Genomic DNA, 115,343 nt, shown 5'->3' with positions numbered 1-115,343 from the left:
AAAGCCGCCGCCGCGTTGTACTGACGTTGGGGCAAATTCGAGAAACCAAGGCACCGGGAGGGTGCACATTACCGCCGGAAACACCATCTGGCGGTAATACTCATGCATGGGAGGCCAGATAATGTTCAATGCTATGACACGAGCTGAGATCTGGCTGCAAGACACACTTGAAAAGCCATTGAGTATTGACGATCTTGCTCAACATCTAGGGTATTCAACTTCTCAAGTACGGCGCCAATTCCGTCACTACTTTCACACATCGCCGAGTGCTTATCGAGAAAAACGTCGGCTAGAACGTGCAGCGGTTTTACTCGTCTTCACTCCCCGTAATATAGCGCAGATTGCGCTGGATTGCGGTTATCAAAACCACTCGTCTTTTTCACGGGCGTTTCTGCGACATTTCCAACTATCCCCACGACGCTACCGTCAAGCCATGGGCCATGTGATGCATCAGCAAATACCGCCTTACGGTTACACGACTCAAATCAAGCAAACACCTGCACGACAGGCTGTTCTCATGCGACTCTATAAATCGCCTGAGCACCTTCAAGGGCTTGGGGATAGCAATTACCATGGCCACCAGCTGGAAAGCCTGCAAGCAAGGCTGGCAGACTCAACACCCGCAGTTTCGCTGCCTGATTTACTCAGCGAAAAAATCGATGCTCTAAGCGATCAAGCTGCGCACCCGGTACGTACCGATATCGGGCTCTACCTTGAAACGCTTCACAACATGAAGAGCATTCCACTGCCTGCACCCTACCGCCGTATTAATATTGCAGCACGCCATTATGCGAGCACCTGCTTTGAGGAATTTTCACAACTTTCACGCGCGCTGACCAGCATGTTGCTGGAACTCTTGCATGTACAAAAAGGCTATTACATCAGCGGCGAGGCGCCCATGGTACTGTGGAAAACCGATTATTTGGAATTGAGGGTACCGCTGAATCAATGAGGAAATGCCTGGCCGGGGAAGTAATAAAGTCGGCATTACCACTGGGAATGCCGACTTGGAGATACTTAGTCTTCCATTCGCACAAGCCAGGACTCAACGGTCTCATCGCCGTGTTCGTCTTTCCAGCTACGCAGCCCCTTGTGATTGCCTCCACGCGTTTCGATAACCTCACCTGTATGAGGATTTTTATAAATCTTTAAGCGGCGCTTACGGCGACCTGCATTGCTACTGGCGGGCTTTGAACCACGCTGATCGGCAGCAGGGTCTAACAACGCTACTACATCAGCTGGGCGCTTGCCAAATTCATTCATGAGCGCTTCAAGCTTTGTTTTAAACTCTAGTTCACTCTTGAGGCGCTGATCACCCTCTAGTCGCTGAAGATCTTCTTGAAGCTGCTTCAGCTGCTGTTCTTTTTGGATGTATTCGTTAAGTAGTGACATGGGGAATCCTTTAACATCAGGTCAAACCAGATAAGATACCGAACTGACATTGTCAGTATCCATTAGTTCAGAATGCGCATTCATTATTGCTGTAAAAAAGCCGACTGACAACAGTCTAGTTGATTTTTAGTCAATTACGAAAGATATTTTAAAGATTGGCTTAGCAATGAATAACTTTTTAGTGGCTTAATCACCAAGTTATACAGGCAGGAATTCACTGACAAAAAAACGCCGCCCTAAAGGCGGCGTTTTATGAAACCAGTACTAATGGCGATATTAGTCTTGGCCCATTTGCTGCTTAATCAAGTCACCGATAGTGGTTGCACCACCTGCTGCTTCCGGCTCTTGTTCACGCAACTTCTTGAGGTTCTGACGCGTGTCATCCTGCTCTTTCGCTTTCACCGACAGGTTAATCTGACGGCTCTTGCGATCAACGCTCACGATGCGCGCTTCGACACTGTCACCCTCACTAAGAACGTTACGTGCATCTTCAACGCGATCAGCCGCGATTTCAGACGCCTTGAGGACAGCCACTACATCGGTAGCCAGCTCGACGTGAGCTTCTTTGGCGTCCACTTCAACGACACGACCAGTAACGATGCTGCCCTTGTCATTGACCGACAGGTATTCAGCAACAGGATCGGAATCCATTTGCTTGATACCCAGGGAAATCCGCTCACGCTCAGGGTCGATAGACAGGATAACCGCTTCGGCTTCGTCGCCTTTCTTGAAGTTACGAACCGCTTCTTCGCCAGTATCTGTCCAAGAGATGTCGGACAGGTGAACCAAGCCGTCGATACCGCCTTCCAGGCCGATGAAGATACCAAAGTCAGTGATTGACTTGATAGTACCCGAGACGCGATCGCCCTTGTTGTACTCGGCATTGAAGGTTTCCCACGGATTAGCAGTACACTGCTTGATACCCAGGGAAATACGACGACGCTCTTCGTCGATATCCAATACCATGACATCAACATCATCGCCCACTTGAACCACTTTGGACGGATGGATGTTCTTGTTGGTCCAGTCCATTTCGGAAACGTGAACCAGGCCTTCGACGCCTTCTTCCAGTTCAGCAAAGCAGCCGTAATCCGTCAGGTTGGTAACCACGGCATGAACCTTGGTACCTTCCGGATAGCGCTCTTTAATACGGACCCACGGATCTTCGCCAAGCTGCTTGAGACCCAGAGAAACGCGATTGCGTTCACGGTCAAACTTCAGCACTTTAACGTTGACTTCGTCGCCGACGGCCACGATTTCAGACGGATGCTTGATGCGCTTCCACGCCATATCGGTGATATGCAGCAGGCCATCAACGCCACCCAAATCAACGAAGGCACCGTAATCAGTCAGGTTCTTGACGATACCCTTGATTTGCTGGCCTTCCTGTAGTGTTGCCAGCAGTGCTTCACGTTCCGCACTGTTTTCGGCTTCCAGAACCGCGCGACGTGAAACCACAACGTTGTTGCGTTTCGGGTCGAGCTTGATGACCTTGAAGTCCAGCTCTTTGTGCTCCAGATGCGCTGTGTCGCGAACCGGGCGGACGTCAACCAGAGATCCCGGCAGGAAGGCACGGATAGAATCGACATCGACGGTGAAGCCGCCTTTGACCTTACCGTTGATCACGCCTTTGACGACTTCATCTTTCTCGAAGGCGGCTTCCAGAATCTTCCAAGCTTCTGCGCGCTTGGCTTTTTCACGGGACAGACGCGTTTCACCGAAGCCATCTTCAACGGCTTCCAGTGCAACGTGAACGTCGTCACCGATCGCAATGTTCAGTTCGCCGTTCTCGTCGCGGAATTGCGCCGCGGGGATCTGACCTTCAGATTTCAGACCGGCGTTGACGGTAACCCAGTCACCGTCAATATCGACAACCTGGGCCGCGACGATAGCGCCTGGCTCCATGTTGATGTCGTTAAGAGACTGTTCAAACAGTTCAGCAAAGCTTTCGCTCATGGTGTTCCTACGTGATCAACGTTGTTGAGGCATAAATGCCTTCTCCGTACCACCAGCGAGCACGGGCCTAATGTCACTCTGCTTTTGGAGGTGTTAGCGCTGGTTAGACCTGACCGGGCTCCCAATGTGAGTTTTACGCCCTGCCATGTCGTGACACCTGTCCAAAAACGCCGCAAGGGAGAGTCAATTGTCGGAAACCAGCCCCTGTTGGGCCAGCAGCTCGGTCAACTGATCAACCACTTCCGGTATGCTCAGGCACGTGGTATCAAGCGTAATGGCATCATCTGCCGGCTTGAGTGGCGCCACGTTGCGATGCATATCGCGTGCATCGCGCGCCTGAATCTCCTTTAGAAGACTCGAAAGACTAGCATCCACGCCCGCTTCCTGCAACTGCTGATGGCGACGGCGGGCTCTCTCCGCTGCTGATGCGGTCAGAAATATCTTCAGGGAAGCGTCAGGAAAAACGACCGTGCCCATGTCTCGACCATCAGCCACCAGGCCAGGCGCCTGACAAAAATCGCGCTGGCGCTCTAGCAACGCCTGCCGAACAGCCGGAAGCGCCGCCACCTGAGACGCGCGCTCGCCAGCCTGTTCAGTGCGGATCGCCCGGCTGACGTCTTCGCCTTCCAACAATGTTCGTGGCTGACCATTTTCGACGGGAAAGGCAACGTCCAATGCCTGGGCCAATTGTGCCAAGGCCGCCTCGTCATCAAGCGCCACCTGATGCTTGACAGCGGCCTGCGCCGTCAACCGGTACAAGGCCCCACTATCCAACAGATGCCAGTTCAGGCGATCAGCGATGAGCCCACTGATCGTGCCTTTACCTGCGCCGCCGGGGCCATCAATGGTCAATACGGGGGGATGTTCAGCCATGCACTCCCTCCACCGATAGCGCCATCCCCACGCGTGTCACCAGGTCCACGAACCCCGGGAACGAGGTCGCCACATTGGCGCAATCATCGATCACGATATCGTCGCTTGCCCGCAGCCCGGCAATGGCAAAGGCCATCGCAATTCGGTGGTCACCCAGGCTATCGATCCGCCCGCCGCCATAACTGGCCACTTGGTCGTCACCATTGCCAACGATGTCGATACCGTCAGCCACAACCCTGTGCTCGACGCCCAGAATGGCCAGGCCATCAGCCATCGCCTGAATGCGATCAGACTCCTTGACGCGCAACTCTTCGGCGCCGCGTAAACGCGTCGTCCCTTTGGCGTTGGCGGCGGCAATGAATAAGGCTGGAAATTCGTCTATCGCCAATGGCACCTGGTCGACGGGAATCTCGATACCGCTGAGCGGTGCATAGCGAATACGAATATCCGCAACGGGTTCGCCACCCACTTCACGCTGATTTTCCAGGGCCAGATTGGCGCCCATCAGGTTAAGAATATTAATCACACCGATACGGGTCGGGTTGATGCCCACGTGTTCGAGCGTTATGTCCGAACCGGGAGTAATGGCCGCGGCCACCAGGAAAAACGTCGCTGATGAAATATCCGACGGCACATCGATCGGCCCTGCTGTCAGCTTTCCACCACCCTGCAGCCAGCAGGTATCACCGTCACGGGACACCGGATAGCCAAAGCCGTTGAGCATGCGCTCAGTGTGGTCGCGGGTAGGCGCTGGCTCACGCACGCGGGTTTCACCCTCGGCATAAAGGCCTGCCAGCAGCAAGCAGGATTTCACCTGGGCACTGGCCATGGGCATCTCGTAATCAATGCCTTTTAAAGCGGCGCCGCCCTTGATATTCAACGGAGGCCGCCCACCTTCCGCGGTATCGATGGTCGCTCCCATCAGGCGCAGCGGGTCGGCAACGCGGGCCATGGGACGTTTGTTCAGCGACTCGTCGCCGGTCAATTCGCTGTCGAATGCCTGCCCGGCCAGCAAACCAGCAAACAGACGCATCGCGGTGCCAGAGTTACCCACATAAAGCGGGCCAGAAGGCGCTTTCAGTCCATGCATGCCCACACCATGGATGGTCACGCGTCCTTGATGCGGTCCCTCGATAGCCACGCCCATTTCGCGAAACGCCTGTAGCGTGGCAAGACTGTCCTCGCCTTCCAGAAAACCCTTGACCTCGGTAACACCGTCAGCCAGTGCCCCCAGCATGATCGAGCGATGCGACATGGATTTGTCACCGGGCACGCGCAGTCGGCCCTGCGCCTGACCGCCTGGCCGCACCCGGTAAGTCACCTTACCTTCTGGTTGCATATGATATTCCGCCTGATAAGTGGTTTTGTTCAATAATGTATCAAAATAGTGGCGTGCATGACTGGCCCGATCAAATGTCGCAATCAGGGCATCGCTATCGCCTTGCTCAACAGCCTTGCGCAATCGGGCAAGGCCCGCTTCAAAATCATCCAGCGACGACAGCACCGCCTGGCGATTGGCGATGAAGATATCGCGCCACATCACCGGGTCACTGCCCGCAATGCGGGTAAAGTCACGGAACCCGCCAGCGGCGTAACGAAAAATATCCAGCCGATCATCCTGACGCGCCAGGGTGTCGACCAATGAAAATGCCAACAGATGCGGCAAGTGGCTGGTACGCGCCAGCACATGGTCGTGGTGCTCAACGCTCATTTCCAACACATCGGCACCACAAGCCGTCCATAGTGCCGAAACCCGCGTCAGGGCCGCCGCATCAACGTCAGGCTCCGGGGTCAAGATCACCTTGTGATGACGATAGAGATCGGGGTTGGCTGCCGAGACACCACTTTTTTCTGAACCCGCAATCGGGTGCCCCAGCACCATATTGACGGGCACGCCACCAAAAACACGCTCGGCACAGGCGCGAATCGCCGCCTTGGTGCTGCCCACATCGGTGATCACCACATTGGGAGCGGCCTTGGGCAATGCGCGAGCCAGCGTTCTCATGACCGTTTCCATCGCCAGCACAGGCACGGCGAGTACGATAAGTGACGCATCAGTCACCTGATCGCCAAGCTCGGTGCCGCCGCTGTCAATCAAGCCCATCTCGATGCCCCGGGCAATTTCATCGGGGTTGGGGTCGCAGCCGACTATCTGACCCTCAAACCCGGCAACACGCAGTGCCGAGGCCAGTGATCCGCCAATCAGGCCGAGTCCGACAATCAACAACCGCGACTCATCGATACCAGCCCCGGCGGGCATCTTCTCCCCCACTGACGTCACAATACGCCCTGAGGGTAGGACCCCAGCACGCGCAATTCCGCTGCCCGCAGCTGGACTTCCTCCAGCACGGCGGTGACGCGCGGCTCATCACGGTGGCCTTTAAAGTCGATGAAGAAGACATAATTCCACACCCCGGTACGCGAAGGGCGCGTCTCCAGGCGCGTCATATCGATCTGATGACGGTGAAACGGCTCGAGCAGATCGTGGAGGGCACCCGGCTGGTTGCGCATGGCCACCACAATCGACGTCTTGTCTTCTCCCGACATGGGGACATCTTGATTGCCGATGATTAAAAACCGTGTGGAGTTGTCCGGACGATCTTCAATCTTTTCTGCCACGTACTCAAGATTGTAGAGCTTGGCCGCCATGTCACCGGCAATCGCTGCACTGTGCCATTCGGTTTTCACCAGCTTGGCGGCTTCGGCATTGGAAGCAACCGGGACTCTTTCCGCATGAGGAAAGTGGGCGTCAAGCCATTTGCGACACTGCGCAAAGGACTGAGGGTGGGAGTAAATACGCGAAACTTTATCCCGCCGGGTCGTTTCGCTGACCAGCAGATGATGATGGATACGCAGGACCACTTCACCGCAAATACGGATTGAGGAATCCATGAAGGTATCGAGCGTATGGTTGACCACCCCTTCGGTCGAGTTTTCGACCGGCACGACGCCGTAGTTGACGGCACCGGCCTCAACCTCGCGGAACACCTCATCAATGGCGGCCATGGGCAGGCTGATGGCGCTTTCGCCGAAGTGCTTCAATGCTGCCTGCTGGGTAAAGGTCCCTTCCGGGCCCAGGTAGGACACCTTGATGGGCTTTTCCAGCGCCAGGCAGGCGGACATGATCTCGCGAAACAGACGCGCCATTTCCTCGGCGTCCAGGGGGCCTTTGTTCAACGCCATGATACGGCGTAACACCTGAGCTTCGCGCTCGGGTCGGTAGAACACCGCCTCTTCATCCTCGGCAAGCTTGATATGCGCAACCTGCTGGGCGCAGTCAGCCCGCTCGCTGATCAAGCGCAGAATATCATCATCCAGTTGGTCAATACGCTGGCGCAATGCGTCCAGATTGATCGACGTGTCGGCCATGGTGATCAGCCCCTTCGTTGTTCGAAATCTGCCATGAAGGCAATCAAAGCGTCCACCGCTTCCTCTGGCACGGCGTTGTACAGGCTGGCGCGCATGCCCCCCACGCTGCGGTGCCCTTTCAGGTTCAGGAGTCCCGCCTCATCGGCCTCTTTCAAGAAGGCATCATCAAGCCTGGCGTCTTCCAGCACAAAGGGTACGTTCATGCGCGAGCGGTTATGACGCGCAATCGGGTTGCTGTACAAGTCGCTGGCGTCGATGGCGGCATACAGCTTTTGGGCCTTGCGCTGGTTAGTCGCGTCCATCGCCTCCAGGCCACCGACATCCGCTTTCAACCACTTAAAGACAAGCCCCGCCAGATACCAGGCATAGGTCGGCGGCGTGTTGACCATCGACCCCGCCTCGGCAAGTAACTGATAGTCAAACAGCGAGGGAATGGTGGGCTGAGCGTTACCCAGCAGGTCATCGCGCACAACGACCAGGGTCAATCCCGCCGGGCCAATGTTTTTCTGCGCGCCTGCATAAATCACCCCAAACTGACTGACGTCCCGCGGCCCGGAAAGGATGTTGGATGACATATCACAGACCAGCGGTACGCTGGCACCATCGTTACGCTGCACCTGTGGCGTGTAATCAAACTCCAGTCCGCCAATCGTTTCATTGGCGGTATAGTGCAGATAAGCCGCGTCGTCACTGATCGTCAATGCATCTGCCGCAGGCACCGCCGTATGGCCATTCGGCTCACTACTTGCTGCTACATGGCAGTCAAAGCCCAGCCGCTTGGCCTCGTTGAGCGCCTTCTTGCCCCAGATACCGGTTTGAATGAAGTTGCCTCGCCCCCCCTGGCCCAAGAGGTTCATCGGTAGCATGGCGAACTGAAGGCTGGCGCCCCCCTGCAAAAACAGCACCTTATAGTTTCTGGGAACACCCAACAGCTCACGAAAATCGGCTTCCGCCTGTTCGGCGATCGCCACGAATTCATCGCTGCGATGGCTCATTTCCATTACCGACAAGCCGCGACCCTGGTAATCGAGCAGTTCGTCGCGGGCTCTCTCCAGCACGGCTTCGGGCAGGGCTGCAGGCCCCGCACAAAAATTATAACGACGTGTCATCGGCTCCGGCATCCTGTGCGTCATTATGGTTGGCGTCGTCTGTCTGCGCCTCTTCCAGCGTCTCAAAATCGCCTTCTTCGGGCTCTTCGACACGCACGGTTTTAACCAGCTTTTCTTCTTTACCGAGACGAATCAGCATGACCCCCTGGGTATTACGCGATGTGGTCGAGACTTCTTCCACGCGTGTGCGGACCAGCGTGCCGCGGTCGGTGATCAGCATCATTTCGTCACTGTCATAGACCTGCATGGCCGCCACCAGCGAGCCGTTACGCTCGCTGGTCTGCATGGCAATCACACCCTGGCCGCCACGACCGCGAAGCGGGAAGGCTTCGAGACGGGTACGTTTTCCATAGCCGTTCTCGCTCGCGGTGAGAATATAGATATGGCCCGCGTCGGATTGACCGTCGACAACACTGTCCGAGGTATCGTCTTCACCGTCATCTATCTGCTGCGTCTTGGGAATGATCAGGCTGATCACTTCTGCATTGTCTGTCAGGCGCATACCGCGAACGCCACGGGCCGTTCGACCCATCGCCCGCACATTACTTTCCTCGAAGCGGATTGCTTTGCCGTTGGAAGACAGCAGCATGGCATGGTCGGAACCCGACGTGATCGCCGCGCCCACCAAGCGATCACCCTCTTCCAGGTCAATCGCAATCAGGCCGACGCTGCGCGGACGCGAGAACTGTTCAAGGCTGGTACGTTTGACCGTCCCCTGGGCAGTGGCAAAGAAGATGTAGTGTTCTGGGTCATAATCGCGCACTGGCAGGATGGCGTTGACCGCCTCTCCTTCCTCGAGAGGCAGCATGTTGACTAGCGGCTTGCCACGGGAGCCACGGCTCGCATTAGGCATTTCGTAGACTTTAAGCCAGTACACCTTGCCACGGTTGGAGAACAGCAGCACCGTGTCGTGGGTCGACGCCACCAGCAGGTGCTCGATCACGTCTTCGTCTTTCATGGCCGTGGCAGACTTGCCGCGACCGCCGCGACGCTGGGCCTGGTAATCGGAAAGCGGCTGCGTCTTGGCGTAGCCTGAACGCGAGACCGTCACCACCATGTCTTCTTCGGCAATCAGATCTTCGATCGAAAGATCGAGGTGGCTGGCCTGTATTTCGGTGCGACGGTCGTCACCAAACTGGTCGCGAACGGCATGCAGCTCTTCACGGATCACTTCCATGAGACGATCCGGCGAAGCAAGAATTTCGGTCAGCTCGGCAATTCTTTCCAGAATAGAAAGGTATTCATCCAGCAGCTTCTCGGTTTCGAGGCCGGTCAGGCGGTGGAGGCGCAGCTCTAGGATGGCCTGAGCCTGGGCCGGCGACAACCGGTACTCGGTCGCGCTGGGATTAAGACCAAAACCTTCGTCAAGGTCTTCAGGCTTGCACGAGGTGGCCCCTGCGCGCTCCAGCATGCTGGTCACCTGACCTGGCTGCCAGACGTTGGCCAGCAGCTTATCCTTCGCCTCGGACGCGTTGGGCGATGCCTTGATGAGCTCAATCACCTCATCAATATTGGAAATCGCCACCGCCAGGCCTTCAAGGATGTGGCCGCGCTCACGGGCCTTTTTCAGTTCAAACAGCGTTCGCCGAGTCACCACTTCGCGGCGGTGGCGGATAAACGCTTCGAGCATCTGCTTGAGGTTCAACGTGCGTGGCTGGCCGTTTTCAAGCGCCACCATGTTGATACCGAAGACGTTCTGCAGCTGCGTCTGGGCGAAGAGGTTATTCACCACGACATCGCCAGACTCACCGCGCTTGATTTCGATCACCACCCGCAGGCCGTCCTTGTCGGACTCATCGCGCAGCTCGGCGATGCCTTCGATTTTTTTCTCTTTGACCAGCTCAGCGATCTTCTCGATCAAACGCGCCTTGTTAACCTGATAAGGCAACTCGGTAATGATAATGTGATCACGGCCGGTTTTATCGTCATGCTCGATGGTGTGACAGGCGCGTACATAAACACGCCCGCGCCCGGTACGGTAGGCATCCAGGATGCCCGCACGGCCGTTGATGATGCCACCGGTGGGGAAGTCCGGCCCGGGGATATACTGCATCAGGTCATCAACGCTGAGCGTGTAGTCATCGATTAACGCCAGACAGCCGTCGATCACCTCGCGCATGTTGTGAGGCGGAATATTGGTCGCCATCCCCACGGCAATCCCTGACGACCCATTGATCAACAGGTTGGGCACCTTGGTAGGCAGAACGTCGGGAATGCGCTCGGTACCGTCATAGTTATCGACCCAGTCGACGGTATCCTTTTCCAGGTCGGCAAGCAGCTCATGGGCCAGGCGCGCCATGCGCACCTCTGTGTAACGCATGGCAGCCGCATTGTCGCCATCGATCGAACCGAAGTTGCCTTGACCGTCGACCAGCACATGGCGCATGGAAAAATGCTGCGCCATGCGAACGATGGTGTCATATACCGCACTGTCACCGTGCGGGTGATATTTACCGATCACATCGCCGACGACACGCGCCGACTTTTTGTACGGTTTATTCCAGTCATTGTTCAGTTCATGCATGGCAAAGAGCACACGCCGATGAACAGGTTTCAGACCGTCGCGCACGTCAGGTAACGCGCGGCCGATAATGACACTCATCGCATAGTCGAGATACGACTGTTTGAGCTCGTCTTCAATATTGACGGGCAAGATTTCTCTGGCGATGTCACCCATGAAAGTCAGATCCTTTGCACTGCATTGGCACTGCGAGAGTTGAAAGCGCTTATAAATACGGCCTGAAAAGACACAGCATAGCGGCGCCCAAATAATTTCCCATCATACCACTGCATTTGCATCAAGGGCAGTCAGTCGCCATGCCGAGACGTTTCAATCGGCGAATATCGACTTGTCGACGGTTAACGCATCGAGTGTCTCGCGGACATTGCCGTCGATGGGGCTCGCCTTGTTGGCCCGCACGTCCAGCAACACAAAGGTAAGATCCGCCTGGGCCACCACACGGCCATCTTTTCGACGAATCTGGTGGTGGCATACCGCACTTCGATCACCGACATCGACAATCCCTGTCATCACCACCAGATCATCGCCTTGAACGGCGGCGGCACGGTAATCAATATTTAAATTCACCACTACAAACGCCCGTCCCGCGGCGTGCAGTTCGTTCATGAGCGCGGGATGTTCATCGAAAAATGCCCAGCGCCCTTCTTCCATGAATTCCAGGTAACGGGCATTGTTTACGTGCCCATAGCCATCCAGATGATACCCCCGCACACGAAGCTGGGTACGCGACACTGATTCGATCGACATGGATCCTCCTAAAATTGTCTCGGTTGATGACGATGGGGCTGACCGGCTTGATATAATCAGCACGAGCTTAATCAAACACAGGTTTGAAACAACCGCAACAACGAACCACTTGGCGACGATGCTGGTAGGAAAGCGTCGCTTTCGACATAATGTGCCACCTTTTACACAGGACAGGCGACATGTGGTTTAAACACCTGCACTTATATCGCGTACACAGCGCTCCTGAACTCAGTCATGAAGCGTTCAGTGAGGCACTGGATGCTCACGCAGCCGCCCCCCTGGGCAATGCCGACGCCCGCCGTCTTGGCTGGACGGCGCCTGCCGGACGGCTGGGCAGCGGCCAGCGTCTGCATGAAATCCAGGGGCACCGACTGTTCGCGGCCTTGCGTCAGGAGCGCCTGCTACCTGCCTCGGTGGTCAAGGAAGACGTCGACGAGCAGGTGGCAAGCATTGAGGCCAGCGAAGGCCGCAAGGTGACCCGCAAGGAAAAAACCGCCCTCAAGGAGCAAGTCACCGAGGAGCTGTTACCTCGCGCTTTTGTACGCAGTCAGAAAATTGATGTTTGGTGGGATACTCGACGCCAGCTAATCGGTGTTAATGCCAGTTCGCGGACCCGAGCGGAAGATATTCTCGACCTGCTGCGCGAATCCCTGGGCACCTTGAGCGTTACCCCGCTCGCCTCCCAGACGCTGCCCATGCGGGCAATGACGACCTGGCTTGGCGACCCCGCCAGTCGACCCGCTGACCTTCAACTGGGCGACCAGGTAGAACTGAAGGCCAAAGGCGACGATGGCGTACTGCGTGCCCGACAAGTCGACCTGGACAGCGATGAAATCCAGCAACTCCTCGAGAGTGGTCGACAAGCCAGTAAACTCGCCATTCACATCGAAGGTCGCCTAAGCTTGGTATTACACGATGACCTGGCGCTCAAGTCGCTACGCTTTGGCGATGCGCTGATTGAAGAAGCCGACCAGGCCGACGACGGGGACGACGCGCTTGCGAGGCTAGAGACCGACTTCATTCTCATGGCAAATGCCCTGTCTGACGACATCGTCCGCTTGATGGAATGGCTTGGCGGCGAAGTACAGCGAGAACCAGCACAGCGAGAACCAGCACCGGCTTGATAAAGTGCCGATACACGGTCAACGGCCATTGCTCACACATTTGATTTTATTGAAGAAATCTTACGGATCGCATGACACATCACAATAACGCTTCGACTGACCCGATGCCCTCAGACCCTTGGGCGGATATTCGTCCTTATATGGATCATGAAGTGGCGGACGTGCTCGCCAAGCTTTCGCGGGATAACGAGCTGCTGAATGCGCTTACCCGCTTTCGGCTACCCCGCCTGGCGCGCTGGGCACCGCCGCTGGCGCGCGCCATGGCCAGTCACGCGGTGCGCCGGGAAGTCAAGGACGTCACCAGCGTGCGTGAATTCCAGATGCGCATTGCCAGCTATATGGTGCGCATGATCCGCACTACCACCGATGCCTTCGAGGTGACGGGGCTGGACAAGCTCGACCCCGCCAGCGCCTATTTATTTATCGGTAATCATCGGGATATTTCGCTGGACCCGGCTTTCGTCAACTATGCCCTTTACCAGGCAGACCGAGACACTGTACGTATTGCGATTGGCGACAACTTATTGAAAAAGCCCTATGTCACTGACCTCATGCGGCTCAACAAGAGCTTTATCGTCCCCCGCAGCGCACGCGGCAAACGCGCCATGCTGGCCGCTTACCAGAAGCTCTCGGCCTATATCCGCCATTCGGTTACCGAAGATCAACACTCGATCTGGATGGCGCAGCGGGAAGGTCGGGCCAAGAACGGTATCGACCGGACCGATCCTGCGATTATCAAGATGCTGACCATCGCCAGTCGTACCAGCAACCGTGACGTTCAATTTGGCGATGCCATTGCCGAGCTCAAGCTTGTGCCCGTGTCGATCAGTTACGAGTACGATCCTTGCGACCTGCAAAAAGCCCAGGAACTTCACGATATCGACACCAAGGGCCACTACGCGAAAAGCGAATTCGAAGACATCAGTTCCATTGTGGCGGGCATCACCGGCACCAAGGGTCGTGTTCAACTGCGCTTCGGCACGCCTGTGGGGGCCGATATGGCCACACCTGATGAAGTCGCTGCTGAGATTGACCGCCAGGTGATTGGCGGTTACCGGCTTTTCCCCAGCCATTACCTGGCACTTGAAGCCCTGGGAGACGCCCCCGAGCTGGTGGCCCGTCGCACCATTACCCGGGAAGACAGGGATCGCTTCAACGAGCGGCTGGCAAGCGTACCGGAAGCCCTGCGCCCCTACTGGCTGGCACAATATGCCAACCCGGTAAAACACAAGGCCGGACGTTTGACCCACTAAGATCACACGCCATGCTCATTGGCTGAAAAAATGCTATTGTCGGGATAGTTAGTGGTCTCGCTCGACGCCCTGCTCGTAGCGATTTAAAGGAGAACCCCATGTCCGCTTCAGAAATTCAGAAAACACGTATCATCAATGAGCTACGCGGCTTTATCCGCAAGCTGCTGCAAGACCCCAAGATCCTTGAGCAGTCACTGGCCATCGCCCGGGAAGAGTTGGTTGAAGGCAACAGTCCTGCCGTCATGGCGCGCATTGCCAACCAAATATCGGATACCACCAGCGTGCATATCCCGGAAGACCCCGCCGAACATTCAGAAGCGGATAAATTGTTTCTAGAGCTCCTGCGCGAAGTGGTTCAAGAGGAACAGGCACTCTATTAGTCAGTCGCCTGAATCACCTCGCTGTTATATCTTTTTGTTAATGCCTGATCGGGATCTTCGTTCATCATGTCAACTACCTCCTCGCGCCGCATTCTGGTTACCAGCGCGCTACCTTACGCCAATGGCGCTATCCATCTGGGCCATTTGCTTGAATATATCCAAACCGACATTTGGGTGCGCTTTCAGAAAAGTCGTGGTCAGGAATGCTATTACGTCTGTGCCGACGATGCGCACGGCACCGCTATCATGCTGCGTGCCGAGCAGGAGGGCATTTCCCCTGAAGCCTTAATCGACCGGGTGTCACACGACCACCAAGCCGACTTTGCCCGTTTCGGCGTAGCCTTTGATAACTACGACTCCACGCATTCCGATGAAAACCGCCATTACAGCGAACTGATCTATCAACGCTTACGTGATAAAGGCCATATCGCCACGCGGGAAATCGAGCAGATGTTCGACCCGCAAAAGGGGCTGTTTCTCGCTGACCGGTTCATCAAAGGCACCTGCCCCAAATGCGGCGCGGACGACCAGTACGGCGATAACTGCGAAAAATGTGGCGCTACTTATACGCCAGCCGAGTTGATAAATCCGGTCTCGGCGATTTCCGGGGCTACGCCCGAAGTCCGCAGCTCCACGCACTACTTCTTCAAGCTGCCGGACTTTGCCGATTTCCTGCAGCGCTGGATTAACGACGGCCATGTGCAGCCGCAGATCCGCAACAAGCTGATGGAATGGTTTGAATCGGGCTTTAACGAGTGGGACATCTCCCGCGACGCCCCCTATTTCGGTTTTGAAATTCCCGATGCCCCCGGCAAATACTTTTACGTATGGCTGGACGCGCCGATCGGTTACCTGGCGAGCTTCAAGAACCTCTGCGAGCGTGAGGGCATTGACTTCGATAGCTACTGGGAAAAAGATTCGGACGCCGAGATCTATCACTTTATCGGCAAGGATATTGTCTATTTCCATGCGCTGTTCTGGCCCGCAATGCTCGAGGGCGCGGACCTGCGAACGCCCACCGCCGTTAACTGCCACGGTTTTGTCACCGTGGATGGTGCCAAGATGTCGAAGTCACGGGGGACCTTTATCAAGGCGGCCACCTACGCCGACTACCTGAACCCTGAATACCTGCGCTACTACTTCGCCGCCAAGCTGACGTCGAAGGTCGATGACCTTGACCTGAACCTCGACGACTTTGCCGCCCGGGTTAACGCCGATCTGGTGGGCAAAGTGGTCAACATTGCCAGCCGTTGCGCCGGTTTTGTCAAAAAGCTGGGGGGCGGCCGCCTTTCAGGCCATTGCAGCGAGCCGCAAATGGTCGCCCGCTTTATTGCTGCTGGCGACAGCATTGCCCAGGACTTTGAAGCGCGCGAATTCAGCCGCGCGATGCGCCACATCATGGAACTGGCCGACGAGGCCAATACCTATATTGCTGAAAAAGAGCCCTGGGTGCTCGCCAAGCAGGAAGGCCGCGATGCCGAGGTGCTCGACATCTGTTCGGTGGGTATCAACCTGTTCCGTCAACTGATGGTTTACCTTGCGCCGGTCGTTCCCAGCATGGCCGAGCAGGCCAGAGTCTTCCTGAGTGTCGAGTCGCTGGACTGGGAGAGCCGTCAAACGGTGCTTGTCGACCATGACATCAACAAGTTCAAACCCCTCATGCAGCGCATCGAGCGCGACAAGATCGACGCCATGATCGATGCCTCAAAGGAGGATATCGTGGAAGAGCAAAAGCTTAAGGAAACCCCCAAGGGTCCCTTGACAGACGACCCCATCGCGGCGGAAATCAGTTTCGATGAGTTTGCCAAGGTTGACCTGCGCATCGCGCGGATCGCTAGCGCTCAATACGTCGAGGGCGCGGACAAACTGCTTCAACTGACGCTCGACCTGGGCGGCGAAACACGCAATGTCTTTTCGGGTATCCGCTCCGCCTATTCCCCGGAAGCGCTGGAAGGCCGCCTAACCGTCATGGTCGCCAACCTCGCCCCGCGCAAAATGCGCTTTGGTGTATCAGAAGGCATGGTGCTGGCGTCGGCCAACCAAGACGGCATCTATCTTCTCTCGCCGGACTCTGGTGCGGAACCGGGTCAGCGGGTCACCTAACTAGGTATCGTGCAGTTAAAGGGGCAAGGCACTAGCCTTCGCCCCTTTTTTATAAGCGCTTATTTAATACCCATACACTTTTGGTTCGCTCTATGCATCTGCATATTCCACGCTCTTTGCGTTTCCGCTTTTTCGCTGCTCTTGGCGGATTACTTATCTGTGCAATCGTTGCGTTGGCCGCTATCAGTGCATTGGTCATCTTTCCGGTATTGCAGGCTGAAGAACGCGGGGCCATAAAACGAGAATTAGATCGCGTTGAGCGCAGCTTTCAGCTCGAACAGCAGCAGCTTCTTGCCCAGGTACGTGACTGGGCTCATTGGGATGATACCTATCAGTTTGTCCAGGGGGACTACCCTCGTTACAAGGACGTCAACTTCAGTCAAGAAATGTTCGAGGATATGCGCTATCAGTTGATGGCGTTTTTCAATAAGGCGGGAGAAGTCTACTTTTTAGCCGGTATTAACCCGACGACTGGAAATTACCAAACATGCACTACACCTAACGATGAGTGCGCCTGGATGGAGCCGTGGGCTAACCGCATGCAGGCAGCCATTGAAGAGGGTAAAGCAGATCAAAGCGCTATCTACGCTGACCAGGAGCCTGTAATGGTGAGCTCCACCCCCATTTTACGTACCGATAGAAGTGGCTCACCGGCAGGATGGTTATTTAAGACACGCAACTTGGACGACGAATGGGTGAGCTTCATGGAAGAATACACGGGGCTGCCTATCAACCTGAGCATTATCCAGGGGACAGCCTCAAGCAGCGATGCTTTCAGCTTCTCTGGCAACACCGTTCACGCCGAACGTTACTTACCCATCTATAGCCCACTTACCCCCGCTTCATTAGGAATAGGCATAGAGCTCAATCGCACCAGCTATTTAACTAGTTTGACCACCTTTCGCTACGCGCTGTTGTGGACGGCTGTCCTAATGGTTCTGGTCATTGCCGTGGTACTACTGTTGCTTGAGAAAATTGTGCTTAAGCCGTTGCGCTTACTCACCCAATTTACTCAGCAGTTGGATATACACGAGACGGATGTACATAAGCTCACCAGACGAAACGACGAAATAGGCTTGCTGTCACGAGCGTTTCAGGAGCATCTTACCTGCCAGCAGCAGCTCAATGAGGAACTTTTGACACTCTCCACCCATGATGCATTGACCGGACTACCCAATCGGCGGCTGTTTGACCAGCGCCTTGAAACTGCCTTTAACGAAGCCGATGCCACTTCAGGTTCGCTTGCCGTGATGATGCTGGATATTGACCACTTCAAACTCTACAATGACCACTACGGGCATCCCGAAGGGGACGTTTGCTTGCAACGTATTGCCGACGCCATGCACAGCCTCGCCCAAACGAGAGACTTTTTCATTGCCCGTACCGGCGGAGAAGAATTCTGCGCCCTGCTTCCCCACACCTCGCCCGATAAGGCCAGGGACATCGGGGAACAGCTCTCGGCGGCGATCGACGACTTACAGATTCCCCATTCAACCTCGCCAGTTAAACCTTTCGTCACAATAAGCGCCGGCATTGCCATGCTCCAAGACGCTAAATCCCAATCGCCGAGTGCGGTGGTAAGTTGCGCCGACCAGGCTCTCTATCTTGCGAAGGAAGCCGGTCGACATCAGGTTGTATTATTTAGACAGCCGCTAGCCAGCACCGAGATTTCTCCGCACAATACGTCACCATGAATGAACTCTTTGTGATCTTGGTCAGCACGGCACTGGTCAACAACTTCGTGCTGGTGCAGTTTCTTGGTTTATGTCCGTTTATGGGTGTTTCCAATAAACTTGAATCAGCGATGGGCATGTCGCTGGCCACCACCTTTGTCCTGACCCTGGCCTCCGCCGCCAGTTTCGTGGTCTACCATGGCCTGCTGGTGCCCCTGAACGTTACCTATTTACGCACCATCAGCTTTATCGTGGTAATTGCCGCCGTGGTCCAGTTCACCGACATCATGGTGCGCCAGCTAAGTCCCTTGCTGCACCGTGTGCTGGGTATTTTTTTACCCTTGATCACTACCAACTGCGCAGTACTTGGCGTTGCCCTGCTGTCGCTTAATCGTGATCTGAGTTTTATTTCCACCACCCTTTATGGGCTGGGCGCCGCGGTCGGGTTTTCCCTGGTGCTGGTACTCTTTGCCGCCATGCGTGAACGCCTCGCCGCCGCGGATACACCCAGGCCTTTCAAGGGGGCTGCCATCGCCATGATCACGGCCAGTTTGATGTCACTTGCCTTCATGGGCTTTTCTGGCCTGGTCCAAGGATAGGTGCCGTCAATGAGTGATCCCTTTTCGATCATCAGCCTGCTCAGCGCTGTCGCTGTGCTCACCGCGCTAGGCGTGGGGTTTGGTGCCCTGCTGGGCGCCGTTAGCGAGCGTTTCAAGGGGAATGAATCCAGCCTGGTCGAGCAGATCGATACCCTGCTGCCGCAGACGCAGTGCGGGCAGTGTGGCTATCCTGGCTGCCGCCCCTACGCCGAAGCCATCAACCAGGGTGATGCCATCAACAAGTGCCCGCCCGGCGGCGAAGCCACCATTACTGCCCTCGCCGATCTGTTAGGCCGCACGCCCGAACCGCTGGATGGTGAAGCGCCAAGTGAGGATCTGGTGGCCTTCATCCGTGAAGACGAGTGCATTGGTTGTACCAAATGTATCCAGGCCTGCCCGGTGGACGCGATCATTGGCGCCGCGAAACAGATGCACACCGTTATCGAAGATGAGTGTACAGGCTGCGATCTATGCCTTGAGCCTTGCCCGGTCGATTGCATTGACATGCTGCCGCGGAGCACACCGTTGGCCCAATGGCAGCCCGTCACCTATCCCCCCCAGGTGATTGCCAGCGACCGCCGCGCGTCAATGGAGATGCCTCATGGCACGCACCTTTGAGTTTCATGGCGGCGTCTATCCGCCCGAACGCAAACAGCGCTCCCAGGGTCAGGTGCGCCACGCAAGGTTGCCCGATCGCGTCGTGCTGCGCCTGGACCAGCACGCCGGTCGCCCTTCCTTCGCGACCGTCGCCGTGGGGGATAGTGTCAAGGTGGGCACACCAATCGCCCGGCGCGACGGCATGATCTCAGCCGCTTTGCACGCCAGCATCAGCGGCCAGGTCACCCAGGTGGATCGCCATACCATCACCATCGACAGCGACGGCCTGGATGCCTGGCAACGCTTGACGCCGCTTGAATGGCGTACCGCAAGCGCTGAGGAACGGCTGACGCGCCTGGAACACAGCGGGGTGGTAGGGCTTGGCGGCGCGGGCTTTCCTACCCATATCAAGGCGCGCGTTGGCGAGCGCCAGCGTATCGATACCCTGGTGGTCAACGCTGCCGAATGTGAACCCTATATCACCGTGGATGACCTTACGCTGCAGCAGTACACCTCGGATGTGCTGGAAGGTGCCCAGCTCATCGCCTCGCTTTGTGGCGCCAAGCAGATCGTGGTCGGCATTGAAGATAACAAGCCCGCGGCGATAAGCGCCCTGCGTCAAGCGATGGCAGAAAGCCAACCGCTCAGCGTTACCGTCAGCGTGATCGCCACCCGTTACCCTAGCGGCGGCGAGCGTCAATTGATTAAAACGCTGCTCGACCGCGACGTGCCCGACCAGGGGCTGCCCGCTGACATAGGTGTGCTCTGCCAAAACCCCGGCACCCTGCTGGCAGCCTTGCGCTCGGTTCGCGATGGCGAACCGCTGGTTGAACGACTGGTGACCCTGACCGGTGAGGCCATCGCCGACCCGGGCAATCGTTGGGTGCGGATCGGCACGCCCATGGCCGCCCTGCTCGACGAGGCGGGCCTGAATCGCGCAGCACTTCATCAACTGATCGAGGGCGGCCCCATGATGGGCACGCCGCTTGCCGACCTTGAAGGCGTGGTGACCAAAACCACCAACTGCTTGATTGCGGCCACGCGCAAGGAACTACCGCCTGCGCCGCCCGAATCGCCCTGCATCCGTTGCGGCGCGTGTGAAGAGGTCTGCCCGGCCAATTTATTGCCCCAGCAACTGCATTGGTACGCGCGCGCCAAGGACGATGCCAAGCTGGCGCACTACCGGCTGTTCGACTGCATCGAGTGCAATGCCTGTAGCTACGTTTGCCCGAGCCATATTCCCCTGGTCGCCGATTATCGCCAAGCTAAAACCCGGCTCCGCTACCAGCAGTTGGAAACCGCCAAGGCTGAACATGCCAAGCATCGCTTTGAGTGGCGCCAGGCGCGGCTCGCCCGCGAGGAAGCAGAAAAGCAGGCGCGCCGACAGGCACGCCTTGCCAGGCAGTCGACTCAGCAGACCGATTCTCAGGGCGCCTCACCTCAAGCCGACCTGCGCAGTTTGCGGATCGCCCAAACCGCCGCCAAAGCCGCCGTCAGGAAGGCCGAGAAAAACCTCGCGCGGGCCGCCCAGCAAGACCCGCAACAGCCCCATGACGACCTCGAGACTCAACTGGCCACCGCCCAGGAAAATTTGCAGGCAGCCGAGGCACGCCTCGCCGAGGCTCGTAGCGCAGACGAACCCCAAGAGACCCCATAAGTATGCTGCACGCGTCCCAGGTAGACGACCAACCCCGCTTCACGTCAATGCCCAGCACCGGGGGCATCATGCGCTGGGTGATCATTGCCACCCTGCCCGGCCTTGCCACCATGACGTTTTTTTTCGGCCTGGGCGTGGTCAGCAATGTCGTCATCGCCGCCGCTTTCGGGCTGGGGCTGGAAGCCCTTGTCTTGCGGCTGCGTCAGCGCAATTGGCGGCCGCTCAATGATGCCAGCGCGCTGCTCACTGGCGTACTGCTCGGCGCATCGTTACCCCCGGCCAGCCCCTGGTGGCTGATCGGTATCGGCATGGTCGCGGCCATCGTGGTCGCCAAGCACCTTTACGGCGGGCTGGGACACAATCCCTTCAATCCCGCCATGGTGGGCTATGCCCTGTTACTGGTGTCGTTTCCCACCTACATGACCCTATGGCCAACGCCCCAGTCGCTATGGCCCGCTACGCTCGGCAGCCAAATCATGGGTAGCATTTCGCTGGAGCAGATCGACAGTTTAAGCGGCGCCACACCGCTGGACGCGTTCAAGCATAAAGCCGATGAGGTAACCGCCAGCCAATTCTGGGCTAACCCGCCGCTACCCCGTGGCACCCTCACTGCCTGGCAGTGGGTCTCGGCAGCCTGGGCAGTCGGCGGTGCACTGCTGCTTGCCAGACGCCTGATCAGTTGGCATATCCCCGTGGCCATGCTTGGCAGCATGACGGCCATTGCCACACTGCTTTACTGGTTGAATCCCGATGACGCCGCCTCGCCCTGGCTGCACCTGGTTACCGGCGCGACCCTGTTTGGCGCATTTTTCATTGCCACCGACCCGGTGTCCGCGGCCACTAGCCAGCGCGGCAAACTGATCTACGGCGCGGGGATCGGCCTGCTTGTCATCGTGATTCGCAGCTGGGGCGGCTACCCCGATGCGGTGGCCTTTGCCGTGCTGCTGATGAACCTGTGCGTACCCTTGCTGGATATTTACACGGTGCCCGCCGCGACGGACCCGCAATCCGCCACTGGCAGAACACACCCATGAGTACACTGAACGCCATGCAACGCGGTGCGCTGACGTTAGGCCTGTTTGCCTTGATCACGGCGGGCAGTGTCGCCTCGCTGCGAGCATTGACGGCCGAGCGGATCGACGCGCACCAGCAAGCCTATGAGCAACGCCAGCGCCAGGCCGTTCTGCCCGAGGCGCTTACCCAGCAGGCAACGGTATCGCCGATTTCGCTGCCCGACGCTGACCTGCTTGGCTACCCCGACGGGACGACCGGCTGGCAAGTGGCCAACGACCAGCAACGTGCCGTCGTGTTGCCGGTCGTCACCCGGCGCGGCTATAACGGCGACATCCACCTACTCGTGGGTCTCGACGAGCAACAGCGTATCAGTGGGGTTCGCGTTACCCGGCATCAGGAAACCCCAGGCCTCGGCGACGACATCGAGCGCCGCCGAAGCGATTGGATCACTCACTTCGATGGCTTACGCCTGGACTCGCTAGCTGCCGAAGACTGGGCGGTACGAAAGGATGGCGGTCATTTTGATGCCTTTACCGGCGCCACCATCACGCCCAGTGCTGTGGTCGATGCTGTACACAGTGCCCTACAATATGCAGCCAGCCATGCACCCCTTGAAAACACCCACAAGCGGCAGGCAGAGGAGCCAGAGCGATGAGCCAACTTGGCCAGCTTTCGCGTGAAGGACTGTGGTCAAACAACCCAGCGCTGGTCCAACTGCTGGGGCTATGTCCGTTATTGGCGGTCAGCGCCAGCGTGGTCAACGCATTGGGGCTGGCCATTGCCACCCTGGTCGTCATGGTCGGCGCCAGCACCACGGTATCGATGATTCGTCATCAGGTACCCAGCGCCGTCCGCCTGCCTGCCTTCGTGATGATTATTGCCGCCTTTGTCACCTGCGCTGAGCTCCTCATGGCCGCCTACGCCTACCCGCTTTACCAGGTGCTGGGGATTTTTATTCCGCTGATTGTGACCAACTGCGCCATTCTGGGCCGGGCCGAGGCCTTTGCCTCGCGCCAGCCAGTATTACCTGCCGCCATTGATGGCCTGATGATGGGGCTCGGTTTTGGCGCTGTACTGGTGGTGTTAGGGGCATTACGCGAGCTGCTGGGCCAGGGGACGCTGTTCAGGGAAATGACGTTGTTGTTCGGCCCGATGGCCGACGGCTGGCGATTGACATTGGTCGACGACTATCAGTTTCTGTTTTTCGTGCTTCCCCCCGGCGCGTTTTTCGTCGCTGGGCTGCTGATAGCACTGAAAAACAGCATTGACCAACGCCTTGAGGCAACGTCACAGCCCAAGACCGTTACACCCCGTGAACAGCGCCGCGTCCGCGTCACCGGTACGATTAAATAACCCAGAGACTGACCCATGAATGCCCAAAAGCGTCATGAAATTTTCGCCCGATTGCAGGCAGAAAACCCTCACCCAACGACTGAACTCAACTGGCATACGCCTTTTGAGTTGCTCGCCGCGGTACTACTCTCCGCTCAGGCCACCGATGTCGGTGTCAACAAGGCAACGGCCCGCCTGTTTCCAGTCGCCAATACCCCGCAGGGTATTATCGATCTGGGTATCGATGGCCTGAAAACCCACATCAAGACCATCGGCTTGTACAACACCAAGGCCGAAAACCTGATGAAAACCTGCCATCAACTGGTTGAAAAGCATAATGGTGAAGTGCCCCAAACCCGCGCCGAGCTCGAGGCCTTGCCTGGCGTGGGACGCAAGACGGCCAACGTCATTTTGAATACGGCCTTCGGCCAACCGACCATGGCGGTGGATACCCACATTTTCCGGGTCGCCAATCGAACGGGCATTGCCAAGGGCAAAAACGTCGTCGAGGTAGAGCAAAAGCTGTTGCGCCACGTCCCCAAGGATTTTCTGCAGGATGCTCACCACTGGCTGATCCTGCACGGCCGGTATACGTGCATTGCCCGCAAGCCGCGATGCGGCAGCTGCATCATTGAAGATTTATGCGATTATAAAGACAAAACCGAGATTGCTTGATCAATCCAGCACGCCTTCCGTCAGCAGGGACGAATAGGCCGCCTGCCATGCTGGCCACTCCCATTGGGCCGTATTCAACGGCTCGGGCTGGTCTGTCGGTGTGGTGAGCCAGCGGTACAGCTGATCGTATAGCCCACCTCGAGTGCCATCGTAACGATAGGCCTTGGGGTAAAGCGCCGGGAAGCAAAGGCGGTCAGGTACCAACGGTCGCGCCCCCCGCTGGGCCGCCTCCATGATCGCCAGCCCTTGAAACTCATGCCAGGTGGTCGATACCACGATACCGGCTTTATCCAGTTCAGCCCGATAGCGCCCTTCCGGCAGCGGCCCCCAGGCGGTGATATGTGACGCAAGACGTTGCTCGGCCTCGGCAAAAATCGGCGGGACATGACGAAAGCGCTGCCCCACCACCGTAAGCTCGAAGGCCACCCCCTGGTCGCTCAGTTCAAAAAGCACTTCGAAAAAGTCCTCGGGGTTCTTGTCGAACTCCCAGCGGTGGTTCCACAGAATCCGCCGGGGATGACGCTGGCCGTGATGCCTGCCATCAAGGGGCATGATCGGGACAGGCAGTACTCTGGCGCGTTTGCGCAGCGCTTCAAGGGGTTTTACTGCTGGCAGATTCTCGGGCATTTTTTTCAAAAAGGCACGGGCGCCATCGACGAAGGAATCGCGGTTATAGGCGGTATTAAAAATCACTGTGTCAGCCGCCAGGGCCGCATACAGATTGACCATTTTGCTTTCCACCGAAGAGTGCTGCGCCTCCGACGCAGGATAGGCAAACTGGTTCTCATGGAAATAGATGATCTTGTGTGCCTGGCCAAGCGAAGGGAACAAACCGATTAACGTTGCCAGGTCCACCATCGAGGTTACCAGCACCACATCATACGGCCGACTCAGCGTTTCGTGCTCTTTAAACAGCCAGGTCAATGGGTTACCGCGAACGCGCCAGAGGAAATGGCGCGCTGGCAAGCGCAGTTGCGTCCACTCGACAGACTCGACGTGACGGATGACACTGTCAGCCCAGTAACGATGGCTGACAGCATCATAGGCGGATAGCAGTAAAACCCGCTTCCGGCGATTCAAGGGAGCGTTCATTAGGGTCTCGTTGAGTAGCGTGGAGACAATTGTGTAATAACCGGGCGTTGCTTGTCATCACAGCCGCAGACTACCTATTGATAATCCACAGTGATCGCTTTGTTACCAAGGTCGTCTTGGCGCAGCAGGCTCGCCTACCTACACTCTGGCTAATAATGGGGCAATAAGACGGCCCCAACACCTTTAATCCAGGGAGAGCACAATGGCCAGAGTGCTTGTGGTCGATGACGAACCCAATATCCTCATCTCGCTTGAGTTTCTGATGCAGCAAGGGGGCTTCGAGGTCTTGACGGCAGAAGACGGCGAGCAAGCGCTTGCGCATGTGCAACAAAGCAAGCCGGATCTCATCTTGCTGGACATCAGCTTGCCGGGCATCAGCGGGTTCGATGTACTGGAGCAGTTACGCCAGGCCCCCGACACCGCAGCACTCCCCATCATTATGCTAACCGCTCATGGCCGCGAAGTAGAGCGGGAAAAAGGCATGGCGCTGGGGGCTGATGATTACATCACCAAGCCCTTTTCTACCCAGGCACTGGTCGAAAAAGTCAACGCACTGCTGACAGGAAACACCCCATGACGAGAGGTGGGCTGCCCAAACGCCAGCGACTGATTGGCCTGTGGCTTCTGCTTAGCGGCATCAGCCTGCTGGGCGGGGCTATTTTTGCTGCGTGGCTGGATTCTCAACTGTCGCCAAGTGGGGCGACACGAGTCGCCTTATGGCTGGGCAGTTTCGCGGGTGGCGTCACGCTTTTCCTTTCGGGGTTGCTGCTTGAACGCATGCTGTTTACCCCGCTGCGTCATTTACAGGTCCAACTGGCACGCCTGGTGGCCAACCCTGATGCCCGCGATGAGTACCCGCCGGAAGGCTGGCTGAAAGGCTTGGGGCCAGACCTGCAGCGGGTTCGCGAGAGCTGGCGGGAAGATCGTAGCCGACTGGCCACGGCACACACGGAGGGCGCACGCAGCGCCGCCAAGATTCGCCAGGAGCTTGAAACCTTGCTGCAGGTACTCGAGACGCCGCTGCTGCTGTGTGACCATCATCGCCGTGTCATGCTGTTCAATCAGGCCGCCGAGGATTTTTTTGTCGACCATACCGGCCTCGGCCTGGGCAAGCGTCTCGAAGCGCTTATCCCGGTCGCCAGCTTGCAGCAGGCGATCCGTCAGCTACCCGACGACGGCGCCCCCCGGGAGCTACTGGCCCCCTGCGAGAACCGCTGGCTCAAGGTCATTTTACGCCGCGTTCCCGGCAGCGACGGCGAAACGCTGTTGACGTTCAGCGACGCCACCGCCTCCTGGTCGAGTGAAATGGGCGTTAGAGCGGAGCTCGCCGACATGCTGACGCCGCTGCGCCAGCATACCGCCAGCCTGACCAGCGCCGCCGACGCGCTGATTCAGCTCAGGCATCAGGACGACGTCGACACCTCGACGCTGCGCCAGCGGTTCGAGCGCGTCATCCAGGAAGAAGGCGCCACCCTGGGCGATAACGTCGCCAGGATCGGTCAGCTTCTGGATGACATGCAGCATCAGGGAGAACGCCTGACGCCCATGTGGTCCAACGATTTCTGGCAGGCACTGGACGAGCGCCTCGACCCCGAGCACCGCCTGATCACCCCGGTGGGTATGCCCGCCTGGTTCAAGGGCGACGCGCCGGCACTGATCGCGCTGTTCGATTCGCTGGTCAAGCACCTCAATGCGCACCTGCCCGACAGCGGCTTCGAGGGCGAAATGTGCCTGGGCAACAAGCGCGTCTATCTGGACCTTATCTGGCACGGCAAGGCGCTGCCGGAACACGAGCTGGCCGAATGGCGGCAGCAGACGCTGCCGTCACTGCCCCTGAGCCCGAGCGTCGCCGATGTGCTTCGCCAGCACGCCAGCGATATCTGGAGCCTGGGGGACGCAAACGGCACCCATGCCCGTTTGCGCCTTCCGCTGCCCGCCATGGAGCGTGTCGGCGCCCCGCGGGAAACCGCTCCGCCGCGCCCTGAATTCCATGACTTCGGCATTGCCGACCTGCCGCCGCCCGACGAAGCCCTTGCCAGTCGTTCGCTGCGCAGCCTTGAGATCGTCGCCTTTGATACCGAAACCACCGGGCTTGAACTGCGTCGCGGTGACACGGTGATCAGTCTCGGTGCCTGCCGCGTGGTGAATGCAAAGCTGTTGGCAAGCGATGTCTTCGACCAGAAGGTCGACCCCAAACGGCCTATTCCGCTGGCCAGCACCGCCATCCACGGTCTTACCGATGCCGATGTGGCCGGTGCACCACCGCTGGACATCGTCTTGCCCCGCTTTCGCGACTACGTGGGCGACGCCGTCATGCTGGCCCATAACGCCGCCTTTGACTTGCTGGCCATCAGCCATAAAGGTGTGACGTTCGACATCCCGGTAATCGATACCCTGCTGATTTCGCGCGCCCTGGACGAAGCGCTGGATGGCCACGATCTGGACAGCCTTGCCCAGCGTTATGACCTGGCGTTTCCACCGGGCACGCGCCACACGGCACTTGGCGATGCACGCGTCACCGCCGAGCTATGGTTGGCGCTGCTGCCGCGGCTGGAGGCAAGGGGTATCAATACCCTGGAGCAGCTGCTTGCCCTCCAGGCCAATGCCTTTGACCGAGAGGATGCCAGCGCCACATGAAATCGTCAGGCCTCAAATCACGTAAAACCGAACGGCTGATGGCCCTGGTGGCCATTGCACTGCTGCTGTTCTGCCCGCCCATGATCCTGGTGGTCGATCGCATCTCTGCTTCTCACATCGGCTGGCTGCCGCTGTACCTGTTCAGTGCCTGGGTGATCGTGATCGGCCTGGCGGCGTGGCTCATGGAACACCGTGCGGGCCGCTGACCATGCGCACTGATCCGGTCATACTGGGTACCGCCTTTGGTTATCTGGCGCTGCTGTTTCTGGTCGCCGCCTGGGGCGACCGGCGCGCGGAACAGGGCCGCTCCCTGATCGGCTCGCCCACCGTCTATGCCCTCTCCATCGCCGTCTACTGCACCGCCTGGACGTTCTACGGCAGCGTCGGGCGTGCCGCCGAACATGGGCCCAGTTTTCTGCTCATTTATCTGGGCCCGACCCTTGCGATGCTGCTGTCGCCCTTTGTCATCCGCAAGATGGTGCGTATCGCGGCTCGCCAGCGGATCACCTCGATTGCCGATTTCATCAGTGCCCGCTACGGCAAAAGCAGCAGCCTTGGGGCCCTCGTCGCCTTGATGGCCCTGATCAGCATTACGCCCTATATCGCCTTACAGCTTAAAGCCATTACCGTCAGCCATGCCGTGCTGATCAACTACCCCAATTCGGCCGATGCCACCCTGGTGGATGAACACTTCTGGATGGACAAGTCCCTCTGGGTCGCCCTGGTGCTCGCGGTCTTCATCATCCTGTTTGGTACCCGCCACCTGGATGCCAGCGAACGCCACGAAGGCATGGTGGCCGCCATTGCGCTTGAATCGATCGTCAAGCTGGTAGCCTTCATGGCCGTGGGCGTCTTCGTTGTCTTTGTGATGTTTGAGGGGCCCGCTGCGCTGTTTGACGAGGTAGCCGCCACGCCGGGCCTCGCCGACAGCATGCGCCTGGACAGCGTGCCCGGCGGTGCCACCGGCTGGGTGGGCATGCTGGTACTGGCCTTTCTGGCGTTCTTGACCCTGCCGCGTCAGTTTCAGGTCCTGGTGGTCGAAAATGTCGACGAGCAGCACCTCACCCGGGCAAGCTGGCTGTTTCCGCTGTATATGCTGCTGATCAACCTGTTCGTGATTCCCATTGCGTTGGCGGGACTGCTACTGGGCGTGAGTGCCGGCGACCCCGACAGCTTTGTGTTGACGCTGCCGCTGTCAGCCGGGCTTGAGGGCTTGCCCCTGCTGGTATTTATTGGCGGCCTCTCGGCCGCCACCGGCATGGTCATCGTCGAGACGATCGCGCTTTCCACCATGGTCAGCAACCAGCTGGTCATGCCGCTGCTGTTGCGCTCACGGCGCCTGCACCTGAGCACCAAGGGCGAGCTGGCGGGCTGGCTGCTGGGCATCCGTCGGGTGGCCATCGTGCTCATTCTGCTTCTTGGCTACCTCTACCACGCGCTGATTGGCGATTCCTATAGCCTGGTCACCATTGGTCTGGTGTCCTTTGCGGGGGCTGCCCAGTTTGCGCCAGCGCTGCTCATCGGCCTTTACTGGCGAGGCGCCACCCGCCAAGGCGCCGCTGCAGGGTTAATCGCAGGTTTCATGGTCTGGTGCTATACGCTGCTGCTACCCGGCTTTGCCCAGTCCGGCTGGCTGGATGCCACGCTGCTCACCGACGGGCCCTGGGGCATCGACTGGCTGATGCCCTACGCGCTGTTCGGCCTGGAAGACTGGGATATTTACAGCCATTCACTGCTCTGGAGCATGCTGGCCAACGTGGGGCTGCTGGTGGGTGTTTCGCTATTTACCCGCCCCACGCCCCTTGAACAGACCCAAGCCGCGCTTTTCACCGAAGCCATGCACCCCAACCTGCAATCGGCACCGCTATGGCGCGGGCAAACGACACAAAGGGCGCTTAACGAATTGCTCATTCGCTACCTTGGCGACCAGGCAACACGGCGCGTCTTCCGTCAAAACCGCTTTGACAATGGCTTTACGGCGGATGAGCCCGCCAACGCCGAGCTGATTACCCGCGCCGAACAGGCACTCGCCGGGTCACTGGGCAGTGCCTCTGCCCGGGTGCTGATCAATTCGGTGGTACGCGGTGAAGCGCTGGATATCGAGTCGATTCTGAGCATTCTGGATACCACCTCGCAAACCCTCGAGTACAACCGCCGCCTGGAGCAGAAGTCCCAGGAGTTGGCGCAAATCGGCGAAGAGTTACGCGGTGCCAATGAACGGCTGCGCGAGCTGGACCGCTTGAAAGATGAGTTTGTCGCCATGGTCAGCCATGAACTGCGCACACCGCTCACCTCGATCCGCGCCTTTGCAGAAATTCTGCGTGATAACAGCGAGCTGCCCGACAAAAAGCGCCAACACTTTCTGGGTGTCATCGTTCATGAAAGCCAGCGACTATCACGCCTGATAGAAGAGATTCTGGATCTTGCTCGATTGGAAAGCGGCCGCTTAACGCTCGACCCGGTGCCTCTTGACTTGGCTGCGCTGGCGCGGCGCAGTGTCGATGCCATTGCACACCTGCACCAGGAACGCGGGATCAAGCTTGAGATGAGTATCGAGGCTGACCCGGCCATGGTGATCGGCGACCAGGACCGCCTGGAACAGGTGATCATCAACCTGCTCGATAACGCGGGCAAATTTGCCGATCGCCATCAGCCCATGGTGCGCCTGAGCCTATACCGTCACCGCCATCATTTCCGCTTAAGCGTGGAAGATAACGGCGCAGGGATTAGCGTCGATGAGCGCGAGCGGGTATTCGAAAAATTTCACCAGATACAGCAGGACGGCGATATCCCTCACGGCCGCCCCAAGGGAAGCGGGCTCGGGCTACCCATCAGCCGGGGCATTATTGCCCATCTGGGGGGACGCCTCTGGGTGGAAGACGCCCAGAGCCTGGGCGGCGCCTGCCTGACACTGGAGCTGCCGCCCGCCCCTGAGCATCCCACGACCACCGACTCATCCGCCCCAACATCGTCGCTATCATAAGCACGGCGCTTGGCTAGGCGGCGCGTGCCTGTTGTACAAACGCCTTGATCTGCTGGAGGTCAAACTTTAAAAGCAACCGCTCATCGTCGCGCAGACGTTGCACATCAACCCAACCGTCAGCGGCGTGGCCGCGGGCCTTGTTGTATCGCTGCTGATCCAGCAAGCGCTGCTGAAGACGCTCAAAGGCCGCCACCAGGAGTGCTGATTGCGCCGTTGACAGCTCGCCTGCCTGGTCAAGCGCCACCAGTCGCGCTCGGGTGGACATTTCAGGGCACCGGTGGCGCACACACAGCAGACGTGCGGCGCTTATCAGTGGCAACAGCCCCTGCTGTTTCAGATTGACAGCCTGATGATGGGGGGCCGCAAGACCGGGACTTGACGTGACCCGCCCGAAGCGGTCCAGCGCCACCGGCAACTCGTCAAGCAATGCGGCCATCTCGTGCATGAACAGGGACGCCTCAGGCAAGGTCGACGCAATGCTTTCAGCCAGTCGCTCCGCCAGTGCCGAATTGCCCGCAACCGGTGCAAAATCAAGCAGAATATTGGTCTGTTGTACCCGTTTTACCCGCCGGTCGGCACTCCAGATGGACAGCTGGGTGCGCCACTCGCTCAACCGCTTACGCCACATCGGCCAGCGTGCCATTACGTGACCTCGGCACAGTGGTATACCCGCCTCGTCCAGACGCTGGGTAAACCGCTCGCCTAATGCTTGAAAGTAGCCGTCGATCTCGACGTGGCGGTGATCGGGGTAGTCGTCAATGATCAGCGCATTGTCCTGGTCGGGACCCAGTAGACTCTCATAGCGCGCGGCAGAGCCTAACAGCAGGACGCAGTAGTCGACCGGCGGTTCTCCCCAGCCTTGGGCGCGCATTTCGTCGAGCGATAGCGCAATCGACTGACGGTAAAGCATGGCGTTATGGTCACTGATCACCTCACTGATGCGCCAGGCTGGAAGGTCGTAGTGAACCAGTGATTCAGCAAGGGACAGCTGCCACGCATGCGCATCGGCTAACGAGGTAAATGGCGAAGAGAGATGGGTGGAAAGGTGACTCAACGGCGCGGTGAGCGCCGATAGCTTGAGTGTCCCGTCATCAGTAAACAGGGAGCGCCAGGGTGAGGCTTGGTGGACAACCCGCATACGCCTCTCCTTAATGTTACAGCCGCCTCTCCGTCACCGGTCGCCTTCGTGGCGCGGGTCGGGCTTGAACATGTCATCGCCCACTTCATCAATGTAGCGCTGGGCTTTGGTGATCATCATGGCGTCGCAGGCGTCGCGGCTGGGCAGCATATCCGAGCGTTCAAAGCGGTGCTCAAGATCCTCGCCCTCGCCCTGGGGCCGAGTGATCAAACCGCTCACCCGATACTGGCCGCTCTGATTATCGGGCTGAGAGGTGATCAAGTAGCCTTTGTATTCGACGGGGTCGGCCGATTGGGTGTTGCCCTTGGCGCCTTCCTGGCCGCCACCCAGCAACCCCGAGAGTAGTTTTTTTAACATTTTGCCTCCTCGCGTCCGGCAGGCGGCAAGTCATGCTTGCCGCCCAGCCAGCCCGTTAGCTCTGTTGACGCCCTTTACCCGCCGCAATCCGCAGACGCAGCGCGTTCAGCTTGATAAAGCCTTCGGCATCTTTCTGGTCGTAGGCACCGGCATCGTCTTCGAAGGTGGCAATCGACTCATCAAACAGCGACTGCTCTGACTGACGGCCCACCACGATGGCATTACCCTTGTAGAGCTTCATGCGCACGACGCCGGAGACGTTATGCTGGGTTTCATCGATCGCCGCCTGCAGCATGCGACGCTCGGGGCTCCACCAGTAGCCGTTGTAGATGACTTCGGCGTATTTTGGCATCAACTGGTCTTTAAGATGCGCTTCTTCGCGATCCAGGGTCAATGACTCAATCGCCCGGTGGGCGCGCAGCATGATGCTGCCCCCTGGGGTTTCATAGCAGCCACGCGACTTCATGCCCACATAGCGGTTCTCAACGATATCCAGACGGCCGATGCCGTTATCGCCACCCAGCTTATTGAGTTTTTCAAGCACTTCATGGGGTTTGAGGGCTTCACCGTCAATCGCCACGATATCGCCTTTCTCGAACGTGAGTTCCACGTAAGTCGGCTTATCGGGCGCCGCTTCCGGCGAGACACTCCAGCGCCACATGTCTTCTTCGGCTTCCGCCCAAGGGTCTTCCAGAATGCCGCCTTCATAAGAAATATGCAGCAGGTTGGCATCCATGGAATAAGGCGATTTTTTCTTTTTACTGGAAAAGTCGACGGGGATGTTGTGCTCTTCGCAGTAGGCCATCAGTTTTTCGCGTGATGTCAGATCCCACTCGCGCCACGGCGCGATCACTTTCACACCTGGCTTCAAGGCATAGCCGCCCAGCTCAAAGCGAACCTGGTCGTTGCCTTTGCCGGTCGCACCGTGGGAAATGGCATCGGCACCGGTCTCGTTGGCGATATCGATCAAGCGCTTGGCAATCAACGGGCGGGCGATGGAAGTACCCAGCAGGTATTCGCCTTCGTAGATGGTGTTGGCACGAAACATCGGGTAGACGAAGTCACGCACAAACTCTTCGCGCAGGTCTTCGATATAGATTTCTTTAACGCCCAACGCCTCTGCCTTGGCGCGCGCTGGCTCAACCTCTTCGCCTTGACCGATGTCGGCGGTAAACGTCACTACCTCGCAGTTGTAGGTTTCTTGCAACCACTTAACGATAACGGATGTGTCCAGGCCGCCTGAATATGCCAGCACAACCTTTTTGACATCGGACATTCTTGACTCCTTTTCTGAACGAGTGCGCGCCAGACTCGCTAACCGGGGAATGGCTCACGCTGAAAAACACCAGCCTCCAAGTATAGCGTTCTCAGTGCTCAGCGAATACCGCCAACGACGCCTTAACAGGAAACTGCTAGAATCACCCCACGAAAAGCGCTAACCGATTACTCGCAGACTAAGGAGAGCTGCATGAGCGAGGCGATTGCCCGCGAATTAATGGCCCAACGTTTTCGCAGTTACCTGCCCGTTGTCGTTGATTTGGAGACCGGCGGTTTCAATGCACAAGGCGACGCCTTGCTGGAAATTGCTGCCGTTACCCTGACAATGGACCCAGAAGGCAACCTTTTGCCCGATGCCACTCATGCCTACCATATTCAGCCGTTTGAGGGGGCCAACGTTGAGCAGTCCGCACTGGATTTCACCGGCATCAACCTGGATGACCCCTTACGTCAGCAGGTCGCGCTGAGTGAGGAAGAAGCCCTGGGCGAGATTTTTCGGCCTATCCGCAAGTCGATTAAAGCCCATGGCTGTTCGCGGGCGATCCTGGTCGGTCATAACGCGGCGTTCGATCATGGTTTTTTAAACGCGGCCGCCAACCGTTGCGGTGTCAAGCGCAACCCCTTTCACCCTTTTTCCAGCTTCGACACGGCGACCCTGGCGGGGTTGGTCTACGGCCAGACCGTTCTGGCACGCGCCTGTCAGGCAGCGGGTATCGAATTTGATAACAAAGCGGCTCACTCGGCGCGCTACGATACCGAACGCACAGCCGAACTGTTCTGCGCCATGGTCAACCGCTACAAGGATTTAGGCGGCTGGCAACTGGCCCAGCGCGAACAGGCCCTGGATAGCGGCGACTAGCCGTATGCAGGCCTTAACGCTTTACGCTAAACTTCGCCCACTTATCATTACGCTTTCCGACTTTCAGGAGATGAGACGTTTCCATGGCTCAGTATAATGCCTTTTACGCCCAATCAGGCGGTGTTACCGCCGTGATCAATGCCAGTGCTTGCGGCGTCATCGAAGCTTGCCGCCAAGCCCCCGACCAGATTGGCAAGGTCTATGCCGGTCATAACGGCATTATTGGAGCCCTGACGGAAGACCTCATCGATGTCACCCAGGAAAGCGATGAGGCCATTGCAGCATTGCGCTACACGCCGGGGGGCGCGTTTGGCTCTTGCCGCTACAAGCTCAAGGATATCGATACCCACCGCGCCCAGTACGAGCGTCTGATCGAGGTCTTCAAGGCCCACGATATCCGCTACTTCTTTTATAATGGCGGCGGTGACAGCGCGGATACCTGCCTGAAAGTGTCCCAGCTTTCCGAAAAACTAGGCTATCCACTGACGGCCATTCATGTGCCCAAAACCGTCGATAACGACCTGCCGATTACCGACAACAGCCCTGGCTTTGGCAGCGTGGCAAAGTACATCGCCACCTCTACCCGTGAGACGTCGCTGGATATCGCCTCGATGTGCGCCACATCAACCAAGGTGTTTGTGCTTGAAGTGATGGGGCGCCACGCTGGCTGGATCGCGGCGGCAGGCGGGTTAGCCGGTGAAGGCGCTGGCGAGCCCCCCCACCTGATCGTATTCCCGGAAATTCCGTTCAACCGTAAAGCGGTCATGGAAAGGGTCGAGCAAAGCGTCAAGCAGAATGGTTACTGCGTGATCGTGGTGTCGGAAGGGGCGCGCTACGAAGACGGCACCTTCCTGGCCGATGCGGGCAACACCGATGCTTTCGGTCACCGCCAACTGGGCGGCGTTGCCCCCACGCTGGCCGGCATGATCAAGCAGGACCTGGGCTATAAGTACCACTGGGCGGTTGCAGATTACCTGCAACGCGCCGCCCGTCACCTGGCGTCCAAGACCGACGTCGAGCAGGCCTACGCGGTCGGTCGTGAAGCGGTGACGCTGGCGCTGGCGGGCAAGAACGCCATGATGCCCGCCATTCGCCGGATTTCTCAGTCGCCCTATCAGTGGGATGTCATTTCTGCGCCGCTGTCCCAGGTGGCGAACCAGGAAAAGTTCATGCCCCGGGATTTCATCAGCGAAGAAGGCTTCGACATTACCGACACCTGCCGCGACTACCTCTCGCCATTGATTCAAGGAGAAGACTTCCCTCCCTTTGAAAATGGCCTGCCCAAAGTGGCCAAGCTGAAACTGGCCAAGGTAGAACGCAAGCTGCCTGAGTTTACGCTCTAGGCATTTACTGCGTCGCCGCACCCCATAACACAAGCCCAGGCTCGTCCCGCGACGCCTGGGCTTGTTTATCCAATGGAACCGTTAACGCAACAGCCACGACAGTACCAGCAACAGCAGCAGAATACCGGCGACTCCCTGCCAGAAATGGCGCGGCTCCTTGCGCTCTTTATCCTCCGCTGCCCGCTTGCCCAAGGGCAACCGCAGGGCATGCAGAAACTCTGATAACCGCCTGAAACGCAGCGCTCGCTGGGGGTCCAGGGCGCGCCGCAGAGCCTCGTCGAGCTCTGGCGATATTTCCGGGTTGGTGGTGCGTGCGTTGCGGTAGGTCAAGCCTTCCAGATCGGTATGGCTGCGCAGCCGATTAGGCGTCATGTTGTAAGGCAGCTCACCGGTCAACAGCCAATAGACGGTCGATGCCAACGAATATTGGTCACTGCGCCGCCCGACACTGTCCCCCAGGGCATACTCCGGGGCGGTGTGCTCGTTGAAGCCCACCTGTCTCAACAGCTCACCCGAGTGGCGATGGCCGTCAACCTCGCGCATATGGCAGGCGCTGAAGTCGGTAAGCACGACCTTGCCGTGGGGATCGATCAGGATATTATCGGGGTTGATTTGTTGGTGGATGATTTCGCGGTGGTGCAAGGCCTGAACGGCTTTGCCCAGCTGATTGGCGATATCCAGCCGCTGGGACAGACTTGCCTGGGGATGGCGCTCGGCCCAGTGACGCAGCGTCTCGCCTTCAATGTGCTGCATCAGATAATAGAGGTAACGCCGCGGCCGCGACGGCTCGACAACCTTGACCACGAACGGCGAGTTGACCCTTTCCACCACCCACTGCTGGAGCAGAAAGTGCTCTAGATAGGCATTGCGCAACGAAAGCTCGGGGCTCGGGGCTTTCATGACCATTTCCCGCTCGGAGTAGACATCGCGGACACGGTAGATACGTGATTGGGCGGTACGCGACAACACTGCCAGCACCTCCAGGCCATCCAGCCTGGCCCCGGGTGCCAGTTCGGGCGGTATCGGCAGCTCGCCGTATAGCTGACCGGGGTGATCGCTGCTTTCTTCAGGCAGCTCATCAATGCGCACCAACTGGAAACAGAATTGATCACCGCCATAGCCGCGTTCCTGAGCCCGCTGCTTCGCTTCATTGGCGAGACGCTCACAGGCCGCATCCAGGTCGCTGGCATCCTGGCGGATCAGCCGCACGTAGTCAGACGGCAGCAAGGTGCCCCCCACGGCCTGGGTGGTAAACAGGAACAGATCGCCCTGCTTCATGGGTAGATGGGTGTAGTCAATATCCAGACTGCCATCCATGCCCAGCGCCCGGGATGGATAGCGGTAGCCCCCCAGGTCCGTGACGTGATCACGCGTCAGCTGTTCGAACTCGGCACCTCGCAGCCGGAACACCAGGGTGTCCCCCATGTGGAACAGGTGGGCATCGCGTTCACGGAATATCAAGGCCGACAGCGATGACACGAAGCTGCCGTTCTGCACATGCTGGCTCTGGCCGTAACACCAGCTATTGAGCGCTCTGAGCACGCGCGTCGCCGACGTCTTGACGTCCCAATGATCAGGCGTGGAAAAATAATCGGCTAAAAAGCCCCGTACGCTCAAATCGCCCGCCTGTTTGGCCAGGGTATTGCGCGCGAGGGAGTCGCTGATGACCGCGCAACCTCCTTTTGCCTTGAGCAACGGCGGTTCGGGGAAGCGTACCGACATGGAGCTGCGGTGCAGACGCCGGTCCGGGGCAACAAATGCCTGACCGTAACTGATCAGCAATTGGGCATGGGCCAAGTCATCCTCCTGAGCATACAGCATTGGCAACTGACATCACTGTCTAGAAACGCCTATGATACACGCTGGCGATACTGAACGATGCTCGCCAAACGTCGTGACGTCGTAAAGCAGGTCGTGCAGCACGATCGCGAAACGCTTTGGGGTCGCAACACCTATGTCGCATTGGTAATCTTGCGGCCATGTTCGTATAATCCGGTGCTATTCATACAGCAACTTCGATTGCCTAGCCATTGTACGACCAAGGAATTAACGATGAACTTCGACAACATCCCCGCTGGTAAGGATCTGCCCAACGACCTGTATGTGGCGATTGAAATTCCTGCCAATCATGCGCCGATCAAATACGAGATCGATAAAGACATGGGGGCCCTGCTGGTCGACCGCTTTATGGCCACGCCCATGTTCTACCCGGCCAACTACGGTTTTATTCCCCACACCTTGGCCGACGATGGCGACCCGTTGGACGCACTGGTCGTCACGCCGCATCCGGTCCAGCCCGGCAGCATCATCCGCGCACGCCCGGTCGGCATCCTGAACATGACCGATGAAGCCGGTGAAGACGCCAAGCTGGTATGCGTTCCGCATCCCAAGCTCAGCTCGCTCTATGACGACGTTCAGGAAGTCACCGACCTGCCCGAACTGCTGCGTCAGCAGATTGCCCATTTCTTCGAAAACTACAAAGATCTCGAAAAAGGCAAATGGGTCAAAGTCGAGTCCTGGGAAGGCGTAGACGCGGCACGCAAAGCCATTGAAAAATCGGCGGCGGCTTACCACAAAGCCTGAGCCGTTCCGCGTCAGTGATTAATGAGGCCACCTTCGGGTGGCCTCTTTCGTTGGCGTTCAGCATTTTTCCTGACGCCCGGCACCAACCGTTACCAGGGCGCCATCTTGCGTTATGCTAACGGCCTGTTATGACGTTATCGACCAAGGATACATTTTGCATACGATTCGACGTTTAGGGCTTTTGTGTCTGCTCGGCACGCTTCCGCTATTGGCCCAAGCGCAGTGGTTTTCCTCAAGCGATCAGAACGACGACTTTCTTCCCGTCCTGGAAGCCTTTCAACCCACCGCCTGGCATGACGGTGACACCCTTTTCGTAGGCATCGAAGCCGCTGACGGGTATTACCTCTACCGGCACCAGTTTGCCGTGGAGAGCCTGACGAACCAGGCTCGCCTGGGAGAGCTCGAACTGCCCGAGGGCACCTTCACCAATGATGAATTCATGGGTGACGTCTATATTTTCCGCGACCGGATGGTCATGGAAGTGCCGCTGGAAAGTGACTTTTCAGGTCCGCTGGATATCGACTTTACCTTCCAGGGCTGCGCCGATGCCGGGCTGTGTTACCCGCCGGAAACCGTCGCGCTGCAGGCTACCGAAAGCCAACCGCCGCGCGCGTACGCCGACTGGGAGGCCGGGGCGGATACTGACGAGACACACGCCTCATCGCCAATGGAAGCGGCGAATGACGCCACCGACACGGCAGCACCTGCCGACTTGTCCGCGGCAGTGAATGACAATGCCACACGCCCTGGCGCGCCGCAGAGCGAGGACAGTCGTTTCAGCCAACTGATGACCGACGCCAGCCTGCCGTTGGCGTTGGGACTTTTCTTCCTGGCAGGCATCGGGCTGACATTCACGCCCTGCGTATTACCGATGGTGCCCATTCTGTCTTCAATCATCATCGGTCAACAGCCGTCGCGCCCTCGTGCCTTCATGCTGTCGGCCAGCTATGTGCTCGGGATGGCCGTTACCTATGCGGCGGTCGGCGTGCTGATGGGGCTATTCGGCGCCGGTCTCAATCTCCAGGCACAGTTGCAGTCTGCCCCGGTACTGATCACCTTTGCCATTCTGTTCAGCGTGTTTGGCCTGGCCATGCTCGGCGCCTTTGACCTGCGCCTGTCGCCACGTCTGGCGCAGCGCATCGACGCCTGGCAGGCACGGGCGCAGCGCAGCGGCCCGGCAGGATTGGCACTGGCAGGCGCGCTGTCGGTACTGGTGGTGTCTCCCTGTGTAACGGCGCCCCTGGCCGGAGCGCTGGTGATCATTTCCACCACCGGCGATGCATTCACTGGCGGCGCCATGCTGTTTGCGCTGGGCATGGGAATGGGTGTTCCGCTCCTGTTGGTGGGCACCTTCGGGGCAACATCACTGCCGCGTTCCGGCCCGTGGCTGAACGGGGTCAAAATCGCTTTTGGGCTGTTGCTGTTTGGGGTGGCCATCTGGATGGTAGAACGCCTAGTGGCCCCGCCGGTAGCCTTGCTTCTCTGGGCAGCGCTTGCCATCGGCACCGCCCTGAACCTGGGGGCCTTGAAAACCAATACGCCATCGGGCTGGGCGAAAGCGCGTCAAACCCTGGGCCTTATCCTTTTGACCTGGGGCATCGCCCTTACCCTTGGTGCTGCCTTGGGCTCGCATGATCCCCTGCGCCCGCTAAACTTCCAAACGGCCAATAAAAACGACGCTTCAGCCCCATTGGCTTTTCAGCGTTTGGACAACTTGCCAGCACTCAACAGCGCCATCGATACAGCCAAGGCAGAGGGTAACCCCGTCTTCGTTCATTTTACGGCTGACTGGTGCATCGCTTGTCGCCAGCTGGAACGCGACGTCTACACGGACCCCGCTGTCATAGAGCAACTTGCCGGCTTTGAGCGCATTGCCGTCGATGTCACCGATACCAATGCGCAAAGTCGCGAACTGTTGAACCGCTACCGGCTATTCGGCCCACCCAGCCTGCTGTTTTTCCAGAATGGCCAGGAGGTCCGCGAAGCACGCATCCAGGGCGATATCAACGCCACCGACTTCGCCCGGCACCTGCGCGAACTGGCACGTTGGGAAGAGAGCCGCCAGACGGGCCAAGGTTAGATATTGAGGCGTCCTGTCGCGAATGTCGTCAAACGATCGTTTGGAAATAGCGCCATGTGCCAAGCATGCGATAGCTGGACATCGACAACGTTTTTCGGCAAACTTCGCCACCATATTGATTGATTTTCTGCTTTTTGAAGCAGTATAAAAGGGTAACGTTCGTTATCATGCGGCGTTCTCTTCATTTTAACATTTGGTTTACTGCGCTATTGACGCGCGGTGAGCACACCACTCTTAACGATAGTGATGGGGCTAGGTAATGGATATCCGTAAAGTCAAAAAACTGATTGAACTTCTCGAAGAATCCAATATTAGCGAGATTGAAATCCAGGAAGGCGAAGAGTCGGTGCGCATCAGTCGGCATCCCAATGGCGCGACGTGGCATCCGCAGTCCATGCCCCAGTACGCTCAGCATGCCCCTCAACAGGGACCTGCCGCGCCCGCTGCCAATACTGCTCCGGCGCCCGAAGAGGATGCCGCTCCGGGCACCAGCTATCGCGGTGAAGCCATCAACTCACCGATGGTCGGCACCTTCTATCGCAGTCCCGCACCCGGCGCCAAATCCTTTGTGGAAGTTGGCGATACGGTCAAGCAGGGCGATACGGTGTGTATCGTGGAAGCCATGAAGATGATGAACCAAATCGAAGCCGACCGTGACGGTGTGGTAGAAGCCATTCTGGTAGAAGACGGTGAGCCGGTGGAATTCGATCAGCCAATGATCGTCATCGCTTAATCCTTCATTTCAATACGGGTGGACTCTCCCATGCTCGACAAGGTACTTATCGCCAACCGCGGCGAGATTGCTCTACGTATCCTCCGGGCCTGTAAAGAGCTAGGCATTAAAACCGTGGCGGTTCATTCAAAGGCGGACCGCGAACTCATGCATGTACGCCTAGCCGATGAGGCGGTATGTATCGGTCCGGCCTCCTCTGCTCAGTCCTATCTTAATATTCCGGCCTTGATCAGCGCCGCGGAAGTGACCGATTCCAGCGCCATTCATCCCGGCTACGGCTTTTTATCCGAAAACGCCAACTTTGCCGAACAGGTAGAGCGCTCGGGCTTTACGTTTATCGGCCCCCGCGCAGAAACCATTCGCCTGATGGGCGATAAAGTCAGCGCCATTGAATCAATGAAAGCGGCTGGCGTTCCCACGGTTCCTGGTTCGGACGGCCCGCTTGGCGACGATGATGAAACCAATCTCGCGACTGCCCGGCGCATCGGCTATCCGGTTATCATCAAGGCAGCAGCCGGTGGCGGCGGGCGCGGCATGCGCGTTGTGCATGCCGAGGGCCACCTGCTTTCCGCGATTACCGTCACCCGCACCGAGGCCCACTCCTCGTTTGGTGATGGCACCGTCTACATGGAGAAGTTTCTCGAAAATCCCCGCCACGTGGAAGTTCAGGTACTCGCCGACGGCCAGGGTAATGCCATCCACCTCTTTGACCGGGACTGCTCGCTCCAGCGTCGCCACCAGAAAGTCCTCGAGGAAGCACCTGCCCCCGGCATCGATCCTGACGCGCGCGCCAAGGTGCTGGAAGCGTGCCGCCAGGCATGCTTGGAAATCAACTACCGGGGCGCAGGTACCTTCGAGTTCCTCTACGAAGACGGCAACTTCTTCTTTATCGAGATGAATACCCGCGTCCAGGTGGAGCATCCGGTCACCGAGATGGTAACCGGCGTGGATATTGTCAAGGAACAGCTACGCATTGCCTCGGGCATGCCGCTGACGATCCGCCAGGAAGACGTCGTGCTGAACGGCCATGCGTTCGAATGTCGCATCAACGCCGAAGACGCGCGCACCTTCATGCCTTCACCCGGCAAGGTCAGTCTTTACCACGCACCAGGCGGTCTGGGCGTGCGCATGGACTCCCACATGTATACCGGCTATACCGTACCGCCCCATTACGACTCGCTGATCGGCAAGCTGATCACTTGGGGAGAGGACCGTGAAATTGCCCTCACCCGCATGCGCAACGCACTGGATGAGCTATTGGTCGAAGGCATCAAAACCAACATTGATCTGCAAAAAGACTTGGTGCGCGACAGCTACTTCCGCCAGGGTGGCGTCAATATCCACTACCTCGAAAAGAAACTCAGTAGCTAACCCACGCTGAGATTGTTGATTACGGGATGGCCATCGTCATCCCGCTTTTTTTTGCTGCTGCGGAGATCCGGAATGCCCTGGCTTCAACTCAAAGCGCACGTCCCGCCCGAGCAGGCAGAGCTGCTGGAAGAGTTGCTCCTTGAAGAAGGCGCGACAGCGATTGGGCTTCAAGACGCCCATGACGACCCGGTCTTCGAGCCTGAACGCGGCACAACGCCTTTATGGCAGGACACTGTCGTTACCGGCCTATACGATGACCTCGAGGGCATCGACGCCATGCTGGCGCGTATCGAAGCCGCCTGGTCGGAACAGGTACCGGACGAACCCTGCCCGAGCATTGATTACGAGCTACTCGCGGATCGCGATTGGGAACGCGAGTGGATGAAAGATTTTACCCCCCTGCGCATGGGAGAAAGGCTCTGGATTGTACCAAGCTGGCATGAACCGCCCGAATCCGATGCCGTCAACCTGATCCTCGACCCGGGCCTGGCGTTTGGCACGGGGACCCACCCGACCACTGCATTGTGCCTGGAATGGCTCGATGGACTGGCCGTCAGCGGTCAACTCGCCGGCCAGTCTGTACTCGACATCGGCTGTGGCTCGGGCATTCTGGCCATTGCCGCATTAAAGCTCGGCGCGGCACATGCCGACGGTACCGATATTGACCCTCAGGCGCTGCTAGCCAGCCGCGAAAACGCGGAGCGTAACCAGATTGATGAAACGGCTCTGACCCTTTGTTATCCCGAGCAACTCGCCAAAAGCCGCTATCCGATTGTCACCGCCAACATTCTCGCGGGTCCGCTGATCGAGCTGGCATCAACGATTGCAGGCCACGTTGCGCCCGGCGGTCGTATTGCCCTTTCGGGCATTCTGGCCAATCAGGCTGATGACGTCTTGCAGGCCTATCAACAAGAGGGGCTGAGCATGGATACGCCTGTCATGCAGGAAGGTTGGGTACGCCTGACCGGACAACGTATCGCTTAATACGTCGATTACGACCCTGGCCGCCTTCACCCCGCCGTCGAGTAAGCGTATCATACGCCACCTCGGGCGGCCTGACGGTCGTTAACCGCACCATCAAAGCATCAACTGCCATGACCCTATCGACATTGCCACCGCTCAAGATTGGCCCCTACACCCTGCCGAACCGGGTCATATTAGCGCCCATGGCGGGTGTGACCGATCGCCCTTTCCGTCAGTTGTGTCGGCAACTGGGAGCAGGCTGGGTGGTTGGCGAAATGGTCACTGCCGACCCGAGCCTGTGGCACACACGCAAATCGAAGCTGCGCATGGACCATCGCGGCGAACCTGATCCCAGGGTTGTGCAAATTGCCGGGGGCGACGCCGAGATGCTCGCCCAGGCAGCCCGGCTCAATGCCGACCTTGGCGCACAGGTCATCGATATCAACATGGGCTGCCCGGCCAAGAAAGTCTGCAACAAGGCAGCAGGCTCTGCCTTGCTTCGCGATGAAAAACTGGTTGGCGAGATTCTCGATGCCGTGGTCAACGCCGTCGACATCCCCGTTACCTTGAAAATACGCACCGGCTGGTGCGCCGACACGAATAATGGTGTCCGTATTGCGCGCCTTGCCGAGGAAGCTGGCATTCAATCACTGGCGGTTCATGGCCGACACCGCGAGCAGCGCTATACTGGATGGGCGGAGTACGACACCATCGCCGATATAAAATCACGACTGAGCATTCCGGTGATTGCCAATGGGGACATCACGACCCCGGAAAAAGCGGCAGACGTGCTGCGCTATACACAAGCAGATGCCGTCATGGTAGGACGGGGCGCTCAGGGAAATCCCTGGATTTTTGATCAGATTCAGCACTTTCTGGAACATGGAGAGCACCGCGCTCAGCCCAGCCTGGAAGAGCGCCGTGGTGTGCTCATTGCCCATCTAAGCGCTCTGCATAGCTTTTATGGCGACACCATGGGCGTGCGCATTGCGCGTAAGCATCTGGGCTGGTACCTGGGCGAAGATGCCCGTTTTACTCCCGCTCAGCGGCGTGATTTAAAGCAACAATTTAACGGATTATCCTCTAACGAAACACAAGTTAATTGGATCAATGACGCCATGGCACCCGATGCCATCAAGCGTCTGCTAGCCAAAGGAAGCTATGCAGCATGACCGAACGCGATCTTGATCTTGTTTCCAGCGACAGTGCCTCGGATAGCCATGCCCCGCTCAACGGGACTCTGGCAGATTCCGACGCCAGTATGCCCGCGCAGCCACTGCGCGAGTGCGTGGAAACCGCGATGCGTCGCTACTTCGAGCATCTCGATGGCAGTCAGGCAACCGACCTGTACGCCATGGTGATGGCCGAAGTAGAGGCGCCACTGCTCGCCTGCGTGCTTGAGCACACCGAGGGCAACCAGACCCGCGCAGCGGATGTACTGGGCCTCAATCGCGGCACGCTGCGCAAGAAACTGAAGCTTTATGGACTTATTGAAGGTGACGCCCCATAGCCTTGGGGCATCATTGTTTTTTTATTCTCTACTCTGCATACGAGCACCCTCATGGCTGATAGCACTGCGACCCCCGTACGCCGCGCCCTTCTGAGCGTTTCTGATAAAACTGGCATTGTCGAATTTGCCCGTGGCCTGTCCGAGTCCGGCGTGGAGCTTCTGTCCACGGGCGGTACATTCCGCCTGCTACAGGAACACCAGATTCCGGTTAAGGAAGTTAGCGAGCACACCGGTTTCCCCGAGATCATGGATGGCCGTGTCAAGACACTGCATCCCAAAATCCATGGCGGCATCCTCGCTCGTCGTGGGCAGGATGACGCCGTCATGGCGGAGAACGACATCACGCCGATTGATATGGTTGTGGTGAACCTTTATCCGTTCGCCGCCACCGTTGCCAAACCGGACTGCACGCGCCAGGAAGCCATTGAAAACATCGACATTGGCGGCCCGACCATGGTCCGCGCCTGCGCCAAGAATCATGCCTACACGACGATTGTGGTCAATGCCGCCGACTACCCACGGGTACTGGGTGAACTCACCGCCCAGGACGGGCATGTCAGCGAAGCCACCCGTTTCGATCTTGCCGTCAAAGCGTTTGAGCACACGGCGGGCTACGACGCTGCCATTGCCAATTACCTGGGTCGCCAGGTTGAAGCCGCAGACGCCAATTTCCCGCGCACGTTCAATCTACAGCTGCACAAGAAACAGGCCATGCGCTACGGGGAAAACCCCCACCAGCAGGCGGCTTTCTACGTGGAGGAAGAAGCGAACGAACCCGGCGTGGCGACGGCGAGAATGCTGCAGGGCAAACCGCTGTCGTACAACAATGTCGCCGATACCGATGCCGCTTTCGAGTGTGTCAGAGCCTTCGAAGACACCGCCTGCGTTATCGTCAAACACGCCAACCCCTGCGGCGTTGCGATTGGCGCCACCGCCCTTGACGCCTACGACAAGGCCTTTGCGACCGATCCTACCAGTGCGTTTGGCGGCATCATCGCGTTCAATGTGGCGCTCGATGCCGACACGGCTCGGGCAATCATCGACCGCCAATTTGTAGAGGTGATTATCGCCCCCGGCGTCAGCGCCGACGCCGCTTCCATCGTGGCCGCCAAGCACAATGTCCGGCTACTGGATGTCAGCGCACACTGGCTCAGCGAAACCCAGCCGGCCTTCGACTTCAAGCGCGTTAATGGTGGCCTGCTGGTTCAAGAGCGCGACCAGGGCATGGTGCCCCGCGATGCCCTGACGGTGGTCAGCGAGCGCGCGCCGTCCGAGCAGGAACTGCGTGACCTCACATTTGCGTGGCGGGTTGCCAAGTTCGTTAAATCCAATGCCATCGTCTACGCCAATAACGGTCAGACAATAGGCGTTGGCGCGGGACAGATGAGCCGTGTCTATTCCGCCAAGATTGCGGGCATCAAGGCGGCCGACGAGGGCCTCTCGGTGCCGGGCTCCGTGATGGCGTCAGACGCTTTCTTCCCGTTTCGTGACGGCATTGATGCCGCCGCCGCAGCGGGCATCACCGCTGTCATTCAGCCGGGGGGCTCAATGCGCGACCAGGAAGTGATCGATGCAGCCAATGAAGCCGGCATTGCCATGGTGTTTACCGGCATGCGCCATTTCCGCCACTAGGCCCGGTTAGCCCCCGCCATCAAAAAGCCCTCATTGATGTCTTATCGATGAGGGCTTTTTCGGTGCAGGAAAGCTTATACAGTGGGGGTTAACCGAGGTCAATGCACAGGTACTTGGTTTCCAGATACTCTTCCAGGCCCTGATGGCCCCCTTCGCGTCCCAGGCCGGACGCTTTCACGCCGCCAAACGGCGCCGCTGCATTGGAGATCAGGCCGGTGTTAATGCCGACCATGCCATATTCGAGTGCTTCAGACACCCGCCAGACCCGCGACAGGTCACGTGAATAGAAGTACGACGCCAGCCCATACTGAGTGTCGTTGGCCATTTCAATGGCCGTCTCTTCGTCGTCGAAGGGAAAGACCGCCGCCAGCGGGCCAAAGGTCTCTTCATGGGCCACTTTCATTTCACTGGTGGCAAAGCTGATCAAGGTAGGGCTGAAGAAGTTACCGCCCAGGGGGTGGGGATACCCGCCCAATAACAGCTCGGCCCCATGATCGACAGCATCCTGGACGTGCTCACTGACTTTATTGACGCCATCCTGATCAATCAACGGCCCGATGTTGATATTGTCCTGAGTGCCATCGCCCACATTCAGCTCGCTGTTCATCGCGACGGCGAGTTTTTCGCAAAACGCATTGATCACGCTGGACTGGACCAAAAAGCGGTTGGTGCAGACGCATGTTTGACCTGCGTTTCGGAACTTGGCGGCCATGGCGCCATCCACTGCAGCGTCAAGGTCGGCATCCTCAAAGACGATAAAGGGCGCATTGCCACCCAGCTCAAGGGATATTTTCTGAACATGCTCTGCGGCCTGCGCCATCAGCTTACGGCCAACCTCGGTTGAGCCGGTAAAGGTAATCTTGCGCACCTTGGATGACTGGGTAAGCGCTTCGGCGATGTCAGCAGCGCTGCCCGGCACGACGTTGAAAACGCCCCGGGGGATACCGGCACGTTCCGCCAGCATGGCCAGCGCCGTGGCCGAAAACGGCGTCTGGCTTGCGGGCTTGACCACAATGGTACAGCCAGCCGCCAGGGCCGCACCCGCTTTACGGGTAATCATCGCCGCCGGGAAATTCCAGGGCGTGATGGCACCGACAACGCCAACAGGATGCTTGGTCACCACGATACGCTGATTGGCATTGGCTGCCGGAATGGTTTCGCCGTAGACACGGCGAGCCTCTTCCGCAAACCAGCGCAGAAAGCTCGCCGCATAGGCGATTTCGCCTGCCGCCTCTTTCAGAGGCTTACCCTGCTCGTGGGTCATCAACATGGCAAGATCATGCTGATGCTCGAGCATCAGGTCATGCCACTTCAATAGCAAATCCGCCCGTTCCTGGGCAGTCAGCGAACGCCATGCGGGAAGCGCTGCATCGGCCGCTTCAATGGCCCGTTCCGTTTCGGCTTTCCCCAACCTTGGCATATCACCCACTATCTCGCCGGTGGCCGGGTTAAGGACGTTGATCTGATCACCGCTGTCGGCCGCTACCCAACTTCCATCGATATAGGCAAACGGACAGTACAGCTGTGTCTCTTTAAGCGCTTCCATGTCAGACTCCTGCCCCCAGATAAGGGACTCATCAGCAAAATAACCTCTTCATGCTATGACGAAACAGGGTAGCAGACCAACCGTAATGCCGTATCGTGTCGCCCTGGGTTAATTGACCAGCGTCAAGAACTCCTGACGCGTTGCCTGATTGGCCCGGAAATCGCCCAGCATGACAGAAGACGTCATGCTCGAATTTTGTTTCTCGACACCCCGCATCATCATGCAAAGATGACGGGCTTCAATGACCACGGCGACCCCACGTGCCTGGGTAACCTGCTGCACTGCCTCGGCAATTTCCCGGGTCAGATTCTCCTGAATCTGCATGCGCCGGGCGTACATATCGACGATGCGAGCAAATTTGGAGAGTCCCAAGACGTTACCGTTCGGCAGGTAAGCAATATGGCACTTGCCAATGAAAGGCAGCAGGTGATGCTCGCACATTGAATACAGCTCGATATCCTTGACCAGTACCATTTCGTCGGTCTGCGACTCGAATACGGCGCCGTTGACGATTTCCTGAAGCGACTGATGGTAACCATGCGTCAGGAACTGCATTGCTTTCGCTGCACGAAGCGGCGTGTCTTTCAGCCCTTCGCGCTCAGGGTTTTCCCCAAGTGCGCTGATAATCTGCTGGTAATACTGGGCGATATCATCCGTCATGGTAAGCCTCGTCGAAAGTGTCTTGCACGATGGATAAGGCACCATCGCGCTAAAAGGAGTCGGCCTTTGGCCGCCATGGCAATGATTGGACGCGATCCAGACACAACCATGTACAGAAAATATACTTTAAACAAGTTATGTACAATAAAATATTAACATAACGCAATAAAGCATTGTATCTTAGCGTACCTCGACGCTGTGTGGCAGCCTGGCATGATGAGGCATGCCGCTATACGGATGATAGAAGGACACTATGCCAGCCACTGCGGCTTTTTAAGGACCAGCAACTGTTGCTCGAGTTGCCGGATATGCTGGTCCCAGTACCCTTTATCAGCCACCCAGGGAAACGCCAGCTGGAAGGCTGGGTCTTGCCAGCGAGAGACCAGCCATGCGCTGTGCCGTATCAGCCGGTAGGCACGCAGCGGCTCAATCAGCTCTATCTGTTGATGGGGAAAGGGGCGCGTTTCTTCGTACCCTTCGACAATCTCACTTATCTGACGGCGCCACTCGACGGGCTCATTGGCGGATAGCAGCATCCAGATATCCTGGATAGCCGGTGCCATCAGGCAATCATCAAAATCCACCAGTGAAAAATGCTCATCACGCCCCAGGATATTGCCCAGATGACAATCACCGTGGCAGCGTATCACCGCTTCCTCACCCCACTGGTAGGGACGAAGCGCTTCCAGCATGCGGATAATGACGCTTTCATAACCTCGGCGCTGATGACGATCCAAACGCTGGCTATCGAAGACCCGTTGCTGGGCATCTCTCACTCCCTCCAGTAACTCAAGGCTTGGGCGATGGGTAAAAGTGCCCTTCTCGGCCACCAGGTGCAGCCGCCCTATCAGCTCTCCCAGTGCGAAAAGATGGGCATCGTTGTCCAGCTCGGGGGCCTGACCAGGGCAGTGGCAGAATAACGCAAAACGATACCCTTCATAGTGATGCAGACTCTGCCCCCGACGATCACGCCAAACGGTGGCCACCGGCACCTCGGCCTGGCCCAGTTCGGCTAGAAAATCGTGCTCTTCCTGAATAGTGGCGTCCTGCCAGCGTTCAGGACGGTAGAACTTGATGATCCACTGACTACCGTGCTCATCGCGGAACATCATCACGCGGTTTTCATAGCTGTTCAGCGCAAACGGTTCTGACGTTGGCCATATATCCAACGACTCAACCGCTGACATCACAAGACCGGGAGAAAGCGTTTGAAAAACATGCGTCATGGTGTCTCCATGGGATCCATCCGTAAAAGGCTATCGTCGACGATGGGTCATGCCGTTAGACATCATCCACCACCAGCGGTGTGCGCGCTGCCGCCCATACATCAACACGCTGCACCCCTGCCCGCCGCAATGCCAGGGCGAGCGCATGAGCCGTGGCGCCCGTCGTGACAACATCATCGACAATCGCCACATACGCAGGCGGTGGTATCTCGACCACAAAAGCGCCCGCCAGATTGGCAAAACGCGCCTGACGGTTCAAGCCGCGCTGTGAAGGCCCCTGCTTGAGTCGCCGGGCTTCGAGCAGGGGCAGGCCGCTTCGCTGGGCAAGCTCGAAAGCCAACCAGTGCGCCTGGTTGAACCCGCGGTCGCGGGCACGCTCGGGGGTCATGGGCACAGGCAGTATCGCATCAAAGGGTGGCGAGGGCAGGCTGTCCTGCATTAATTCACACAGCAACATGCCTGCCCGGGGCCGGGCGTTGAACTTGAAATCGCGCACCAGCGCATTGATGGGGGATGCATAGCGTAACGCCACATGAGCCGCCTCAAAGGCGGGCCGCTTACTGATGCAATGCCCGCACAAGGATGGGTGATCATTCGTTAGCTGATCACCACAGCACGGACAGGCAGGTTTATTCCAGGGCAACTGCTCGAAACATTCCGAGCACCAGCTTGCGCCCCCTTCAAGGGGTGCCAAACAAAACGCGCAATAACCCGGTAGTGCCCGTTTTACCAGAGCACTACCGGCAGCTACCCAGCGTTTCAATCGCATTCGCGCTCCTTGACCGGCGGATTGATCACTTTGTCGTTGACTTTATACAAAAGATTGATAGTATACGCCCCGTTCCGCGGATGTGGTGGAATTGGTAGACACGCTAGATTTAGGTTCTAGTGCCGTAAGGCGTGGGAGTTCAAGTCTCCCCATCCGCACCAATTCAGTTTCAAGCGTCATTCACTCCTGGCACCCTGCTTACTTCCCTCCTGACGGCTTCATCAATGATTGTCCGTTTTCCTCATATTCGGCTTTTTTGTATCCATTATATGCGTTTAGTCTGATATAAATGTATCAGCTATGTGACTGGCATCTCCAGCGTATTGAGCTAGCTTTTGTTTTACTTGGCAGATCCTCAATAAACATCCGGCGAAGGAACGCATCCATGGAATGGCTCAATAATAACGCTCAGGCAATTTCCGCAGTCACGAGCATCCTGACGCTTCTTGTCTGGTTATTTTACGCGCAGCTACTCTATAACGGCTACGTTCGCCAGCGGCGCCCACGCATCATCATCAACCGCGGCCTGGGCACCGGGCAGAATGCGCTGTGCTTGATCAGCAACATGAGCAGTGAATCCATCTATATCCAGCATGTGGTGGCGATTCTTCACACGCGGGAAAACAGCTACATGGTCGACGTCGCGGAGTACCAGGAAGAAAAAGAGGACGAACAGAAAGGGAAATCCATCAGAAGCCATCAGGGACCGCTGGCCTCTGGCGATTACCTGCATATGCAACGCTTTGCAGCATTGCCGATCAGATCTGCGCCGCCTGGCGACTGGACAACGCCATCTATGACCAGACGGGGCTGCAACTGGAACTGCGGGTGATTGCCATCTATGGATCGGAGGACAGGCCTGTCGGGGCGTCACGGACATTCTATCTAAGCGACCCATCCACTTCCGAAAAAGCATTGATCCCCATCAGCGTGGATACCAAGCGTCTCAACGGGCGGCTTCAGCGCCGTAAGGTAAAGCGCTGGGCCGAAGAGGTGGATAACCTGGAAACGAAACGCTAGGGCCGGGATCACCAACACCGCCCCCATGGAACCTGGCTATAGCCGCAGCCCACCGTCGCACTCGATGATCCGACCCGAGAAATAGTCGTTCTCGAGGATAAAGGCCACGCTTTGCGCAATGTTCTCCGGCTCGCCCAGGCGCTTGAGCGGCACCTTCGACGCAATGCGTTCCAGCATATCCGGGCGCATTGAGGCTGTCATGTCCGTATTGATAAAACCGGGTGCCACCGTGCCCGTGCGAATGCCGTACCGCGCAAGCTCGGCTGCCCAGGTGACGGTCAATGCGTGAACCCCCGCCTTGGCGGCCGCATAATTGCTCTGGCCGGGATTACCCGCTTTCGAGATGCTGGAAATATTGACGATCACGCCTTCGTGCCGGGCTTCGATCATTTGCGTCGCCGCTTCCCGGCCACATAAAAAAACGCCCGTCAGGTTGATATCGATAACCCGCTGCCACGCCGCCAGGGACATACGCGTTTCCACCTGCCCCTCCTTGGCTTTCACCATGAGGGCATCGTCGGTAATCCCCGCATTATTGACACACCCGCTGATCGGCCCCTGCTTCTCGGCAATGTCCGCAAATGCCTGCGCAACCGAGGCTTCATCGGCGACATCAACGACCACTCCCTGGGCTTCGATCCCCTGTCGGGCCAATGTCGAGACAGCGCTATCCAGAGCTTCGCCACTAATATCCAGCAATGCCAGCCTTGCCCCCTTCTTCCCCAGTTGCTGGGCCACGGCATAGCCCAAACCCTGTGCGCCTCCGGTTATCGCAATTACCCGACCATCCAGCTTCATTTGACACTCCTTCCCATCCGTTTTTAGCACGTTGATATATCTCGTCATTCAAACTGACACGCAAACCATCACCCGGCAATCCCCAAAAGCGCAATGCAGCTTCGCTGGGCTATTTAGCCCAACTTGTTTTTCGATCAGACTGTCACCATATCTATCAGGACGTTTTTTACGGAGTTGGTTATGCCCATTTTGGTGTTTGTTTCCCTGTTCACGCTTCTCGATTTTGTCATCCTGTTCTCGATTGGCAGCCAGATCGGCTTATTAATGACCCTGCTGCTGGTGATTGGTACCGGGGTCGTGGGGCTCCATCTCATTCGCAAGGAAGGCGTGGCAACCTTTGCCCGCGCTCGTCAGCGCATGCAGGCAGGTGAAATTCCCTCTAATGAGCTGTTTACCGGTGCCGCCCTGATATTTGGCGGCGCGCTATTGATGGCACCTGGTTTTCTGTCTGACGCCCTGGGCCTTGCCTGCCTTGTGCCGAATGCCCGCCGCCTGCTGTTTAAACTGCTGACCGCCCTGGGGTTAAAGGTCGCCACCCACCGCACATCCGGGCATGACCCGTCGTGGGCCTACCAGCAGGATGAACCCGACTATCGTCACGGTGAGCGCGCCTCATCCGCGGAAAAGCCGGAAGGGCCGATCGAAGGTGATTTTATTAGTCGGGATGAACCGAAACACCGTGGCTAGCAAACGGGTCAGCGCTTGAGATTTTTTTATTAGCGACCCCTTGAAAGGCCATTCGCAGCCCCCACTTTTGAAACAGCATACAAGTTCGGTAACTGCTTCACTATAAAGTGGTTGCCATTTACAGCGAAGGCATCCTGCCTTCATTTTTCGCGGGCACCGCCCACGAAAGTTATCAACACTAACCGCCCTGACTGGGGCTTTGACGATACTCAGGAGAACGTAAGCATGAATATCCGTCCTTTGCACGATCGCGTCGTCGTTCGTCGCGTGGAAGAAGAGCAGAAAACCGCTGGCGGCATCGTGCTTCCGGGCAATGCGCAGGAAAAGCCTACCCGTGGCGAAGTTATCGCTGTCGGTAACGGCCGCATTCTAGAAAGCGGCGATGTTCGCCCATTAGACGTGAAAGTTGGCGATAACGTGATCTTCAAAGACGGCTTCGGCGTTGAAAAACAGAAAATCGACGGCGAAGAAGTCTTGATCATGAGCGAAGCCGATATTCTGGCAGTTGTCGAAGGCTAATCACCGCCTCGGCCCATTACTTTCCCATTTCTTGAATTTTATTAGGAAGTAACGAACATGGCAGCTAAACAAGTCAAGTTTTCAGATGATGCTCGCAAGCGCATGGCGCGCGGTGTTGACACTCTTGCCAACGCAGTAAAAGTTACCCTGGGCCCGAAGGGACGCAACGTCGTTCTCGAAAAATCCTTTGGTGCACCCACCGTCACGAAAGATGGCGTATCGGTCGCCAAGGAAATCGAACTGAAAGACAAGTTCGAGAACATGGGCGCCCAGATGGTCAAGGAAGTCGCCTCGCAAACGTCTGACGTGGCAGGTGACGGTACTACCACCGCGACCGTGCTGGCCCAGGCCATCATTGCGGAAGGCCTGAAAGGCGTGACCGCCGGCATGAACCCGATGGACCTCAAGCGCGGCATCGACCAAGCCGTCACTGCAGCGGTCAAGGAAATCCAGGCGATGTCTGTGCCCTGCACCGACACCAAGTCCATTGCCCAGGTAGGCACCATCTCCGCCAACGGCGACAAGCGTATCGGCGAGATCATTGCCGAGGCGATGGAAAAAGTCGGTAAAGAAGGCGTCATCACCGTTGACGAAGGTCGTGGTTTCGAAGACGAACTGGAAGTCGTCGAAGGCATGCAGTTCGATCGTGGCTACCTGTCGCCCTACTTCGTGACCAACCAGGACACCATGTCCGTGGAACTGGAAGATCCTTACATCCTGCTGGTGGATAAGAAGATCTCCAACATCCGCGAACTACTGCCGGTCCTCGAAGCCGTTGCCAAGCAAGGCAAGCCGCTTGCCATCGTTGCCGAAGACATCGAAGGCGAGGCACTGGCCACGCTGGTCGTGAACAACATGCGCGGCATCGTGAAAGTTGCGGCCACCAAGGCTCCCGGCTTTGGCGATCGTCGCAAGGCGATGCTTCAGGATATCGCGATCCTCACCAACGGCACCGTGATTTCCGAAGAAGTTGGTCTGACCCTCGAGCAGGCGAACCTGGATCATCTGGGTACTGCCAAGCGCATGACCATGACCAAGGAAAACACCACCATCATCGATGGCGCCGGTGTTGAAGCCGATATCGAAGCCCGTGTGGGTCAGATTCGCACCCAGATCGAAGACACGTCTTCCGACTACGACAAAGAGAAACTGCAAGAGCGGGTTGCCAAACTGGCAGGCGGCGTTGCGGTTATCCGCGTCGGTGCGGCCACCGAAGTGGAAATGAAAGAGAAGAAAGCACGCGTTGAAGATGCGCTGCATTCGACTCGCGCCGCCGTTGAAGAAGGCGTTGTGCCGGGTGGTGGTACCGCACTGGTTCGCGTCATGGCCAAGGTACAGGGCCTGACCGGTGATAACGAAGACCAGAACCACGGCATCAACATGGCACTGCGCGCCCTGCAGTCGCCGCTGCGTCAGATCGTCAGCAACGCCGGCGAAGAACCGGCTGTGATCATCAACCGCGTAAAAGACGCTGAAGGCAACTTCGGCTACAACGCGCAGACCGGCGAGTTCGGCGACCTGTTCGAAATGGGCGTCCTCGATCCGGCCAAGGTTACGCGTTCCGCGCTGCAGTCTGCGGGCTCCGTTGCCGGCCTGATGATCACCACCGAGTGCATGATCGCCGACGATCCGGACGAGAAAGAAGCTGCCCCGGATATGGGTGGCATGGGCGGAATGGGAGGCATGGGCGGCATGATGTAATTGCCCCCCGAGCCTTTCCGCTCTGACGGCCTACCGTCATCAAGAACCCCGCCCTGTGCGGGGTTCTTGTCGTTAAAAGCGTGTTAACATCACATTTTCTTATACCGCTATTCAGGCTGCTTTATCACCGTGCTTTCCAATATCCGCATTGTGCTGGTGCAAACCTTCCATCCAGGCAACATTGGTGCCACCGCCCGGGCCATGAAAACCATGGGCTTGACGAACCTGGTGCTGGTCAACCCGCGGCAATTCCCTGACGACGAGGCTACCCGCCTTGCCGCGGGCGCCACCGATGTCCTCGACAACGCCCAGGTGGTCACGCAGCTCAACGAGGCTGTGAGCGACTGCGTTCAGGTAGTAGGCGCCAGCGCGCGGCTACGCAGCCTCCCCCTGCCCCATTTTGAAGAACCCGACGACATGGCCCAGGCGGTCACCCAGAACGCGCAGCATGCGCCGGTAGCACTGGTGTTTGGCCGTGAACGCTCAGGGTTGACCAACGACGAGATTCGCTGCTGCACGCATCAGGTGAGCATTCCCGCCAACCCTGACTACGGCATTTTAAACCTTTCTCAAGCCGTACAGATCCTTGCCTACGAAGTCCACCGGGCCTGGCGCAGGCGCGACGACAGCGACTATGTTTATCAGCAGCCGACGGAGACCACGCCGCCGAGCCGCGAGCAGTTCTTGCACTTTCAGGCGCACTTGGGGCGACTGATGCAACAAAGCGGCTTTATTACCCAGCCGCATGCGCGCACAGAGGAACAGCTGCAGGCGCTGTTTACCCGCGCCCAGCCGAGTCGCAAGGAGCTTTCCCTGATGCGTGGCCTGCTAAGCGCTTTCGAATCCCACTTGCCGGATCGATAATTCGAGCCACACAGGTCCCATCGTGCAAGATCCGTTCTACATACCAAAAAAACGGCGAGCTTGAGCTCGCCGTTTGGGTCTATACCGCTGGCTGATTGTGGGCGTAACGCTGATTAACGGGCCAACCACGCCATCAGTGCTTTACCGGTCGCCGCTGAGGAAGGCGGGTTTTGGCCGGTAATCAACTGGCCATCCTCACGCACATAAGGCGTAAAGTCGTCTGCCTTGCTGTAAATACCGCCACACTGCTGAAGCACGTCTTCCACCAGATGAGGCACGACATCCGTCAGCCCCACGGCCGCTTCTTCACCGTTGGTAAAGCCGGTCACTTCACGGCCTTTCACCAAGGGATCGCCGTTCGTGCCTTTCGCGTTGACGAGCACAATCGGCGCATGGCAGACCGAAGCCACCGGCTTGCCTTGCGCGATAAAGGTTTCGATCAGGTTGATAGAATCTTTATCATCGACCAGATCCCACAACGGGCCGTGGCCACCCGGATAGAACACGGCATCAAAGTCATCCGCCTTCATATCGCTCAGGCGATGCGTCGCCGCCAGGGCAGCATTGGCCTGCTCATCCTGCTTGAAGCGCCGCGTTTCATCGGTCTGCCCATCTTCGGCATCGCTTTTTGGATCAAGCGGCGGCTGCCCCCCTTTCGGTGAGGCCAACGTCACTTCGGCCCCGGCGTCCTTGAACACATAGTAAGGCGCGGCAAGCTCTTCCAGCCAGAAACCGGTCTTTTCGCCGGTATCACCCAGCTGATCATGCGACGTCAGTACTATCAAAATACGCTTGCTCATCTAAATTCTCCTAGCGTGATGCGTTCAAAACTCCGCTTAACACTCTTCTAAGTGGGGGCGTACCCGCTGAATTGCAAGCCGAACCTGACTGTCCTGGCTGGATGTCTTGCCCTGGATGCTTAAAGCATCATCGCCGCCAGCCAGCCAAAGCCGATCAGTGGCAGGTTGTAGTGCAGGAAGGTGGGGACCACGCTGTCCCACATATGATCGTGCTGACCATCCACGTTCAACCCTGCGGTTGGGCCAAGCGTTGAGTCGGATGCCGGCGAGCCCGCATCCCCCAGGGCCGCCGCGGTGCCCACCAGCACGACGGTCGCCATGGGCGAGAAGCCGAACTGAACCGCCAGCGGCACAAAAATAGCCGCAATAATGGGAATCGTCGAAAATGACGAGCCGATGCCCAGCGTGATAAACAACCCGACCAGCAACATGATCAGGGCGGCCAAGCCACGATTATCACCAAACAGGTCGACCGCACCCGCGACAAGCGTATCGATATCGCCGGTGGTTTTCATGACTTCTGCAAAACCGGCCGCTGAAATCATGATAAAGCCGATCAACGCCATCATGCGCATCCCGCTGGTGAACAAGTCGTCGGCCTCGCGCCATTTAAAGATGCCACCCAGCGACAGCAGCCCGATCCCTACCAGGCCGCCCAGTATCATCGAGCCGCTATAAAGCTGAAGCCCGAGAGCAGCGACAATGGCGACCCCCGACATGACCAGCCCAAGCCTGTGTGGCGTGGCGGGCGTCGCCGAATGCCCTGCCGAGGTGTTCGCTGACGGTTTGGCGTCATAGTCGCGCCGACCGCGATAGCTGAAGGTTAGCGCCACGATCAAGCCCATCAGCATCCCGCCGACGGGGATCGCCATCGCCATGGGCAGCATCTCGCGTGAGATTTCCAGGCCCAGCGGCTCGCCCGCGCTATTCAGGTTGGCCAGCAGGATATCGTTGAGAAAGATCGCGCCAAAGCCAACGGGCAGCAGCATGTAAGGGGCCGTCAAGCCGAAGGTCAGCGCACAGGCCACCGCGCGACGGTCAAGCCGCAGACGGTTCATGACCACCAGCAGAGGCGGAATCAACACCGGAATAAAGGCGATATGCACGGGGATTGCATTCTGGGAAAGAACCGCGACCAGCACGATGGCGGCCAACAGTACCCACTTCACGCTATTTTGGTTGGCCGTATGGGGTTCTTTTCCCAGCATCCTGATCAGCACCTTGGCCAGCATGTCCGGCAGACCCGAGCGGGAAATCGCGACAGCAAAGGCGCCCAGCGTTGCATAGGCAAGCGCCACCTGGGCACCGCCGCCCACACCATCGTTGAACGCCTCGAGCGTCTGATCCAATGAGAGCCCACCGACGAGCCCGCCCACTAACGCGCCCACGATAAGGGCAAACACAACCGACACCCGCGCAAGCGAGAGCGCGACCATCACAAGTACGGCAATAATTACGGCGTTCATCAATCTTCCTAAAGCAGGGCAGTGAAGTGGTAAGCGAGAAAACGCGGGATTTTATCAGAGAAAATCGCTATTCGCGGTGCTATTTACCCGATATAACACCAAAAACCACCAGCCAGATTTGCTGCTATGCAACACAATGCCTGCTATGTTGGTATCCTGCGTTTTGGATTAACTGACCTTCGTGCTGCTAGGGAGCGCTCATGAGCACCTTTGCCATTGTCTTTTCGCTGTTGCTGCTCATCTTTCTTGCCTATCGTGGGCTGACGGTCCTGATGCTCGCCCCGCTGATGGCGGCGCTGGCAGTCACGCTCTCGGGTGAAGCCGCTTTTTTGCTGCCAATGTATACCGACACCTTCATGGGAGCCCTCGGCAGCTTTGCCATTCAGTTTTTTCCGTTATTCTTTCTAGGCGCCCTGTTTGGACAGCTAATGTCGGATTCCGGCGCCGCTCAGTCAATTGCCAACGGCATCGTCAACAAGTTGGGCACCCGTCATGTGGTACTGACGGTCGTGCTGGCCTGCGCGATTCTTACCTACGGTGGGGTTTCGTTATTTGTCGTGGCGTTTGCCATTTACCCCATCAGCCGCGAATTATTCCGCCGTACCGATATCCCCAAACGGCTGATTCCAGGAGCCATTGCGCTGGGCTCTTTTACCTTTACCATGACCGCCCTACCCGGCACCCCGACCATCCAAAACGCCATCCCTATTCCTTATTACGCCACCAACAGCTTTGCCGCTCCCGGCCTGGGGGTCATCGCCGGGCTCATAATGCTCGGGCTGGGGATGGCCTACCTGCAATCTCGGGTAAAACGGGCGGCCGCCCTGAATGAGGGCTACGGCCAGCACAAAGAAGGCGAGACGGATGACAGCGACACCCAGGATTCGCCGCCCAATATGCGGTTAACCACGGCGCTGGTTCCGTTGATCATGGTGATCGGCCTAAATGGCCTGCTGACGTATCTTGTTTTCCCGTCAATGGATCTGAACTTTATCAGCGATGAATTCGCCGACGTATCGCCCGCCCGGCAGAGCGGACTGTGGTCGATCTTGCTCGCCTTACTAAGCGCTTCGATATGGCTGGTCATCAGCCGCTGGAAACACTGGATAGACCTGAAAAACACGGTTAACGGCGGCTGTGTCGACTCGCTGCTACCCATTTTCAACACCGCCTCCGTGGTCGGCTATGGGGCCGTGATTGCCAGCCTCGAGGGCTTTAACATCATTCGTGACACAGTGCTCAACGCATCGCCGGGTAATCCGCTGATTTCCGAAGCGCTGGCGATGAGCGTGCTGTCGGGTATTACCGGTTCGTCGTCGGGAGGCCTGTCGATTGCGCTCGAAGCGCTGGGCGGCGAATACCTGGCGATGGCGCAAGCGGCCGGCATCGACCCCGAACTCATGCATCGTGTTGCCACATTGGCCGCCGGGGGCATGGACACCCTGCCGCATTCAGGTGCGGTGATAACGCTACTAACCATTTGCGGACTAACCCACCGCCAGGCCTACGGTAACCTGGCCATGGTCACGATCGTGCTGCCCATCGCCGCGCTGGTGAGCGTGATCACCCTGGGAACGCTGTTTGGCAGCTTCTAAAATAACCTTGCGCATGAGATAGTTAACATCAGACCAGCGCTAGCAACTACGGGCCCTGCATTACGTGACGATTCCGTACCCTGAACACATAGTGGTGGTCATCACCACCTCTATCGCCGTCGTGCTCGCGGTTCTGCTGCACTATGAAGCCCTCTGGCTGATTTCCCGCCAGATTGAGCGATCAAGCAGACCTCACCGTCAGCGCATTCTGGCCATGGCATTCGGCGTGCTGATGACCCACATCGCCGAAATCTGGCTATTCGGCCTCACGGGTTGGTGGCTGACAGAACTGCAAGGCATTGGCGCCCTGAACGGCTATAGCGCTTTCAACCTGCTGGATCATATCTTCTTCGCAGCCGTCACCTACACCACGGTGGGCTACGGCGATATTTATGCCACCGGCCCGATCCGTTTTCTGTATGGCACCCTGGCACTCACCGGCTTTGTCTTGATCACCTGGTCGGCGTCATTCACCTTTGTTGAAATGCAAAAGCATTGGCGAGTAAGAAAATAACCCGTCCGTTCCATACGCTAGGGATTGTGCATGTTTGAAGTCATCATCTTATCGTTTGCCTTTATCTTCGGCATTGCGGCTCGCCAGCTCAGCCTGCCACCCCTGGTGGGCTTTTTAACGGCCGGTTTCGCGCTTAATTTTGCAGGCCCCTATATCGGCTTACCCACGGAGGCGGGCCCGCTACTTGAGCACCTCGCGCATCTAGGGGTTTTGCTGCTGCTATTCACCATTGGCCTGAAGCTCAACCTTAGAAATCTCGTCGAACCTGCGGTGCTGGGTGGCGCCTTTATCCACCTTGGCATCACGGCGTTTGTTTTCACTGCAGGCTTTGTGATCTTTCTTGGCCTGGCGCTCGATACTGCCATTCTGCTGTCCATTGCGCTTTCGTTTTCAAGCACGGTACTGGCTGCCAAGGTGCTCGAAGGTAAAAGAGAATTGCGGGCGCTGCATGGGCGACTGGCGATCGGTATCCTGATTATCCAGGACCTGGTGGCATTGGCCGCCATCAGCATTTACAGCGGCCAGTCTCCCTCCTGGTGGGCGCTCTGGATCCTGGCACTGCCGCTTCTACGGCCACTGCTTTACTGGCTGATGAGCATTGCCCAGCACGATGAAATGCTGGTACTGATGGGGGCCGTTCTCGCCATTGCCGTCGGCGGGCTTGGGTTCGATGTGGTAGGTCTCAGTGGTGAAGTGGGCGCCCTGGTGATGGGGCTTCTGCTGGCCAGACATCCGCGTGCTCAGGAAATGTCCAAAGCGCTGTGGGGACTCAAAGAGATCCTGTTGATCAGCTTTTTTCTGCAGATCGGCATGTCGGGCCTACCCGACGCGAACGCGCTGATCTTCGCTGGCGTCATGGCAATGCTGTTGCCGCTAAAAACCGCGCTGTTTTTTGCCCTGCTGGTTATTTTCAAGATCCGCGCCCGTAGTGCTTTTCTGGGAAGCCTCAGCCTCACGGCCTACAGCGAGTTCGGCCTGATCGTGGCGTCCAGCCTCCTGGAGGAGTGGCTGGTACCGCTGGCGCTGACGGTGGCGCTTTCATTCATCATCGCCGCGCCGCTCAACCGCGTCGCCCACGTTCTCTTTGATCGTTATGAAGCCCGCCTGACGCGCTTTGAACGTCACTTACGCCACCCTGATGAGCAGCCCGTCACTCTGGGCGATGCCAGAATGATGGTGATCGGCATGGGCCGGACCGGCAGTGCCGCCTACGACTTTTTCGTCGAGAACCATTTGCGGGTGGTCGGCATTGATTCCGACCCGAATAAAGTAGCGTCATCCCAGCGCGATATACGCTATGCCGATGTAGAAGATATCGCCTTCTGGTTGCACCTGGATATTCATGCCCTTGAAGCCGTGATGCTGGCAACGCCCAACATCGAGAGCAAACTCTTTGCCACTCGCCAATTGCGCAAAGCAGGCTTCAAAGGCACGATCATTGCCGGTATCAACTATCCCGATGAAGAAGCCCCCTTGATGGCGGCTGGCGCTGACCAAACCTACTTGCTGATGGCCGGTGCCGGTATCGGCATCGCCGAAAAAACCTGGGAAAGCCTGCAGTCTACTGCGCCAACCACGTTTTGAATGGGCAGATCAGCCCATCCGCCAGCGTCGCCACTGACGGGCGAGCACCCCATACTTGGGTGACAGCAATAACGCCATAAAGAACCAGCCAGTGGCCACCAGCACGATCGTGCCGCCCGAGGCGACATCCAGCATCGCCGACAACCAGAGCCCGACCACCGCGGAGCTGACACCTACCGACACGGATATCAGCATCATGGTACGAAAACGGTCGGTCAACAGATGGGCGGTCGCACCAGGGGTAATCAACATGGCCACCACTAGGATGATCCCCACCGTTTCAAGGCTTGCCACAATGGTCAGTGTCAGCAGCAAGATCAGCCCGTAGTGAATCACGCTGGTGTTGAAGCCGAGCGCCTGCGCCTGCTGAGGGTCAAAGGCGTAGAGCAACAGCGGACGAAAAAAGAGCCATACCGCCAACAACGCAATGATACTGGCGACCAGCGTCAGTAACAGCGCCGACTCCCGCACGCCCAGCACGTTGCCAAACAGAATGTGCATCAGGTGAGTACTGGAGGCAATCTTGCTGATGATCACGATCCCCAGCGCAAAGGCCGCCGTGAACATCAACCCCATGGCAGCATCTGACTTGATTCGGGTATGCCGTTCGATAGCCCCGATACCTATGGAGGTCAGCGCCCCAGTAATGAAAGCACCGATAAAGAACGGCCAGCCGAGCAGGTAGGCAATCGCCACGCCGGGTAGCACCGCATGGGAGATGGCATCGCCCAGCAGTGACCAACGTTTGAGGACCACATAGCAGGAAAGCAAACCGCAAATCGCCCCCACCATCACCGACGTCAATAGGGCGCGCTGCATGAAGCGGTACTGAAAGGCATCCGATAGCGTATCCGGCAGCAGGTTGACCACTACCATCAACGCATTCATCAGGCCATTCACCAGCCCGGTGCCAAAGGCGTCTAAAAGCTCAATCATGCGGCGACTCCTTATCGGCCCAAAGCGGTGGATAGAGGACTTGCGGTTTGCACCATCTCGTGCTCCGTCGATTCAATGTCACTAACTGCCAACGCCGCCAGTTTAGCGTCGCTGAGCATGTCACCGGGCCGTCCTGCCCCACGAATCACGCGATTGATCAGTACGACATGGTCGGCGTAGCGACGCGCACTGGGCATATCATGGGTCACCATGATCACCGTCTTCCCCAGCTCCCTTTCGCGGCGCAATACGTCCAGGATTAGCTGCTCGCTGGGTGGATCAACACCTGCAAGAGGCTCATCCAGCAGCAGGATACTGGCCTGCTGCGCCAGCGCACGGGCGAGGAGCACACGCTTCTTCTGCCCGCCGGAAAGCGCGCCAATCGGCCGGTCCGAAAACGCCAGCATATCGACAGCGGCCAAGGCATCACGCACAGCGTCGCCATGACGCGGGTGATACCAGCGTGCGGGCATAAAGCGTCGCCACCACGCATCCTGACGCATATGGCCAAAGCGCCCGCCCATCACCGTTTCCCAGACAGAAACAGGAAAGTCCCACTCGATGGCCTCGCGTTGGGCCATGTAGGCAATATGCCCCGCACGGCGGTGCTCGGCAATCGGGTGACCAAAGGCATGCACGGTGCCACGCAGCGGCTTCATGCTGCCCGTCAGCACATGAAATAATGTCGATTTGCCAGCGCCATTGGGCCCCACGATGGCCGTCCAAAGCCCGGCTGGAAAGGTCAGGTTGATGTTTTCCAATACCGGCTGACGTTGGTAGGCCGCATGGAGGCCGTGGATCTCAACAGCAGCGGTCGGCGTATCAGGGTTGGTGGCCATGATGATTTACTCGTCTACCAGATGACGACGCAACAGCTCAGCGTTGTGGCGCAACATGGCAAAGTAATCGGGGGCATCACCGTCAGGTTCACTCAGCGAATCAACGTAAAGCGGGCCGGCAACGGGCGTATTCGTATCGCTTGCCACGCTCGTCACATGACGATCGGAGATGGTGCTTTCCCAGAAGATCGCAGCAGGCTGACGCTCGTTAATCATGTCAATGACCCTCATCAACTGGCGCGGCGAGCCTTCCGTTTCGGCATTGGTGCCCCATATGCCGTTGTGTTCAAAATGGTAGGCATCGGCAAAGTAAAGAAACGCCGCTTCGCTGGAAAGCAGGACGCGTCGCTCATCGGGAATCGAAGCAAGGGTTTCCTGTAGCTCAAGGTGAAGCTCGTGGAGAGAGGCTTCAAGCGCCTCAGCTCGGCGCTGAATATCATCAGCCTGGTGTGGCAAAGCGTCCTCAAGCTGATCGGCAATCGCCTGCACATAGGCCGCTGCAGCGCGTGGGTCCATCCACAAATGGGGATCGACATCGCCCTCCATTTCACCGGTCACGATGCTCTGAGTGGGATAGCCCGAGGCCTCCGCCACCGGCACAACTGGGGTATCGTCATCCACCGTGGCATTGACCTGCGACATCCATTGCTCAAGCTGGTAGCCGTTATAAAACACCACGTCGGCGTCTTCCAGGGCGGCAAAGTTGTCAGGGGTTAATTCCCACTCATGTACTTCGGCATCAATTGGGGTGAGAACAGACACCTTGGCACTGTCCCCCGCCACTCTTTCAACCAGATCACCCAATACCGAAAATGTCACCGCCACATTGATGGGCGATGTCGTGTCATCAGCCTGAACACTGGTCGCAGCACCGGCAAAAACGAAAGGGATCGTACACGACAACCATATATCTCGTTGGCGCATGGTAACTCTCCACTGTGATAGGATCGCGTTAACGACAACTGTAGCTCAACAAAAAAGCATTATGCAAATAGTTTAGCCTTGGCTAACAATTATTTCAAAAAATACGCTACCATCCTAATCAACGTTTTTATTCACTCTGATATAGCCAACCTATATAGCCATTATGAGCGATCACGAACAGCAGCCATTGCCGCCTACTTCACGCCTGAGTGGCGATGCACTGCCGCCTGTAGAACAGCACGCGCAACAGTACGAAACCGTGCGCAATGCCCACGAAACAGAACTGATCGAGGATTATGTGGAATTGATCGGGGATCTTTTACGCCACCGCGGCGAAGCACGCGCGGCTGATATTGCCACTCGCATGGCGGTTAGCCAGGCGACTGTATCGAAAATGATCCGACGCCTGAATGAACTGGGACTGGTAACGAGCCGCCCCTACCGATCGCTCTTCTTGACCGAGGAAGGCCATAAAATGGCCGAAACCTCACGCGCCCGCCATGATATTGTGCTGCATTTCCTGCGCGCTTTGGGCGTTCGCGACACGACTGCTCGCATCGATGCAGAAGGCATGGAGCATCACGTCAGCGACGAAACACTGACGATCATGCAGCGTTTTACTGAAAAGCATCAGCCATAAAACAGCTACTTCATTGTTTTCACGATTGTTTTTGCGATTGTGTTGGCAGCCCGGATACGGCTGAAAGCCGATTAACCTGGGCGATGGCACCGTTCCAGATCATTTCAAAGTGAGTGGTCTGTATCACCTGTTTGACATGACGCGGCGTCATCAGCGCCCAGCAGACGGCTCCGCTGTGCCGCACAGAATGATAACGCAATCCAACGCCTGCTGAGTGTCGCAAGGCCCCACCCAGCGCCTGCGACGCCTGATAATCGTCGGCATGATAAATGGCATGGGTTGGCGCCAAGGCCAATGCATCCCGGCTCCCACCTTCATCGAACACGCATTTCAGGCCTCTGAAAACGAAGCGCTCATAGTGCAATGACGGCACTTTCTGCCAGTACGCTTGCTGGTGGTATTTTACCTCCGCAATCGCGGCGCTCAGCGAATCGGCAACATACAGTACGCCAAAGCTGCCGTCGCTGAAGCGTGAGCCATTGGGGTTGACGTGGGTAAAGGGTGCGGTGGCATAAGAGCAACCGCGAATACCAAAGGGAATATCTTCAATGGGCAACAGCCCCAGATCGCCGACCTCGTTTCGCAAGCGTGGATTGGTTAGTGCCTGAAGCGCGTAGAGCGCTTCAAACTCCTCGACATCTGCCACATCGTCAAACAGCTCGATGGGTGGAAACTTGCTGTTGACCAAGCGGTAACTCTCGACCCGTTTTGCGGCACATATGGGCAGCTCCTCAGGCGTTACCACTGGGCACCCCGCAGGCTATCGATACGTTTGAAGGTCTCGTAAAGCGCGGCAAAATCACCACTACTTATGACGTCAAGCGGCGTACGGCCGTTGAAGTAGGGGTTGTGGTTGGCCATCGAGACAAATCCATACAGGTTCTCGGGGTTCTCAAACAGCATGCGTAATGCCGCATGAATATTGAGCAGATAGCTAATTCGCGTGAGTTGATCGCTGTCGAGCTTGATTTCAGCCACATCACCACGGCGCGCTCGGGCATAGGTGCTGTGGGAGACGCGCAAAATGGCCTCCCCCTGCTCACCGGTCGCCCGCCACTTATCCAGAATACGCACCGCGGCTTTCAGCCCTACCGCTGCCGCTGCCTTATTGTGAGCCAGTTCGCTTGCCGTTTGCATCGTCATCCCATGGCCCTGTTCTGCAAATACAAAAAATCTATAAATGTCTCTGTAGAAAGCATACACCATTATAATCTTTTCTGCCTGCCTGCTGCAGGACAGGCAACAAGCGCACTGGCAATCAATGATTCCCCATGACCCTGGCGGGCATGCCCAACCGGCCGATACCCGGCAGCTTAATCGCCGGCCGCATGATATCGACCCCCACGCCAAGCCCAAGGATATTCACCTCAATCCCCTCTTCCCGGGCGACAAGCACCCCCACCACGCCACCCAGTGAAAGCTGGTAACCGGTACCACTTGGCGCGGGGGCGAGGACACTGTCAAACAGGTAGTCTTTACCAATTGCCGTAATCGGCAGGGGTACGGCAAATCCTGGCACCTCCCGAGCCACCCAGGCAATAAAGCTATTGCTGTTGGGTCCGGGCCAGACGCGATACAGGTCAGCATAGGGAAAGCGTGCCACCGCATCGGCAATCCGGGGAATCATGGTTTGCGCCTGCTCGCCACGGTAATCCGCCAGCAGTTCGGGTGAGTTGCCAAACCAAAAGCGATCAGGCGTATCGATCGACGATACCACCGTAGGTCGACGCCAACTCAATACCTGGTGCAAACGATAGTGATCAGCGTTTTGCGCCTTGGTGGCAATCCAGACATGAACCCCGAAGGCACCTCGCCAGTTGTATGCACGGGCGGCGTAAACCTGCACCACCGCCTCCGAAACATCCTCAGGCGACGGGGCAATATTCGCCGACGAGCGATCAAGCGCCGACCAATGCCCTTCGGTCACGATCTGGTCACTGGCCAGCATCCATACCGGGCCAGCCAACAGAGCCCCTAGCAGCAAGATCAACACCGCCGCCCAGCGCCCCAGCAACGCTAGTGTTTTCATAAAAGCCCCTTGTCGCTAACAGCCGTGCTGGCCGGATAGCCAAGTTACCGTGAGGCCAGGCACAAATCGAGCGATGCTCTAAACGTGGTGCACACGCTAAAGCGTTATCCACCCACCCGCGTTGCGAAGCTTTGCACAACGCTCATTACAAGGGACTTAAACAACCATCAAGAGAGTGCCAAATGGAGGCAAAAAAGTGGGAAGTAACTTACCTCGCAGACACAAGGCGTTGTCGTCTGGCGTACAAACCGACTGAAAATCAACCAATAGGAGGGGGTGTCACAAATACGTAGGCCTAGAAATGGAGGCAGCCCCAAAAGCCACATCCCGGCACACGCATCCACCACTACCGTTGCTCCCTTCCGGGCCTGGCGGGGTTTGCAGTTTAGCGTTGCGGGAGGACCTAAGGGGCCACCATAACGGCTGACTCGCTTGTGAGTCTGCCTACGCTGAGTGGTGGCTACGCCCTGATTTGAACAGGGGACCCCATCATTATGAGTGATGTGCTCTAACCAACTGAGCTACGTAGCCTTTCCGACATCAGCGGAGACGCATTGTGCCTATCTTGATGGCAAAAGGCAAGCCGTTATCGACCTGCCTTTTGCCCAGGCACCGTTTATTGCAGTGCGTTACGCACCGCTTCTTCAGCAGGCTCGCCGTCGATGGTTTCCACGCCAGCTAACCACTCGCCTAGCAGCTCATCATTTTCCTGCAGGTAAGCACGCGCGGCATCACGGGGATCTTCACCATCGTCCATGATTTCGCCCATCAGCTGGTTTTCCATCTCGAGTGTGAACGTCATGTTGTTGAGCAGTTCACCAACGTTGGGGCACTCTTCTACGTAGCCACCGCGGGTGTTGGTATACACCGTTGCACCACCCAGATCAGGGCCAAAGTAATCGTCAGCCCCTTCAAGATACGCCATGTCGAAGTTGGTGTTCATGGGGTGTGGTTCCCAGCCCAGAAATACCATCCAGCCTTCATTGGGTACCCGCGCTGTGAGTTCGGCCAGCATGCCGGCCTCGCTGGAGTCGACCAGTTGCCAGTCGCCAAGGCCGAAGGCATCGTCGTCGATCATCTGCTGGATCAACTCGTTGCCGTCGTTGCCGGCTTCAATACCGTGCAGTTGCTGGTCGAACTGGTCGGCATGCTCGGCCAGATCTTCCACTGACGTGACGCCTGCATCGTATACATACTGCGGCACTGCCAGGGTGTATTTGGCACCTTCAAGATTGGCCGTCAACCGATCAACAGTGCCCTTCTCAACGTAAGGATCGCTGATTGAGGCCATTGACGGCATCCAGTTGCCCAAGAAGACATCAAAGTCACCGTTTTCCATGCCTGAGTATGCAATGGGCACCGACACGGTATCCACGCGTGCTTCGTAACCCATGCCTTCAAGCACTTCGCTGGCAAGCGCTGTGGTGGCGGTAATGTCGGTCCAGCCTACCTCTGCAAAGCGAACCGTGCTGCATTCATTAGCCATCGCCAGAGAAGGAAGTCCTGCCGTGACGACAACCGCCCCCATCATGCTCAAATGTGCTTTCTTCATTCAGCGTCCCCTTTTCATCAGATTATCGATCTCCGCCCCGCATTGATATCGAAGCGGCAACTAACACCTTTTTATTGATTGAACGTTCAATAAAAAAATGCCATCATTGTTAGGTAATCATGCCTACCGTCGTTTTTCAAGGTTATGGATGGATAGGCATTCAACGCGACAGGAGATAGCCATGCCTAAGGTTGGAATGGAACCAATACGCCGCGAGCAGTTAATCAACGCCACCATGGCGGCTATTGACGAGGTTGGGTTGGCGGAAGCCACTGTCATGCGGATTGCCCGCCACGCAGGGGTGTCAGCGGGCATTATCAGCCACTATTTCGGTGGCAAGGATGGCTTGCTGGAAGCCACCATGCGGCAAATTCTGACCGATCTTAACCACGCCATTTCCATACGTCGGCACGCGTTGGAAGACAACACGCCCCGCGCCCACATTGGCGCGATTATTGAAGGCAACTTCGACCGAACTCAGGTCACCGGCCCGGCCGCCAAGACCTGGCTCGCTTTCTGGGCAAGCAGCATGCACAAACCGATGCTGCAACGCTTGCAAAATGTCAATGACCGTCGCCTGTACACCAATTTATGCCACCAGTTTCGCCAGGTAATGCCGCGGGCGGATGCTCGCAACGCGGCTCGGGGTCTGGCCGCCATGATTGACGGCCTTTGGCTACGCGGTGCCCTTACCCCCGAAGGTCTGGATGCCGACGAAGCCCGACACCTGGCCCATACCTACCTAGACCAGTTACTTGCTCACCATGGATGCCAACCACGTGCCTCCATGACCGAAACTTATTAAGGAGACCATCATGGCCGCTCAAGACATACAGCCTCTTTACATCAATGGTCGCCGGGTTGATGCCACCTCAGGCGATACGTTTACCATCACCAACCCTTTCGATGGCAGCCTGCTGGCAACCGTCGGCCAGGCAAGCCAGGCCGACGTCGACAGCGCAGTTGAAGCCGCCCGCCACGGCCAGCGCGAATGGGCCGCGATGACCGGGATGGAACGCTCGCGCATTTTGCTGCGTGCCGTTGCCATTCTGAGAGAGCGCAATGACGAACTGGCTGAGCTTGAGACGCTCAACACAGGCAAGCCGATCAGCGAGACCGCAAGCGTCGATATCGTGACCGGTGCTGACGCGCTTGAATACTACGCCGGGTTGGCCCCCGCGATTGAAGGCAGCCAGATTCCCCTTCGCGATAGCTCCTTTGTCTATACCCGCCGCGAGCCGCTGGGTGTCATTGGAGCCATCGGGGCCTGGAACTACCCTATCCAGATTGCCTGCTGGAAGGCCGCACCCGCGCTGGCGGCAGGTAACGCGATCGTGTTCAAGCCCAGTGAAGTCACCCCGCTCACCACCATGAAGCTTGCCGAAATCTTCACCGAAGCGGGCCTCCCCGACGGCGTGTTCAACGTGGTACAGGGCGATGGCCGCGTAGGCGCCATGCTCACCGCGCATACAGGTATCGACAAGGTGTCGTTTACCGGGGAAGCCGGTACCGGCAAGAAGGTCATGTCCGCGGCTGCCGAATCGACCCTTAAAGACGTCACCATGGAACTGGGCGGCAAATCACCGCTGATCGTGTTCGCCGATGCCGACCTCGACCGCGCCGCCGATGCAGCCATGATGGCCAACTTCTACTCCAGCGGCCAGATTTGCACCAACGGCACACGCGTATTTGTCGAGCGCAGCGTTAAAGATGCCTTTGAAGCCAAACTGGTGGAACGCGTCAAGCGTATCAAGGCAGGCGACCCGCTGGATCCCAGCGTCAACTTTGGCCCGCTGGTCAGCTTTGAGCATCAGGAAAAAGTGCTCTCTTATATTGCCCTGGGCAAAGAACAAGGCGCACGGGTCCTGATTGGCGGCGACGACTGGAACACCGGCAGTTGGGCCAATGGCGCCTGGGCGGCACCGACCGTCTTCACCGACTGCATCGACGATATGCGGATCGTGCGCGAAGAGATTTTCGGCCCGGTAATGTCGGTGCTTGCCTTTGATGACGAGGCAGAAGTGATTCGCCGCGCCAACGATACGACCTATGGCCTCGCCGCTGGCGTCTTCAGCGAAAGCCTTAACCGTGCCCACCGGGTGATCCACCAGCTGGAAGCCGGTATCTGCTGGGTCAACACCTGGGGCGAGTCACCGTCTGAAATGCCGGTAGGCGGCTATAAAGAGTCGGGCATTGGCCGCGAAAACGGTGTCGAGACGCTCAACCACTATACCCAGACCAAGTCCGTACAGATCGAGATGGGGCCGTTCGAGTCAGTGTTTTAATCCCTGAAACAACGCTTTCAAGTACTTAGCTCATTACCAACTTGACCAGGGAGACACTGATGTCTCAACCACGCGAATTTGATTACATTATTATCGGTGCAGGTTCGGCAGGCAATGTGCTTGCTACTCGCCTTACCGAAGACAGTAACGTCAGCGTGCTGCTGCTAGAAGCAGGCGGCCCTGACTATCGCTTTGATTTTCGTACCCAAATGCCCGCTGCCCTGGCTTTCCCGCTGCAGGGCAAACGCTACAACTGGGCATTTGAAACCGACCCGGAACCGCATATGGACGGCCGCCGGATGGAGTGTGGCCGTGGCAAGGGGCTGGGCGGCTCCTCGCTGATCAACGGCATGTGCTATATCCGCGGCAACGCCCTTGATTACGACAACTGGGCCAAACAACCCGGCCTTGAAGACTGGGATTACCTAAGCTGCCTGCCCTACTTCAAGAAAAGTGAAAGCCGCGATATCGGGCCAAACGATTATCACGGCGGCGATGGCCCGGTCAGCGTGACAACCCCAAAGGCGGGCAATAACCCGCTTTATCGCACCTTTATCGAGGCAGGCAAACAGGCGGGTTACCCGGAGACCGACGACGTCAACGGCTATCAGCAGGAAGGCTTCGGCCCCATGGACCGCTTTGTGACGCCTAACGGTCGGCGTGCGTCGACGGCCCGTGGCTACCTGGATACCGCCAAGCAGCGCGATAACCTGACCATCGAAACCCACGCGGTGACCGATGTGATCGAGTTCGAGGGCAAGCGTGCAGTGGGCGTTCGCTATGAGCGAAAAGGCGAAAAACGGCAGGCCTACGCTCGCCGTGAAGTGCTGCTGTGTGGCGGTGCTATCGCCTCCCCGCAGATTCTTCAGCGTTCAGGTATTGGCAACCCGGCACTGCTTAAAGAGCTCGATATCGAGACGGTTCACGACCTCCCTGGCGTGGGTGAAAACCTCCAGGACCACCTGGAAATGTATATCCAGTACGAGTGCAAAGAACCTATCTCGCTCTACCCGGCGCTGAAATGGTACAACCAGCCGAAAATCGGCGCCGAGTGGCTGTTCAAGGGGACCGGCATCGGTGCCAGCAACCAGTTTGAATCCTGTGGCTTTATCCGCAGCCGCGATGAGGAAGAGTGGCCCAACCTGCAGTACCACTTCCTGCCCATTGCGATCAGCTACAACGGCAAGAGCGCGGTACAGGCCCACGGCTTCCAGGCCCACGTCGGCTCCATGCGCTCGGAAAGCCGCGGTCGCATTCGCCTGACCTCGAAAGATCCCCATGCGGCGCCCAGCATCCTGTTCAACTACATGGCCAAGGACAAGGACTGGCAAGAGTTCCGCGATGCCATTCGCCTGACCCGCGACATCATCGCCCAGCCGGCCTTTGAGCCATACCGTGGCCGTGAGATCGCCCCCGGCCCCGACGTCCAGTCGGATGCCGAACTCGATGCCTTCGTCAAACAGCACGCCGAAACCGCCTACCACCCCTGTGGTAGCTGCCGGATGGGCAACGACGAAATGGCAGTCACGGATGGCCAGGGCCGCGTCCACGGCGTTGAAGGCTTGCGCGTGGTCGATGCGTCATTGTTTCCGGTGATTCCCACCGGCAACCTGAATGCCCCCACCATCATGCTGGCGGAAAAGATCGCCGACCGGATTCGGGAGCGTGAGCCGTTGCCCCGGGCCAACGTCGACTATTACGTTGCCAACGGCGCACCCGCCAAGCGCCACTGAACCAAGCGTCGGTAGCAAAACTCTAAAACGTCGTGGCCTAGCGCTGCGACGTTTTTTTATGTTGCTTTAACGCATCGAAATACTTGCACTGGGTGGCGCAGGTCTGCCAATATTCAAACATGTGTTTAAATCCGTCCATTAACAACCCTGCTCTACCCCAATAACTGGAGAGGCACTATGCTCACCCTACTACTGATCGTGCTGGCGGCTGTTGGCCTGCTCGCGGTGATGCGCCGCGAAGCCGGGGCAACCGCCGCTCTGGTCGTGCTTGCCGTGCTGGGTCTTGTTGGCCTGCTGTTCGATGCCACCGTCATCGGCATCCTATTACTGCTGGGTGCCGCCGCTGTGGCCGTTGCCGGTCTTCCTGCGCTACGCCGCCAGTGGTTGACCCCGCGGCTGTTTGCAATGTTCAAGAAAGTCGCGCCCAAGGTCTCCGATACCGAGCGCACCGCCCTGGAAGCGGGCACGGTTTCCTGGGATGGCGAGCTGTTTTCCGGCAAGCCTCAATGGAACAAGCTGCTCAACTTTAAAGACGACGGCCTGCGTGAAGACGAGCAAGCCTTCCTCGACAACCAGTGCGCGAAAGCCGCCGGCATGTGCAATGCCTGGGATATCGCCATCGAACGTGCAGACCTGCCCCAGCAGCTTTGGGATTACCTGAAGAAAGAAGGCTTCTTCGGCATGATTATCCCGAAGGAGTATGGCGGCCTGGGCTTCTCGGCCAAGGGGCAGTCCATGGTGCTGCAAAAGCTCTCTGCCAATGAGACGCTGATGGTCACCGTCGGTGTGCCCAACTCGCTGGGCCCAGGCGAGCTGCTGCTCAAGTACGGCACCCAGGAACAAAAAGATCACTACCTGCCGCGCCTGTCCGATGGCCGTGAAATCCCCTGCTTTGGCCTGACGGGCCCGCGTGCCGGTTCAGACGCCACCTCGTTGCCGGACACCGGCGTCGTTTGCAAGCAAATGATTGATGGTAAAGAAGTCCTCGGTCTGCGCCTCAACTTTGAAAAGCGCTGGATCACGCTGGCGCCCATTGCCACCGTTGTCGGTCTTGCTTTCCGGCTATTTGACCCCGACCACCTGCTCGGTGATGAAGAAGACCGCGGCATTACCCTGGCGTTGATTCCCCGCGATACCGACGGCATGGAAATCGGCCGCCGCCACCATCCAATCGGCAGCCCGTTCATGAACGGCCCGATCAAGGGCAAGGACGTCTTTGTGCCGCTGGATACCATCATCGGCGGCCCCGATATGATCGGTCAGGGTTGGCGCATGCTGGTCGAGTGCCTCTCGATCGGCCGCTGCATCACCCTGCCCTCCGGCGCCACCGGCACCGCGCGCTATGCGCTGGGCTGGAGCGGCGGCTTCACCCGCGTGCGCCGTCAGTTCAACGTGCCCGTAGCGGAAATGGAAGGTGTTCAGGAACCTTTAGCGCGGATGGCTGCGCTTGGATATATCTCCCAGGCGACGGTCTATCAAACCGCCAACCTGATCGACCATGGCGAGAAGCCCGCGGTCCCCTCGGCGATTCTGAAAAGCCAGCTGACCGAATTCCAGCGTGACATCCTGGCCGACGCCATGGACGTACACGGCGGCAAGGCGGTCACCCTGGGTCCGCGCAACTACCTGGGGATCGGCTACAGTGCCAACCCGGTGGCGATCACCGTGGAAGGCGCCAACATCATGACCCGCAACCTGATGATCTTCGGTCAGGGCGCGATTCGCTGCCATCCCTACGTGCTCGAGGAGCTCGCCGCCAAGGACGCCAACGATATCAAGGCATTCGACAAGGCGTTCTTCAGCCATGCGGGCCTCATCTTCGGCAACGCAGCGCGCGCCTTTACGCTGGGCTTCGGTATCGGCAAACCCCAGGTGCCATTTGACGGGCCTGCAACGGCCTATGCACAGGACATTGCCCGCCTCTCCGCAGGCTTTGGGCTGTGCGCCGATGCGGCCATGGCAAGCCTTGGCTCGGCCCTGAAAAAGCGCGAGATGCTCTCGGCTCGCCTCGGCGATGTGCTTTCCAACCTTTACCTGGCCTCGATGGTACTCAAGCAGTGGCAAGCGGGTGACAAGGTGGAAGGCGAAGAAGCCCTGCTGCATTACAGCTGCCGCTTCCTGCTCCAGCGCGCTGAACAGGCCTTTGTCGAGATTTTCGATAACCTGCCCAACCGGGCGCTGGGCAAAGCGCTGAAAGTGATCGTGATGCCGACCGGTCGCCGCTGGGACAAGCCCCACGATGACTATGCACGGGATATCGCCACGCGGGTGTCCACCCACAGCGCCCTGCGCACCAAGCTATTGCACAACACCTGGGACGCCGACGACGGCGAACAGCGCAACCCGCTGGCCCGTTACAATGCCCTGCTGGTGGACTACGACCGTGCCGAGGCGATCTACCGGACGGTCAACAAGGCCTACGCCAAGGGTGAACTGCCGCAGACGGCCCTGCACCCAGAAGCACGGGTGGAGGCGGCATTGGAAAAGCGCCTTATCAGCGAAGAAGATGCGCAGTTCATGCGTGAATTCGAAGCAGAGGTGTTGGCAATGCTCACTGTAGACGATTTCCCTTACGACACCTTTGCTACCGACAAGTCGACGCTGATTGACCACAACGCCAAGGGACAAGCCAGGGAAGCGTCCGAGACAGCGGACAGCATTAAGTAGCCTCTCGCTCGTACCTACCTTCAACCGGCCTCATCGAGGCCGGTTTTTTTTGATCCTAGACTTTCGTTTAATTTTCGATTTTTTATCCAAAAACTGAAAACGAAAGCAGATAAAGGCATTGCAGGTTCGAAAACGATCAACTAGGATTTCGTAAACGAAAGCTAGATATTCTCCAATAACAACGACGCTAGCGAGATCCGCATGTCTCTACATTTGCAAAATATCGCCCATACCGTCGGCGGTGTTCCCTATATTAGCGACGTTGACCTAGCACTCGAGCCAGGCTCTTTCAATGTGCTACTGGGTAGAACACTCGCAGGCAAGACCACACTGATGCGCTTGATGGCGGGCCTTGAACCGCCTACCCAAGGCCGTATCTTGATGGACGGCAAAGACGTCACCGGGGTGCCGGTGCGCCACCGCAACGTATCGATGGTGTATCAGCAGTTCATCAATTACCCCAGCTTGACGGTCTACGACAACATTGCGTCGCCGCTTAAGCTCGCCAAGCTGCCAAAAAGCGAAATTGACAAGCGCGTCGGCGAAATGGCTGAAATGCTGCATATCGAGCATCTGCTTGAACGCTACCCTCTGGAATTGTCCGGGGGCCAGCAGCAGCGCACCGCCATGGGCCGCGCTCTGGTCAAGGATGCCGATGTCATTCTCTTCGACGAGCCGCTGGTCAACCTGGACTATAAGCTCCGTGAGGAATTACGCGACGAACTGCGTGATCTGTTCAAAGTGCGTAATTGTATTGCCGTGTACGCCACCACTGAGCCTAATGAGGCCCTGGCACTCGGCGGCAACACGGCCATTCTTCATGAAGGGAAGCTACTTCAGTACGGCCCCACCGATCAGATCTACCGGCAGCCCAACGGCATTCTCAGCGCCGAGATGTTCTCCGAGCCGCCGATCAACATCGTGCCGGGTCGCCTCACCGACAACGACATCACCTTCGATAACGACACTCACTTTACCTGCGACGATGCCTTGCGAAAGCTGCCGCCTGGTGACTACCAGTTCGGGGTTCGCGCCTCGCATTTGAGCCTTACACCGCAAGCCGCGGATGATCTGGAACTGCCGGTCACCGTGGATGTTGCCGAAATCAGTGGGTCCGAAACCTTCCTCCATGCGCGTCATGCGCACTTCCCATTGGTATTGCACCTTCTGGGGATACACGAACTGAAGGTCAATCAGCCCATCAAGGTCTATTTCCCCATTCATAAACTGTTTGTTTTCGACCAGCAGGGCCACATTGTGCATACCCCGTTGGCTCAGACGGAGGGTGTTGCCCATGGCTGAGATCGTGCTTAAAACACTCGCGCACACCTACAGCGCCAACCCGCAATCGGCCGAGGATTACGCAATCCGCCATATGGAACACGTATGGCATCAAGGCGGCGCCTATGCCTTGCTGGGACCGTCCGGATGCGGCAAATCCACCCTTTTGAACATCATTTCAGGGCTGCTGGCGCCCACCGAAGGCGATGTGCTCTTTGATGGTCAGCGGGTCAATGAACTGCCACCCGAAGAGCGCAATATCGCCCAAGTGTTCCAGTTCCCGGTGATCTACGACACCATGACGGTGTTCGATAACCTCGCCTTCCCGCTGCGCAACATGAACACCCCCGAGTACCGAGTTAAACCCAAGGTGCTGGAAGTCGCCGACATCCTTGAGCTGACACCGCTGTTATCGCGCAAAGCCAAAAACCTGACCGCCGATGAAAAGCAGAAGGTCTCCATGGGGCGCGGCCTGGTCCGCGACGACGTTACCGCCATTCTGTTTGATGAGCCGCTTACCGTCATCGACCCGCAGTTGAAGTGGAAGCTGCGCCGCAAGCTCAAGGAAATCCACGAGCGGTTTAACATCACCATGATCTACGTCACTCACGACCAGCTTGAAGCCTCGACCTTCGCTGACAAGATTGCCGTGATGTACGAAGGCCAGGTGGTGCAATTCGGTACACCACGGGAACTGTTCGAAACACCCGCGCATACTTTCGTGGGTTATTTCATCGGTAGTCCAGGCATGAATTTTTTCGAGCTTCGCTACGATGAGGCACAAAATACGGCTTACTACGGCGACCAGCCACTGCCGTTAAGCAACGCTTATCTGGCCACGCTTAAGAAGACCGAGAGCGACAACCTCAAGCTCGGCATTCGCCCGGAGTTCATCGACGTGCACTCAAGCCCCGAACCCGACACGATTGCCGTACAAAAAGAGAACCTGCAGGACCTTGGCACCTACGCCATTCTCACCTTCTCGCTCAATCAGCAAACCTTTAAAGCCAGGCTGCCCGAAGACCATCCTGACTTGGGTGACACCGTCTATATCCGTTTTCCCGACGACAAACTGAGCCTTTACGTCGATGAATACCGAGTCGAGGTAGATCATGAATAAAGTCTATAACAACCGCGCCTGGCTATTGGTACTACCAATGCTTGTCCTGGTCGCGTTTTCCGCGATCGTGCCGCTGATGACCGTGGTCAACTACTCGGTGCAGGACGTGCTGGGCGCCAACGCCCGCTTCTTTACCGGCACCGAGTGGTTTCAAACCATGCTCAACGACCCGGCCCTGCAAGCGGCGTTTCTACGCCAGATAATATTCTCGCTCACCATTCTTGCGATCCAGATCCCTCTGGGAATCGGCATTGCGTTGATCATGCCCAAACGCGGCTGGCAGGCGTCGGCGGTGCTGATCCTGATTACCCTCCCCCTGCTGATCCCCTGGAACGTGGTGGGCAGCATCTGGCAGATTTTCACCCGCGGTGATATCGGGTTGATGGGCTGGGGCCTACGCCAGTTGGGCCTTGAGTACAACATTACCCGTAACGCCGCCGATGCCTGGGTAACGATCATCCTGATGGACGTTTGGCACTGGACCCCGCTGGTCGCCATGCTTTGCTACAGCGGCCTGCGCTCCATCCCTGAAGCTTACTATCAGGCAGCACGCATTGACCGTGCCTCCAAATGGGCGGTATTTCGCTACATTCAGTTGCCCAAGCTGACCAATGTGCTGGTCATTGCCGTGCTGCTGCGCTTCATGCATTCGTTCATGATTTACGCCGAGCCCTTTGTACTGACCGGCGGCGGGCCTGGCAGCTCAACGACCTTCCTGAGCCAATCGTTAACCACCATGGCCGTGGGCCAGCAGGACCTGGGCCCCTCTGCTGCTTTCTCGATCATCTACTTCCTGGTCATCCTGCTGGTGAGCTGGGTGTTCTACACCGCCATCATGAACATGCAGAAAGACAAGCATTCCCAGGGGGGCGCGTGACATGAGCTATCAACTGGAAAAAACTCAGCAGGGTGAAAAATACAACACCATTTTCAGCCGCATCACACCGGCACAACGCCGCAAGCGCAATGCAAGAACAAGGCTGCGCTCGCGCCTGTTGCTGGGCATCTACCTGATTCTGATGATCCTGCCTATCTACTGGCTGCTCAACATGTCGCTGCAAACCAACAGCGAGATATTGGGCTCCATGACAATGTGGCCGGAGAACCTCACCTTTGATAACTATATCGGCATATTTACCGACTCAAGCTGGTACATGGGTTATGTCAACTCGATTGCCTATGTACTGATGAACATGCTGATCACCATTTGTGTGGCGTTGCCTGCTGCCTATGCCTTCAGTCGCTACAGCTTCATTGGCGATAAGCACCTGTTCTTCTGGCTGCTGACCAACCTCATGGCGCCACCCGCCGTGTTCCTGCTGCCTTACTTCCAGCTTTATTACTCGGTGGGGCTATTCGACACGCATATTGCCGTGGCACTGGCGCACTGCCTGTTCAATATCCCGCTGGCGATCTGGATTCTGGAAGGTTTCATGAGCAGCGTGCCCAAGGAGATCGACGAAACCGCCTACATCGACGGCTACAGCTTTCCCCGCTTTTTCGTCAAGATTTTCATCCCGATGATTCGCTCGGGTATCGGCGTCACGCTGTTCTTCCTGTTCATGTTCTCTTGGGTTGAACTGCTCCTGGCCAGAACGCTGACAGCCACCGACGCCCAGCCCATTGGCATGATCATGACCCGCACATCCACTGCGTCGGGGATTGACTGGGGTACCCTCGCCGCTGCCGGTGTACTGACCATCTTGCCGGGTATTCTGGTGGTCTACTTCGTTCGCAACCATATCGCCAAGGGCTTTGCCCTGGGTCGTACCTAAGGAGGTGATGTATGTCTTGGATGGTATGGACGGTGCCCACCGCTATTTTCTTTTCCGCCATTGCCGCCATGCTGGCCGGGATGACGGTCTGGGAAATTGTCTCGCCCACCATTGAACGCAAGGGCTTTCTGCCAATCTCCACGACCCGTGGCGACCGGCTGTTTATTGGCCTGCTGTCCGCTGCGTTTATTCACCTAGGCGTGATTGGCTACACCTCATTATCAATTTGGTTAGCACTGGCAGCGTCACTTGTCTGGCTGTTGGTGCTGATGCGCTGGGGATAACCGGTGCAACAACCAAAAGCGGTCTCATGGACGGTTCCAACATTAGGGAAGATCACAACACAACGAGGTCTATATGCGACATAACAATTTCAAACTCACCACCCTCGCCGCCAGCCTGCTGCTAGCATCCGGTTCGCTAGCCGCAGACGACCACGATGCACGTGCGGTGGCCGAGCGGCTGGTCGACGAGCATTTCCAAAACTCGACCCTGAGCCGCGAGGAACAGATCGAAGAGCTGATGTGGTTCGCCAAAGCGGCCGAACCATTTCGCGACATGGAGATCCAGACCGTGGCCGAGGGGTTAACCACCCACGTCTACGAAAGCGAAGTACTGGCTGAAGCATTCAGCGAGCTAACCGGCATCAACGTCACTCACAACATCATCGGCGAAGGCGATGTTGTCGACACCATGCAAAACCAGATGCAGTCGGGTAACAGCATCTACGATGGGTTCGTCAACGATACCGATGCCATCGGTACCCACATCCGCTATGGCACCACCATCAACCTCTCCGAGGCGATGGAAAACGAATGGGCCGACTACACGCTACCCACCCTGGATCTGGACGACTTCATTGGGCTCCAGTACGGAACCGGCCCAGATGGCAGCATCTACCAGTTGCCAACCCAGCAGTTCGCCAACCTCTACTGGTTCCGCTACGACTGGTTCCAGCGCGAAGATCTGCAAGAACAGTTCCGTGACATTTACGGATACGACCTTGGCGTACCCACCAACTGGACCGCCTACGAAGATATCGCCGAGTTCTTTTCCGAGCATGTCGGCGAGATCGACGGTGAAAAGATCTATGGCCACATGGACTACGGTCGGCGTGATCCGTCACTAGGCTGGCGTTTCCACGACTCCTGGCTGTCCATGGCGGGTATGGGCAGCCCAGGCGTGCCGTCCGGCAACCCGGTGGATGACTGGGGCATTCGCGTCAACGAGGATAGCCAGCCGGTGGGCGCCAGCGTCAGCCGCGGCGGCGCCACCAACTCGCCCGCTTCGGTATTTGCCATGCAGAAAGCGGTGGACTGGCTGCGCGACTTTGCCCCCCCAGAGGCTCAGGGCATGACCTTCGGTGAAGCCGGCCCGGTACCTGCTCAAGGCAACATTGCCCAGCAGATCTTCTGGTACACCGCCTTCACGGCTGACATGACCGACCCCGATGTCGCCGTGACCGATGACGAAGGCAACCCGAAATGGCGCATGGCGCCCTCGCCTACCGGCCCTTACTGGGAAGAAGGCATGAAGGTTGGCTATCAGGACGTAGGCGCCTGGACGTTCTTTGACTCTACTCCAGAAGACCGTCGCACAGCGGCGTGGCTGTTTGGTCAGTTCACCGTGTCCAAGACGGTATCACTCGAGAAGCTGATGCACGGCCTGACGCCGATCCGCGAGTCCGACATCTTCTCTGAGCAGATGACCGAAATGGCGCCCAAGCTGGGCGGGTTGGTCGAATTCTACCGCAGCCCCAACGAGTCCAACTGGACACCGACAGGCACCAACGTTCCCGACTATCCCCGCATGGCGCCGCTGTGGTGGCAAAACCTTGCACCGGTCATGAGCGGCGAAGTTACGCCACAGGAAGGTCTCGATGCACTGGCGGCGGATATGGATAACACCATGAACCGGCTTGCTCGTGCCAACGTCTTCGACAGCTACGCCCCCCTGCTGAACGAAGAGCGAGACCCGCAGTACTGGCTGGACCAGGATGGCGCGCCGAAAGCCAAGCTGGATGACGAGATGCCGCAAGGCACCACCATGCCTTACGACGAAATGATGGAAGAATGGATGTCGGCCGGTACGCGCTAATACCGGTTGGGCGGGCCCCACGGCCCGCCCTCTCCGGCTTCATTGGCGGCAACCTCTATCGACATTTACCAACAGCGCGGTCGCCATATAGCGCCGTGAACGGGGCTTTCTTTGTTAATTTGGATCCGCTATGAAACTGCGTAACCGTAATATCGAGAAACTACATTCGGATGAATTCGACGTACTGATTATTGGTGGCGGCATCAATGGTGCCGCCACCGCTGCTGCGCTCTCGGGTAAAGGCGCCAAGGTTGCCCTGATCGATCGCGGCGACTTCGCTGGCAGCACCAGCATGCACTCCTCCAACCTCGTTTGGGGAGGCATCAAATACATGGAAAGCAAAGACTTTGCATTGGTCAGAAAGCTTTGCAAGAGCCGCAATCATTTAATTAAAAGTTACCCGTCCACTGTTCAGGAAATTCGTTTTCTGACCAACATCACCCGTGGGTTTCGCCATTCACCGCGCTACTTGTGGATTGGTACCTGGCTCTACTGGCTGATGGGCAATGGCTTTACCAAGCGTCCCCGCTTGCTGTCACCCAAGGCTATCAAGCAGGAAGAACCGATTATCGATGTCGGTGATTCCGTCGGCGGCTTTGAATATTCGGATGCCTACCTGCACGACAACGATGCCCGGTTTGTCTTCAATTTCGTTCGTCATGCACTCAATCATGGGGCAACTGCCGCCAATTATGTTGAGTCACTGGGCGCCGAGCGTGAAGGGAACGTCTGGGTCACCAAGGCGCGTAACGTGATGGATGGCCAAACCTTCGATATCCGTGCCAAGGTCCTGATTAATGCAGCAGGCCCCTGGGTCGATCAGCACAATACCCTGACCGGGCAAAAGACCACCCACCAACACCTGTACTCCAAGGGCATTCACCTGATTGTGCCCCAGTTGACGGATTCCCAGCGCGTGCTGGCCTTCTTCGCCGACGACGGGCGGCTGTTCTTTGTGATTCCCATGGGCAACCGGACCTGCATCGGGACCACCGATACGCACATGGAACACCCCGAGGTGGATGTTACCGCTGACGATATTGACTTCGTGCTGGAAAACATCAACAAGCGCCTGACACTCGACAAGCCACTGGGCCAGGCCGATATCATCTCGACCCGCTGTGGCGTGCGCCCCTTGGCCATCAAGGCGGATCAAGGCAACGACCGTGACTTTCTCCAGCTATCCCGCAAGCATGTGATCGACACCAATCAGGATAGCGCACACATCAGTATTTTTGGCGGCAAGTTGACCGACTGCCTGAACGTGGGCGACGAGATCGCTGAAGCCGTCGCGAAGCTTGGGATCGAACTACCCGACCAGGGCTTCCGCTGGTATGGCGAGCCACCCGATGCCGTGAAACAACAGTTCATGGATCACGCCAAGCGCATGAACCTGGACGCCATGACAGCAACGACATCGTCGGAGCCTCTCTCATCACGCCTTTGGCGGCGTTACGCCGAACAGGCCATGCCCATGCTGGAAAAAATCCGCCAGGATCCGGCAGAAGCCGACATTTTGATCGAGGGTACGGAATATATCCGCTGCGAGCTTGAACATGCCCGTGACCATGAAATGATCACCCAGCTTGAGGATTTCCTGCGCCGCCGGGCCAAGGTGTCGCTCGTGGTGCACCACGAGCAACTGCGCCACTCCAAGGGGTTGAAAGAAGCCTGCCGTGTTCTCTTCGGCGAGCAAGCCGAAGAGCGCTTTGAGGCGTACTTCGCCCAGAACCGGGATACCGCCCAACCCTATGCCCCCAAACAGGAAGTTCCCTCATAGAGAACGGCGGCAGGAAACACAAAACACAGTGGCAAATAAAATCCCCCTCACGGCGGCCGCAGGGGGATAGAGGAAAGTGACGAGCGTCAGAAACTGATCTTTAGCCGCTATTCTTCGTTTTCAACCAGCAGTTGGGAATCCCCTGCCAGCACCTCGTCCCAGGCTTCTTCAATGGTGTACCCCATACGGTTATCAATGGTGTCGATGACTTCAACCGCGTGCTGAAGTGACTCCCGCTGTCCTTTTAGCGCTACTACCAGCTTGGCCAGGTCCTGCTTGCTGAACGTATTGGCGATTCGGTCGGCTTGTTGGCTTAATTCGATGCAGTTCATGGTAAAACCCTCATGGTATGGTCATCCGCTGCTTACTATTGTCGTTAATCGTTAAGCAGCCATCTTGTTAATGACGAATGGTGACGTTGCTACTCATGCTGGACCGGATAAGTGTCCAGTTCGGTGACTGCGATAAGGTCACAAGCGTTACAAGACCTTCGCTTCAAGCGCCCGGGTAATTCAAAAGCGCATCAAATGTAGCAGTGGTCAGAAGGGTCAATCGGGATAACGAAACACCGCCCTGATCCATGACTTCACTATGGTGCACTGCCGTAAAGCTCACAATGCTTCATTGGCCGCAGGCAGCGTTGTAGCTCGACTACATAAGCGCCGAATAGCTCCAAAGGGTGTCATAGAATTTCACGAGAGAGGGTCAATACGCGGCAAGGCGTTGATAAAGACGAGAAACTTGGCCGAGCTGGCCTGGAAAAGCGAAAGCAGTATACGCCATCAACCCGACAACGCCAGTCGACCAAGGGTTAATAAAATGACGCCGCTATCACAGCTATGGCGATAGCGGCTTCTGGCGGGAATGGGTCAATCCGTTGAACGCACGCGGGAAACCGCGTCCAACCACCCTTGGTACAGCTGTTCGCGGTTTGCCTCCTCCATGCTCGGTATAAAGCTGCGCTCGCAGCGCCAGAGCTGCTCTATCTCGTCCAGGGTCTGATACCAGCCTAACCGCAGGCCAGCCAGGTAGGCGGCCCCCAGCGCGGTGGTCTCCAGAATCGTTGGGCGGTCTACCTGCACGTTCAGCATGTCGGCCAGAAACTGCATGACCCAGTTATTCTTGACCATGCCCCCATCGACACGCAGATTGCCGGGAGGGGCTTCCATATCGTCGTTCATGCAATGCTGGAGATCACGTGTCTGGTAACAGACCGCCTGAAGACCAGCGGCGACAATTTCCGCAATCCCGGTATCGCGGGTCAGGCCAAAAATCGCCCCGCGAGCCTTGGGGTCCCAGTGCGGCGCGCCCAAGCCGGTAAACGCGGGCACCAGATAAACGCTGTGCCCACGGCGGGTTTTACGGGCAAGGGCTTCGGTTTCCGCCGCATCCGCAAATAAATTCAGCCCATCGCGCAGCCACTGGACCGTGGCGCCGGCGACAAAGATACTGCCTTCCATGGCGTAGGTGGGCTTGCCATTCAGGCGATAGCCAATGGTTGTCAGCAAGCGGTTGCGCGACAGCGACGGTGTATCCCCGGTGTTGACGATCATGAAGCAGCCGGTTCCATAGGTACTCTTCCCCATACCCGGCTGGAAGCACGCCTGACCGACCAGCGCTGCCTGTTGATCACCCGCCACGCCCGCAATCGGCAGCTCAACACCCAGCCAGCGGGCATCCATGGTGCCAAAGTCATCGCTCGAGTCTTTCACCTCGGGCAGCAAGCTTGCCGGAATATCGAACAGGTCGAGCAGTTCATCGTCCCAGCATTGCTCGTGGATATTGAACAAGGCGGTGCGCGAGGCATTGGTGGCATCGGTTACGTGATGGTGACCACCGGTCAATCGCCAGATCAGGAAGCTGTCGACGGTACCAAAGAGCAATTCGCCTTTCTCAGCCCGAGCTCGGGTCCCTTCGACGTTGTCCAGCACCCATGCAAGCTTGGTGGCGGAAAAGTACGGGTCGATCAAAAGGCCGGTCTTGACCTGCACACGCTCGGTATGGCCACCATCGCGTAGCTGTTCACAGAACAACGAGGTACGCCGGTCCTGCCACACAATGGCGTTATAAACCGGCTTTCCGGTGCGCTTGTCCCACACAATGGTGGTTTCGCGCTGGTTGGTAATGCCCACACCGGCAATCTGCGATGGTTGGATAGCGGCCTTTTTGACGACTTCCTGGCAGGTGGCAACGACCGTGTCCCAGATATCTTCAGGATCGTGCTCGATCCAACCGTCGTAGGGATAGTGCTGGGTAAATTCCTGCTGCGCGACAGCGGTTACTTGACCTTCACGGTCAAACAGGATGGCGCGGGAACTGGTCGTACCTTGATCGATGGCAAGTATATAGGAGGACATGGCACGTTCACTTTGTTGTTGGTAGTTTCGATTCTGTACATTTATTTTCGATTTATTATCACCAAAGGCTACGCCAGCCGCCCGCAATGCTCAAGTATGAAAACATCACCGCCTTCACCCGGTCAGGCCAGGTGCAGCGCGACATCATGCTGGGTCAGCAGGCGCTGAATGGCCTCAGGCGGTTTGCGGTCGGTAAACAGCGCGTCCAATTGGGCAATATTGCCTTGGCGTACCACCGGGTTACGGTGAAACTTGGAATAGTCGGCGGCCAGATAAACGCGCCGTGAATTGGCGATGATGGCCTGGGCAACGCGCACTTCCTGGTAGTCGAACTCCAGCAAAGAGCCGTCTTCGTCGATGCCACTGATACCGATAATGCCGTAATCGACCTTGAACTGGTTGATAAAGTCGATGGTGGCCTCGCCAATAATACCGCCATCCCGGGAGCGCACCTGCCCGCCTGCAATGATCACCGTAAAATCTTCCTTGTGCTGCAGAATCGCGGCGACGTTGAGGTTATTGGTGATAATCTCCAGCCCCTGATGATCGAGCAGCGCCTGGGCAATCACTTCGTTGCTGGTACCGATGTTAATGAACAGTGATGCGTCGTTGGGAATATGTGCCGCCAGGCAACGCGCGATGCGCTCTTTTTCTTCCAGGTGCAGGGTCTTGCGCGTGCTGTAGGCGGTATTCACCGTGCTGGATTCAATCCCCACTCCTCCGTGAACGCGTCTAACGCGGCCATCGTTTGCCAGCGTATTCAGATCGCGGCGAATGGTTTGTGGCGTTACGGCAAAGTGGTCAGTGAGCTGCTCGATGCTCATGTACCCATGCTGGCGGACCAGCTCGATGATCGCGTCTTGACGAAACTGTTGATTCATAAGCTAGCCCGTGACGTTATTTTTTCGTTTTAGAACGTATTTACTTTTAAACTATTTACTTTTAAACATAGCAGCGTAGCAAAATTTCCCATCAAATAACGCCCATTGATGCTCGAAGACGAACGTTATGCCGACAGCGGCCATACCCACAGGATCATCGGTATCGACACCAGCAGCACGACCGCCGAAAGCGGCAACCCCAGCTTCCAGTAATCGCCAAACCGATAGCCCCCGGGCCCCAGCACCAGCGTATTGGACTGATGGCCTATCGGGGTCAGGAAGGCGCAGGAGGCGCTGACCGCAACCACCATCAAGAAGGGGTCGAGCGATACCTCGAACCCTCTCGCCAGGCTGACGGCAATGGGCGCCATCAGCAGCGCCGCCGCAGCATTGTTGATGACATTGGAAAGCAGCATGGAAAGGATAAACATCCCCACCAGGGTAACCACCACCGGCCAATCGGTCCCCCATTGCAACAACGCCTGGGCAATCAAGTCCGCCCCGCCGCTGGACTCCAGTGCTTCGCCGACCGGAATCATGGCCCCCAAAAGGACGATCACCGGCCCATCGATTGCCTGATAGCCTTCCCGAAGCGGCAGCACACCGATCAAAAGCGACACCAGTGCCGCGCTACTCAATGCCACCGCAGCAGGCAATACGTCCAACAGCATAGCAACGATGGCAGCCGCAAAAATAGCCAACGAAAGCAGCAATTTGCGTGGCTGGCCAAGGTTCAGATCACGGTTAGCCAGGGGTAAACAACCTAACGCTGGCAGGCTTTCGGCAATTTCGCTCTCCTCGCCCTGCAACAACAGGATATCCCCGGTCTGAAAACGAATATCCCGCAGGCGCTGCTTCAACCGGGTGCCATCCCGAGCCACCGCGACCAGATGCAGACCGAACTGGTGATTGAGGCGCAACTGACGAACACTGCGGTTGATCATCATGGAGTCATTACGCACCACTACTTCCACCAGTTGTAGCCCCTCGGTATCCACAGGCGGGTGAGAATCCTGCTCGTCTTCCGAGGTTAAATCGTGTTTTTCATCCTCCTCGTCATCCCGTTCAAGCTCGGCGACGGCGCTCAGCCCTGCTTTGTCTTCCAGCAGTTTTAGCTCTTCAGGGCCGGCTTCCAAAAGCAGGATGTCGCCGGCCTGTAACATGCCGTGAAACGAATAGCCCGCCTGGCGATTGTCATCACGCACCACCGCCAGTACCGGAATGGATTCTTCGAGCTCGTCGCGAAGCTGCTGCAGCGTCAACCCCTTGGCTTTTGATTCATCGTTGACCTTGAGCTCTACCAGATAGTTGGCCGTATCGAACATATCCGCCGGTGATGCCTGGCCGCTCCGCTTGGGCGTTAGTCGCCAGCCAACCAGCACGATAAAGGCCAACCCGGCCAACGCCACGACGCCTCCTACCGGGGCAAAGCTGAACATGCTGAAAGTATCGTCGGATACGTTACCCCGATAACTGGAAATAATGATATTCGGCGGGGTACCGATAAGTGTCGTCAGCCCACCCAGCAGCGAGCCAAATGCCAGCGGCATCAGCAATAGCGATGGAGAGGTGTCGTGTTCCCGCGCCATACGCATAGCAACGGGCAACAACAGCGCCAGCGCTCCGACATTGTTCATGATTCCCGAGAGCACAATGACGGTTCCCACCAACGCCAGCAACTGGAGGATCAAACGCTCACCCACCCTAAGTATCTGGTCGGCGATAATATCGACCAGGCCAGAGCGTTCGAACCCTTTACTCAGCACCAGCACGGCGGCAACGGTGATCACCGCAGGATGGCCAAAACCGAGAAACGCATCTTCGGCGGGCACCAATCCCAGCATCACCGACCCCAAAAGCGCGGAAAGGGCGACCAGGTCGTAGCGAAACCGCCCCCATACAAAGGCCGCCAATGTTAACCCCAGCACGACAAATACCAGTGTACTCGGCGCCAGCCCCACGTCCTCGATTGCCATTGTTGCATCACCTCCCTGTGGTTCACCGTCACTACCATGGTTAAACGCTTGCTTCACTGTAAATCAGATAGCGACGCGCAGGTAATCAATATCAGGCATTGACTATACGCCAATAAAAAGCCCGGCGATGCCAGGCTGAGACAGGTCATTGGTTGAGCCGACAGAGCAATGACGCTATTTTTTCATGCGGTCCAACATTTGCTGAACGGCTTCAAGGTGCTCGGGTTCGTTATGGGACATACCCTGAAAAACGGCGCAGACGTCCAGAAACGCCTTTAGCTCCATGTCAGGCGCCATTTTCATCAGCCGCTTGGTCAAGCGCGTGGCCTTGGGTGGCTGGGCAGCAATGCGCTTGGCATGCGCCATCGCTGCCGTCATCAGCGCATCGGGCTCGACAACCTCCAACACGATGCCATACGCCAGGGCTTCCTGGGCATCGATAACCCGTCCGGACAAGGTCAGTTCAAAGGCACGCTGGTAACCTATCTGACGCTGCATGAACCATGCCCCGCCATCGCCGGGAATAATGCCCAGGTTGAGAAAGGTTTCACCAAACTTGGCCTGGCGCGAAGCGATGCGTAAATCCGCCATATTGGCCAGGTCAAACCCGGCACCGATCGCAGGCCCGTTGATCGCTGCAAAGATAGGTACTTCCACCGCTTCGAGCGCCAGCGGCATACGCTGGATGCCCCGACGATAACGCTCGGCAACTTCCGCCGCGTCTCCGGCGAAATCGCCGTCGCGGCGGGCCATATCCTTGACGTTACCACCGGCGGAAAACGCCGAGCCAGCGCCGGTGATCACCAGTACCGACACCTCGTCTGTGTGATTCACCCAGTTAGCCGTGGCAACAATGTCATCGACCAGTGCGGTGCCGGTGAGCGCATTGCGCACGTCGTGTCGATTCATGGTGAGCGTGGCTACCCGCTCTTCAAGGGTTAGTGTCGCATCCGCCAGTGTCGGCATCGATAGACTCATTCTTCGCGCTCCACGATGATTCGAGCATCCACAATGGCATACCCGTGGGGATGGCTATCTGGATAGACCATCACCGGGTTTAAATCCAGCTCACGAATACTCGGATAGGCGTCCACCAGCTTTGAAATGCGCATCAACAACACTACCAGTGCCTGCTTATTGACCGCCTGTGCACCGCGGACCCCTTCCAGCACTTTCTGCGCCTTGATCTGGTTCACCATGGATTCGGCGTCGGCTTGGGTGATGGGCAGAGAACGAAACGCCACGTCCTCCCAAACTTCGACGAAAACGCCGCCCAGGCCAAACATCAGTACCGGGCCAAAGACCGGATCCCGCAGCATACCAATGATCACCTCCACCCCTTTCTCAACCATCGGCGTGACCAGCACACCCTCGAGTCGGGCGTTGGGGTCGTAAGCCTGGGCGTTAGCCATGATGGTTTGGTAGGCATCGCGTAAAGCGGCGTCGCCTACCAGATCGAGCTTGACCCCACCCGCATCGGATTTGTGCAGGATGTCTCTGGAAACCACTTTCATGGCCAACGGCTGTTCACCAAAGTGACGGGCAACTTCCTCCAGCTCATCACTGCCCTGCACCCACCGTTGGTCGGGCACATGAATACCATGCTCGGCCAAAAGCCCCCTGGCTTCGAACTCGAGCAAGTCCCGCTTTTGTTCTTTGGCGTTGTTTAACATTGCCTGGCCTTTAGGGGATGCCTGCATCGGCAGACTAGCGGGTTGAACGGCGCATTTTGCCAGGTATTCGCCGCGCTCACCCAGCGCCGCCAGCACTCTTACCGCATGCTCGATGGAGGCGTAAACGGGCAGCCCGGCCTCGTGCAGTCGGCGCAGCGCCGGGGGTTTAATGGGCGCGTATAGGCTGTAGATGACCAGCGGTTTAGCGCTCGCATGGGCGAGCTCAATCATGGATTCAGCTCCGCGCATCTCATCCCCCAGCAAGGACTCGGCAAAGCGCAGGCTATAGCCGCCAAACATCCCCACTAAAAACACGCTATCGACATTCGCGTCAGCGGCCACCACGGCCATGCATTCTGCCAGAAGTGAAGGGTTCGCATCCGAAGAACCCGCTACATCGACGGGGTTCAGCGTCGAGGCCTGGGGTAGCAAAAGCGCCTCGAGCTTCAACTGGGTTTCGCGGCTAAGCGTTGCCAGCGTCAAGCCAGCCTCCGCCAGCCGATCGGCGGCGATCGTTGCCTGACCACCACCGTCGGCAATCACCGCCACGCGTTTACCTTCTGACTTTTGCAAGCGGCCCAGTCCTTCCGCCACCGGGAGAATTTCATCTGAATATTGCACCACGCTCACCCCGGCCTGGCGCAACAGGTCCACGGTCATCCGGTAGCTGCCTGCAAGAGCCCCGGTGTGAGAACTGGCGGCCTTTTGGCCCTGCTCGGTGGAACCGGATTTATACACCACCACAGGCTTCATGGCAGTGACCTCACGCGCCACATCTAGAAACTGGCGACCGTCCCGAAAGCCTTCCACATAGAGGGTAGCCACTCGGGTATGCACATCCTCGCCAAGATAGCGCAGGTAGTCGTTAAAGCCGATATCGCTCTGGTTACCCGGGCCGATATAGGTGCTGAACCCCACTTGCCCGTTATGCTGGGCCTCCAACGCCAGGGAAAGCAGCATGTTTCCCGATTGCGAGACAATTCCAATGTCGCCGGGCTTGAGGTTCTCGAGCGCCAGCAGATTGACATTATGATGGAGATTAAACAGCCCCGAGGTATTGGGCCCGATGATCCGCACACCATGGGCGCGGGCATTGGCCATCATTCGGGCTTCCAACGCTGCCCCCTTCACACCGCTTTCGCTAAAGCCGCTTGCCAACACCACCGCCCCCTTGATGCCCCGACGGCCACATTCGGCAATCAGATCGGGGACCGTGTCGGCAGGCGTGCAAAGCAGTGCCAGTGTCGGGGTGCCCGGGATAGCACTGATCGAGGCAAAGGCTTTGACCCCCAAAATCGAGGTCGCCTTGGGATTGACCGGGAAAACCTCACCGCCATAGCCGCCCTTGATCAGCCCGACCATGGCCTTATAGCCTCGCTTGGTGGGATCAGACGATGCGCCAACGACGGCAATGCTCGACGGCGCCAGGATGGCATGCAGCGGGCTTTGAGAAGGAAGATGACCTTCGATGGATTGCATGGAGTTACCTGTAGAAAGTAAGACAAGTCGACAATGCGTGTTGGAGTGGACGCTTAACGGCCCTTGAACTGGGGCGCACGTTTTTCGGCAAAGGCATTAACGCCTTCCTGCCAGTCTTCGGTGGTCGAACAGGTAAAGACCGCATCCAGCTCTTGCTGAAGCTGGCTTGGCATGTCGGTTTGCGCGGCGCGATTGACCAGCGGCTTCAACATGGCCAATGACACAGGCGCCTTGCCCGCCAACTGCGACGCCAGTGATGCGGCCTCGGGCATCAACTGGTCCGCTGGATAGCTGGCCAGCGCCAGACCCAGCCGTACTGCCTCGGTTCCATTGATTCTTTCGCCGATATACAGAAGTCGGCGAGCCTGGGTCAGGCCGACCAGCTGGGGTAGCCACTTGGAAACGCCGCCGCCTACGCTGGTGCCAATGCTGGTTTCGGGAAAACCGATCTGGGCATCATCGGCCATGAGCACAAAATCACAGGCCACGGCCATTTCGGCGCCTGCCCCCAAGGCATAGCCATTCACTGCGGCAATCACCGGCTTGCTCAGTTGCGCAATCGCCTCGCCCACGTCATTCCCCAACTGCAGATATTGGCGCCGCTGGAAAAGCGTCCGCGCCGCGCCTTCGTGGGCTTTCATATCAGCCCCGACGCAGAAGGCGCGCCCCTCCCCGGTGATCACCACGGCACGAATGTCACGCTCGCGCTGGGCAATGGCCAGCACGTCGAGCAGCTCTTGATAAAGCGCCTCCACGACGGCATTGAGCCGGTCGGGCCGGTTGAGGCAAACCGTCAGCACATGGTCCTGCTGGGTGACAATAAGATGGGAGTAGGAAGGCAAAGCTTGGGGCGTCGTCATTAGGGTCGGGCTACCTGAAAGAAAGATGACAATATAGATACATATGTTTCTATATTATTCAGGAAAAGAAACATATGTATCGAATATGATCCTAGGGCCATACTGCGCCTCAGTCAACACGAATGTTTCATATAAAGAATAAAAAAGTACAAGTGTACCAATACGGTGACATGGTTTACACTGCCCATCTGAATGCGCTGGAGCCTTGAATGACCTCTGAGAATAGTGAAACGCCGCCCTCGTCTGCCTCGCCGCTGGATTCCATCAACCAACGACTTGCGGCGGCTTATCCGACCCTTAGCCCGCAGTTGAAACAGGCGGCAGGCTATGTGATGGAACATCCCCTGAACATCGCGTTTCAATCCATCCGCAAAACCGCGGAAGCGGCACATGTCACGCCTTCGACCCTGGTGCGTCTGGCCAAGCGACTGGATTTCAAAAGCTACGAAACGTTTCGCGAGGTGTTCCAGTCGGCGGTACAGACACCGCCAGTGGAACTATCAGGGCGCGCCTCCCGACTTCGCCACCAGGCTAGTCAGCCCGATGATCCCCTCTTTGTGGATGTCGGCGATGCCGCCTTCGACAACATTGGCCGCCTGTTCACCGCCGATAATCAGGCCCGGGTACGCGATGCCGCTCAGCAGTTATTGGCCGCGCGCAATATCGCCGTGGTGGGATTTCGCGACACCTTTGCCTGCGCCTACCACTTTGCCTATGTAGGGCGCATTGCCATGCCCAATATCAACCTGATTAGAGGTCTTGAAGGCGGGCTTTTAACCGAACTTGACCGCTTCGATGAAAACGATGTGGTCGTTGTTTTTGGCTTTGAGCCCTACTGCGCTGAAACGGTAAAAGCACTGGAAGTTACCCGGGCTAACGGCGTCAAGGCCATTGTCGTAACGGATACCATGCGTTCACCGCTGGCACCCGGCGCACAGATCACATTCAATCTTGCCAACGCGACCCCACACTTTTTCCCTTCAATCCTGTCGGCCATTACACTCATCGAAGCCATTCTGGCGGAGTGTGTCGCCTTCGGCCCTGACTCTCTGGTCGACAACGTGTCCAGATTCGAACAGCGTATGCGCCATATGGGGGCGTATGTTGAGACCGCCTAAAGATAAGACTATTGATGTAGGCCAAGCAGGTATTTCGACATTCGACATTCGCTGTACTATGACAAGCGTTGAAAATATTAATTGGCGCTTAGCTCAGTACTCGCTAAATTCTGTTTACGTAAAGTGATGCTTTCACATTAGGCATTGCCTTGCCTGTGCCACAGGGAACTCGAAAGTGGTGCAATTTTCAGTACGGGAATACAAAAACAAACAGTGGCAATGATCACTGCTGGAGCTTACAAAATGCATAACAAAGAGCAAAACACGAAGTCAGAATCATTAATCTCCACATCAACAGAACTACCTTCCTCTATCACCAAGGGATCTTCAACGCGACGTAATTTCCTTAAAACCGCAGCAGTCGGTTCCGCCGCTGCCGTCGCCGCGCCCTGGATCGGCAATGTTCAGGCCCAAGAAGGCATTCGCATCCGCATGCAGTCTTCCTGGCAGCCTGGCACGACGGGCTACAGAATCTTTGAGGAGTGGGCTGCAGGCGTCGCCGAAGCAACGGGAGGCGAGGTGCGCATTGAGCCCTTCCCTGCTGGCGCCGTGGCAGGTGCCTTTGAGGTTGCCGATGCGGTTCGTAACGGCGTGCTTGACGGCCAGAACTGGTTCACCGTTTATTGGCCCGGCAAAATGCCAGCCGGCGTATTCCTGACCGCCTATCCGATGGGGCTCTCTGTCCCTCACCAGTGGGATATGATGTTCGGAGCCTATGGCGGTTTTGGCATTGCCAAGGACCTTTATCGAAAGCAGGGCCAGGAACTGCTGGGCTATGTTCACCATGACCTTAACCTGATCCACTCCAAGATTCCGTTACGCAGCTTCGATGACTTCAAAGGCGTTAAGATCCGCATGCCAGGCGGCATCGTGGCTGAAACCTTCGCCTCTATTGGTGCACAGACGACTCTGCTCCCGGGCTCCGAGGTGTATCCGGCACTTGAGAAAGGCACTATTGATGCGGCCGATTACACCGGCGCCGCGGTCAACTACGAGTTAGGCTTCTGGCAGGTAGCTGACTACATCATCATGGGGCCGCCCTCAACGCCCTGCCTGCATCAAGCTGTTGACTTAATGGATATTTCTGTCAACCGTCGAGTCTTTGAGCGCATGTCGCCACAAACTCAGGATCTGATGCATGATCTGGTGGCTGCCTATTCCCGCGAGCATTATGCGGCAATCCAGAAAGCCAATGCTGAAGCATGGCCCAAATATCGCGAAAAAGGCGTGGAAATCATCCACCTTACCGAAAACGATGCCAGCCGTTTTCGCGATGCCGCCATCCCGCTGTGGTTCAAGTGGGCCAACAAGGATCCAGACGCGGCTCGGCTGTTTAGAGCGCACCTCAACACCATGATGGATCCTGCAGTGGGACTGGTCACTGACGAAGACATTCAGGGCTACGAACTTAACGCCTGATGCTCAACGCCTGGCTTATTTGCTCGACAACATCGGATGTTGCGATGAAATCGCAACATCCGATTTGACTGGAGCAACCCTTTTTTCCGCATCCCGTCGGCTTGATGATCCGGTTCCATCGCCAGGAGGTGATGGTGTCACGGAGGAGTGTCCATGAATCTTGATATCGAATTCGTTCTTCCGCACTGGCTATACTGGTCAGTGCTGTTGCTTTTGCCACTGGTGGTCATGTTTTTCGTCGACCGTAGCTTCCGTCGAGGTGCCACGGTCAGCGGCGGCGACACCACCGAGATACCTGCAGGTGAGGCCACCAATGTCGCCTATCAACCGCCAGGCAACGTATTTACGACCATTGTCGACCGTCTTTCCGGCTTTTCCGGCCGTTATGTGGCCTATTGGGCGCTGATTGCTCCTTTCATCTTCGCCTACGAAGTCCTCGTACGCTATGCCTTCAACTCGCCGACTAACTGGGCCCACGAGTCGATGACATTGATGTTCGGCATGCAGTACCTGATTGCCGGTGCTTATGCGCTTCGCGAAGGTGGACATGTTCGCGTCGATATCCTGTACAGTCGGGCAAGGCCCCTCAACCGAGCGGCACTGGATATTGTCACCTCGATATTCTTCTTCATCTTCACCCTCGCTTTACTAACGACGGGCTGGACGTTCTTCTCCCAGTCGGTGAGCGACGCGTACTTCTTTGGGTCCAGCTATTCCAATGAGACCTCTTTCACCGAATGGGCCATCCAGTTCTATCCGGTGAAATTCATGCTCTTCTTTGGCGCACTGCTATTGTTGCTACAGGGGTTCGGCCAACTGATTCGGGATATTCAGGCGTATCGACACCACTGGCGTTTACATGAGGGTAGCCGAACCTTCGCACGCATGATGGTGGTTATCGCCGCCATTCTGGCGGCTTGGCTGTTGTTCGAGATGGTCAATATCGCCGTCACCGACTACGAAAGTCTGGCAGGTAGCATTTCAGGTAGCCTTAGTTCGTTCGGCATCGGGGCCCTGACATTGGTCATGTTCGGTTCGCTGATGGTGGTGCTGGTCGCAGGCCTGCCGTTGGCCTTCGTCACAGGTGGCCTAGGGGTGGTATTCCTGTATACGGTTGGCGATCAGGCGATGCTCAACCTGATGCCCTCGCGCATTTTCCCGATGATGACCAACTATCAACTTTCAGCCATTCCGCTGTTCATCTTCATGGCGTCAGTCCTTGAGAAAGCCGGGATCATCGAAGAGCTGTTCGACGTCGTCTACAAGTGGATGGGAGGCCTCAAGGCAGGTTTGGCCATTGCCACGATTATTGCCTCAACGCTTCTCGCAGCGATGGTCGGTGTGATTGGGGCGGCAGTGGTAACAATGGGTCTGATTGCCCTCCCAGCGATGCTCAAGCGCAACTACGATCCGGAAATTGCCATCGGGTCAATCATGGCTGGCGGCACCCTGGGCATCCTTATCCCGCCCTCGATCCTGGCGATCATCTACGGCGTTATCGCCCAGCAGTCAGTGGGTGAGCTTTACCTCGGCTCGCTGATTCCGGGCTTGCTGCTCGCCTTCATGTATGGCTTCTACTGCTGGATGCGCGGAACGCTGAACGTCAAGATGGCCCCGCCAATGCCGGTTGAAGACCGTGTTGACACAAAAGAGAAGCTCCGCCTGTTGCGCAACATGCTGGCGCCCATCGTGCTGGTGATACTGGTACTCGGCATCATCTTTACCGGCATCGCAACCCCCGTGGAGGCAGCGGGTATCGGCACCTTCGGTGCGCTAGTGGTCGCCGCCATGCACAAGCGACTGACCTGGCCCAACCTGCACGCCGCCTGCATGACCACGCTGGTAGCCTCGGCGATGGTGATGTGGATTATCTTCGGTGCCAGTATCTTCGTCGGTTTCTACATCCTGCAGGGCGGTCAGACCTTCGTACAGGAGTTGATCTCCGGGGCGGGACTTGGCCCCTATGCGGTGCTGATGCTGATGATGGTACTGCTGGTGGCGCTGGGGATGTTCCTCGACTGGGTCGGCATCCTGTTGCTGGCGGTGCCGATCTTCGTGCCGTTGATCAAGGGTATGACCTTCGACGGCGTGTTTGGCCTGCCCGGCGTCGACGCGGCTGATGTCTCGCTGTGGTTCGGGGTGATCTATCTGGTCAACATGCAGATGTCGTTCCTCAGCCCGCCCTTCGGCTATGCGCTTTTCTATATCAAAGGGGTCTGCCCGCCGCATATCACCATGGCGCAGATATTCCGCTCATCCTTCCCCTTCCTGGGCATTCAGGCGCTGGGGCTACTGCTGGTCATTCTCTTCCCGGCACTGGTCACCTGGCTCCCCAACCTGGCCTACGGCTAGCCACGCTTGACGGCTCGCCATCACGCACGACCGCCCTCGCTCAGCGAGGGCGGTTTTGGTTGTGGCGCAAGAAACATCAGGGCAATAGCACCGTGGAACCTGTGGTCTTGCGGCTCTGCAGCGCGTCCTGTGCTTTACCCACCTCTTTAAGCGGGTAGCGATTTGCCACATCAACCTTGATCTTGCCGCTTTTCAGCATGGCAAAGAAATCGTCGCACATCATTTCGAGACGCTCACGCGTGTCGGCATAACCGTTCAGACTGGGGCGGGTAACAAACAAAGCGCCTTTCTGGTTGAGAATCCCGATATTAACACCGTCAACAGGGCCGGAGGCGTTACCAAAACTGACCATTAGCGAGCGTGGCTTGAGACAGTCCAGCGACGTTTCCCAGGTGTCTTTACCCACCGAGTCATAAACCACGTCGCACATCTCGCCATTGGTGAGTTCGCGCACGCGCTCGACCACGTCTTCCTGGGTGTAGTTGATGGTTGCCCAGGCACCGTTGGCCATGGCCAGGTCGGCCTTCTCTTGTGAACTGACGGTCCCGATCAGCTTGACGCCCAGTGCCTTGGCCCACTGGCAGGCGATGGAACCAACGCCACCGGCAGCAGCATGGAATAAAATCGTTTCCCCGCCCTTGAGTTCGTAGGTTTGGCGAAACAAATACTGCACGGTCAAACCCTTTAGCATGCTGGCCGCCGCCGTTTCAAAATCGATAAAGTCCGGCAGCTTGACCACTTTCGACGCGGGCAACGTATGTTGTTCGGCGTAGGCACCCAGCGGCCCCTGCGCGTAAGCGACCCGGTCGCCTTCTTTCAGGTGGGTAACACCGTCACCCACTGCATCGACAATACCGGCACCCTCCGTACCCAAACCAGAGGGCATGGAAGGCGCCAGGTAAAGCCCGGTACGGAAGTAGATATCGATAAAGTTAAGGCCGACCGCCTTGTTGGCCACGCGGACTTCGCCAGCGGCGGGTGCCGCCGGTGTCACTTCGACCAGTTCAAGCACCTCGGAACCGCCGGTATGAGCAAATTGAATCCGTTGAGACGCCTGTTGTTGAGACTCATGTTGTTGAGACACAGAAAGCTCCTTTTTTATAGGATGAGGTAAGGCTCAGCTAGCAAGCTAACGCCATCTGCCCGGCAGCGCAACGCGGTTGTCACAACCCTCATGCTAGACTCGCCGCTGTTGATCGCCGAAGGCTAACGGAACATTGCAAATGCACCCTGCTATTTCACTGCCCACATTAATCGCTCACCGCGGCTACTCCGCCGCGGCCCCGGAAAACACCCTTGCTGCGGTGCGCGCCGCCCACCGCGCGGGTGTACGCTGGGTCGAGCTCGACGTCCAATTACTCGGTGATGGAACCCCCGTGATCTGGCACGATGCCGACGTCGCCCGATGTTCAGACGGTCGCGGTAGGCTACGCCGCATGACCTGGCCTCAGACGCAGACCCTCGACGCGGGCCGCTGGTTTGGTAAGGCGTTCGCCGGTGAAAAAATGGCCAGCCTGGAGGACATGCTGGCGCTGCTCGACGCGCTGGAGATGAGCGTCAACCTGGAACTCAAGGTCAATCGCGGCCACGACCCTGTCGCGCTGGTCGACCGCGTGCTACCGAGCGTGCTCGACGCCCTGCCCGCCGAGCGGTTTGTGCTGTCGTCCTTTGATCAAACGGCGCTGCGCCACAGCCGTACCTTTGCGCCCGCCAACACGCTGGCGCTCGGCGTACTGGTCAACCGCCTGCCAAAGGACTGGCGGACATTGTGCGCCGACATTGACGCCTTCAGCCTTCATGCCCACTGGGGCCGCTTGAAGCCCGCCCAGGCCGAAGCCGTTGTGCAGGCGGGTTATGCGCTGCTCTGCTACACCCCCAATGATCCCCAAGCCTTCCATCCGCTCTGGGCCTGGGGAGCTGCCAGCGCGATCACCGATGAACCCGAGGCCTTCCAGCGTTATTTATCGGCCTCGGCCAGCGCCGCACACGGCAGATAATGGATGACATCGTGAAAGCGTAGCGGTATATCGCCGTCATTGCGCATGACATGCGGCCGGTCAGCGGCGAAGCGAACGCCCTGGCCCGCCGTCACCGTTTGCCAGGCGTCGTCGATGCGCAACGCCATGGTGCCCTCGATCACCACGATATGTTCCACCACGCCGGGCGCGTGGGGTGCCGATTCGCTTGCGCAATTCGGCGCCAGCTCGATCGCCAGCATTTCAAACCCGAGTAGCGGGTCGTAGGCAAACAGCACCTGCGCCTGCATACCGGCGCTATCCTGCCAGGTGGGCAGGTGCGGCGGCCTGGCCTCCACCTCTGCCCTCGCATTAAACAGGCTGGAAAACGACACGCGAAAGCCGCTGGCCATCCGCCACAGCGTGGCAATGGTGGGGCTCGACTCACCGCGTTCGATCTGGCCCAGCATGGCTTTACTGACGCCGGTGGCCTCCGCCGTGCGGGTCAGGCTCCAGCCACGCTCACGGCGCAGTTGCTTCACGGTCGCGGCGATATGCGCCGCCAGAGTGTGAGGCTCAGCAGTCATGAAACGCTCCTTGGGTACGTGGCGTTTTTTGCCCACCACTTATCACAGGACATGTACCAGCCACTGACGTTGATGTTAAGTAATACGTGGAGGCCGGTTAGACGCTGACCGCCCCGTCCACTAGGCTCTATTTAGCCCTTTTGAGCCATGACCAACAAGGACAGTGACATGAGTGATACAGACCTCGGTGCCATGGATGCGCAAACCCTCAGGCAGCTCTTCGAAACGCGCCAGGCGTCTCCACTTGAGGCGACGCGTGCAGCCTTGGCACGCATTGACCAATTCAACGAGGCCGTTAACGCCTATGTTCACGTGGATACCGAAGGCGCAGAGCAGGCCGCAAAAGCCTCGGCCCGGCGCTGGGGCCAGGGCAAACCACTTAGCCCCATTGATGGCATTCCGGTATCGATGAAGGATTTGACCGAGGTGGCCGGTATGCCCTGTCGCGCGGGTTCGTTGACCAGCGGCGACGGGCTCTGCGATAGCGATGCGCCCCCGGCGCGCATGCTGCGTGAGGCCGGGGCGATTTTTCTCGGCAAAACCAATACGCCCGAATTTGGCTGGAAAGCCGTCACCGATAACCGCGTGTTTGGCGCCACTAATAACCCCTGGGACACGCGCCTCACCCCCGGTGGGTCGTCGGGCGGTGCCGCCGCGGCCGCCGCTCTCAACATGGGCGTGCTGCACCAGGGCGGTGACTCGGGCGGGTCTATTCGTATTCCCGCTGCCTTTACCGGCGTATTCGGCTTCAAGCCCACCTTCGGCTGGACACCCCAGTGGCCGCCTGCCAAGGAACCGACCCTTTCGCATCTCGGGCCGTTGACGCGTTCGGTGCGCGATGCGGTGAGCATGCTCGATGTGATGGGCCGCTACGACTACCGCGACCCCTACGCCACCCGAGGGCAGCCTGACTGCTGGGGTGCCGACCTCGACAAGGGCCTTACGGGATTACGCATTGGCTATTCGGCCGATCTGGGCTACGCCGACGTTGACCCGCAAGTTGCCAGCCGTGTAAAAGAAGCCGCTCAGAAAATGGAAGCGCTGGGGGCGGAGATCGTCGAGGTGGACCCCGGGTTCTCCTCGCCGCTGGATACCTTTCGCAAGATCTGGTTTACCGCCTCCCTGGATCAATGGCGGCAGATGACTCCATCCCAGCGCGAGCAGCTGGACCCCGGCATGGTGGCCAACGCCCGCGAGGCCGAGGCGTGGAACGCCCTCGACCTCTTCCGTGCGCTATCGGATCGTGCCCTGCTGACCCGGGAACTCGAGCACTTCAACCAGCACTATCACCTCATCATGACCCCGGCCGTGGCCGTCCTGCCGTTCGAAGTCAATCAGGAGGTGCCGCCGGGCAGCGGGATGCGCGACTGGGAAGAGTGGGCGCCTTTTTCCTACCCGTTCAACCTCAGCCAGCAGCCCGCTGCCTCGGTGCCCTGCGGGTTTACCGACAACGGGCTGCCGGTGGGTTTCCAACTGGCGGGCGGTAAGTTCGACGACGTGCGGGTGCTGCGCGCCTGCCATGCCTTCATGGAAGCCCACCCGCCGCGCTTTCCCACCGTGCCCAATCCCTCACAGTTCGCATGAACTGGCGCAGTACTCACCGCCATTGTGCGTTATAGCGCACGATGATAGGCTGATTTGCACGTTATAACGCTCGGCCTCATTGACGCGGCTGAGCGTTTTCCCAGACGCCAGCCGCGAACGAGTCACTGCCATGCCGACGCCTTCCTCCAATACCCCATGTCTCAAGCGCGATATCTCGCTCTCCAACGTGACGGCGGGTATTGTCGCGGTACTTATTGGCTACACAAGTTCAGCGGCAATCATCTTTCAGGCGGCCTCAGCCGCCGGCGCCTCCAGCGCCCAGACCAGTTCCTGGCTGTGGGCGCTGGGCATTGGCGTCGGGCTGACGTCGCTGGGGCTATCGTGGCGTTACCGCATGCCGCTGGTGACCGCCTGGTCGACGCCCGGGGCAGCGTTTCTGGCGACCAACCTGCCAGGCGTGCCGCTGGGGGAGGCGATTGGCGCCTTCATCGTATCGGCGGGGTTGATCACACTGTGTGGCCTCACCGGTGTGTTCGAACGGCTGATGCGGCATATCCCGAGCAGCCTGGCCTCGGCCATGCTGGCGGGCATCCTGCTCAATTTCGGCCTGGAGATTTTTACCCGGCTCGAGCAGCACTGGCTCATGCCCCTGGCGCTGCTGGCCGCGTGGGGCATCGGACGGCGCTTCTGGCCGACGCTTGCCGTACCGGGCGTGGTGTTGACCGGCATTATCTGGGCCATGCTACAGGGGCAGCTGGCGATTGAGGGCCTGCCACTGTCGCCTACCCTGCCAGTACTCATGACGCCTGAGTTTTCTCTGGCGACGCTGATCAGCGTGGCAATTCCGCTGTTTATCATCACCATGGCCACCCAGAACGTTCCGGGCATGGCCGTGCTGAACGCCGCCGGCTATACGCCAAACAGCTCGCCGCTGTTGGTAGCGACCGGCGGCACTACCCTGGCCCTGGCGCCCTTCGGCGGTTACGCACTCAACATGGCCGCCATCAGCGCCGCCGTGTGTACCGGCCCGGATGCCCACCCAGATCCCAGGCGCCGCTACCCGGCCGGCATCGTCGCCGGGCTGTTGTATCTGCTGCTGGGGGTCTTTGCAGCCACCGTCACGGCGCTGTTTGCCGGGCTACCCGGGGCCATGGTGGCGGTCGTGGCGGGCATTGCCCTGCTGGGAACGTTGAGCAGCGGGCTGGCCGATGCGTTCTCGAAGCCCGACGAACGCGACGCCGCGCTGGTGACGTTTCTGTTCGCCGGGTCGGGCATTACCCTGCTGGGCATCGGCGGCGCCTTCTGGGGGCTGATCGCCGGAATGGTCACCCGCCATCTCATCGCCAGGCGACGCTGATGCGTCTGGCGCCAGGTCTTTGCGGACAGGCGTGACTACATCGCTGAGAGGCGATCGTCATCCATGACGCCCGACATACGCACCATGGCCAGTGCCTCTTCGAGGCTATCCACCTGTTCGACCTTGACCAATTCATTCTTCAGCGTCACCGGCTGCCCAGCCTGTTCAGACAACACCTTTTCCAGCGAGGCTATGTCCATGTCGTCACCCAGCGACTGCATCTCGATATCGCTGCTTGTCCGGCTGGGCAGGTAAATCGTGCCATTGGAGAAATCCACGGCGTAGGCAATCACGCCGGGGACAATAAAGAAGAGCAGCCCAACGCCATTGGCCACTGCCACGGCAGGGTCAATATCGCCACCCAACTGACCTTTTCTTTCCGGGTGAAAAAGCGTTCCGCAACCGCTGATGGCGACAACCGCCGCGCCAATGACGGCCCCCTTCAACCACTGGTTAACTGTGCGTTGCATGCAGGGTCTCCCCGTTAATAATCAATTGTGTATAGGGTTAAAACCCGCTGATTTTAGCACACCGAACGGATAAGTCAGCGCGGGGTAATCTCAGCACAATTTTGCCGCTTTAACCGCTTGGCCGTACAATGTCGCAACGAACGATAACGGGTCCACCCCATCAACAAGGAATGCTCTCGCCCATGCGCGCCAGCCAACTACTCATCGCCACCCTGAAAGAAACCCCGGCGGACGCCGAGGTGATCAGCCACCAGCTCATGCTGCGCGCGGGCATGATCCGCCGCCTCACCTCGGGCCTTTATACCTGGCTACCGCTGGGCCTGCGCACGCTGCGTAAAGTGGAAACCATCGTGCGCGAGGAAATGAACAACGCCGGTGCCCAGGAAGTGTTGATGCCCGCGGTTCAGCCAGCCGAGCTCTGGCAGGAATCCGGTCGCTGGGAAGAGTACGGTCCTGAGCTTTTACGCTTTAAAGACCGCCATGCCCGCGACTACTGCGTTGGCCCCACCCACGAGGAAGTCATCACAGACCTGGTGCGCAAAGAAATCGCCAGCTATAAGCAGCTGCCGATCAATTTCTACCAGATCCAGACAAAGTTCCGCGACGAGATTCGCCCGCGTTTCGGGGTCATGCGCTCGCGGGAGTTCATCATGAAAGATGCCTACTCCTTCCATCTGGACGAGGCATCGCTCAAGGAAACTTACCAGGGTATGTACGATGCCTACTCGCGCATCTTCACCCGTTTGGGTCTCGACTTCCGCCCGGTGATTGCCGACAACGGTTCGATCGGTGGTACGGGGTCGCATGAGTTTCACGTCCTGGCAGACTCGGGCGAGGACGATATTGTGTTCTCCGATGGCTCGGACTACGCCGCCAACATGGAAAAAGCCGAGGCAATACCTGCCCCGCTGAATAGCAATGCCTCGCGCGAAGCCCCCAAGGAAGAAATGCGTCTGGTCGACACGCCCGACGCTAAAACCATCGCAGCGCTGGTCGAGCAGTTTGGTCTGCCCATCGAGAAAACCATCAAGACGCTGATCGTGAAGGGTGCCGATGGCCAGCTCATCGCCCTGCTGGTGCGCGGTGACCACGAGCTGAACGAAGTCAAGGCGGAGAACCACCCCAAGGTAGCAACGCCATTGACCATGGCCAGCGAGGAAGAAATTCGCGCCGTGGTTGGCGCAGGTCCCGGCTCGCTTGGCCCGGTAGGCCTCGAGTTGCCCATCATCATCGACCGCAGTGTGGCACTGATGAGCGATTTTGGTGCCGGTGCCAATACCGACCACAAACACTATTTCGGTATCAACTGGGAGCGCGACACGCCCTTGCCCGAGATTGCCGACCTGCGCAATGTGGTTGAAGGTGACCCTTCACCCGACGGACGGGGCACGCTGTCTATCAAGCGCGGTATCGAAGTGGGCCATGTCTTCCAACTGGGCCAGAAATACTCGCAAGCCATGGATGCCAACGTGCTCGGCGATAATGGTAAAACCAGCCACCCCTGGATGGGTTGCTATGGCATTGGCATTACCCGGGTGGTGGCGGCTGCTATCGAGCAGAATCATGACGACGCTGGCATCATTTGGCCCAATGCCATTGCCCCTTTCCAGGTGGCGCTTGTCCCCATGAACGCTCACAAGTCCCAGCGGGTGCGCGAAGAGTCTGAGCGCCTTTACCAAGCGCTCAGTGCCGCTGGCCTGGATGTATTGCTGGATGACCGCGACACGCGCCCCGGGGTTAAATTTGCCGACCTGGAACTCATGGGCATTCCCCATCGCCTGGTCATTGGCGACCGCAGCCTGGACAACGGCGAACTCGAATACAAAGGCCGCCGTGACAGCGATGCCACCATGGTGCCTGCCGAGCAGATTATCGACTTCCTGCGAGAAAAAGCCGGTCTTGCGCCCAACGGTCAATAGACACTTAACCTGCCGCGTCCGACGATCGTCGCGGCTGACACTGGCGGCCTGTATGGCCGCCAGTGTCCTCATCGGCCCGCCCGTCCAGGCCGAGCCATTGCCTGAATCCCTTCGCCCGACCTTGGCGGATACCCACCAGCGTCATCAGACACCCCAACAGCAATGGCTGATGCGCCAGTGGCGACAGCGTATGGACGGCCATCTGGCTGACTTTATCAGCGCACCAACCGAGCGCCGCAAGCTGCTTACCCGTATCTACCAGGAGGCAAGCCTTGCCAGGCTACCGCCCGAGCTTGTTCTGGCATTGATTCAGGTGGAAAGTGGTTTCGATACACAGGCCGTATCATCCGCGGGCGCCGTCGGCCTCATGCAGATCATGCCCTTTTGGATCGAAGAGTTGGGGCTGCCGATGGATGACTTGACGAACCCAACGCGCAACCTGCGTTATGGCTGTACGATCCTGGCCCACTATCTCGCCGTCGAGCAGGGCGACTTTACCCGGGCGTTGGCCCGTTACAACGGCAGCTTAGGCAAAACCTGGTACCCGGAACGGGTGCTGCGTGCCTGGCGTGACCACTGGCGATAAGCCTGATGCCTGCTCAAGGTAGATCTGTGAGCCTATCGTTAAGTAAGTGGCATGACTTTCCTGACATAAACTCGCATGATAGTGGCTCAAGATCCGGCCCTGCTAACCAAGGAAATTTATGGTATCTCTCAAACATGCGTATCGGGCGCTTTTATGCGGCGCCGCCTCGCTTGCTCTTCTCAGTATCAGCCCTGATACGCTTGCCAGTGATACCCGTATCAGCGTATCTGACAGCCAAGGTGAACCACTGCCCAACGCCGTGGTGGAAGTCTATTTTCCACACTCGGCGTCGCGCGATACCAGCGAAAAGCAAATTTACCAGCGGAATGCGGCATTCCATCCGGAAGTCTTGGCAATACCTGTCGACAGCCAGGTCGCGTTTCCCAACAAAGATACAACGCGTCACCATGTGTTCTCTTTTTCAGACGCCAAAACCTTTGATCTGAATCTTTATCTGAACGAGACGCCCCCCCCCGTCCTTTTTGATACGCCTGGCGTGGTGGTCCTGGGCTGTAATATTCATGATCACATGCAGGCCTTCATCGTGGTCAGCGATGCACCCTTCTATGCCATGACCGATGACAGGGGCCAGGTCAGTCTGCCATCGTTGCCATCCGGCCAACACCGTGTGAGGGTTTGGCACCAGCGACTCCACGATAGCCAGCAGCGCTGGTGGGAAGGCGAAATTGCCTCAGACGAGCAGTTGTCGGTCCCCCTGGAACTACGCGCCACACCGAAGCCTCCCGAAAAGCTGTCGCCGTTGCAGCAACGTTTCAAGGAGGCCACCTAGTGCCCAGCGACAACTTGAGGGCCCGATAACCACAATATGCGCTTTCGTACCCGTTTAATGCTCGTGCTGTTAACCGTGGTGGTGGTCTCACAACTGGCCACCGGCCTCGCGTTTCTGCGCGCCACCCAGCAAGACGCCCTGGCCAAGGGCAACCAGCGCCTGGAAGTAGGTGCCCGGGTTCTCGACCAGCTGCTCGAAAGGCGCGGCGATCAGCTACGCGATAACGTGGCGATCCTGGCCGATGATTTTGGCTTTAAAAGCGCGGTCGCGTCCCAGGATCGTGAAACCCTTCAGTCCGTATTGGTTAATCACGGTACTCGGGCAGATGCAGACATCGTGCTATTGAGCGACCTGGACGGCCAGCTGCTGGCCAGCAGCCACCATCCCTCGCAAACGCCCATGCCCTTCCCCGAGCTGTTCGAAACCGCTCGCCAACAGGGTTCCGCGGTCAGTGTCGTGATCGCTGATGGAGAACCCTATGAGCTTGTCATGATGCCGGTCCAAGCACCCAACGTGATTGGCTGGGTGGGCATGGGCTTTTTGATTGACGACGCCGTTGTCGAGGAAATCAATGCCCTCACCGGCCTGGATATCAGCGTGGTTAATTACACCTCTGGCCAGACACCAACGTATCTAGCCAGTTCGCACTCCCCAAAAACAGCCGAGCCGTTAAGTCAGTTCAGTGATGCAGCTGAGGCAGGGGCGTACTCAGACTCCAGTCAGATGACGCCTGACGATGGCTATCTTACCTACGCCAGCGAACTCTATAAGGACTCAAAGAACCAAACGTTCGCGCTCATTCAGCTATCACGTAACGAATTATTAGCGGCCTACGACGACCTACAGTGGCAGCTATTGGTTATCGTGGCGCTTATACTGCTGTTCACGATCGCCATCGCGGCCTGGAGTGCCCGGAGTATCAGCCGCCCACTTGTCGCGCTGGCCGACGTGGCCAGACGAATCGGTCAAGGCGAACGGGTCACCGACGTCCCGGCAGAATCATCCCAAAGCGAAACTGGGCTGCTCGCCGGAACGCTGCGCTCAATGCAAGACGATATTGCCGAGCGCGAAGCGATCCTGCGGCACCAGTCACGCCATGACCTGCTCACCGATTTGCCAAATCGCATTAGTGCGCTGGAAGACATCAATGCCCGCATTGAAGATGGTCACCCCTTCACCCTACTACGCCTGGCCATTAAAGACTTTCGCAACATCAACGATACCTTCGGCTACGAACTGGGCGACCATGTACTGGTAACCCTCGCCAACCGTATGAAAGCGCTGACCTCTCCTATTCAATCCGCCTATCGCCTGGCCAGCGATGAATTCTTGCTGCTGATTAATCAGCCTTACACCACGCCAAAGTGGCGCATCAGTGAGCTCGCATCACTGTCAACGCCCATTGACCTGGATAATTCGTCGATCGGTCTTTCACTGGCAGCGGGTGAAGTGAGTTATCCAGAACACGGTGCAAAGGCCCAGTTGCTGCTCCGGCGCGCTGATATTGCGCTCGACATGGCACGTCATCACCCGGATGCCCACCAGCGTTACGCCGAAGGCCAGGACGAACGTCACCTGCGACAGTTGACGCTGATTCATGATCTTCGCGACGCGGTGAGCAACAACCAGCTTTGGATGGCCTATCAACCCAAAGTGGCAACGCGTGATGGAGAGGTATGCCAGTTTGAAGCGCTGATGCGTTGGCGCCACCCTTCGCTTGGTTTTGTCCCCCCGGATGAGTTCATTGGCCTGGCCGAACGCTCGGGCAATATTCGCAAGCTTAGCCAATGGATGCTTGAGCACATCGCCTCACAGCTCCACCAGTGGCAGCAGCAAGGCGTTCGAATCAGCGTGGCTGTCAACTTATCCGCCAGCGATGTCACCGACGCCCAGCTTCCGGGCCAGCTAGCCGAGTTGCTGGCCCGCTACGGTTTAGCAGCGGATCAATTGAGCCTGGAGGTCACCGAAAGTGCCGTCATGCAAGATATCAATGCCGCCGCCAGAACGTTGGACGAACTGAGCCGTCTCGGCGTGTCCATCGCCATAGACGACTATGGCACCGGGTACTCCTCCCTGGCCCAGATCAAGCGATTGCCGGTCAACGAGCTCAAGATCGACAAATCCTTTGTGCTCAAGCTCGACTCCCAGGAAGACGACCTGACGATTGTGCGTTCGACGATCGAGATGGGGCACAGCCTGGGGCTTAGCATTGTGGCCGAAGGGGTTGAAAATGCGGCTAGCGCTGCCCTGCTGAATGACTTGGGCTGCGACTATCTACAAGGCTACTGGATCGCCAAACCCATGCCCAGTGACGAGGTCATTCCCTGGCTGAAAAGCGCCGAAACCTTCACCTTCACACATTAACCGCGTACTTACCGAGAGAGCCTGTCCATGTCCACTTTCATCCCCAAGGCAACAGCAAACGGCATGCGGCTGCTTATTATCGCCCTCGGGCTTTCAATAAGCAGTGCGTCCCTTGCTGGCAGTCGTCTTACAGGTACCGGTGGGGTGGGCGCTATTGAGGGAGCCGCTGGCGGTGGACTCTCGCCCTGGGCCTTGCTTACCAGTACCGCCAGTGAGCAGGAGTTTGGTGCAACGGCAACCGTCTCGCGGGCCTGGCTGGATGATTATCGCTTAACGGTAGAGGCCGCCAGCGCCAACATCTACGATCGCGTCGAGCTCTCTGCGGCACGCCAAACCCTGGATCTCGAAACCTTAGGCGGCGAGCTGGAGCAATCCATTGTTGGTGCCAAGGTACGCTTATTCGGCGATGTGCTGTACCACCCCTGGGGGATCTGGAGCGCGGGCATTCAACATAAGAACCTGGCCGATGACAGCATCCCCAAAGCGTTGGGTGCTGAGCACGGCCAGGGCAACGACGTTTATTTGAGTGCCAGCAAACTGGTGTTCAACGCCGTGGCTGGGCGCAACCTGTTGCTGAATGCCACGCTGCGCAATACCAACGCCAATCAAGGTGGATTACTGGGGTTTGGCGGCGATAACGGCGGCCGCGAATGGGTTGCCGAAGGCAGCCTGGGACTCTTTTTGACACCTCAATGGGTCGTGGGAATGGAATATCGACAAAAGCCTGATCGGCTTAGTGCAGCCCGTGAAGACGACTGGCAAAGCCTGTATAGCGCTTACTTCTTCAACAAGCACGTATCACTGACCGCTGCCTGGTTATCGTTGGGCGATATTGCCGGGCTACCTTCTCAGAATGGCGCCTATGCGTCGCTTCAGGCGGCCTTTTGACCCGCCAAGGAGATTCCATCATGCGTTTTCACCGCTGCGCCACCCCGCTGCTGATGGCACTCTGGCTGACAGCATGTGCGGCCCAGGATACGACCCAACCCTCGCTTTACACACAGCTCGGCGGCATGCAGACCATCGATCGCGTCGTCGAAAACATGCTGTATCGCGTGGCAGATGACCCCGAGGTCGTGGTCTTTTTTGCCAACACCAACATCGACCATTTTGCAGAAGCCTTTGCTACCCAACTATGCGATATAAGCGACGGCCCCTGCCAATACGAGGGGCCGCCCATGGATCGCGCGCACCAGCACATGGGCATCAACGATGCGCATTTCAATCGTGTGGTTGAGTACCTGGCCGACGCAATGGCGGAGGAAGGCGTTCCACTGGCGGCCCAAAATGAGTTATTGGGGCGGCTGGCGCCGCTGTACGATGACGTCATGCGACTGCAGTGATGTGCCAGTCATCCCTTCCCGCTGTTTTCACCTGATAAAGGGCGTTATCAGCGGCTTCATAGGCCCGTTGAAATCCCACTTGAGACGGAATGAAACAGGTCGCCCCGATACTCAGCGTCACCTGTTTTTTGTCCGGATGGGCGGCGTGGGAAAACGCTGACTGTTGCACTTGCAGGTGAAGCTGTTGGCAGTAACGACCCAGCGCAACAACATCCTCGCAAGGCAATAGCGCCGCGAATTCATCGCCGCCCAGGCGATAGAGGGTCGCCTCTTCCGGCAAGGCATCGGCAATTAACAGCACAAGATGGCGTAACAGAGCGTCCCCCGCCGGATGCCCCATGGTATCGTTATACTGTTTGAAAAAGTCGATATCCACCAACACCAGGCCAAGCGACTGATGTTCCTGCTGCATGACATCCTGATGAAGTGCGCTGCGATTGCCAATGCCCGTTAAAGGGTCACGCATGGCGCGTTCCATCCACCGCAATGTTTCCTGAGTCGCTTTTTCTGTACGCCTTAATTGCCGGTCATGCAGCCACCAGAACAGCAGGCCAAAGGCGAAGATCAGCAGGCTGGTATAGATAAGCACCTGGTTGTGCCAGCGGGTTCTTTCCGAAAAGGTGTTAATGGCTTCCCCGCGGAGATCCAACTGCCCCATTTCGATACGCGTCAGGCAGGCAATCGGGTCGAGCAACTCGCGAGCGAGTATTACCGGTAATACGTTATTGCTTTCAAGCGCCGTCACCGTCTCATCCAACACGCCCAAGCTGGGCGACGTGCAGTCATATTGCTGATGGTAAACATCCACGTCGAACAGCCCGTAGGCCAACTCGATGTCGGTTATCGCCGCTGCCCGTTCTTCGGGCCCGGGGATGTCCAACAGACGGGCCTGGGCATCCTGTAAATAGTGTCGGGAGCGCGTAGCCAATTGTTGGCCCGTCAGGTTACCCGACTGGCTAAAGTAAGTCTGAATCTCGGGAAACACCCAGCGGGCTTCATAGATGATCAACACCATCAGCGCCATGAAGCTCATCAGGCTGAGCGATAGCCATTTGATGTAGCGACCCGGCCGCTTGCGGTTGGCCGAGTCGCTGCCATCAACGTCACGGGGTGGGTCAAGGGTTGGCTTCATGATTTACCCACGCGCTTCGATACTGCGAATCATCCAGATCCAGTCATTGAACTCGCGTAAGCTGTTAACGTCCCGGTCACCGTATTCCCGCTCTACCAAGCGTACTGGGCCCCTTGAGCGCAAGCTCAGCGGCTTGCCATTTTCAATCGTCACCAGATACCAGTTGGGGTCATCCCAACCGCCTAGCGTGACCTCGTAACCGTCCCAGGCAGTAAAGCGCAATTTGTCAGGCACACGGCCAAAGTGGCGGGCAAGGAAGTCTGCAAACGGCATGCCCTGCATTGACACGCTTTCCCCCTGATAAGGGTCAAAAAGCCGAAAATGGCTATCTGAAGACTCACGAAGCTGCGCGACGTCGACCTCCTTGACCATATCACCATCAATCAGTCGCAGCGTTTGCGCCACACTGGCGATAGGCATCAGGAGAGCAGCAATGCCCGCCCCCAGCGCCCACTGGGCTACGGGGGAGCGGCTCAGACAACGCTTGAAAATGGCAGCATCCATAGCGGAAACTTCTCAATAGCTGGCAATGGGACCGACTGTACCATTTCCAAATTTACTTTACCTTTCAATGGCGATGAACTCGCGTTGACCACAATCAACTGGGCGTCTTTCTAGGCTGAGCGTCTTTCTAAGGCAGCCGGTCAATCAGGGTCTGAGTCGCGGGGGTGTCGCTTGGCGTTCTCCTGGGTTTCGAGGCCGCTTTTCAGTTCATGGGTCAAGGGGTCATAATTGGGTCTTAGCTCGTCCTTGACCGTACCATTCCATAAGCGCGCGCCCACAAAGTAACCTGCCCGCCCAATGACGTGCGCCGCCACCGGGGCGGTCATCATGATGAAGAAGATCACCCCGAAGGCCCGCGCGACCACCGCCACCTCGGCGAAGTGCAGGGCCACCGCCAGCATGATCAGGGTAGCGCCCAGGGTCGCTGCCTTGGTGGTGGCATGCATGCGGGTCAGCAGGTCGGGCATGCGCACCAGGCCAAGGGCAGCCAGAAACATGAAAATGGCGCCAACCAGGATCAGCCCGCTCTTGAGTAGTTCAATCATCGCGGGGCCCTCCGCGTTCCAGGAAGCGCGCGAAGCCAATGGCCGCCATGAATGCCATCAGCGCCATGACGATAGCGACATCCAGCAGGCTGGGCACGTCCGTGGCGATTGCCACTAGGCCGATCGTGCCGACCAGAATCGACGAAAAGAGCTCCAGGGCCACCACCCTGTCGGGCAGGCTTGGGCCCTTGAACAGGCGCACAAAGGCCAGGCACAAGGCCAGACACATGAGCGCCAGGCTCAGCAGAATGACGGTCGACACGGCTCCCCTCCTATCAATGGCATTCTCAATGGAACAGCTCCAGAGCACGGCGCTCGAGCTCAGCTAGCCCTCGGCGCAGCTCGTCCTCGTCGTCGAGGAACATGGCATGGATATAAAGCACCCGGCGATCGTCGGAAACGTCCAGGCTCAAGGTGCCCGGCGTCAACGAGATGAGGTTGGCGACGAAGGCAATCTCGAAGTCGTTGCTCGCCTTGAGCGGCATGGCGATCACACCCGGTTTCATGTACCAGGGGGGCGTGATGATATCGAAGGCCACCTTGAAGTTGGCCAGCACCAGTTCCTTGAGGAAGAAGCCGATAAACCGTATGAGCCGCGGCAGGCGTTGTGCATGGCCGTCCAGAGCCGGTACATGGGGCTGAATCAACGCCAGCACCAGGTAGCCAAACAGCAGACCGGCGAGCAAGTTGCGTCCGCTGAAATCGCCGGTGAGCACCACCCAGGCGAAACCCAGCATCAGATTCCAGGCAGCACCGATCATGGAATCACCTCCCGGTCTTGACCCAGTACCGCCTCAATGTAGCGAGACGGGTCGAGCAATTCGGTCGCCGAAGCCTCGGCCAGGGAGTAGATCGGCTCGGCGTTGAGACCGATGAACACAGTGCACAGTGCCAGCCCCACCACGGGCGTGGTCATCAGCCACATCTCGCGCTGGCCAATTGCCGGGTAGGGATCGACGTCACCGTCCTCCGGGGGAGACTTCCAGAACACCTCGGCCCAAATCTTGATCATCGAATAAAGGGTTAGCAAACCCACCAGCAAGGCAATGAAGGTCACGCCCCAGGCTTCGGCCTCAACCCCCGCACGAATCACGATGAATTTAGCGAAGAAGCCGGACAGCGGCGGCATGCCCGCCAGCGACAGGGCCGGAATCAAAAACAGAACGGCCAGCCAGGGGTGGCTGCGATACAGCCCGCCCAACTGCTTGAGCTGGTAAGTCCCGCGCAGGCGACGTACGATGCCGCTGACCAAGAAGAGATTCGTCTTCACGATGATGTGGTGCATGATGTAGAAGACCCCGCCGATGATCGCCAGAGGCGTGAACAGCGCAAGGCCCAGGATCATGTAGCCGATCTGGCTGACGATGTGGAACGACAGGATGCGCCGGAACTCGAACTGAGCCGCCGCGCCCAGCACCCCCGAGAGCATGGTCAGCCCCGCCCCCCACAGCAGAATCTCATGGGTATAGCCAGGGCTCTGGTTGAAGATCAGCGTAAACACCCGATACAGGGCGTAGACCCCCACCTTGGTGAGCAGCCCGGCGAACAATGCCGAGACGGCTACCGGAGGGGTATGATAGGAAGCTGGCAGCCAGAAGAACAGGGGAAAAGCCGCCGCTTTGATGCCGAAGGCGACCATGAACATCATCGCCAGGACATCGACCATGCCGGTATCTTCCAGGGCACCCAGGCGTCGGGCGATGTCGGCCATATTGAGGGTGCCGACCATACCGTAGAGCAAGCCCACGGCTACCAGGAAGATCACCGAGGACACCAGATTCAGGGTCACGT

At 57.8% G+C, this 115,343-nt stretch carries 103 protein-coding genes, 2 tRNA genes, 1 other RNA gene and 1 pseudogene (1 of these 107 only partly in view); 61 read left to right on the top strand and 46 right to left on the bottom strand.

Translation table 11 applies throughout. The features are described 5' to 3' along the window. Positions 1-121: 121 nt before the first annotated feature. Complete coding sequence (locus tag NH395_RS02390; protein ID WP_253022152.1) at positions 122-952, top strand: helix-turn-helix transcriptional regulator; 831 nt, start codon at positions 122-124, stop codon at positions 950-952. A gap of 65 nt (positions 953-1,017) precedes the next feature. Here the strand turns inward: NH395_RS02390 and NH395_RS02385 are convergent, their stop codons facing one another. From NH395_RS02385 to NH395_RS02350, 8 genes are all read right to left on the bottom strand, one after another. Continuing rightward, the gene (locus tag NH395_RS02385; protein ID WP_253022150.1) at positions 1,018-1,392 is read right to left on the bottom strand and encodes a histone-like nucleoid-structuring protein, MvaT/MvaU family; all 375 of its coding nucleotides are present in this window, start codon (positions 1,390-1,392) and stop codon (positions 1,018-1,020) included. A 276-nt stretch (positions 1,393-1,668) separates the two neighbouring features. After that, positions 1,669-3,348 carry a 30S ribosomal protein S1 gene (gene rpsA / locus NH395_RS02380; protein WP_066320448.1) on the bottom strand — a complete coding sequence of 560 codons (1,680 nt, stop codon included), beginning with the start codon at positions 3,346-3,348 and terminating at the stop codon, positions 1,669-1,671. A gap of 183 nt (positions 3,349-3,531) precedes the next feature. Then, a complete protein-coding gene (gene cmk, locus NH395_RS02375; protein WP_253022148.1) occupies positions 3,532-4,221 on the bottom strand; it encodes a (d)CMP kinase in 690 nt (229 codons plus the stop codon). Next, positions 4,214-6,481: a bifunctional prephenate dehydrogenase/3-phosphoshikimate 1-carboxyvinyltransferase gene (locus NH395_RS02370; protein ID WP_253022146.1), complete on the bottom strand. Its 2,268-nt coding sequence runs from the start codon at positions 6,479-6,481 to the stop codon at positions 4,214-4,216. The genes cmk and NH395_RS02370 overlap by 8 nt, the downstream gene beginning before the upstream one ends. Before the next feature lie 17 nt (positions 6,482-6,498). Then, entirely contained in the window at positions 6,499-7,590 is a 1,092-nt protein-coding gene (gene pheA, locus NH395_RS02365; RefSeq protein ID WP_253022144.1) for a prephenate dehydratase, read from the bottom strand. Positions 7,591-7,595: 5 nt separating this feature from the next. Beyond that, a complete protein-coding gene (gene serC, locus NH395_RS02360; protein ID WP_253022143.1) occupies positions 7,596-8,699 on the bottom strand; it encodes a 3-phosphoserine/phosphohydroxythreonine transaminase in 1,104 nt (367 codons plus the stop codon). Then, positions 8,683-11,376 carry a DNA gyrase subunit A gene (gene gyrA / locus NH395_RS02355; RefSeq protein ID WP_253022141.1) on the bottom strand — a complete coding sequence of 898 codons (2,694 nt, stop codon included), beginning with the start codon at positions 11,374-11,376 and terminating at the stop codon, positions 8,683-8,685. The genes serC and gyrA overlap by 17 nt, the downstream gene beginning before the upstream one ends. 153 nt (positions 11,377-11,529) lie before the next feature. Beyond that, positions 11,530-11,967, bottom strand: coding sequence for a thioesterase family protein (locus NH395_RS02350; RefSeq protein WP_066320440.1), 438 nt, complete (start codon positions 11,965-11,967; stop codon positions 11,530-11,532). A gap of 179 nt (positions 11,968-12,146) precedes the next feature. On the opposite strand from NH395_RS02350, the gene NH395_RS02345 reads away from it, so the two are divergent. The 12 genes from NH395_RS02345 (at position 12,147) to nth (ending at position 24,374) form a co-directional block, all read left to right on the top strand. Then, the gene (locus NH395_RS02345; RefSeq protein ID WP_253022139.1) at positions 12,147-13,091 is read left to right on the top strand and encodes a recombination-associated protein RdgC; all 945 of its coding nucleotides are present in this window, start codon (positions 12,147-12,149) and stop codon (positions 13,089-13,091) included. 71 nt (positions 13,092-13,162) lie between these two features. Then, positions 13,163-14,344, top strand: coding sequence for a 1-acyl-sn-glycerol-3-phosphate acyltransferase (locus NH395_RS02340; protein ID WP_253022137.1), 1,182 nt, complete (start codon positions 13,163-13,165; stop codon positions 14,342-14,344). 98 nt (positions 14,345-14,442) lie between these two features. Then, positions 14,443-14,724: a hypothetical protein gene (locus NH395_RS02335; RefSeq protein WP_066320437.1), complete on the top strand. Its 282-nt coding sequence runs from the start codon at positions 14,443-14,445 to the stop codon at positions 14,722-14,724. A gap of 66 nt (positions 14,725-14,790) precedes the next feature. Next, positions 14,791-16,827, top strand: a complete 2,037-nt coding sequence (gene metG / locus NH395_RS02330; RefSeq protein WP_253022136.1) for a methionine--tRNA ligase — start codon at positions 14,791-14,793, stop codon at positions 16,825-16,827. Between the two features lie 92 nt (positions 16,828-16,919). After that, a complete protein-coding gene (locus NH395_RS02325) occupies positions 16,920-18,521 on the top strand; it encodes a diguanylate cyclase (protein WP_253022134.1) in 1,602 nt (533 codons plus the stop codon). Continuing rightward, the gene (rsxA, locus tag NH395_RS02320; RefSeq protein WP_253022132.1) at positions 18,518-19,099 is read left to right on the top strand and encodes an electron transport complex subunit RsxA; all 582 of its coding nucleotides are present in this window, start codon (positions 18,518-18,520) and stop codon (positions 19,097-19,099) included. Before NH395_RS02325 ends, rsxA begins: the two co-directional genes overlap by 4 nt. 9 nt (positions 19,100-19,108) lie before the next feature. Then, complete coding sequence (gene rsxB / locus NH395_RS02315; RefSeq protein WP_253022130.1) at positions 19,109-19,717, top strand: electron transport complex subunit RsxB; 609 nt, start codon at positions 19,109-19,111, stop codon at positions 19,715-19,717. Next, complete coding sequence (gene rsxC / locus NH395_RS02310; protein ID WP_253022128.1) at positions 19,701-21,353, top strand: electron transport complex subunit RsxC; 1,653 nt, start codon at positions 19,701-19,703, stop codon at positions 21,351-21,353. Before rsxB ends, rsxC begins: the two co-directional genes overlap by 17 nt. Next, on the top strand, positions 21,350-22,387 hold the full coding sequence (locus NH395_RS02305) for an RnfABCDGE type electron transport complex subunit D (RefSeq protein WP_253022426.1): 1,038 nt from the start codon (positions 21,350-21,352) through the stop codon (positions 22,385-22,387). The genes rsxC and NH395_RS02305 overlap by 4 nt, the downstream gene beginning before the upstream one ends. Beyond that, positions 22,384-23,022 (top strand): electron transport complex subunit RsxG, encoded by a 639-nt coding sequence (rsxG, locus tag NH395_RS02300; protein ID WP_253022126.1) that lies wholly within the window; start codon positions 22,384-22,386, stop codon positions 23,020-23,022. The genes NH395_RS02305 and rsxG overlap by 4 nt, the downstream gene beginning before the upstream one ends. Then, positions 23,019-23,720, top strand: a complete 702-nt coding sequence (locus tag NH395_RS02295) for an electron transport complex subunit E (RefSeq protein WP_253022123.1) — start codon at positions 23,019-23,021, stop codon at positions 23,718-23,720. Before rsxG ends, NH395_RS02295 begins: the two co-directional genes overlap by 4 nt. A 15-nt stretch (positions 23,721-23,735) precedes the next feature. Further along, positions 23,736-24,374, top strand: a complete 639-nt coding sequence (gene nth, locus NH395_RS02290; RefSeq protein WP_253022121.1) for an endonuclease III — start codon at positions 23,736-23,738, stop codon at positions 24,372-24,374. On the opposite strand, the gene NH395_RS02285 is transcribed toward nth, so the two are convergent. Next, positions 24,375-25,466 (bottom strand): DUF3524 domain-containing protein, encoded by a 1,092-nt coding sequence (locus tag NH395_RS02285; RefSeq protein WP_253022120.1) that lies wholly within the window; start codon positions 25,464-25,466, stop codon positions 24,375-24,377. Between the two features lie 202 nt (positions 25,467-25,668). Here NH395_RS02285 and NH395_RS02280 point away from each other — a divergent pair, with 202 nt between their 5' ends. The 4 genes from NH395_RS02280 to NH395_RS02265 are packed head-to-tail and all read left to right on the top strand — an operon-like array spanning position 25,669 to position 31,086. Further along, on the top strand, positions 25,669-26,043 hold the full coding sequence (locus tag NH395_RS02280) for a response regulator (RefSeq protein ID WP_253022118.1): 375 nt from the start codon (positions 25,669-25,671) through the stop codon (positions 26,041-26,043). After that, the gene (locus NH395_RS02275; protein ID WP_253022116.1) at positions 26,040-28,103 is read left to right on the top strand and encodes a 3'-5' exonuclease; all 2,064 of its coding nucleotides are present in this window, start codon (positions 26,040-26,042) and stop codon (positions 28,101-28,103) included. Before NH395_RS02280 ends, NH395_RS02275 begins: the two co-directional genes overlap by 4 nt. Further along, entirely contained in the window at positions 28,100-28,309 is a 210-nt protein-coding gene (locus tag NH395_RS02270; RefSeq protein WP_253022115.1) for a hypothetical protein, read from the top strand. Before NH395_RS02275 ends, NH395_RS02270 begins: the two co-directional genes overlap by 4 nt. A gap of 2 nt (positions 28,310-28,311) precedes the next feature. Continuing rightward, positions 28,312-31,086, top strand: a complete 2,775-nt coding sequence (locus tag NH395_RS02265) for a sensor histidine kinase (RefSeq protein ID WP_253022113.1) — start codon at positions 28,312-28,314, stop codon at positions 31,084-31,086. Positions 31,087-31,099: 13 nt separating this feature from the next. Here NH395_RS02265 and NH395_RS02260 read toward each other — a convergent pair whose 3' ends face one another. Genes NH395_RS02260 through NH395_RS02250 form a run of 3 tightly spaced genes read right to left on the bottom strand, consistent with a single transcriptional unit; the run spans position 31,100 to position 33,857 of the window. Then, positions 31,100-32,224, bottom strand: a complete 1,125-nt coding sequence (locus NH395_RS02260; RefSeq protein WP_253022111.1) for a DUF294 nucleotidyltransferase-like domain-containing protein — start codon at positions 32,222-32,224, stop codon at positions 31,100-31,102. A 33-nt stretch (positions 32,225-32,257) separates the two neighbouring features. Then, positions 32,258-32,581 carry an HlyU family transcriptional regulator gene (locus NH395_RS02255; protein WP_253022109.1) on the bottom strand — a complete coding sequence of 108 codons (324 nt, stop codon included), beginning with the start codon at positions 32,579-32,581 and terminating at the stop codon, positions 32,258-32,260. Between the two features lie 55 nt (positions 32,582-32,636). Further along, positions 32,637-33,857, bottom strand: a complete 1,221-nt coding sequence (locus NH395_RS02250; RefSeq protein WP_066320407.1) for an argininosuccinate synthase — start codon at positions 33,855-33,857, stop codon at positions 32,637-32,639. A 192-nt stretch (positions 33,858-34,049) separates the two neighbouring features. Between NH395_RS02250 and rnt the strand changes: the two genes are divergently transcribed. Beyond that, a complete protein-coding gene (gene rnt / locus NH395_RS02245; RefSeq protein WP_066320406.1) occupies positions 34,050-34,718 on the top strand; it encodes a ribonuclease T in 669 nt (222 codons plus the stop codon). An 83-nt stretch (positions 34,719-34,801) separates the two neighbouring features. Beyond that, entirely contained in the window at positions 34,802-36,061 is a 1,260-nt protein-coding gene (locus NH395_RS02240; protein WP_253022107.1) for a 6-phosphofructokinase, read from the top strand. Between the two features lie 81 nt (positions 36,062-36,142). On the opposite strand, the gene NH395_RS02235 is transcribed toward NH395_RS02240, so the two are convergent. Then, a complete protein-coding gene (locus NH395_RS02235) occupies positions 36,143-37,858 on the bottom strand; it encodes a bifunctional protein-serine/threonine kinase/phosphatase (RefSeq protein ID WP_092829573.1) in 1,716 nt (571 codons plus the stop codon). A gap of 255 nt (positions 37,859-38,113) precedes the next feature. Between NH395_RS02235 and ppa the strand changes: the two genes are divergently transcribed. From ppa to purH, 8 genes are all read left to right on the top strand, one after another. After that, complete coding sequence (gene ppa / locus NH395_RS02230) at positions 38,114-38,644, top strand: inorganic diphosphatase (protein WP_066320401.1); 531 nt, start codon at positions 38,114-38,116, stop codon at positions 38,642-38,644. 154 nt (positions 38,645-38,798) lie between these two features. After that, positions 38,799-40,724 (top strand): protein-disulfide reductase DsbD, encoded by a 1,926-nt coding sequence (gene dsbD, locus NH395_RS02225; RefSeq protein WP_253022105.1) that lies wholly within the window; start codon positions 38,799-38,801, stop codon positions 40,722-40,724. Positions 40,725-40,983: 259 nt separating this feature from the next. Next, a complete protein-coding gene (accB, locus tag NH395_RS02220; RefSeq protein WP_253022103.1) occupies positions 40,984-41,457 on the top strand; it encodes an acetyl-CoA carboxylase biotin carboxyl carrier protein in 474 nt (157 codons plus the stop codon). Between the two features lie 30 nt (positions 41,458-41,487). Further along, positions 41,488-42,828, top strand: a complete 1,341-nt coding sequence (gene accC / locus NH395_RS02215; RefSeq protein WP_253022101.1) for an acetyl-CoA carboxylase biotin carboxylase subunit — start codon at positions 41,488-41,490, stop codon at positions 42,826-42,828. A gap of 72 nt (positions 42,829-42,900) precedes the next feature. Further along, positions 42,901-43,812: a 50S ribosomal protein L11 methyltransferase gene (gene prmA / locus NH395_RS02210; RefSeq protein WP_253022099.1), complete on the top strand. Its 912-nt coding sequence runs from the start codon at positions 42,901-42,903 to the stop codon at positions 43,810-43,812. 110 nt (positions 43,813-43,922) lie between these two features. Beyond that, positions 43,923-44,963, top strand: coding sequence for a tRNA dihydrouridine synthase DusB (gene dusB, locus NH395_RS02205; protein WP_253022097.1), 1,041 nt, complete (start codon positions 43,923-43,925; stop codon positions 44,961-44,963). Continuing rightward, positions 44,960-45,301, top strand: a complete 342-nt coding sequence (gene fis / locus NH395_RS02200; protein ID WP_253022095.1) for a DNA-binding transcriptional regulator Fis — start codon at positions 44,960-44,962, stop codon at positions 45,299-45,301. The genes dusB and fis overlap by 4 nt, the downstream gene beginning before the upstream one ends. Positions 45,302-45,352: 51 nt before the next feature. Further along, positions 45,353-46,933 carry a bifunctional phosphoribosylaminoimidazolecarboxamide formyltransferase/IMP cyclohydrolase gene (gene purH / locus NH395_RS02195; protein WP_253022093.1) on the top strand — a complete coding sequence of 527 codons (1,581 nt, stop codon included), beginning with the start codon at positions 45,353-45,355 and terminating at the stop codon, positions 46,931-46,933. A gap of 88 nt (positions 46,934-47,021) precedes the next feature. On the opposite strand, the gene NH395_RS02190 is transcribed toward purH, so the two are convergent. From NH395_RS02190 to NH395_RS02170, 5 genes and pseudogenes are all read right to left on the bottom strand, one after another. Then, the gene (locus tag NH395_RS02190) at positions 47,022-48,479 is read right to left on the bottom strand and encodes an NAD-dependent succinate-semialdehyde dehydrogenase (RefSeq protein WP_066320381.1); all 1,458 of its coding nucleotides are present in this window, start codon (positions 48,477-48,479) and stop codon (positions 47,022-47,024) included. A gap of 108 nt (positions 48,480-48,587) precedes the next feature. Continuing rightward, positions 48,588-49,139 carry a GTP cyclohydrolase I FolE gene (gene folE / locus NH395_RS02185; RefSeq protein WP_066320379.1) on the bottom strand — a complete coding sequence of 184 codons (552 nt, stop codon included), beginning with the start codon at positions 49,137-49,139 and terminating at the stop codon, positions 48,588-48,590. A 251-nt stretch (positions 49,140-49,390) separates the two neighbouring features. Further along, a complete protein-coding gene (locus NH395_RS02180) occupies positions 49,391-50,365 on the bottom strand; it encodes a serine/threonine protein kinase (protein WP_253022091.1) in 975 nt (324 codons plus the stop codon). A 55-nt stretch (positions 50,366-50,420) separates the two neighbouring features. Next, positions 50,421-50,897, bottom strand: a complete 477-nt coding sequence (locus NH395_RS02175; RefSeq protein WP_253022424.1) for a ComF family protein — start codon at positions 50,895-50,897, stop codon at positions 50,421-50,423. A 45-nt stretch (positions 50,898-50,942) separates the two neighbouring features. After that, positions 50,943-51,134, bottom strand: a pseudogene (locus tag NH395_RS02170) (double zinc ribbon domain-containing protein); the annotation flags it as partial. A gap of 76 nt (positions 51,135-51,210) precedes the next feature. On the opposite strand from NH395_RS02170, the gene NH395_RS02165 reads away from it, so the two are divergent. The 3 genes from NH395_RS02165 to NH395_RS18440 all read left to right on the top strand — a co-directional run bounded on the left by NH395_RS02165 (position 51,211) and on the right by NH395_RS18440 (position 52,154). Continuing rightward, positions 51,211-51,295, top strand: a tRNA-Leu gene (locus NH395_RS02165). 224 nt (positions 51,296-51,519) lie between these two features. Further along, positions 51,520-51,966 carry a hypothetical protein gene (locus NH395_RS02160; RefSeq protein WP_366064964.1) on the top strand — a complete coding sequence of 149 codons (447 nt, stop codon included), beginning with the start codon at positions 51,520-51,522 and terminating at the stop codon, positions 51,964-51,966. Next, complete coding sequence (locus NH395_RS18440; protein ID WP_366064962.1) at positions 51,963-52,154, top strand: hypothetical protein; 192 nt, start codon at positions 51,963-51,965, stop codon at positions 52,152-52,154. The genes NH395_RS02160 and NH395_RS18440 overlap by 4 nt, the downstream gene beginning before the upstream one ends. Before the next feature lie 36 nt (positions 52,155-52,190). Here the strand turns inward: NH395_RS18440 and NH395_RS02155 are convergent, their stop codons facing one another. Then, positions 52,191-52,952: an SDR family oxidoreductase gene (locus NH395_RS02155; protein ID WP_253022089.1), complete on the bottom strand. Its 762-nt coding sequence runs from the start codon at positions 52,950-52,952 to the stop codon at positions 52,191-52,193. Positions 52,953-53,132: 180 nt separating this feature from the next. On the opposite strand from NH395_RS02155, the gene NH395_RS02150 reads away from it, so the two are divergent. The 4 genes from NH395_RS02150 to NH395_RS02135 all read left to right on the top strand — a co-directional run bounded on the left by NH395_RS02150 (position 53,133) and on the right by NH395_RS02135 (position 56,723). After that, positions 53,133-53,639 carry an FxsA family protein gene (locus NH395_RS02150; protein ID WP_253022087.1) on the top strand — a complete coding sequence of 169 codons (507 nt, stop codon included), beginning with the start codon at positions 53,133-53,135 and terminating at the stop codon, positions 53,637-53,639. A gap of 225 nt (positions 53,640-53,864) precedes the next feature. Continuing rightward, positions 53,865-54,158: a co-chaperone GroES gene (locus NH395_RS02145; protein ID WP_066320359.1), complete on the top strand. Its 294-nt coding sequence runs from the start codon at positions 53,865-53,867 to the stop codon at positions 54,156-54,158. 57 nt (positions 54,159-54,215) lie between these two features. Then, entirely contained in the window at positions 54,216-55,859 is a 1,644-nt protein-coding gene (gene groL / locus NH395_RS02140; protein ID WP_092829509.1) for a chaperonin GroEL, read from the top strand. A 129-nt stretch (positions 55,860-55,988) separates the two neighbouring features. Continuing rightward, positions 55,989-56,723, top strand: coding sequence for a TrmJ/YjtD family RNA methyltransferase (locus NH395_RS02135; RefSeq protein WP_253022085.1), 735 nt, complete (start codon positions 55,989-55,991; stop codon positions 56,721-56,723). 113 nt (positions 56,724-56,836) lie between these two features. On the opposite strand, the gene NH395_RS02130 is transcribed toward NH395_RS02135, so the two are convergent. Beyond that, entirely contained in the window at positions 56,837-57,523 is a 687-nt protein-coding gene (locus NH395_RS02130) for a type 1 glutamine amidotransferase domain-containing protein (protein ID WP_253022083.1), read from the bottom strand. A gap of 119 nt (positions 57,524-57,642) precedes the next feature. Next, positions 57,643-58,989: a Na+/H+ antiporter NhaC family protein gene (locus tag NH395_RS02125; protein WP_253022081.1), complete on the bottom strand. Its 1,347-nt coding sequence runs from the start codon at positions 58,987-58,989 to the stop codon at positions 57,643-57,645. A gap of 200 nt (positions 58,990-59,189) precedes the next feature. Between NH395_RS02125 and NH395_RS02120 the strand changes: the two genes are divergently transcribed. The 3 genes from NH395_RS02120 to NH395_RS02110 all read left to right on the top strand — a co-directional run bounded on the left by NH395_RS02120 (position 59,190) and on the right by NH395_RS02110 (position 62,682). Then, on the top strand, positions 59,190-60,584 hold the full coding sequence (locus NH395_RS02120; RefSeq protein ID WP_253022079.1) for a GntP family permease: 1,395 nt from the start codon (positions 59,190-59,192) through the stop codon (positions 60,582-60,584). 64 nt (positions 60,585-60,648) lie between these two features. Beyond that, positions 60,649-61,098, top strand: coding sequence for an ion channel (locus NH395_RS18435; protein WP_253022077.1), 450 nt, complete (start codon positions 60,649-60,651; stop codon positions 61,096-61,098). Between the two features lie 30 nt (positions 61,099-61,128). Further along, positions 61,129-62,682 carry a cation:proton antiporter family protein gene (locus tag NH395_RS02110; protein ID WP_253022076.1) on the top strand — a complete coding sequence of 518 codons (1,554 nt, stop codon included), beginning with the start codon at positions 61,129-61,131 and terminating at the stop codon, positions 62,680-62,682. Positions 62,683-62,691: 9 nt separating this feature from the next. On the opposite strand, the gene NH395_RS02105 is transcribed toward NH395_RS02110, so the two are convergent. From NH395_RS02105 to NH395_RS02095, 3 genes are read right to left on the bottom strand one after another with little or no spacing between them, the layout of a single operon-like run. Further along, positions 62,692-63,618, bottom strand: a complete 927-nt coding sequence (locus NH395_RS02105; protein WP_253022074.1) for a metal ABC transporter permease — start codon at positions 63,616-63,618, stop codon at positions 62,692-62,694. An 11-nt stretch (positions 63,619-63,629) separates the two neighbouring features. Continuing rightward, positions 63,630-64,457 (bottom strand): ABC transporter ATP-binding protein, encoded by an 828-nt coding sequence (locus NH395_RS02100; RefSeq protein ID WP_253022073.1) that lies wholly within the window; start codon positions 64,455-64,457, stop codon positions 63,630-63,632. A gap of 6 nt (positions 64,458-64,463) precedes the next feature. Further along, a complete protein-coding gene (locus NH395_RS02095) occupies positions 64,464-65,381 on the bottom strand; it encodes a zinc ABC transporter substrate-binding protein (RefSeq protein WP_253022071.1) in 918 nt (305 codons plus the stop codon). 163 nt (positions 65,382-65,544) lie between these two features. Between NH395_RS02095 and mntR the strand changes: the two genes are divergently transcribed. Next, the gene (gene mntR, locus NH395_RS02090; protein ID WP_253022069.1) at positions 65,545-66,021 is read left to right on the top strand and encodes a manganese-binding transcriptional regulator MntR; all 477 of its coding nucleotides are present in this window, start codon (positions 65,545-65,547) and stop codon (positions 66,019-66,021) included. A 19-nt stretch (positions 66,022-66,040) separates the two neighbouring features. On the opposite strand, the gene NH395_RS02085 is transcribed toward mntR, so the two are convergent. From NH395_RS02085 to NH395_RS02060, 6 genes are all read right to left on the bottom strand, one after another. Beyond that, the gene (locus tag NH395_RS02085; RefSeq protein WP_253022067.1) at positions 66,041-66,766 is read right to left on the bottom strand and encodes an RES family NAD+ phosphorylase; all 726 of its coding nucleotides are present in this window, start codon (positions 66,764-66,766) and stop codon (positions 66,041-66,043) included. Continuing rightward, positions 66,760-67,164: an antitoxin Xre-like helix-turn-helix domain-containing protein gene (locus tag NH395_RS02080; protein WP_245748597.1), complete on the bottom strand. Its 405-nt coding sequence runs from the start codon at positions 67,162-67,164 to the stop codon at positions 66,760-66,762. Before NH395_RS02080 ends, NH395_RS02085 begins: the two co-directional genes overlap by 7 nt. Before the next feature lie 115 nt (positions 67,165-67,279). After that, a complete protein-coding gene (locus NH395_RS02075; protein ID WP_253022065.1) occupies positions 67,280-68,050 on the bottom strand; it encodes a DUF3750 domain-containing protein in 771 nt (256 codons plus the stop codon). Positions 68,051-68,361: 311 nt separating this feature from the next. Further along, positions 68,362-68,458: signal recognition particle sRNA small type (gene ffs, locus NH395_RS02070), an RNA gene on the bottom strand. Between the two features lie 46 nt (positions 68,459-68,504). Continuing rightward, positions 68,505-68,581: transfer RNA gene (locus NH395_RS02065), tRNA-Met, on the bottom strand. Between the two features lie 85 nt (positions 68,582-68,666). After that, positions 68,667-69,602 carry a choline ABC transporter substrate-binding protein gene (locus tag NH395_RS02060; RefSeq protein WP_253022063.1) on the bottom strand — a complete coding sequence of 312 codons (936 nt, stop codon included), beginning with the start codon at positions 69,600-69,602 and terminating at the stop codon, positions 68,667-68,669. Between the two features lie 181 nt (positions 69,603-69,783). On the opposite strand from NH395_RS02060, the gene betI reads away from it, so the two are divergent. The 11 genes from betI (at position 69,784) to NH395_RS02005 (ending at position 84,340) form a co-directional block, all read left to right on the top strand. Next, entirely contained in the window at positions 69,784-70,407 is a 624-nt protein-coding gene (gene betI, locus NH395_RS02055) for a transcriptional regulator BetI (protein ID WP_253022061.1), read from the top strand. A 10-nt stretch (positions 70,408-70,417) separates the two neighbouring features. Further along, complete coding sequence (gene betB, locus NH395_RS02050) at positions 70,418-71,887, top strand: betaine-aldehyde dehydrogenase (protein ID WP_253022059.1); 1,470 nt, start codon at positions 70,418-70,420, stop codon at positions 71,885-71,887. A 59-nt stretch (positions 71,888-71,946) separates the two neighbouring features. Next, the gene (gene betA / locus NH395_RS02045; RefSeq protein WP_253022057.1) at positions 71,947-73,620 is read left to right on the top strand and encodes a choline dehydrogenase; all 1,674 of its coding nucleotides are present in this window, start codon (positions 71,947-71,949) and stop codon (positions 73,618-73,620) included. A 177-nt stretch (positions 73,621-73,797) separates the two neighbouring features. Continuing rightward, positions 73,798-76,287 carry an acyl-CoA dehydrogenase gene (locus NH395_RS02040; RefSeq protein ID WP_253022055.1) on the top strand — a complete coding sequence of 830 codons (2,490 nt, stop codon included), beginning with the start codon at positions 73,798-73,800 and terminating at the stop codon, positions 76,285-76,287. A 201-nt stretch (positions 76,288-76,488) separates the two neighbouring features. After that, on the top strand, positions 76,489-77,589 hold the full coding sequence (locus NH395_RS02035) for an ABC transporter ATP-binding protein (RefSeq protein WP_253022053.1): 1,101 nt from the start codon (positions 76,489-76,491) through the stop codon (positions 77,587-77,589). Then, positions 77,582-78,688 carry an ABC transporter ATP-binding protein gene (locus NH395_RS02030; RefSeq protein WP_253022051.1) on the top strand — a complete coding sequence of 369 codons (1,107 nt, stop codon included), beginning with the start codon at positions 77,582-77,584 and terminating at the stop codon, positions 78,686-78,688. Before NH395_RS02035 ends, NH395_RS02030 begins: the two co-directional genes overlap by 8 nt. Next, a complete protein-coding gene (locus NH395_RS02025; RefSeq protein ID WP_253022049.1) occupies positions 78,681-79,565 on the top strand; it encodes a sugar ABC transporter permease in 885 nt (294 codons plus the stop codon). The genes NH395_RS02030 and NH395_RS02025 overlap by 8 nt, the downstream gene beginning before the upstream one ends. A gap of 1 nt (position 79,566) precedes the next feature. Further along, a complete protein-coding gene (locus tag NH395_RS02020) occupies positions 79,567-80,463 on the top strand; it encodes a carbohydrate ABC transporter permease (protein WP_253022047.1) in 897 nt (298 codons plus the stop codon). 11 nt (positions 80,464-80,474) lie between these two features. Continuing rightward, entirely contained in the window at positions 80,475-80,747 is a 273-nt protein-coding gene (locus NH395_RS02015; RefSeq protein ID WP_253022045.1) for a DUF2160 domain-containing protein, read from the top strand. 73 nt (positions 80,748-80,820) lie between these two features. Then, positions 80,821-82,560, top strand: coding sequence for an ABC transporter substrate-binding protein (locus tag NH395_RS02010; protein WP_253022043.1), 1,740 nt, complete (start codon positions 80,821-80,823; stop codon positions 82,558-82,560). A gap of 130 nt (positions 82,561-82,690) precedes the next feature. Next, on the top strand, positions 82,691-84,340 hold the full coding sequence (locus tag NH395_RS02005; protein ID WP_253022041.1) for a glycerol-3-phosphate dehydrogenase/oxidase: 1,650 nt from the start codon (positions 82,691-82,693) through the stop codon (positions 84,338-84,340). 107 nt (positions 84,341-84,447) lie between these two features. On the opposite strand, the gene NH395_RS02000 is transcribed toward NH395_RS02005, so the two are convergent. The 7 genes from NH395_RS02000 to NH395_RS01970 all read right to left on the bottom strand — a co-directional run bounded on the left by NH395_RS02000 (position 84,448) and on the right by NH395_RS01970 (position 93,566). After that, positions 84,448-84,672: a hypothetical protein gene (locus NH395_RS02000; protein WP_066320283.1), complete on the bottom strand. Its 225-nt coding sequence runs from the start codon at positions 84,670-84,672 to the stop codon at positions 84,448-84,450. 537 nt (positions 84,673-85,209) lie between these two features. Continuing rightward, a complete protein-coding gene (glpK, locus tag NH395_RS01995; RefSeq protein WP_253022040.1) occupies positions 85,210-86,697 on the bottom strand; it encodes a glycerol kinase GlpK in 1,488 nt (495 codons plus the stop codon). 122 nt (positions 86,698-86,819) lie between these two features. After that, on the bottom strand, positions 86,820-87,578 hold the full coding sequence (locus tag NH395_RS01990; RefSeq protein WP_066320278.1) for a DeoR/GlpR family transcriptional regulator: 759 nt from the start codon (positions 87,576-87,578) through the stop codon (positions 86,820-86,822). Between the two features lie 125 nt (positions 87,579-87,703). After that, positions 87,704-89,554: an SLC13 family permease gene (locus NH395_RS01985; protein ID WP_253022038.1), complete on the bottom strand. Its 1,851-nt coding sequence runs from the start codon at positions 89,552-89,554 to the stop codon at positions 87,704-87,706. 174 nt (positions 89,555-89,728) lie between these two features. After that, complete coding sequence (locus tag NH395_RS01980; protein WP_253022036.1) at positions 89,729-90,532, bottom strand: enoyl-CoA hydratase-related protein; 804 nt, start codon at positions 90,530-90,532, stop codon at positions 89,729-89,731. Next, positions 90,529-92,706 carry an acetate--CoA ligase gene (locus tag NH395_RS01975; protein ID WP_253022034.1) on the bottom strand — a complete coding sequence of 726 codons (2,178 nt, stop codon included), beginning with the start codon at positions 92,704-92,706 and terminating at the stop codon, positions 90,529-90,531. The genes NH395_RS01980 and NH395_RS01975 overlap by 4 nt, the downstream gene beginning before the upstream one ends. A 53-nt stretch (positions 92,707-92,759) precedes the next feature. Next, on the bottom strand, positions 92,760-93,566 hold the full coding sequence (locus NH395_RS01970; protein WP_253022032.1) for an enoyl-CoA hydratase-related protein: 807 nt from the start codon (positions 93,564-93,566) through the stop codon (positions 92,760-92,762). A 209-nt stretch (positions 93,567-93,775) separates the two neighbouring features. Here NH395_RS01970 and NH395_RS01965 point away from each other — a divergent pair, with 209 nt between their 5' ends. From NH395_RS01965 to NH395_RS01955, 3 genes are all read left to right on the top strand, one after another. Further along, complete coding sequence (locus NH395_RS01965; RefSeq protein WP_253022030.1) at positions 93,776-94,684, top strand: MurR/RpiR family transcriptional regulator; 909 nt, start codon at positions 93,776-93,778, stop codon at positions 94,682-94,684. Positions 94,685-94,903: 219 nt separating this feature from the next. Further along, a complete protein-coding gene (gene dctP, locus NH395_RS01960; RefSeq protein WP_253022422.1) occupies positions 94,904-96,103 on the top strand; it encodes a TRAP transporter substrate-binding protein DctP in 1,200 nt (399 codons plus the stop codon). 153 nt (positions 96,104-96,256) lie between these two features. Further along, positions 96,257-98,455: a TRAP transporter large permease subunit gene (locus tag NH395_RS01955; protein WP_253022028.1), complete on the top strand. Its 2,199-nt coding sequence runs from the start codon at positions 96,257-96,259 to the stop codon at positions 98,453-98,455. A gap of 76 nt (positions 98,456-98,531) precedes the next feature. On the opposite strand, the gene NH395_RS01950 is transcribed toward NH395_RS01955, so the two are convergent. Beyond that, complete coding sequence (locus NH395_RS01950) at positions 98,532-99,539, bottom strand: NADPH:quinone reductase (protein ID WP_253022026.1); 1,008 nt, start codon at positions 99,537-99,539, stop codon at positions 98,532-98,534. A gap of 139 nt (positions 99,540-99,678) precedes the next feature. On the opposite strand from NH395_RS01950, the gene NH395_RS01945 reads away from it, so the two are divergent. Next, on the top strand, positions 99,679-100,452 hold the full coding sequence (locus tag NH395_RS01945) for a glycerophosphodiester phosphodiesterase family protein (RefSeq protein ID WP_253022024.1): 774 nt from the start codon (positions 99,679-99,681) through the stop codon (positions 100,450-100,452). Here the strand turns inward: NH395_RS01945 and NH395_RS01940 are convergent. Beyond that, positions 100,413-100,997, bottom strand: coding sequence for an XRE family transcriptional regulator (locus NH395_RS01940; RefSeq protein WP_253022022.1), 585 nt, complete (start codon positions 100,995-100,997; stop codon positions 100,413-100,415). The two genes, NH395_RS01945 and NH395_RS01940, sit on opposite strands and share 40 nt — an antisense overlap. A 168-nt stretch (positions 100,998-101,165) precedes the next feature. Between NH395_RS01940 and NH395_RS01935 the strand changes: the two genes are divergently transcribed. Together NH395_RS01935 and NH395_RS01930 are read left to right on the top strand one after the other, a co-directional pair. Further along, complete coding sequence (locus NH395_RS01935) at positions 101,166-102,581, top strand: amidase (RefSeq protein WP_253022020.1); 1,416 nt, start codon at positions 101,166-101,168, stop codon at positions 102,579-102,581. Positions 102,582-102,711: 130 nt separating this feature from the next. Beyond that, a complete protein-coding gene (locus tag NH395_RS01930) occupies positions 102,712-103,899 on the top strand; it encodes a benzoate/H(+) symporter BenE family transporter (RefSeq protein ID WP_253022018.1) in 1,188 nt (395 codons plus the stop codon). A gap of 35 nt (positions 103,900-103,934) precedes the next feature. Here the strand turns inward: NH395_RS01930 and NH395_RS01925 are convergent, their stop codons facing one another. Next, positions 103,935-104,369 carry a hypothetical protein gene (locus NH395_RS01925; RefSeq protein ID WP_066320249.1) on the bottom strand — a complete coding sequence of 145 codons (435 nt, stop codon included), beginning with the start codon at positions 104,367-104,369 and terminating at the stop codon, positions 103,935-103,937. Between the two features lie 182 nt (positions 104,370-104,551). Here NH395_RS01925 and NH395_RS01920 point away from each other — a divergent pair, with 182 nt between their 5' ends. The 6 genes from NH395_RS01920 to NH395_RS01895 all read left to right on the top strand — a co-directional run bounded on the left by NH395_RS01920 (position 104,552) and on the right by NH395_RS01895 (position 111,371). Continuing rightward, the gene (locus tag NH395_RS01920; RefSeq protein WP_253022016.1) at positions 104,552-106,288 is read left to right on the top strand and encodes a proline--tRNA ligase; all 1,737 of its coding nucleotides are present in this window, start codon (positions 104,552-104,554) and stop codon (positions 106,286-106,288) included. Positions 106,289-106,340: 52 nt separating this feature from the next. Further along, positions 106,341-106,874 carry a transglycosylase SLT domain-containing protein gene (locus tag NH395_RS01915; protein ID WP_253022014.1) on the top strand — a complete coding sequence of 178 codons (534 nt, stop codon included), beginning with the start codon at positions 106,341-106,343 and terminating at the stop codon, positions 106,872-106,874. Positions 106,875-106,992: 118 nt separating this feature from the next. After that, positions 106,993-107,664 (top strand): Cupredoxin, encoded by a 672-nt coding sequence (locus NH395_RS01910; RefSeq protein ID WP_253022012.1) that lies wholly within the window; start codon positions 106,993-106,995, stop codon positions 107,662-107,664. 36 nt (positions 107,665-107,700) lie between these two features. Further along, positions 107,701-110,028, top strand: a complete 2,328-nt coding sequence (locus NH395_RS01905) for an EAL domain-containing protein (protein ID WP_253022010.1) — start codon at positions 107,701-107,703, stop codon at positions 110,026-110,028. Positions 110,029-110,055: 27 nt separating this feature from the next. Continuing rightward, the gene (locus NH395_RS01900; RefSeq protein ID WP_253022008.1) at positions 110,056-110,916 is read left to right on the top strand and encodes a DUF3034 family protein; all 861 of its coding nucleotides are present in this window, start codon (positions 110,056-110,058) and stop codon (positions 110,914-110,916) included. 20 nt (positions 110,917-110,936) lie between these two features. Then, complete coding sequence (locus NH395_RS01895) at positions 110,937-111,371, top strand: group 1 truncated hemoglobin (protein WP_253022007.1); 435 nt, start codon at positions 110,937-110,939, stop codon at positions 111,369-111,371. Here NH395_RS01895 and NH395_RS01890 read toward each other — a convergent pair. From NH395_RS01890 to NH395_RS01865, 6 genes are all read right to left on the bottom strand, one after another. Beyond that, positions 111,355-112,503 (bottom strand): GGDEF domain-containing protein, encoded by a 1,149-nt coding sequence (locus NH395_RS01890; protein ID WP_253022006.1) that lies wholly within the window; start codon positions 112,501-112,503, stop codon positions 111,355-111,357. The genes NH395_RS01895 and NH395_RS01890 overlap by 17 nt on opposite strands. A gap of 3 nt (positions 112,504-112,506) precedes the next feature. Then, positions 112,507-113,007 (bottom strand): hypothetical protein, encoded by a 501-nt coding sequence (locus tag NH395_RS01885; protein WP_253022004.1) that lies wholly within the window; start codon positions 113,005-113,007, stop codon positions 112,507-112,509. 140 nt (positions 113,008-113,147) lie between these two features. Then, a complete protein-coding gene (mnhG, locus tag NH395_RS01880) occupies positions 113,148-113,552 on the bottom strand; it encodes a monovalent cation/H(+) antiporter subunit G (protein WP_066320236.1) in 405 nt (134 codons plus the stop codon). Then, on the bottom strand, positions 113,545-113,814 hold the full coding sequence (locus NH395_RS01875; protein ID WP_027335551.1) for a monovalent cation/H+ antiporter complex subunit F: 270 nt from the start codon (positions 113,812-113,814) through the stop codon (positions 113,545-113,547). Before NH395_RS01875 ends, mnhG begins: the two co-directional genes overlap by 8 nt. Before the next feature lie 25 nt (positions 113,815-113,839). Next, positions 113,840-114,313, bottom strand: a complete 474-nt coding sequence (locus NH395_RS01870) for a Na+/H+ antiporter subunit E (RefSeq protein WP_066320233.1) — start codon at positions 114,311-114,313, stop codon at positions 113,840-113,842. Beyond that, positions 114,310-115,343, bottom strand: partial view of a Na+/H+ antiporter subunit D gene (locus NH395_RS01865; protein WP_253022002.1) — the 3' portion only. It continues 484 nt past the right edge of the window; only the last 1,034 of its 1,518 coding nucleotides appear in the window; its start codon lies off the right edge, out of view; it ends in the stop codon at positions 114,310-114,312. Before NH395_RS01865 ends, NH395_RS01870 begins: the two co-directional genes overlap by 4 nt.

Origin of the sequence: Halomonas sp. Mc5H-6 (genome assembly GCF_024124705.1) — a bacterium.
GTDB classification, from domain to species: Bacteria; Pseudomonadota; Gammaproteobacteria; order Pseudomonadales; family Halomonadaceae; genus Vreelandella; species Vreelandella subterranea.
The sequence above is the reverse complement of the archived record's forward strand: the minus strand, read 5'-3'. Positions and strand labels throughout refer to the sequence as shown.

Excerpts from the sequence above, each read along its gene's own strand:
- ppa (WP_066320401.1), top strand. The coding sequence starts at position 38,114 with ATGAACTTCGACAACATCCCCGCTGGTAAGGATCTGCCCAACGACCTG.
- NH395_RS02040 (WP_253022055.1), top strand. The coding sequence starts at position 73,798 with ATGCTCACCCTACTACTGATCGTGCTGGCGGCTGTTGGCCTGCTCGCG.
- NH395_RS01925 (WP_066320249.1), bottom strand. The coding sequence starts at position 104,369 with ATGCAACGCACAGTTAACCAGTGGTTGAAGGGGGCCGTCATTGGCGCG.
- NH395_RS02345 (WP_253022139.1), top strand. The coding sequence starts at position 12,147 with ATGTGGTTTAAACACCTGCACTTATATCGCGTACACAGCGCTCCTGAA.
- rsxB (WP_253022130.1), top strand. The coding sequence starts at position 19,109 with ATGAGTGATCCCTTTTCGATCATCAGCCTGCTCAGCGCTGTCGCTGTG.
- NH395_RS02385 (WP_253022150.1), bottom strand. The coding sequence starts at position 1,392 with ATGTCACTACTTAACGAATACATCCAAAAAGAACAGCAGCTGAAGCAG.
- fis (WP_253022095.1), top strand. The coding sequence starts at position 44,960 with ATGACCGAACGCGATCTTGATCTTGTTTCCAGCGACAGTGCCTCGGAT.
- mnhG (WP_066320236.1), bottom strand. The coding sequence starts at position 113,552 with ATGATTGAACTACTCAAGAGCGGGCTGATCCTGGTTGGCGCCATTTTC.
- NH395_RS02105 (WP_253022074.1), bottom strand. The coding sequence starts at position 63,618 with ATGATTGAGCTTTTAGACGCCTTTGGCACCGGGCTGGTGAATGGCCTG.
- pheA (WP_253022144.1), bottom strand. The coding sequence starts at position 7,590 with ATGGCCGACACGTCGATCAATCTGGACGCATTGCGCCAGCGTATTGAC.
- NH395_RS02030 (WP_253022051.1), top strand. The coding sequence starts at position 77,582 with ATGGCTGAGATCGTGCTTAAAACACTCGCGCACACCTACAGCGCCAAC.
- NH395_RS01920 (WP_253022016.1), top strand. The coding sequence starts at position 104,552 with ATGCGCGCCAGCCAACTACTCATCGCCACCCTGAAAGAAACCCCGGCG.
- NH395_RS02280 (WP_253022118.1), top strand. The coding sequence starts at position 25,669 with ATGGCCAGAGTGCTTGTGGTCGATGACGAACCCAATATCCTCATCTCG.
- NH395_RS01930 (WP_253022018.1), top strand. The coding sequence starts at position 102,712 with ATGCCGACGCCTTCCTCCAATACCCCATGTCTCAAGCGCGATATCTCG.
- nth (WP_253022121.1), top strand. The coding sequence starts at position 23,736 with ATGAATGCCCAAAAGCGTCATGAAATTTTCGCCCGATTGCAGGCAGAA.
- NH395_RS01940 (WP_253022022.1), bottom strand. The coding sequence starts at position 100,997 with ATGACTGCTGAGCCTCACACTCTGGCGGCGCATATCGCCGCGACCGTG.
- betA (WP_253022057.1), top strand. The coding sequence starts at position 71,947 with ATGTCTCAACCACGCGAATTTGATTACATTATTATCGGTGCAGGTTCG.
- NH395_RS01980 (WP_253022036.1), bottom strand. The coding sequence starts at position 90,532 with ATGAGTCTATCGATGCCGACACTGGCGGATGCGACACTAACCCTTGAA.
- NH395_RS02080 (WP_245748597.1), bottom strand. The coding sequence starts at position 67,164 with ATGACGATGCAAACGGCAAGCGAACTGGCTCACAATAAGGCAGCGGCA.
- NH395_RS02160 (WP_366064964.1), top strand. The coding sequence starts at position 51,520 with ATGGAATGGCTCAATAATAACGCTCAGGCAATTTCCGCAGTCACGAGC.
- NH395_RS01895 (WP_253022007.1), top strand. The coding sequence starts at position 110,937 with ATGCGTTTTCACCGCTGCGCCACCCCGCTGCTGATGGCACTCTGGCTG.
- serC (WP_253022143.1), bottom strand. The coding sequence starts at position 8,699 with ATGACACGTCGTTATAATTTTTGTGCGGGGCCTGCAGCCCTGCCCGAA.
- NH395_RS02285 (WP_253022120.1), bottom strand. The coding sequence starts at position 25,466 with ATGAACGCTCCCTTGAATCGCCGGAAGCGGGTTTTACTGCTATCCGCC.
- rsxG (WP_253022126.1), top strand. The coding sequence starts at position 22,384 with ATGAGTACACTGAACGCCATGCAACGCGGTGCGCTGACGTTAGGCCTG.
- NH395_RS02370 (WP_253022146.1), bottom strand. The coding sequence starts at position 6,481 with ATGCCCGCCGGGGCTGGTATCGATGAGTCGCGGTTGTTGATTGTCGGA.
- NH395_RS02005 (WP_253022041.1), top strand. The coding sequence starts at position 82,691 with ATGAAACTGCGTAACCGTAATATCGAGAAACTACATTCGGATGAATTC.
- cmk (WP_253022148.1), bottom strand. The coding sequence starts at position 4,221 with ATGGCTGAACATCCCCCCGTATTGACCATTGATGGCCCCGGCGGCGCA.
- NH395_RS01975 (WP_253022034.1), bottom strand. The coding sequence starts at position 92,706 with ATGCAATCCATCGAAGGTCATCTTCCTTCTCAAAGCCCGCTGCATGCC.
- NH395_RS02110 (WP_253022076.1), top strand. The coding sequence starts at position 61,129 with ATGTTTGAAGTCATCATCTTATCGTTTGCCTTTATCTTCGGCATTGCG.
- NH395_RS02150 (WP_253022087.1), top strand. The coding sequence starts at position 53,133 with ATGCCCATTTTGGTGTTTGTTTCCCTGTTCACGCTTCTCGATTTTGTC.
- mntR (WP_253022069.1), top strand. The coding sequence starts at position 65,545 with ATGAGCGATCACGAACAGCAGCCATTGCCGCCTACTTCACGCCTGAGT.
- NH395_RS02035 (WP_253022053.1), top strand. The coding sequence starts at position 76,489 with ATGTCTCTACATTTGCAAAATATCGCCCATACCGTCGGCGGTGTTCCC.
- NH395_RS02265 (WP_253022113.1), top strand. The coding sequence starts at position 28,312 with ATGCGCACTGATCCGGTCATACTGGGTACCGCCTTTGGTTATCTGGCG.
- NH395_RS02095 (WP_253022071.1), bottom strand. The coding sequence starts at position 65,381 with ATGCGCCAACGAGATATATGGTTGTCGTGTACGATCCCTTTCGTTTTT.
- NH395_RS02060 (WP_253022063.1), bottom strand. The coding sequence starts at position 69,602 with ATGAAGAAAGCACATTTGAGCATGATGGGGGCGGTTGTCGTCACGGCA.
- NH395_RS02015 (WP_253022045.1), top strand. The coding sequence starts at position 80,475 with ATGTCTTGGATGGTATGGACGGTGCCCACCGCTATTTTCTTTTCCGCC.
- NH395_RS02025 (WP_253022049.1), top strand. The coding sequence starts at position 78,681 with ATGAATAAAGTCTATAACAACCGCGCCTGGCTATTGGTACTACCAATG.
- dusB (WP_253022097.1), top strand. The coding sequence starts at position 43,923 with ATGACCCTATCGACATTGCCACCGCTCAAGATTGGCCCCTACACCCTG.
- betB (WP_253022059.1), top strand. The coding sequence starts at position 70,418 with ATGGCCGCTCAAGACATACAGCCTCTTTACATCAATGGTCGCCGGGTT.
- NH395_RS02260 (WP_253022111.1), bottom strand. The coding sequence starts at position 32,224 with ATGCGGGTTGTCCACCAAGCCTCACCCTGGCGCTCCCTGTTTACTGAT.
- NH395_RS02120 (WP_253022079.1), top strand. The coding sequence starts at position 59,190 with ATGAGCACCTTTGCCATTGTCTTTTCGCTGTTGCTGCTCATCTTTCTT.
- NH395_RS02250 (WP_066320407.1), bottom strand. The coding sequence starts at position 33,857 with ATGTCCGATGTCAAAAAGGTTGTGCTGGCATATTCAGGCGGCCTGGAC.
- NH395_RS02295 (WP_253022123.1), top strand. The coding sequence starts at position 23,019 with ATGAGCCAACTTGGCCAGCTTTCGCGTGAAGGACTGTGGTCAAACAAC.
- rnt (WP_066320406.1), top strand. The coding sequence starts at position 34,050 with ATGAGCGAGGCGATTGCCCGCGAATTAATGGCCCAACGTTTTCGCAGT.
- NH395_RS02125 (WP_253022081.1), bottom strand. The coding sequence starts at position 58,989 with ATGAACGCCGTAATTATTGCCGTACTTGTGATGGTCGCGCTCTCGCTT.
- accB (WP_253022103.1), top strand. The coding sequence starts at position 40,984 with ATGGATATCCGTAAAGTCAAAAAACTGATTGAACTTCTCGAAGAATCC.
- NH395_RS02145 (WP_066320359.1), top strand. The coding sequence starts at position 53,865 with ATGAATATCCGTCCTTTGCACGATCGCGTCGTCGTTCGTCGCGTGGAA.
- NH395_RS01935 (WP_253022020.1), top strand. The coding sequence starts at position 101,166 with ATGAGTGATACAGACCTCGGTGCCATGGATGCGCAAACCCTCAGGCAG.
- NH395_RS01965 (WP_253022030.1), top strand. The coding sequence starts at position 93,776 with ATGACCTCTGAGAATAGTGAAACGCCGCCCTCGTCTGCCTCGCCGCTG.
- NH395_RS02335 (WP_066320437.1), top strand. The coding sequence starts at position 14,443 with ATGTCCGCTTCAGAAATTCAGAAAACACGTATCATCAATGAGCTACGC.
- NH395_RS02240 (WP_253022107.1), top strand. The coding sequence starts at position 34,802 with ATGGCTCAGTATAATGCCTTTTACGCCCAATCAGGCGGTGTTACCGCC.
- NH395_RS02000 (WP_066320283.1), bottom strand. The coding sequence starts at position 84,672 with ATGAACTGCATCGAATTAAGCCAACAAGCCGACCGAATCGCCAATACG.
- NH395_RS01985 (WP_253022038.1), bottom strand. The coding sequence starts at position 89,554 with ATGGCAATCGAGGACGTGGGGCTGGCGCCGAGTACACTGGTATTTGTC.
- NH395_RS02155 (WP_253022089.1), bottom strand. The coding sequence starts at position 52,952 with ATGAAGCTGGATGGTCGGGTAATTGCGATAACCGGAGGCGCACAGGGT.
- NH395_RS02010 (WP_253022043.1), top strand. The coding sequence starts at position 80,821 with ATGCGACATAACAATTTCAAACTCACCACCCTCGCCGCCAGCCTGCTG.
- NH395_RS01910 (WP_253022012.1), top strand. The coding sequence starts at position 106,993 with ATGGTATCTCTCAAACATGCGTATCGGGCGCTTTTATGCGGCGCCGCC.
- purH (WP_253022093.1), top strand. The coding sequence starts at position 45,353 with ATGGCTGATAGCACTGCGACCCCCGTACGCCGCGCCCTTCTGAGCGTT.
- NH395_RS02100 (WP_253022073.1), bottom strand. The coding sequence starts at position 64,457 with ATGGCCACCAACCCTGATACGCCGACCGCTGCTGTTGAGATCCACGGC.
- NH395_RS02190 (WP_066320381.1), bottom strand. The coding sequence starts at position 48,479 with ATGGAAGCGCTTAAAGAGACACAGCTGTACTGTCCGTTTGCCTATATC.
- NH395_RS02180 (WP_253022091.1), bottom strand. The coding sequence starts at position 50,365 with ATGACGCATGTTTTTCAAACGCTTTCTCCCGGTCTTGTGATGTCAGCG.
- NH395_RS02075 (WP_253022065.1), bottom strand. The coding sequence starts at position 68,050 with ATGAAAACACTAGCGTTGCTGGGGCGCTGGGCGGCGGTGTTGATCTTG.
- NH395_RS01990 (WP_066320278.1), bottom strand. The coding sequence starts at position 87,578 with ATGAATCAACAGTTTCGTCAAGACGCGATCATCGAGCTGGTCCGCCAG.
- NH395_RS01945 (WP_253022024.1), top strand. The coding sequence starts at position 99,679 with ATGCACCCTGCTATTTCACTGCCCACATTAATCGCTCACCGCGGCTAC.
- NH395_RS01915 (WP_253022014.1), top strand. The coding sequence starts at position 106,341 with ATGGCCGCCAGTGTCCTCATCGGCCCGCCCGTCCAGGCCGAGCCATTG.
- folE (WP_066320379.1), bottom strand. The coding sequence starts at position 49,139 with ATGACGGATGATATCGCCCAGTATTACCAGCAGATTATCAGCGCACTT.
- NH395_RS02020 (WP_253022047.1), top strand. The coding sequence starts at position 79,567 with ATGAGCTATCAACTGGAAAAAACTCAGCAGGGTGAAAAATACAACACC.
- NH395_RS02275 (WP_253022116.1), top strand. The coding sequence starts at position 26,040 with ATGACGAGAGGTGGGCTGCCCAAACGCCAGCGACTGATTGGCCTGTGG.
- NH395_RS01900 (WP_253022008.1), top strand. The coding sequence starts at position 110,056 with ATGTCCACTTTCATCCCCAAGGCAACAGCAAACGGCATGCGGCTGCTT.
- betI (WP_253022061.1), top strand. The coding sequence starts at position 69,784 with ATGCCTAAGGTTGGAATGGAACCAATACGCCGCGAGCAGTTAATCAAC.
- NH395_RS02350 (WP_066320440.1), bottom strand. The coding sequence starts at position 11,967 with ATGTCGATCGAATCAGTGTCGCGTACCCAGCTTCGTGTGCGGGGGTAT.
- NH395_RS01890 (WP_253022006.1), bottom strand. The coding sequence starts at position 112,503 with ATGAAGCCAACCCTTGACCCACCCCGTGACGTTGATGGCAGCGACTCG.
- NH395_RS02255 (WP_253022109.1), bottom strand. The coding sequence starts at position 32,581 with ATGTTAAAAAAACTACTCTCGGGGTTGCTGGGTGGCGGCCAGGAAGGC.
- NH395_RS01970 (WP_253022032.1), bottom strand. The coding sequence starts at position 93,566 with ATGACGACGCCCCAAGCTTTGCCTTCCTACTCCCATCTTATTGTCACC.
- rsxC (WP_253022128.1), top strand. The coding sequence starts at position 19,701 with ATGGCACGCACCTTTGAGTTTCATGGCGGCGTCTATCCGCCCGAACGC.
- NH395_RS01905 (WP_253022010.1), top strand. The coding sequence starts at position 107,701 with ATGCGCTTTCGTACCCGTTTAATGCTCGTGCTGTTAACCGTGGTGGTG.
- NH395_RS01870 (WP_066320233.1), bottom strand. The coding sequence starts at position 114,313 with ATGATCGGTGCTGCCTGGAATCTGATGCTGGGTTTCGCCTGGGTGGTG.
- NH395_RS02390 (WP_253022152.1), top strand. The coding sequence starts at position 122 with ATGTTCAATGCTATGACACGAGCTGAGATCTGGCTGCAAGACACACTT.
- accC (WP_253022101.1), top strand. The coding sequence starts at position 41,488 with ATGCTCGACAAGGTACTTATCGCCAACCGCGGCGAGATTGCTCTACGT.
- groL (WP_092829509.1), top strand. The coding sequence starts at position 54,216 with ATGGCAGCTAAACAAGTCAAGTTTTCAGATGATGCTCGCAAGCGCATG.
- NH395_RS02130 (WP_253022083.1), bottom strand. The coding sequence starts at position 57,523 with ATGAGCAAGCGTATTTTGATAGTACTGACGTCGCATGATCAGCTGGGT.
- NH395_RS02340 (WP_253022137.1), top strand. The coding sequence starts at position 13,163 with ATGACACATCACAATAACGCTTCGACTGACCCGATGCCCTCAGACCCT.
- NH395_RS02270 (WP_253022115.1), top strand. The coding sequence starts at position 28,100 with ATGAAATCGTCAGGCCTCAAATCACGTAAAACCGAACGGCTGATGGCC.
- NH395_RS01955 (WP_253022028.1), top strand. The coding sequence starts at position 96,257 with ATGAATCTTGATATCGAATTCGTTCTTCCGCACTGGCTATACTGGTCA.
- metG (WP_253022136.1), top strand. The coding sequence starts at position 14,791 with ATGTCAACTACCTCCTCGCGCCGCATTCTGGTTACCAGCGCGCTACCT.
- prmA (WP_253022099.1), top strand. The coding sequence starts at position 42,901 with ATGCCCTGGCTTCAACTCAAAGCGCACGTCCCGCCCGAGCAGGCAGAG.
- NH395_RS01885 (WP_253022004.1), bottom strand. The coding sequence starts at position 113,007 with ATGGATGCTGCCATTTTCAAGCGTTGTCTGAGCCGCTCCCCCGTAGCC.
- rsxA (WP_253022132.1), top strand. The coding sequence starts at position 18,518 with ATGAATGAACTCTTTGTGATCTTGGTCAGCACGGCACTGGTCAACAAC.
- glpK (WP_253022040.1), bottom strand. The coding sequence starts at position 86,697 with ATGTCCTCCTATATACTTGCCATCGATCAAGGTACGACCAGTTCCCGC.
- dctP (WP_253022422.1), top strand. The coding sequence starts at position 94,904 with ATGATCACTGCTGGAGCTTACAAAATGCATAACAAAGAGCAAAACACG.
- NH395_RS02325 (WP_253022134.1), top strand. The coding sequence starts at position 16,920 with ATGCATCTGCATATTCCACGCTCTTTGCGTTTCCGCTTTTTCGCTGCT.
- rpsA (WP_066320448.1), bottom strand. The coding sequence starts at position 3,348 with ATGAGCGAAAGCTTTGCTGAACTGTTTGAACAGTCTCTTAACGACATC.
- gyrA (WP_253022141.1), bottom strand. The coding sequence starts at position 11,376 with ATGGGTGACATCGCCAGAGAAATCTTGCCCGTCAATATTGAAGACGAG.